107 protein-coding genes and 1 riboswitch (2 of these 108 only partly in view) are annotated in these 113,239 nt (G+C 63.3%); of the genes, 62 read left to right on the top strand and 45 right to left on the bottom strand.

Going from position 1 to position 113,239, the window contains the following annotated elements; genetic code table 11:
• The 4 genes from CEY05_RS15955 to CEY05_RS15940 all read left to right on the top strand — a co-directional run.
• Positions 1-804 carry the 3' portion of a glycosyltransferase family 2 protein gene (locus CEY05_RS15955; RefSeq protein WP_088599340.1) on the top strand. 153 nt of this gene lie to the left of the window's left edge, so 804 of the gene's 957 nt are visible here — the last part of the coding sequence; its start codon lies off the left edge, out of view; it ends in the stop codon at positions 802-804.
• Between the two features lie 3 nt (positions 805-807).
• Positions 808-1,785: a lipopolysaccharide heptosyltransferase I gene (gene waaC, locus CEY05_RS15950; protein WP_088599339.1), complete on the top strand. Its 978-nt coding sequence runs from the start codon at positions 808-810 to the stop codon at positions 1,783-1,785.
• Between the two features lie 71 nt (positions 1,786-1,856).
• Positions 1,857-3,173: a 3-deoxy-D-manno-octulosonic acid transferase gene (locus tag CEY05_RS15945; protein ID WP_088599464.1), complete on the top strand. Its 1,317-nt coding sequence runs from the start codon at positions 1,857-1,859 to the stop codon at positions 3,171-3,173.
• A gap of 319 nt (positions 3,174-3,492) precedes the next feature.
• Positions 3,493-5,511 carry a hypothetical protein gene (locus CEY05_RS15940; RefSeq protein WP_143220465.1) on the top strand — a complete coding sequence of 673 codons (2,019 nt, stop codon included), beginning with the start codon at positions 3,493-3,495 and terminating at the stop codon, positions 5,509-5,511.
• 314 nt (positions 5,512-5,825) lie between these two features.
• Here the strand turns inward: CEY05_RS15940 and CEY05_RS15935 are convergent, their stop codons facing one another.
• The 7 genes from CEY05_RS15935 to CEY05_RS30975 form a co-directional block, all read right to left on the bottom strand.
• Entirely contained in the window at positions 5,826-7,115 is a 1,290-nt protein-coding gene (locus CEY05_RS15935; protein WP_143220463.1) for a hypothetical protein, read from the bottom strand.
• Between the two features lie 222 nt (positions 7,116-7,337).
• Positions 7,338-8,612, bottom strand: a complete 1,275-nt coding sequence (locus CEY05_RS15930) for a glycosyl transferase (RefSeq protein WP_088599336.1) — start codon at positions 8,610-8,612, stop codon at positions 7,338-7,340.
• Positions 8,609-10,264, bottom strand: coding sequence for a hypothetical protein (locus CEY05_RS31440; protein WP_198952787.1), 1,656 nt, complete (start codon positions 10,262-10,264; stop codon positions 8,609-8,611). Before CEY05_RS31440 ends, CEY05_RS15930 begins: the two co-directional genes overlap by 4 nt.
• A complete protein-coding gene (locus CEY05_RS15920) occupies positions 10,261-11,418 on the bottom strand; it encodes a hypothetical protein (protein WP_088599335.1) in 1,158 nt (385 codons plus the stop codon). The genes CEY05_RS31440 and CEY05_RS15920 overlap by 4 nt, the downstream gene beginning before the upstream one ends.
• A 316-nt stretch (positions 11,419-11,734) precedes the next feature.
• Positions 11,735-12,742: a glycosyltransferase family 2 protein gene (locus CEY05_RS15915; RefSeq protein ID WP_088599334.1), complete on the bottom strand. Its 1,008-nt coding sequence runs from the start codon at positions 12,740-12,742 to the stop codon at positions 11,735-11,737.
• Positions 12,684-13,385: an FkbM family methyltransferase gene (locus tag CEY05_RS15910; RefSeq protein WP_088599333.1), complete on the bottom strand. Its 702-nt coding sequence runs from the start codon at positions 13,383-13,385 to the stop codon at positions 12,684-12,686. Before CEY05_RS15910 ends, CEY05_RS15915 begins: the two co-directional genes overlap by 59 nt.
• Positions 13,382-14,149: a hypothetical protein gene (locus tag CEY05_RS30975; protein ID WP_143220461.1), complete on the bottom strand. Its 768-nt coding sequence runs from the start codon at positions 14,147-14,149 to the stop codon at positions 13,382-13,384. The genes CEY05_RS15910 and CEY05_RS30975 overlap by 4 nt, the downstream gene beginning before the upstream one ends.
• A gap of 584 nt (positions 14,150-14,733) precedes the next feature.
• Here CEY05_RS30975 and CEY05_RS15905 point away from each other — a divergent pair.
• The 7 genes from CEY05_RS15905 (at position 14,734) to CEY05_RS15875 (ending at position 21,119) form a co-directional block, all read left to right on the top strand.
• The gene (locus CEY05_RS15905) at positions 14,734-15,513 is read left to right on the top strand and encodes a WbqC family protein (RefSeq protein ID WP_369825952.1); all 780 of its coding nucleotides are present in this window, start codon (positions 14,734-14,736) and stop codon (positions 15,511-15,513) included.
• A 100-nt stretch (positions 15,514-15,613) separates the two neighbouring features.
• Entirely contained in the window at positions 15,614-16,246 is a 633-nt protein-coding gene (locus CEY05_RS15900) for a class I SAM-dependent methyltransferase (RefSeq protein ID WP_088599332.1), read from the top strand.
• Between the two features lie 2 nt (positions 16,247-16,248).
• Positions 16,249-16,911: an acetyltransferase gene (locus tag CEY05_RS15895; protein WP_198952786.1), complete on the top strand. Its 663-nt coding sequence runs from the start codon at positions 16,249-16,251 to the stop codon at positions 16,909-16,911.
• Positions 16,908-17,831 (top strand): hypothetical protein, encoded by a 924-nt coding sequence (locus tag CEY05_RS15890; protein WP_088599330.1) that lies wholly within the window; start codon positions 16,908-16,910, stop codon positions 17,829-17,831. Before CEY05_RS15895 ends, CEY05_RS15890 begins: the two co-directional genes overlap by 4 nt.
• Complete coding sequence (locus CEY05_RS15885) at positions 17,828-18,202, top strand: EamA family transporter (RefSeq protein WP_088599329.1); 375 nt, start codon at positions 17,828-17,830, stop codon at positions 18,200-18,202. Before CEY05_RS15890 ends, CEY05_RS15885 begins: the two co-directional genes overlap by 4 nt.
• A gap of 108 nt (positions 18,203-18,310) precedes the next feature.
• Complete coding sequence (gene rffA / locus CEY05_RS15880) at positions 18,311-19,474, top strand: dTDP-4-amino-4,6-dideoxygalactose transaminase (RefSeq protein WP_088599328.1); 1,164 nt, start codon at positions 18,311-18,313, stop codon at positions 19,472-19,474.
• 1 nt (position 19,475) lies between these two features.
• A complete protein-coding gene (locus CEY05_RS15875) occupies positions 19,476-21,119 on the top strand; it encodes a hypothetical protein (RefSeq protein WP_088599327.1) in 1,644 nt (547 codons plus the stop codon).
• A 218-nt stretch (positions 21,120-21,337) separates the two neighbouring features.
• On the opposite strand, the gene CEY05_RS15865 is transcribed toward CEY05_RS15875, so the two are convergent.
• Positions 21,338-22,207 carry a type III pantothenate kinase gene (locus tag CEY05_RS15865; protein WP_088599325.1) on the bottom strand — a complete coding sequence of 290 codons (870 nt, stop codon included), beginning with the start codon at positions 22,205-22,207 and terminating at the stop codon, positions 21,338-21,340.
• A 7-nt stretch (positions 22,208-22,214) separates the two neighbouring features.
• Positions 22,215-23,045, bottom strand: a complete 831-nt coding sequence (locus CEY05_RS15860) for a biotin--[acetyl-CoA-carboxylase] ligase (RefSeq protein ID WP_088599324.1) — start codon at positions 23,043-23,045, stop codon at positions 22,215-22,217.
• Between the two features lie 317 nt (positions 23,046-23,362).
• On the opposite strand from CEY05_RS15860, the gene CEY05_RS15855 reads away from it, so the two are divergent.
• Genes CEY05_RS15855 through CEY05_RS15835 form a run of 5 tightly spaced genes read left to right on the top strand, consistent with a single transcriptional unit; the run spans position 23,363 to position 27,719 of the window.
• Entirely contained in the window at positions 23,363-24,493 is a 1,131-nt protein-coding gene (locus CEY05_RS15855) for an ABC transporter permease (protein WP_088599323.1), read from the top strand.
• Positions 24,490-25,335, top strand: a complete 846-nt coding sequence (locus tag CEY05_RS15850) for an ABC transporter ATP-binding protein (protein ID WP_088599322.1) — start codon at positions 24,490-24,492, stop codon at positions 25,333-25,335. Before CEY05_RS15855 ends, CEY05_RS15850 begins: the two co-directional genes overlap by 4 nt.
• Positions 25,322-26,269: an MlaD family protein gene (locus CEY05_RS15845; protein ID WP_088599321.1), complete on the top strand. Its 948-nt coding sequence runs from the start codon at positions 25,322-25,324 to the stop codon at positions 26,267-26,269. The genes CEY05_RS15850 and CEY05_RS15845 overlap by 14 nt, the downstream gene beginning before the upstream one ends.
• A gap of 2 nt (positions 26,270-26,271) precedes the next feature.
• A complete protein-coding gene (locus tag CEY05_RS15840; RefSeq protein ID WP_369825951.1) occupies positions 26,272-27,033 on the top strand; it encodes an ABC-type transport auxiliary lipoprotein family protein in 762 nt (253 codons plus the stop codon).
• Positions 27,034-27,068: 35 nt separating this feature from the next.
• Positions 27,069-27,719 carry an alpha/beta hydrolase gene (locus CEY05_RS15835; RefSeq protein ID WP_088599320.1) on the top strand — a complete coding sequence of 217 codons (651 nt, stop codon included), beginning with the start codon at positions 27,069-27,071 and terminating at the stop codon, positions 27,717-27,719.
• On the opposite strand, the gene CEY05_RS15830 is transcribed toward CEY05_RS15835, so the two are convergent.
• Complete coding sequence (locus CEY05_RS15830) at positions 27,691-29,865, bottom strand: bifunctional diguanylate cyclase/phosphodiesterase (RefSeq protein WP_088599319.1); 2,175 nt, start codon at positions 29,863-29,865, stop codon at positions 27,691-27,693. The genes CEY05_RS15835 and CEY05_RS15830 overlap by 29 nt on opposite strands.
• Before the next feature lie 352 nt (positions 29,866-30,217).
• Between CEY05_RS15830 and CEY05_RS15825 the strand changes: the two genes are divergently transcribed.
• From CEY05_RS15825 to lipA, 5 genes are all read left to right on the top strand, one after another.
• Positions 30,218-31,504, top strand: a complete 1,287-nt coding sequence (locus tag CEY05_RS15825; RefSeq protein WP_369825950.1) for a D-alanyl-D-alanine carboxypeptidase family protein — start codon at positions 30,218-30,220, stop codon at positions 31,502-31,504.
• Between the two features lie 153 nt (positions 31,505-31,657).
• The gene (locus CEY05_RS15820) at positions 31,658-32,551 is read left to right on the top strand and encodes a D-amino acid aminotransferase (protein WP_088599317.1); all 894 of its coding nucleotides are present in this window, start codon (positions 31,658-31,660) and stop codon (positions 32,549-32,551) included.
• A gap of 5 nt (positions 32,552-32,556) precedes the next feature.
• Positions 32,557-32,832, top strand: coding sequence for a DUF493 family protein (locus CEY05_RS15815; protein WP_088599316.1), 276 nt, complete (start codon positions 32,557-32,559; stop codon positions 32,830-32,832).
• A gap of 23 nt (positions 32,833-32,855) precedes the next feature.
• A complete protein-coding gene (gene lipB, locus CEY05_RS15810) occupies positions 32,856-33,485 on the top strand; it encodes a lipoyl(octanoyl) transferase LipB (protein ID WP_088599315.1) in 630 nt (209 codons plus the stop codon).
• A 109-nt stretch (positions 33,486-33,594) separates the two neighbouring features.
• The gene (gene lipA, locus CEY05_RS15805) at positions 33,595-34,605 is read left to right on the top strand and encodes a lipoyl synthase (RefSeq protein ID WP_088599314.1); all 1,011 of its coding nucleotides are present in this window, start codon (positions 33,595-33,597) and stop codon (positions 34,603-34,605) included.
• A gap of 92 nt (positions 34,606-34,697) precedes the next feature.
• Here lipA and CEY05_RS15800 read toward each other — a convergent pair whose 3' ends face one another.
• The 7 genes from CEY05_RS15800 to CEY05_RS15770 all read right to left on the bottom strand — a co-directional run bounded on the left by CEY05_RS15800 (position 34,698) and on the right by CEY05_RS15770 (position 40,516).
• On the bottom strand, positions 34,698-35,390 hold the full coding sequence (locus CEY05_RS15800) for a cob(I)yrinic acid a,c-diamide adenosyltransferase (RefSeq protein WP_088599313.1): 693 nt from the start codon (positions 35,388-35,390) through the stop codon (positions 34,698-34,700).
• Positions 35,391-35,425: 35 nt separating this feature from the next.
• Positions 35,426-35,935: a GNAT family N-acetyltransferase gene (locus CEY05_RS15795; RefSeq protein ID WP_088599312.1), complete on the bottom strand. Its 510-nt coding sequence runs from the start codon at positions 35,933-35,935 to the stop codon at positions 35,426-35,428.
• A gap of 128 nt (positions 35,936-36,063) precedes the next feature.
• Positions 36,064-37,407 (bottom strand): ATP-dependent protease ATPase subunit HslU, encoded by a 1,344-nt coding sequence (gene hslU / locus CEY05_RS15790; protein ID WP_088599311.1) that lies wholly within the window; start codon positions 37,405-37,407, stop codon positions 36,064-36,066.
• A 43-nt stretch (positions 37,408-37,450) separates the two neighbouring features.
• Positions 37,451-37,990 carry an ATP-dependent protease subunit HslV gene (hslV, locus tag CEY05_RS15785; RefSeq protein WP_088599310.1) on the bottom strand — a complete coding sequence of 180 codons (540 nt, stop codon included), beginning with the start codon at positions 37,988-37,990 and terminating at the stop codon, positions 37,451-37,453.
• Between the two features lie 137 nt (positions 37,991-38,127).
• On the bottom strand, positions 38,128-38,592 hold the full coding sequence (gene dksA, locus CEY05_RS15780) for an RNA polymerase-binding protein DksA (RefSeq protein ID WP_088599309.1): 465 nt from the start codon (positions 38,590-38,592) through the stop codon (positions 38,128-38,130).
• 38 nt (positions 38,593-38,630) lie between these two features.
• Entirely contained in the window at positions 38,631-39,728 is a 1,098-nt protein-coding gene (locus CEY05_RS15775) for a GTP-binding protein (protein ID WP_088599308.1), read from the bottom strand.
• Between the two features lie 254 nt (positions 39,729-39,982).
• Positions 39,983-40,516 carry a Fur family transcriptional regulator gene (locus CEY05_RS15770; RefSeq protein ID WP_088599307.1) on the bottom strand — a complete coding sequence of 178 codons (534 nt, stop codon included), beginning with the start codon at positions 40,514-40,516 and terminating at the stop codon, positions 39,983-39,985.
• Between the two features lie 169 nt (positions 40,517-40,685).
• Here CEY05_RS15770 and CEY05_RS30970 point away from each other — a divergent pair, with 169 nt between their 5' ends.
• Genes CEY05_RS30970 through CEY05_RS15750 form a run of 5 tightly spaced genes read left to right on the top strand, consistent with a single transcriptional unit; the run spans position 40,686 to position 43,745 of the window.
• Positions 40,686-40,871, top strand: coding sequence for a hypothetical protein (locus CEY05_RS30970; protein WP_143220454.1), 186 nt, complete (start codon positions 40,686-40,688; stop codon positions 40,869-40,871).
• Positions 40,862-41,599, top strand: coding sequence for a zinc ABC transporter ATP-binding protein AztA (gene aztA, locus CEY05_RS15765; RefSeq protein ID WP_088599306.1), 738 nt, complete (start codon positions 40,862-40,864; stop codon positions 41,597-41,599). Before CEY05_RS30970 ends, aztA begins: the two co-directional genes overlap by 10 nt.
• Positions 41,590-42,462 (top strand): metal ABC transporter permease, encoded by an 873-nt coding sequence (locus CEY05_RS15760; RefSeq protein WP_088599305.1) that lies wholly within the window; start codon positions 41,590-41,592, stop codon positions 42,460-42,462. The genes aztA and CEY05_RS15760 overlap by 10 nt, the downstream gene beginning before the upstream one ends.
• A 21-nt stretch (positions 42,463-42,483) precedes the next feature.
• Entirely contained in the window at positions 42,484-43,515 is a 1,032-nt protein-coding gene (locus CEY05_RS15755) for a metal ABC transporter substrate-binding protein (RefSeq protein WP_088599304.1), read from the top strand.
• Positions 43,512-43,745, top strand: a complete 234-nt coding sequence (locus CEY05_RS15750) for a DUF1007 family protein (protein ID WP_233161536.1) — start codon at positions 43,512-43,514, stop codon at positions 43,743-43,745. Before CEY05_RS15755 ends, CEY05_RS15750 begins: the two co-directional genes overlap by 4 nt.
• Positions 43,746-44,163: 418 nt before the next feature.
• On the opposite strand, the gene xerC is transcribed toward CEY05_RS15750, so the two are convergent.
• The 5 genes from xerC to CEY05_RS15720 form a co-directional block, all read right to left on the bottom strand.
• The gene (gene xerC, locus CEY05_RS15740; RefSeq protein ID WP_233161563.1) at positions 44,164-45,093 is read right to left on the bottom strand and encodes a tyrosine recombinase XerC; all 930 of its coding nucleotides are present in this window, start codon (positions 45,091-45,093) and stop codon (positions 44,164-44,166) included.
• A gap of 224 nt (positions 45,094-45,317) precedes the next feature.
• Positions 45,318-46,004, bottom strand: coding sequence for a DUF484 family protein (locus CEY05_RS15735; protein ID WP_088599458.1), 687 nt, complete (start codon positions 46,002-46,004; stop codon positions 45,318-45,320).
• A 36-nt stretch (positions 46,005-46,040) separates the two neighbouring features.
• Complete coding sequence (gene dapF / locus CEY05_RS15730; protein ID WP_088599302.1) at positions 46,041-46,991, bottom strand: diaminopimelate epimerase; 951 nt, start codon at positions 46,989-46,991, stop codon at positions 46,041-46,043.
• Positions 46,992-47,061: 70 nt separating this feature from the next.
• A complete protein-coding gene (locus CEY05_RS15725; protein ID WP_088599301.1) occupies positions 47,062-47,988 on the bottom strand; it encodes a lysophospholipid acyltransferase family protein in 927 nt (308 codons plus the stop codon).
• On the bottom strand, positions 47,985-48,848 hold the full coding sequence (locus CEY05_RS15720; protein ID WP_088599457.1) for a lysophospholipid acyltransferase family protein: 864 nt from the start codon (positions 48,846-48,848) through the stop codon (positions 47,985-47,987). Before CEY05_RS15720 ends, CEY05_RS15725 begins: the two co-directional genes overlap by 4 nt.
• A 257-nt stretch (positions 48,849-49,105) precedes the next feature.
• Here CEY05_RS15720 and metK point away from each other — a divergent pair, with 257 nt between their 5' ends.
• The 4 genes from metK to CEY05_RS15700 all read left to right on the top strand — a co-directional run bounded on the left by metK (position 49,106) and on the right by CEY05_RS15700 (position 53,170).
• Positions 49,106-50,269, top strand: coding sequence for a methionine adenosyltransferase (metK, locus tag CEY05_RS15715; RefSeq protein ID WP_088599300.1), 1,164 nt, complete (start codon positions 49,106-49,108; stop codon positions 50,267-50,269).
• Positions 50,270-50,546: 277 nt separating this feature from the next.
• Complete coding sequence (locus tag CEY05_RS15710) at positions 50,547-51,431, top strand: alpha/beta fold hydrolase (RefSeq protein ID WP_088599299.1); 885 nt, start codon at positions 50,547-50,549, stop codon at positions 51,429-51,431.
• A gap of 142 nt (positions 51,432-51,573) precedes the next feature.
• Complete coding sequence (locus tag CEY05_RS15705; protein ID WP_088599456.1) at positions 51,574-52,776, top strand: ABC transporter substrate-binding protein; 1,203 nt, start codon at positions 51,574-51,576, stop codon at positions 52,774-52,776.
• A gap of 85 nt (positions 52,777-52,861) precedes the next feature.
• A complete protein-coding gene (locus CEY05_RS15700; RefSeq protein WP_088599298.1) occupies positions 52,862-53,170 on the top strand; it encodes a DUF1289 domain-containing protein in 309 nt (102 codons plus the stop codon).
• Between the two features lie 93 nt (positions 53,171-53,263).
• Here CEY05_RS15700 and CEY05_RS15695 read toward each other — a convergent pair whose 3' ends face one another.
• Positions 53,264-53,977, bottom strand: a complete 714-nt coding sequence (locus CEY05_RS15695; RefSeq protein WP_233161535.1) for an OmpW family protein — start codon at positions 53,975-53,977, stop codon at positions 53,264-53,266.
• Positions 53,978-54,259: 282 nt separating this feature from the next.
• Here CEY05_RS15695 and CEY05_RS15685 point away from each other — a divergent pair, with 282 nt between their 5' ends.
• The 4 genes from CEY05_RS15685 to metF all read left to right on the top strand — a co-directional run bounded on the left by CEY05_RS15685 (position 54,260) and on the right by metF (position 58,297).
• On the top strand, positions 54,260-55,291 hold the full coding sequence (locus CEY05_RS15685; RefSeq protein ID WP_088599296.1) for a glycosyltransferase family 1 protein: 1,032 nt from the start codon (positions 54,260-54,262) through the stop codon (positions 55,289-55,291).
• Positions 55,284-55,406: riboswitch (S-adenosyl-L-homocysteine riboswitch) on the top strand. Its footprint overlaps the gene before it by 8 nt.
• Before the next feature lie 134 nt (positions 55,407-55,540).
• Positions 55,541-56,953: an adenosylhomocysteinase gene (ahcY, locus tag CEY05_RS15680; protein WP_088599295.1), complete on the top strand. Its 1,413-nt coding sequence runs from the start codon at positions 55,541-55,543 to the stop codon at positions 56,951-56,953.
• A 166-nt stretch (positions 56,954-57,119) separates the two neighbouring features.
• Complete coding sequence (locus tag CEY05_RS15675; RefSeq protein ID WP_057654094.1) at positions 57,120-57,458, top strand: phage holin family protein; 339 nt, start codon at positions 57,120-57,122, stop codon at positions 57,456-57,458.
• Positions 57,455-58,297: a methylenetetrahydrofolate reductase [NAD(P)H] gene (gene metF, locus CEY05_RS15670; RefSeq protein ID WP_088599294.1), complete on the top strand. Its 843-nt coding sequence runs from the start codon at positions 57,455-57,457 to the stop codon at positions 58,295-58,297. Before CEY05_RS15675 ends, metF begins: the two co-directional genes overlap by 4 nt.
• Before the next feature lie 222 nt (positions 58,298-58,519).
• Here metF and CEY05_RS15665 read toward each other — a convergent pair whose 3' ends face one another.
• The 5 genes from CEY05_RS15665 to CEY05_RS15645 all read right to left on the bottom strand — a co-directional run bounded on the left by CEY05_RS15665 (position 58,520) and on the right by CEY05_RS15645 (position 63,695).
• On the bottom strand, positions 58,520-59,383 hold the full coding sequence (locus tag CEY05_RS15665) for a proteasome-type protease (protein ID WP_088599293.1): 864 nt from the start codon (positions 59,381-59,383) through the stop codon (positions 58,520-58,522).
• A gap of 36 nt (positions 59,384-59,419) precedes the next feature.
• Positions 59,420-60,220, bottom strand: a complete 801-nt coding sequence (locus tag CEY05_RS15660; protein WP_088599292.1) for a transglutaminase family protein — start codon at positions 60,218-60,220, stop codon at positions 59,420-59,422.
• Positions 60,221-60,254: 34 nt separating this feature from the next.
• On the bottom strand, positions 60,255-61,352 hold the full coding sequence (locus CEY05_RS15655; RefSeq protein WP_088599291.1) for an alpha-E domain-containing protein: 1,098 nt from the start codon (positions 61,350-61,352) through the stop codon (positions 60,255-60,257).
• A 6-nt stretch (positions 61,353-61,358) separates the two neighbouring features.
• Complete coding sequence (locus CEY05_RS15650) at positions 61,359-62,792, bottom strand: circularly permuted type 2 ATP-grasp protein (protein WP_088599290.1); 1,434 nt, start codon at positions 62,790-62,792, stop codon at positions 61,359-61,361.
• Positions 62,793-63,068: 276 nt separating this feature from the next.
• Positions 63,069-63,695 (bottom strand): 5-formyltetrahydrofolate cyclo-ligase, encoded by a 627-nt coding sequence (locus CEY05_RS15645; RefSeq protein ID WP_088599289.1) that lies wholly within the window; start codon positions 63,693-63,695, stop codon positions 63,069-63,071.
• A gap of 96 nt (positions 63,696-63,791) precedes the next feature.
• Here CEY05_RS15645 and CEY05_RS15640 point away from each other — a divergent pair, with 96 nt between their 5' ends.
• Together CEY05_RS15640 and CEY05_RS15635 are read left to right on the top strand one after the other, a co-directional pair.
• Positions 63,792-65,996 (top strand): transglycosylase SLT domain-containing protein, encoded by a 2,205-nt coding sequence (locus tag CEY05_RS15640; RefSeq protein ID WP_369825949.1) that lies wholly within the window; start codon positions 63,792-63,794, stop codon positions 65,994-65,996.
• A complete protein-coding gene (locus CEY05_RS15635) occupies positions 65,993-67,201 on the top strand; it encodes a CCA tRNA nucleotidyltransferase (RefSeq protein ID WP_088599288.1) in 1,209 nt (402 codons plus the stop codon). Before CEY05_RS15640 ends, CEY05_RS15635 begins: the two co-directional genes overlap by 4 nt.
• A gap of 108 nt (positions 67,202-67,309) precedes the next feature.
• On the opposite strand, the gene CEY05_RS15630 is transcribed toward CEY05_RS15635, so the two are convergent.
• The 6 genes from CEY05_RS15630 to pap all read right to left on the bottom strand — a co-directional run bounded on the left by CEY05_RS15630 (position 67,310) and on the right by pap (position 74,577).
• Positions 67,310-68,482 (bottom strand): class I SAM-dependent methyltransferase, encoded by a 1,173-nt coding sequence (locus CEY05_RS15630; RefSeq protein ID WP_088599287.1) that lies wholly within the window; start codon positions 68,480-68,482, stop codon positions 67,310-67,312.
• 201 nt (positions 68,483-68,683) lie between these two features.
• Complete coding sequence (locus CEY05_RS15625) at positions 68,684-70,651, bottom strand: DEAD/DEAH box helicase (RefSeq protein ID WP_088607530.1); 1,968 nt, start codon at positions 70,649-70,651, stop codon at positions 68,684-68,686.
• Between the two features lie 320 nt (positions 70,652-70,971).
• Positions 70,972-71,727, bottom strand: a complete 756-nt coding sequence (locus CEY05_RS15620) for a uracil-DNA glycosylase (RefSeq protein WP_088599453.1) — start codon at positions 71,725-71,727, stop codon at positions 70,972-70,974.
• 151 nt (positions 71,728-71,878) lie between these two features.
• Positions 71,879-72,418: an STY0301 family protein gene (locus CEY05_RS15615; protein WP_088599285.1), complete on the bottom strand. Its 540-nt coding sequence runs from the start codon at positions 72,416-72,418 to the stop codon at positions 71,879-71,881.
• Positions 72,419-72,537: 119 nt separating this feature from the next.
• Positions 72,538-73,002, bottom strand: a complete 465-nt coding sequence (locus CEY05_RS15610) for an HIT family protein (protein WP_088599284.1) — start codon at positions 73,000-73,002, stop codon at positions 72,538-72,540.
• Positions 73,003-73,104: 102 nt separating this feature from the next.
• Complete coding sequence (gene pap, locus CEY05_RS15605; protein WP_088599452.1) at positions 73,105-74,577, bottom strand: polyphosphate:AMP phosphotransferase; 1,473 nt, start codon at positions 74,575-74,577, stop codon at positions 73,105-73,107.
• A gap of 186 nt (positions 74,578-74,763) precedes the next feature.
• Here pap and selD point away from each other — a divergent pair, with 186 nt between their 5' ends.
• Positions 74,764-75,825, top strand: a complete 1,062-nt coding sequence (selD, locus tag CEY05_RS15600) for a selenide, water dikinase SelD (RefSeq protein ID WP_088599283.1) — start codon at positions 74,764-74,766, stop codon at positions 75,823-75,825.
• Positions 75,826-76,014: 189 nt separating this feature from the next.
• On the opposite strand, the gene CEY05_RS15595 is transcribed toward selD, so the two are convergent.
• Positions 76,015-76,932: a LysR family transcriptional regulator gene (locus CEY05_RS15595; RefSeq protein ID WP_088599282.1), complete on the bottom strand. Its 918-nt coding sequence runs from the start codon at positions 76,930-76,932 to the stop codon at positions 76,015-76,017.
• A gap of 195 nt (positions 76,933-77,127) precedes the next feature.
• On the opposite strand from CEY05_RS15595, the gene CEY05_RS15590 reads away from it, so the two are divergent.
• The 5 genes from CEY05_RS15590 to CEY05_RS15570 are packed head-to-tail and all read left to right on the top strand — an operon-like array spanning position 77,128 to position 83,447.
• Positions 77,128-78,144, top strand: coding sequence for a TRAP transporter substrate-binding protein (locus CEY05_RS15590; RefSeq protein ID WP_088599281.1), 1,017 nt, complete (start codon positions 77,128-77,130; stop codon positions 78,142-78,144).
• A 12-nt stretch (positions 78,145-78,156) separates the two neighbouring features.
• Positions 78,157-80,034 (top strand): TRAP transporter large permease subunit, encoded by a 1,878-nt coding sequence (locus CEY05_RS15585; protein WP_088599280.1) that lies wholly within the window; start codon positions 78,157-78,159, stop codon positions 80,032-80,034.
• A gap of 16 nt (positions 80,035-80,050) precedes the next feature.
• Positions 80,051-80,590 (top strand): VOC family protein, encoded by a 540-nt coding sequence (locus CEY05_RS15580; protein ID WP_088599279.1) that lies wholly within the window; start codon positions 80,051-80,053, stop codon positions 80,588-80,590.
• A gap of 21 nt (positions 80,591-80,611) precedes the next feature.
• Positions 80,612-81,877 (top strand): ribulose-bisphosphate carboxylase large subunit family protein, encoded by a 1,266-nt coding sequence (locus tag CEY05_RS15575; protein WP_088599278.1) that lies wholly within the window; start codon positions 80,612-80,614, stop codon positions 81,875-81,877.
• Complete coding sequence (locus tag CEY05_RS15570; protein ID WP_369825948.1) at positions 81,786-83,447, top strand: four-carbon acid sugar kinase family protein; 1,662 nt, start codon at positions 81,786-81,788, stop codon at positions 83,445-83,447. Before CEY05_RS15575 ends, CEY05_RS15570 begins: the two co-directional genes overlap by 92 nt.
• 109 nt (positions 83,448-83,556) lie before the next feature.
• Here CEY05_RS15570 and CEY05_RS15565 read toward each other — a convergent pair whose 3' ends face one another.
• Complete coding sequence (locus CEY05_RS15565) at positions 83,557-84,801, bottom strand: PLP-dependent aminotransferase family protein (protein WP_088599276.1); 1,245 nt, start codon at positions 84,799-84,801, stop codon at positions 83,557-83,559.
• Between the two features lie 328 nt (positions 84,802-85,129).
• On the opposite strand from CEY05_RS15565, the gene CEY05_RS15560 reads away from it, so the two are divergent.
• Positions 85,130-85,876 carry a YggS family pyridoxal phosphate-dependent enzyme gene (locus CEY05_RS15560; protein ID WP_233161534.1) on the top strand — a complete coding sequence of 249 codons (747 nt, stop codon included), beginning with the start codon at positions 85,130-85,132 and terminating at the stop codon, positions 85,874-85,876.
• 66 nt (positions 85,877-85,942) lie between these two features.
• Here the strand turns inward: CEY05_RS15560 and CEY05_RS15555 are convergent, their stop codons facing one another.
• Both CEY05_RS15555 and CEY05_RS15550 read right to left on the bottom strand, forming a co-directional pair.
• A complete protein-coding gene (locus tag CEY05_RS15555; protein ID WP_088599274.1) occupies positions 85,943-86,248 on the bottom strand; it encodes a BrnA antitoxin family protein in 306 nt (101 codons plus the stop codon).
• The gene (locus CEY05_RS15550) at positions 86,235-86,528 is read right to left on the bottom strand and encodes a BrnT family toxin (protein ID WP_088599273.1); all 294 of its coding nucleotides are present in this window, start codon (positions 86,526-86,528) and stop codon (positions 86,235-86,237) included. Before CEY05_RS15550 ends, CEY05_RS15555 begins: the two co-directional genes overlap by 14 nt.
• A gap of 378 nt (positions 86,529-86,906) precedes the next feature.
• On the opposite strand from CEY05_RS15550, the gene CEY05_RS15545 reads away from it, so the two are divergent.
• A complete protein-coding gene (locus CEY05_RS15545; RefSeq protein WP_143220452.1) occupies positions 86,907-87,305 on the top strand; it encodes a hypothetical protein in 399 nt (132 codons plus the stop codon).
• A gap of 202 nt (positions 87,306-87,507) precedes the next feature.
• On the opposite strand, the gene CEY05_RS15540 is transcribed toward CEY05_RS15545, so the two are convergent.
• Together CEY05_RS15540 and CEY05_RS15535 are read right to left on the bottom strand one after the other, a co-directional pair.
• The gene (locus CEY05_RS15540; RefSeq protein ID WP_088599271.1) at positions 87,508-88,026 is read right to left on the bottom strand and encodes a copper chaperone PCu(A)C; all 519 of its coding nucleotides are present in this window, start codon (positions 88,024-88,026) and stop codon (positions 87,508-87,510) included.
• A 38-nt stretch (positions 88,027-88,064) separates the two neighbouring features.
• Positions 88,065-88,967: a LysR family transcriptional regulator ArgP gene (locus tag CEY05_RS15535; RefSeq protein ID WP_088599270.1), complete on the bottom strand. Its 903-nt coding sequence runs from the start codon at positions 88,965-88,967 to the stop codon at positions 88,065-88,067.
• Between the two features lie 474 nt (positions 88,968-89,441).
• Here CEY05_RS15535 and CEY05_RS15525 point away from each other — a divergent pair, with 474 nt between their 5' ends.
• The 8 genes from CEY05_RS15525 (at position 89,442) to CEY05_RS15495 (ending at position 97,818) form a co-directional block, all read left to right on the top strand.
• A complete protein-coding gene (locus CEY05_RS15525; protein ID WP_088599179.1) occupies positions 89,442-90,077 on the top strand; it encodes a LysE/ArgO family amino acid transporter in 636 nt (211 codons plus the stop codon).
• Positions 90,078-90,190: 113 nt separating this feature from the next.
• A complete protein-coding gene (locus tag CEY05_RS31925) occupies positions 90,191-90,322 on the top strand; it encodes a hypothetical protein (RefSeq protein ID WP_255407768.1) in 132 nt (43 codons plus the stop codon).
• Between the two features lie 449 nt (positions 90,323-90,771).
• Positions 90,772-92,004, top strand: a complete 1,233-nt coding sequence (locus tag CEY05_RS15520; RefSeq protein ID WP_088599178.1) for an ABC transporter substrate-binding protein — start codon at positions 90,772-90,774, stop codon at positions 92,002-92,004.
• A 138-nt stretch (positions 92,005-92,142) separates the two neighbouring features.
• Positions 92,143-93,015 carry a branched-chain amino acid ABC transporter permease gene (locus CEY05_RS15515; protein ID WP_088599177.1) on the top strand — a complete coding sequence of 291 codons (873 nt, stop codon included), beginning with the start codon at positions 92,143-92,145 and terminating at the stop codon, positions 93,013-93,015.
• Positions 93,016-93,018: 3 nt separating this feature from the next.
• Positions 93,019-94,941, top strand: a complete 1,923-nt coding sequence (locus tag CEY05_RS15510; RefSeq protein ID WP_088599176.1) for an ATP-binding cassette domain-containing protein — start codon at positions 93,019-93,021, stop codon at positions 94,939-94,941.
• Between the two features lie 17 nt (positions 94,942-94,958).
• Positions 94,959-95,681 carry an ABC transporter ATP-binding protein gene (locus tag CEY05_RS15505; RefSeq protein ID WP_088599175.1) on the top strand — a complete coding sequence of 241 codons (723 nt, stop codon included), beginning with the start codon at positions 94,959-94,961 and terminating at the stop codon, positions 95,679-95,681.
• Positions 95,682-95,960: 279 nt separating this feature from the next.
• Entirely contained in the window at positions 95,961-96,785 is an 825-nt protein-coding gene (locus CEY05_RS15500) for a hypothetical protein (protein WP_088599174.1), read from the top strand.
• 85 nt (positions 96,786-96,870) lie between these two features.
• On the top strand, positions 96,871-97,818 hold the full coding sequence (locus tag CEY05_RS15495) for a hypothetical protein (RefSeq protein ID WP_088599173.1): 948 nt from the start codon (positions 96,871-96,873) through the stop codon (positions 97,816-97,818).
• Between the two features lies 1 nt (position 97,819).
• Here the strand turns inward: CEY05_RS15495 and CEY05_RS15490 are convergent, their stop codons facing one another.
• Positions 97,820-98,521 carry a Crp/Fnr family transcriptional regulator gene (locus CEY05_RS15490; protein WP_088599172.1) on the bottom strand — a complete coding sequence of 234 codons (702 nt, stop codon included), beginning with the start codon at positions 98,519-98,521 and terminating at the stop codon, positions 97,820-97,822.
• A gap of 214 nt (positions 98,522-98,735) precedes the next feature.
• On the opposite strand from CEY05_RS15490, the gene CEY05_RS15485 reads away from it, so the two are divergent.
• The 8 genes from CEY05_RS15485 to CEY05_RS15450 all read left to right on the top strand — a co-directional run bounded on the left by CEY05_RS15485 (position 98,736) and on the right by CEY05_RS15450 (position 108,472).
• Complete coding sequence (locus CEY05_RS15485) at positions 98,736-100,682, top strand: long-chain fatty acid--CoA ligase (RefSeq protein WP_198952805.1); 1,947 nt, start codon at positions 98,736-98,738, stop codon at positions 100,680-100,682.
• A gap of 163 nt (positions 100,683-100,845) precedes the next feature.
• The gene (locus CEY05_RS15480) at positions 100,846-101,595 is read left to right on the top strand and encodes an ABC transporter ATP-binding protein (protein ID WP_088599269.1); all 750 of its coding nucleotides are present in this window, start codon (positions 100,846-100,848) and stop codon (positions 101,593-101,595) included.
• A gap of 16 nt (positions 101,596-101,611) precedes the next feature.
• Positions 101,612-102,541 carry a branched-chain amino acid ABC transporter permease gene (locus CEY05_RS15475; RefSeq protein WP_088599170.1) on the top strand — a complete coding sequence of 310 codons (930 nt, stop codon included), beginning with the start codon at positions 101,612-101,614 and terminating at the stop codon, positions 102,539-102,541.
• 23 nt (positions 102,542-102,564) lie between these two features.
• Positions 102,565-103,629 carry a branched-chain amino acid ABC transporter permease gene (locus CEY05_RS15470; RefSeq protein WP_088599169.1) on the top strand — a complete coding sequence of 355 codons (1,065 nt, stop codon included), beginning with the start codon at positions 102,565-102,567 and terminating at the stop codon, positions 103,627-103,629.
• Between the two features lie 79 nt (positions 103,630-103,708).
• Complete coding sequence (locus CEY05_RS15465) at positions 103,709-105,058, top strand: ABC transporter substrate-binding protein (RefSeq protein WP_088599168.1); 1,350 nt, start codon at positions 103,709-103,711, stop codon at positions 105,056-105,058.
• An 83-nt stretch (positions 105,059-105,141) separates the two neighbouring features.
• Positions 105,142-106,008, top strand: coding sequence for an ABC transporter ATP-binding protein (locus CEY05_RS15460; RefSeq protein WP_233161533.1), 867 nt, complete (start codon positions 105,142-105,144; stop codon positions 106,006-106,008).
• A 7-nt stretch (positions 106,009-106,015) separates the two neighbouring features.
• Entirely contained in the window at positions 106,016-107,287 is a 1,272-nt protein-coding gene (locus CEY05_RS15455; protein ID WP_088599167.1) for a phenylacetate--CoA ligase family protein, read from the top strand.
• A gap of 153 nt (positions 107,288-107,440) precedes the next feature.
• Positions 107,441-108,472 carry an amino acid ABC transporter substrate-binding protein gene (locus CEY05_RS15450; protein ID WP_088599166.1) on the top strand — a complete coding sequence of 344 codons (1,032 nt, stop codon included), beginning with the start codon at positions 107,441-107,443 and terminating at the stop codon, positions 108,470-108,472.
• Here CEY05_RS15450 and CEY05_RS15445 read toward each other — a convergent pair.
• Both CEY05_RS15445 and dprA read right to left on the bottom strand, forming a co-directional pair.
• Entirely contained in the window at positions 108,469-109,377 is a 909-nt protein-coding gene (locus CEY05_RS15445) for a hydroxymethylglutaryl-CoA lyase (protein ID WP_088599165.1), read from the bottom strand. The genes CEY05_RS15450 and CEY05_RS15445 overlap by 4 nt on opposite strands.
• Positions 109,378-109,423: 46 nt before the next feature.
• The gene (gene dprA, locus CEY05_RS15440) at positions 109,424-110,689 is read right to left on the bottom strand and encodes a DNA-processing protein DprA (RefSeq protein ID WP_088599164.1); all 1,266 of its coding nucleotides are present in this window, start codon (positions 110,687-110,689) and stop codon (positions 109,424-109,426) included.
• A gap of 193 nt (positions 110,690-110,882) precedes the next feature.
• On the opposite strand from dprA, the gene def reads away from it, so the two are divergent.
• Positions 110,883-111,395, top strand: a complete 513-nt coding sequence (gene def, locus CEY05_RS15435) for a peptide deformylase (protein WP_088599163.1) — start codon at positions 110,883-110,885, stop codon at positions 111,393-111,395.
• 2 nt (positions 111,396-111,397) lie between these two features.
• Entirely contained in the window at positions 111,398-112,333 is a 936-nt protein-coding gene (fmt, locus tag CEY05_RS15430; RefSeq protein ID WP_088599162.1) for a methionyl-tRNA formyltransferase, read from the top strand.
• 83 nt (positions 112,334-112,416) lie between these two features.
• On the opposite strand, the gene CEY05_RS15425 is transcribed toward fmt, so the two are convergent.
• Together CEY05_RS15425 and CEY05_RS15420 are read right to left on the bottom strand one after the other, a co-directional pair.
• Positions 112,417-113,043, bottom strand: a complete 627-nt coding sequence (locus tag CEY05_RS15425) for a pyridoxamine 5'-phosphate oxidase family protein (RefSeq protein ID WP_088599161.1) — start codon at positions 113,041-113,043, stop codon at positions 112,417-112,419.
• Positions 113,044-113,135: 92 nt separating this feature from the next.
• Positions 113,136-113,239 carry the 3' end of a hypothetical protein gene (locus CEY05_RS15420; protein WP_198952784.1) on the bottom strand. Its footprint extends 451 nt past the window's final position, so only the last 104 of its 555 coding nucleotides appear in the window; its start codon lies beyond the right edge, outside the window; the stop codon is at positions 113,136-113,138.

Below are 113,239 nucleotides of genomic sequence, written 5' to 3'. Positions count from 1 at the left end.
TCGACCGACGGCACCGTGGCCAAGCTCAAGGAAATTGCCGCCCGCGACAAGCGTTTGAAGATCATCGTCAACGCGCGCAACTTCGGCCATATCCGTTCTCCCTATCACGCGATCCTGCAGTCGCGCGGTGACGCTTGCGTGCTGATTGCTTCCGATCTGCAGGACCCGCCGGAAATGATCACCGAGTTTGTTGAAAAATGGGAGCAGGGATTCAAGACGGTGCTGGCTGTGAAGCCGGAAAGCGATGAACACTCGGTCATGTTTGCGTTGCGCAAGACGTACTACCGTCTGGTCACGCGCATTTCCGAGGTCAAGTTGGTTCCTAATGCCACCGGTGCGGGCTTGTTCGACAAGAAGGTGATCGAGGTTCTGCGTAGCATCAAGGACCCTTACCCCTATTTCCGCGGCCTGCTTTGCGAAATCGGTTTTCCTATTGCCACCGTGCCGTTCCGTCAGCCGCGTCGCCAGCGCGGCGTGACGAAGAATAATTTCTACACCCTGTATGACATCGGCATGCTGGGTATCACCAATCACTCCAAAGTGCCGCTACGGCTGATGGCCATTGGCGGGTTCCTCCTGGCGCTGGTCAGCCTGTTGATAGCGGGGCTCTTTCTAATCGCCAAGCTGGTATTCTGGAATTCTTTCCAGATTGGACTTGCCCCGATCCTTATCGGTGTGTTTTTCTTCGGCGGTATGCAGGCTTTCTTCATCGGCTTCGTGGGTGAATACATCGGATCCATACACACACAGGTGCGCAACATGCCGCTGGTGGTCGAGATGGAGCGAGTGAACTTCGACGACTGAGGCATGGCTACTCGTATCCTCATTGTTCGCACCTCGTCTCTGGGAGACTTGGTGCACATGCTGCCAGCGATGTCGGACATTGCTCGCCATGTGCCGGATGCACAAATCGAATGGGTGGCGGAAGAGTCATTCGCTGAAATTCCGCAATGGCATCCCGCGGTCCAGGGCGTGATCAAGGTCGCACATCGACGGTGGCGCAAAGCATGGTGGTCGCCAGATGTGCGAGCTGAGCGGCGCGCCTTGAAAGAGCGTTTGCGATCAGTACGCTATGACGTCGTGTTGGACATGCAAGCGCTAATGAAATCGGCGTGGCTGGTCCGCCAGACGCGTGGGGTCAAACATGGTCTTGACTGGAAGTCCGCGCGCGAACCGCTTGCCTCCTTGTTCTACGATGTGCGTCATAAGGTGGAGTTCTGGCAGCCAGCGGTGATACGCCAACGTGCCCTGGCCGGCCTGACCTTCGGCTACACCCCCTCAGGCGTTCCAGACTTCGGCCTCCAACATTTCGCGCGGCAAGCGCGGACCAGCACAACTGGCTTGCCGTCCGACTATGCGGTGATCATGCCTAGCGCGAGCCGCCCCGACAAATTGTGGCCGGAGGATGATTGGCGCGCAGTATTCGATCGGTTGACGCAAGCTGGCTGCCGTTTGCGCTTATTGGCGGGTAACGACGAAGAAGCTAAGCGGGCCCGGATGCTCGTTGCCGGCGTCGACATGGCGGAGGTAGTACCGCGCTTGGATCTGACATCCATCGCCGGACTGTTGGCAGGAGCGCGCTTGATGGTGGGCCTGGATAGCGGCCTGACACACCTCTCCGCTGCGTTGGGCCGTCCAACGATAGGCATATATCGCGCTTCGACTCCTGTTCGTACGCCCTTGATCGGAGACTCGTACACCGCGAGTCTGGGTGATCGTGGCGCGGCCCCTTCGCGCGAGGTTGTTCTCGCCGCGATCGATCAGGCCTTGGCTGCTCGAACCTGAGCAAAGGTGGCGCGACGGCACCGCTCTTTCCTAATTCCTACTACCCTTTGCCGGACGCGAACGGGGCGCATGTGACCAGGACCCTCTATACGTTGATATTGAGATTGCTGGCACCGCTACTATGGCTGTGGATGGCTTTGCGCGCCCGCAAAAGCGGCGGCCGTTGGGGGATTTTTTCCAGACCTCGGTTTGGTTTTTCGCAGCACCCCGATGCGATAGCAGCTGACTCACGCATATGGATACACGCCGTGAGCTTGGGCGAGACGCGCGCGGCGCAGCCTCTTATTCAAGCCTTGTTGGATGCCGGCGAGGCCTTGTTGCTGACCCATACGACACCCACTGGCCGCGCCGAAGGCGAGCGTCTGTTCGGCACGGCGCTCGCCACGGGCCAGTTGCGCCAGACGTGGCTACCTTATGACTTCCCTGGTTCCACGCGACGATTCTTCCGCCTGTACCGACCACGCGTCGGCGTGTTGGTGGAGCGCGAGGTTTGGCCTAATTTGCTGCATCAGGCACACCAGGCGAATGTGCCGATGATATTGGCCAGTGCACGCCTGTCCGCGTTATCCCTGCGAAAGACGCGGTGGCTGCGAGGGGCATTGCAGCCAGCGTATAACGCGTTGACATTGACCTTGGCGCAGACACCGGAAGACGCCGCGCATCTCATAGAGGCCGGGGTCAAAGACGTGCAGGTGGTCGGGAATATGAAGTTTGACGTGAAACTGCCTTCTGCCCAGATTGAGGCGGGTCGAAAGTGGCGGGAAGCGCTAGGTCGTCCGGTCGTTGCCATCGCCAGCACCCGAGAGGGTGAAGATGGACCATTTGCCGCCTTGATCGCATCACCCACGGCCGAAAATATTGGGCTGCGTTCGGCCGAACCTTTGTATTTATTGATTCCTCGCCACCCTCAGCGCTTCGATGCGGTCGCCTCCATTTTGTCCGAGCACGATCTTCCTTATGTGAGGCGCAGCCAGACGAGGGACGATGTTCCTTCCAGCGGGATTCGCGTTCTCTTGGGCGATACCCTGGGAGAGATGGCTTTCTATTATGCGGCGGCAGACGTGGCCATCATCGGAGGAGGATTCGCCCCGCTTGGCGGGCAGAACTTGATCGAGGCCTGCGCCGCAGGCACCGCGGTGATCGTGGGGCCGCATATGCATAACTTTGCACAAGCGACCCGGGACGCCATTGAGGCGGGCGCGGCGCTGCAGGTAAGCAATGCCGCCTCGGCATTGAGCCTCGCCAGTGCGCTCCTGAGTGACGAAGATGCACGTCATCAAATGCGCGGCAGGGCGCTTACCATGGCCTCAAGCCATGCAGGGGCAACGGCCCGCATAATCGAAGCATTGGCGCCCTGGATGCAGGAATGCCGGACACCTGATTACTGATGCAGATCGAATCGCTGGAACGACTGTACGCTCGGACAGCAAATCATAGATTTCCTGACGTCGCAGGCCATGGTCGAGAATCTTTTAGACAAGTTGGTTGAGCGGAATATCCGTTAACGTCGCGCCGTGCAAACAACGGCTCATCCATGCTCAGCTTCCGTGTTCATTCACCGGGATCGCGACGAAAATGTCGTCCGAAGTTCACTTCGCCTGTATTGACGCAATACTGGCGTAGAGACTTCCATAGAGTGCGGAGATATTATAATATTGTAAAAAATAATATACACTTTGGGCTCGCGATTGTCCCGAGTATCGAGTGATGAGACTAAATATCAAGAATGACAATATCAATATCACGACGCTGTTCATCTGCGCGGTAGTTGTTTGCATACTCGGTGCTTACGGGCTGGGATTTTTCTATCACGCTACCTTCACGATGCCAGCGCGATATTCAGACCTTCTTATCGCGCCGTATCGAAGACAGGTGTTTCCAGAGCCGGACGAACGTTTCATATTTACCGCGCTGTTAGGTGGCGTGCCTCTGCTTTGTTTGTATGTTGCATATCTATTTCTTGGTCACCGCACCGTGGGTAAGGAATTGCCGAGACCAAATCCTTGGTTGATCTATGTAAGCGCCGCCGTGCTTTTCATCGGGCCAATGATTGGCTTCGAATTCAGCTGGTGGTTGCTGGATGAGAAGCATGTCCAGCAGTGGTCACCAGTACTTCTTGCGGCCTGCTTCATTGGAGCGTTTGGTTATTATCTATACCTCCAGCGCGAGTCGACGAGACCGACTACGCACGCCTTCGATCGATCTGCATTTATAGTTTTTATTACGGCGGCTATTCTTCAGATGGCGGCTTGGCGCGTCGTCGGTTCGCATTCGGTCTTCTACGACACATCATGGGACCTGCACTTTGACGCCGTGATTTATACCGTCAGTCAAGTCGTTATGGGAAAAACCCTTCTCTACGATTTGCCTTCGCAGTACGGCCTGGCGCCGGAAATTCTTGCCCCCATTTTTAAACTCGTTCGCCTCACGACCCGATCGTTCACATCGGTGTGCGCGATTCTTCAGCTGGTATCTCTATTGTGCGTATGGCGTGTATTGGAACGCAATGTCAGGGACCGTGCATTGCTTATCTTTACATCCTTGGCGCTCGTCATGGTGACGTTCGAGACGGTGCTATTCGTGCTCGGATTGGTCGAACGTTACTATCAATACTGGCCTATCCGTTTCTTTTGGCCCGCAGTCTCTGTCGCTGCGTTTCACCGGTATAGCAAATCGGAGACCCTCGCTTCTGGGGCATGGGTTTCCATTATCAGTGCCGTTGCAGTTCTTTGGAATGCCGATTCAGGTGCCATGGTCGTCATTGCCTTTAGTGCATTTCTGATTTTCAAACTGGCAGGTACTTATCTTGCCCCCGGCGATCTGCGGGCTGTACGGCGCAAGCTTTGGATGTCGTTAGCCTTGCACTGCGTGATCGTAGCGGTACTCATTGCTGCTTTCCTTTTTTACCTGTCACTGAAAGCGGCTGGGCCGTTACATTGGAATTGGCTATTTGAATACCAACTTACATTCTATAAGCTGGGTTTTATGATGCTGCCGATGCCGACTTATCCTAGCGCGTGGATGACGGTAATAGCGGTATATCTAATGGGTTTGTGCGTCTCTTTTACTGGACTTGTCAGAGGCAGACGATCAACCACCTTGGACGACATTATCTACTTGAGCCTTTTGGGCCTGGGCTTATTTGTCTATTTCCAAGGACGCTCGCATATACTAAATATCATCACAGTGTGCTGGCCAGCTGTAATAGTCGGCGCCATGCTCGCCGATCGCGTCCTGAGATTGGTTCGAGCGAGAAGGGCCGATCGCAGTGCTTTATTACTACCGGCCGTGGCGCTGGGTCTCTCGATTTTCTGCGCGGTGCCTTTTATATGGAAAATTCCGAAATTTGTGAATTCTGTTCATGATCTCTACGTCACCAGGAAGATTCCAATGAGTCCGCAGGTGCAAAGCGAAATCGACTTTATTCGGGCCCATTCAAAGCCCGGACAGGCCTGCGAGATTCTTGCAATTCGGCAGGGTACGTATTATACCGAGGCTCGCTTAGTATCTCCGTTATCTGGACCCGGCAACGTTGAGACGGTATTGCAGCGGGACAGAGATTCCATGGTCGAGCAGTTCCAGACGTTGCGACCTACGTGCGTATTCTTGGGGCGTGGCACCGCCTCACAGGATTTCGATCCCAGAATCAATGAAACCTTGAAGAGCTACGGCGTCATGGCAACCAATGACACCAACACCATACAGTATTTAGTGCCGCTAAAGTGAACGAGGATTTTCGCGCCTCGCTTTGAGGGTAGGCTTCCAAAGAGCGACGCGAATTGGAAATTTTCCTGACTGGGGTCACTCCGCACTCGCCAAGTCGCTACGCTGCGTGGCGTCGGGTTGCAAGAATTGGGCGATCTTGGGATCGGAACGCGGGGCGGGTGCGCGGCACATGAGGCGCAGCCTGATGAGAAGAAAGCAAACTTTGCGGCATCAGTCGGGAGGCGGAGGGGTACCTGCGCCATGTGCTGTCGTTGATCTCCAACCGTTCCATTTTAGGGCGCGCGAGCGTGTTCCTGATGCTGATTTGCGGTTAATCAGTGTGTGTAATCGTTTTCGGAGAGCCGAGGAAAATTCCGCTTCGCCCGGAGCGATGCGCCGAGACGTCCCAGGCAAATAATCACCAAAAGTGCGGAAAAGACGCCCGAGGGGAAAACATACCGCGCGTCGGCGGCAGGCGCCGCGAAGTAGAGTAATCCGACGAATCCCAGGATTCCCAGGCCCATTGCAAACACCAAGTCATATCGCCAGCGATTGGCCCTGACCGCAAAAATGGCCAGGACAATGGCCAGGGCGTGCAGGATGTAAATGCGCCGCAGGGGACTACTGCTCCAAGCGGCAATCCGCTGAGTGAGTGCACTGACTCGGTCTGGATAGGCGAGATGCAGCCCGAATTTATTCTCGTCTATGCCGCCGTGGGTAGGATAGAAAACTTGATGTGCGTGGAACCCGAATTGCTCGCGCAGGACCGCTGTCCGAACGTGGAGGTAGCACAATGGGTACCCCAGTACAACTGCCTTCCACTGTGCCTGAATGACATCGGCGCTCACCCCCCACCGAGGAACATGCTGCGTCCATTCGGCATCCGCAAATGTCAAGTTGAGATGGCGTGGATCATAGAAGCGCTTGAAGTCGGAATCGGGAATGCGTGTTTCAGACTCAATACCCGCGGGCAATAGATTCTTGTCTTCACACGCTGACACCCCTGTCAGATCCCATAGATTGATGACTGCTACAAGGTTACCGACGGGAGGCAAACGCTTGAGATCAGGAAGACGCCAAAGGGTGGTCGCATAGGAGATGCATAGAACAAGGACGGCGCCGACGACGGCGCTTATCCGTTGGCGAGAACTCGACTTGCGTCCGGCAGGAGCGATCGCCACCAGGACCATGAACGGCAACGCCAGCGGCAGCGCGTTATACCGCAACGCGATGGCGATTGTGAGAAAGAAAAATATGGCGAAGAATTTGACGCGGGAAAATTTGTGCGCGCAACTCAACCAGGCCGCAATGGCGGCAAGGGCGAAGGACACAACCGTTACGTCTTTCCACAGGACAATTATGGTACCTGCAAGAGTGGGGAAAAGAAAGAAGAGTCCGATCAGTCCTAGTCCCATGGCAGCAGAGATCCAACGGGATCCAGCATAGTGGCTGCAGATGGAGCAGGCTGAGAAAAAAAGCACAAAACATTGAATGACTAGAAGGCCGCCAGGACCGCCGGACAGGATCCTGGAGACATAAAACAGATAGTCATGCATTGGCGGCCAGATGGCCGTTTCGACACCCTCGATGGATTGTCTGTAAGCCAGGAGGCTGTCGAACGACATCAGCCCGGGCCACACACACAAGGACAGCAGTCCCGTGACTAAAGCGGCCAGGCATAAATTGAATGCGAGGTCGGCCCTGTGGGGCTTTGAGAGGGGGTCTACGGATGCATCGGGCATGATTCGGTCTAAATGTGCGTTCTTTGGTCGCCATTGCGGCCGGCGGAATATTAATCCATCCGCCGACCGCTGGCGGTCGAGGAGACAAGCGTATGCGTCTACGTTTTATTTCACGATACGCTTCGCGATACCGCCAATGCCTTCGGTACGCAGCACTTCCCATGCTCGCTTGGCTCGTCGAACGCCGGAGCTGGAATTTGAGACTGGGGCTTCGGTCGAGGAAGTTGATTCACCAGGCTGGACGGCCTGTAGATCACCGCCCGCCTGGTAGCCCGGCGTCAAGCCAGCGGAAAGATTCTGCGTGGCAATCGACAGAGTGTCATTGTTCTTATCGAACAAGCCGGGGTACTCGATCCGCGCTTGCGAATCCCACCAGGCTTTGTAGCCGCCGCCGTCGGTGGCGAAAGGGTCGGGAAAGGCTCGTTGTAGATCGAGGCGTTCACGGTACACCAGACGGGCAGACTTCGGAATTGGTGTGCCCTCGGCAAAGCGCGAGTACGCCCACACCACCTTGCCCAGCGGATCATCATCCGTGGCCGCGATGGAGCCCACGTACCACTCAATCAGGGCGCCGACGGTAGCTTGATCACCGGCGTACTTATTGGCCATTAGTTTATGGGCACCACTGTCAAAACCCGTGAAATGGTAAAAACCAAGAGGTTCGCCATCAACCATAACATTGTCCGGCAGGTCGCCGGTGATGGTCCGGGTGGAAAGATTCCAGGGCGCCGCATTCAGACGCGGGGTGCGCAAGATGCATACACCCTCGAAGAACGCCGGAACAAGGTCGATCCATCGTTGATCGGTGAACAAACCATTATGGATTTCAGCGCGGCAGAAATAATAAAGCCGGTCGGACCACCACTGGGCAAATTGCTTGCCGACTTCCGTAGGGGCCACTGCCAAAAATCCCAGGTTATAGATTCCATGGCGCAGGCATGAGATTTCATTATCCATGATCCCCGCGAGGGAAGACTCCGCATCGACCAGGTGAGGGGTCAGTGCGATGTTCGAATGTTTGATGGATTCGAGCACATCATCAAGCCGCGAGAACAATACCGTATCCGGATCCAGGTAGATCACCCCTTCGCAATCCTCTCGCTCCAAGAGGCGTGCCAACAAAAACGGTTTGATCGCAGTTGAAAGCTCGACAATGGTGTGGCAGAACGCCCATCCCGTGTAATTGGGGATCTCGAGGCTGCTAAGCGGATGGATCTCGTCAAATGGCTCCTTCGATAAATCCAGGTCTGCGGGTACTTCATCCGATAAAGCAAGATGCACGACCCAGTCAGGATGAAATTTCTTTATCGACCTGACGAGGGTGCGAACCTTGGGGATGTAATTGCAGGCTGCGCTGGTATAAACGTGAATCTTCTTCAAGAAGGAACCTTTGAATTCAGTAAATAAAGATCATGATCGAAGGCCATAATCTCCTGGAGCAGGCCTGGACCGTCCTGATGCGGTGAAACCCTTCCTAGCGGGGATGATCGGGCCAGATCAGCTTGCGCGCCAAGATCCAGGCACATGAGTGGGAGCCCCATCGAGATCACTTCGTGCGCGACGAATGAGAAGGTTTCCGGGCAGATCGAGGGCAGTAATGCGAGATTCACCCCGTACTTTTCCGTCAGATCTGGCAGATCATACCGGCTATAGGGTCCTGTCTGCAGGATCACGTCGGAGGATGAGGGGGTGTCCAGGCTGCCGAATACGACGATCCGGACATTGGCCTGTGCCTTGGATATCGCTTCAGCCAGATCCGCCACCACTGCGGCACCCTTATGGTGTGAAATGAAGCCGATCACGCCGATTGTGAGCGTGGTGTTCGGCGGCCGTGCTCGACGCACCGCTCTCAGGGGCTCGACCTCGTGCGGTTGTAGCGTTGCATGTCTTGCAATGCCAGGGTAGGCGCGTTCCAGCAGCCGTTTGCTGGACTGGGAAAAGCACCGCACCTCGTCTGCGACAGCGAGAACCTCACCCCACATCTGACGCCAATGCTGGATGGACCGCTCACCGGTAAGTGACACAAAGCCGTCTTCGTGTTGGGGAAGGCACGACTCGCATTGGCTGATGGAAGGGACCCCGCAATACGTGCCATTCTTATCCAGCAAGAAGGGGGAAGGACAAATCACGAAGTATTCATGTATCGCTACGACGAGTGCGGCACCTGATCGCTGCTTGAGATTTAACAACAATCTCTGAACGCCGCTGGCGTTGGGAAACGAGACCGCGCAGTTCAGGAAGATTTCTGCAAGGTTTATGGAAGCAAGAGCCGCCTCCAGTACTTCCAATCCGCTAAGGGGTTGCGACCAGACCGCTTCAGCATCACGCACGTCTACGATTGTTGTCATCGTGTCGACACGAAAGCTGAGCAAGATAACGGTATCTCCAGCGGCCAGCCAACTGGATACCATTCGCTCGCGGAAGACGTTGGCGCCGCCTCCCATATTGTGATCGATCACCAGACGGCAACGACGTCCAGTGAGCTTGGCAACCAGTGCGATCTCCTCAGGGCTACGCTCTGGAGGAGGGGGGTGTCCGTAACGCCGCACCTTGCTCACCAGTTCACGTATTCGTCCCTGGCGAAGATAGCGGAGGGCTTGCATCACTAGATGACGTCGACCTCCGGGCGCTTCGGGGTGCAGCGGTTCCGCCTGAGCATTCGCGCCGCCCAAATCAAGTGCGGCAGTCAATGTGCGGCCATCCTTCGTGTGGAAAACGAAGTCGGCAGCATGAGGACGCTCGTCACTCCATCCCGCAAAGAACATCATTCCGCACTTGGCGGCGTCTGGATGTTCAGGAAAAACCTTGGCAACGTCGTCTCTGATCCGCCCCAGCGTGACGTGAGTCTTGCTGACCCGCCCATCCTTGAAGTGCAGCCGCAACGTCCCTCGGACAATGGAATCCGCATGATCCAACGCCCAGCCGTACCCGAAGATGCCTTGACCGTTGCTGACCATTTCATCAACTTGGCAGATGAAGGGGCTCGGTGCCGCCCGCTCCGATTGCGGGCTATGCAGAAGATCTTGAGTCACGAACGTGCCTGGTGTTTATCTAGTGCAGCCAAACGCTCGAGGGCAAGTCGTTCGGCGAGCGTGTACGCCTCACTCACTTGCTGAAGTTGTTGATTGAGTTTCTCTACTTGCTGGAGGCGCTCCATGGCCAACTTCTCCACGGAAGCCAGAGCAGCGGACGTCAGCTTCAACTGCGCATCCATTGCGGTCATCTTTTCCAGGCGCTCCACCGCAAAACGCTCGGCGACCGCAAGCCCATCACTGAGCGTCTTCAACCTTGCATCCGCGACTGCCAACTGGCGATCACCGTCCAGGAATTCCCCCACCATGCTCAAGCCGGGCTTTATGTCGTGCTCGAACTCTTCTCTGATCTGAAGCCACTCCGGAGCGTGCAGTGCAGCGTGCGAGAACCCCGCGCTGGAAGCGACCTCGCGCCAATAATCGTATGCCCGCAGCACGAGGGGGGGGATTTCGGCTGATCCCGCGTCCGCGCCGTGTGACAGTTGCGGCGATATGAACTCCGCTGAGAATTGAGCAATCGCACTGGGCTCACAGGTCAGGTCAAGCCAGCGACAGAGGTCGTTCATCACCTGTACCGGCCGATTCATGAGATCAGAGAAATCAACGAGCCGGCAGTCAGATTCGGCGCTGACGTAGTCCAGCCCACCAATCAGATGCGTGAACCACAACCATCCCGCCCTCTTGCTGGAGATGCCATCTCGACGAGCCAGCGAATGTGCGACTTCCGCCGGATGACGCAGTACGAACAACAGTTTCGGTGCCACAAGCATCGAGTCAAAAACCGGCTGCCAGAATGACTGGAGCAGGCACATACGGGGATCTTTGAACCCCCACACAGGCGCACCGCCAAAAATCTTCTCAAGCAATGTCGCCGCCTGCGCCGCCTGTGGTCCCCATTCCGCGGGTTCTATACGACCAGGGGGCAGCGGCGAGTCCCACCGGCATCCAGCCAGGTCGAAGAGGTGATCGTTGAACGATACGATCTCGCGTTCCTCGAAATACCCTTTGGGATTCCACTCGTCCGCCTTGGCGAGCGTACTGCCCATCACCACTCCCAAGCGCTCCAGACAGGCCGAGATGGCACTCGTGCCACTGCGATGCATGCCCAGCACCAAAACCACGTTAGAGCTCTTCAATTCGCCACCGTTAGGCATGAATCAACCGCCTTCCATTTCCAAAAAAATCGCGCCTATGCAATGCGCCCAGTGCGTCAATGCGGGCAGGATAAAGCGATAGCAGCACTTAGAGCAAGGCTGCCTGTAAGGGTGTCAGTGACCCTGAAAAACGGGTCTGAGAGTTAACCTCTTGACTCCTCTATGTACTCCAACCATTGCGGCTCGGAGCTTGAAAAAGGCGTGCTGCGACGCTTTTCGCGCGCACGCGCAACAAACAATCAGATTTGTTTGCCATGCGTAACAGCAAGATCCACGCAAGCTACCGCACGGGCGCTCGATTCTTGCTGCCGACATGCTAGTCGTTCACTTCATAGATCTGCCTTATAACCGATACGGGCCTATGCTTCGTTTGCACGAAAACCTTGGCTACATAAATCCCGATGATGCCAAGACATAGCATGATCAGGCCACCTATCAGCCAGATGGATACGGCAAGGCTGGTCCAGCCGTCAACCGGAATACCGAAGACGAATTTCTGAAAAATGAGCCACAGAGCATAGATAAAGGCAACGGCGGCGACCAGAAATCCCGTGTAGAAAACGAACTTCAGAGGTTTTTCGCTAAAAGAAGTGACCGCAGAGGTCAACGCGGAAAGCTTTCGCTTCAGCGTGTAAGTAGTGGTCCCCTTGTGCAGCTTCTGCATCACCAGCGGAATTTGGCGATAGCCCACCGCCGTCATAATCCCACCCAGGAACATCGTCTCTTCTTTGAACTGCACAAGCGATGCGACATATCGGGCTGACATCAAGCGCGCGATAGTCCAGTTTTCCGGCACGGTGATGTCAGAAAGGTAGTTGAACAGTTTGTAGAAAACGCCGCCACTGAGCCTTTCAAACCATCCACCTTTGCGGCTCTCCTGAACTCCATAGACTACATCGCAGTCGCTTTCGGAGAACCGTTTGTAGAATTCGCCTAATGTCTCCGGAGGCTCTTCCAGATCACAATCGATGAGGAAGACTTTCTCACCGCGAGCATACGACAGCCCCTCCATGATAGCTTTGTGGTGGCCGAAGTTGCGGGATAGATCTATGACGATTACCCGACTGTCTGATTTTTGAATGTTCAATACAACATCAAGCGAATTGTCAGGTGATCCGTCATTCACAAAAATAATTTCGTGGCTTACCCCGAGCTTTTCAACTTCCGCGACGATGCGTTCGTAAAAAGTTTCCAGATAAGGCGCTGACTTGTACATCGTGGTGACCACTGAGAGCGCGGGAGTCAAAACAAATTCCTCCACGCTCTCAGTTCTGTCTGACCCAGAGACATTCTCCCCAGGCGGGGAATCGGCCAGTTTGATCATAAAGTTCGTGATAAATGGCCAACTGCTTGGTGAAACCGGCAGACGCGAAAATTTGGTCGATATCAGCTTCGAGCGGACAACCTTCGTAATTTTTGATCAAGTTGACTTCGCATATGACGGCATTCACCCGCTGCAAAAAGGTGCTGGCACCGGCAAGAGCCATCATTTCAGCGCCCTGGATATCGAGCACCAAAAGTGCAATATTTTCAGCCAGCCCATGCTGATTTACGAGACTGTCGACAGTGGTGACCGGAACACGGTGCCGCGACTCTGAATTGAATACGGGAACGATTTCACCGAGTTTCTCGAGTTTTAGCAGTCCGGACGACTCCATTCCACCTTTTTTTGTTTTATGGACGACAAACTCGATGTGCCCCACGGAGTTTCCAACGGCCGTGGGCAGAACGTGAATGTCGCTGATCGTTTCAAATTTCTCAGTCAGTCCTGGGAGAATCTCCGGATTTGCTTCGACCAGATAGATCGGCGAATAGGCGTGATCTTGATACGCCGGAACTTCTTCCCCCATATGTGCGCCTATGTGCAAGACACCTTTCTTGCCGTGGGGGCTATTGAGACTGTCGATCTCTTTCAGAAACGTGCGGATGCAGAGATCGTGGTCATCGACGAGGATAAGTTTTTTCATATGTTTGCCGTTCTGACCGGCTTGAGCGACGGATCTTTGGTGTGGTCTGAGTGAATAATTATTGGCATAATGATCCAACGTCCCTTTGTCGTATCCCACTGAAGTTTCTGATCCGAATCGATCGGCGCAACGCCGTGCTTCACGCCGGGTGAGGCAAGGACTAGATCACCCTTTCTCGTGAGTGGGTCGATATTCACAATCCCAAACTCCAGATCATTGATATAGAGTCCACCCGTTTGATAATCTATGCCTGGATCAGATGCCTGGATTAGCGTTTGGACCTTCGCAAATGGGGAAACGGGATCGATGTGCTCTTCCTGGCCGCCCCCGCCAGGAGGGTACTGATGCGAAACTATTCGTGCAATTGGCCCTTGGGACGGAGTGTTTTTCATGAATTCGGAAGCATCTTTTCCTGCTGCTTTGGCTTTCAGCGCGAAAATTTCTGAAAATCCAGGAAAGGTATTGAGGCGCTCGAAATTTTCGTTCCAAGGGTGAAAATAATAACCATGCTGCGTCGATCGCACATGCGCATTTGGGTACTGATGGTGAATGCGATGATAGTCTGGGCAGCCATCCAGACATGCGTGCCATGAGGCTTCCTGTTGCGCCGAGAAGTTCAGACAGTACTCCTTGAACGCGTCGACTAGACGAGGGTCCATAAAGTTTCGGACAATAAAAACTTCTCTTTCTATCAAATTTATTAAAAGATCGGGACCGTCAACGAAACTCTTCCATTCATCAGTGCTAATTAAGTTGATCTTCATGATAAATACGGATATGGATCCTGGGATTAACCCGCCTAAGCCAGACGTCGACAGTAAAGAAGTTGCTCGTCGGCCATATGATGTGTTTAGTGTACGCCATCTCCCGACTGAGACGGGGGCATCTTTCCTTAGCGCCTTCCATCCTCGTGGCTTGCCAAGCTGAGAGATGATCAGGGCGCTCGGCACCCGCGCGAAATAGGTGTTGAGCAATCGGTTACCGTCTCACGACGCAACAGCGTCTGTATTTCACCACTTCGAAACGCGGATCAACACTGTTTTTTGCGCATTTCTTATTGGATCGGGTTCCCTGGTTCGGTGCAGTTCGTCATAGGGTTAGCCACTTCGGCCCACCCATACGCCACTTAGGACTGGCGATTGACGATGTTACGGCCACGGGGCCAATTAGTGAACGCAGAGTTTGCTGCGGGTGTGTTGAGAGACTGCACTGCTGCGCGAAGACGGCGGCCGTGCGATGATGCGTGAAGCAGCGTTGCCGCGCAGACATGTTGATCCTACCGGTTGCATCATGCTGACGCTGACGGCACCATTGATGGATCAGCGAGGCGCGCCGCAGGAGCGACGGCGTGATGTGGAGCAAGCCATTCCGGGTCAGCCAGCGCGAGCGTGATCGCCCAGCCGTTCAATCAATACATGTCAGCAAGAGGGAATCAGTGAAAAAAGTGGCTATCGTCCAATCCAACTATATCCCTTGGAAGGGATATTTTGACATGATTGCGTCGGTAGACGAATTCATCCTGTACGACGATATGCAATATACGCGTCGTGACTGGCGTAATCGTAATCTGATAAAAACGCCGCAGGGCGCCCAATGGCTCACGGTTCCGGTGGTGGTAAAGGGCAGGTATTTTCAGACGATACGCGAAACCGAGATAGATGTCGCTGATTGGCGCGCGGCACATTGGAGGTCTTTGGTCCAGAACTACAAACGCGCGGCCTGTTTTACGGAAGTTAGTGCGTGGCTCGAACCCATTTATGTCGAAGAGAGTTTCAGTCACCTGTCTGTCCTCAATCGCAGGCTCATCGAGGCAATATGTGCCTACCTGGGCATAAAGACGGTCATCACAAACTCGTGGGACTATGAGCTGATTGAAGGGAAGACTGAGCGGCTGGCAGATCTGTGCAGGCAGGCAGGTGGAACAGCCTACACCTCCGGACCTGCTGCAAAAGATTATATTGACCCGGAAGTATTCCGTGCAGCAGGCATTGAACTGACATGGTTTGACTACAGCGGCTATTCCGAATACAAGCAGCTATGGGGTGAGTTTACCCACGGAGTTTCTATCCTCGATCTGCTCTTTGCCTGTGGAAAAGACGCAGCGCGATACATGAAATACGTTCGATAACAGGCGGCTGATCTTTTTGATGTTTCAGATAGAACAGCCTATGGATTCGAACCGTTTGCCGCGCCCCTTAAGTAATTGAAATTGTGCATCAAGAAAATATATGGAAGACGAACATAAGCAGATTTTTTCTGATGTGGCGAAGTACTACTCGGAAAAGCTCGCAGAATTTGGGGAAAGTGCTCGAGGGGTCGACTGGAATGGTGAGGAAAGCCAGCGTCTGAGATTTGCACAGTTGTCAAATGTGCTGCCGGTCGATGAAGAATTTTCGATCAACGACCTGGGTTGTGGCTATGGGGCGTACTTCGATTATTTATCGGATCGGGGCCGAAATTTTCAGTACTTGGGTGTAGACATATCGCCTGAGATGATCGCTGCTGCGGAGACGGCACGCGGCGGGCATGCAAATGCTCGATTCGAGTGCGCTGCATCCCCCTCCATACCTGCCGAATTTGGAGTGGCTAGCGGCATATTCAATGTTCGATTGCAGACCCCCGATGCCGAATGGCTATCATTTATAGAGAAAACCCTGGAAGTGCTGGATAAGAGCAGCAAGAGGGGCTTCGCGTTCAATTGCCTCACTTCTTACTCTGACGAAGATAAGAAACGAAGCCATCTCTATTACGCGGATCCGGGATATTTTTTCGATCTCTGCAAGCGCAAGTACTCGCGCAATGTCGCGTTGCTGCATGATTATGATCTTTATGAATTTACTATCATTGTCAGAAAGAAATGACCATGAAAAAACTGATTATTTTTGGTTCTGGTGACATTGCCGAATTGGCCAATTTCTATTTCAACCGGCAAAAGGCCTACGAAGTAGTGGCGTTTTCAGTCGATCCCGAATACATCAAGGAATCGTCCTTTTGCGGGTTACCTGTAGTGCCATCTTCTGAATTGGTGGATCGATTTTCCACTGAAGAACATGAAGCTTTCATCGCGCTCAGCTATTCAAAGTTGAATGCGCTTCGCCGTGATCGATATCTTGCGATCAAGGCACAGGGCTATGGGATCGCCAGCTATATCAGTGATCGGGCCACTGTCCTGACTGAATACCCTATCGGCGAAAACTGCTTCATTCTTGAAGACAATACCATTCAGCCTTTTACCAGAATTGGCAACAATGTGACGTTGTGGAGCGGCAACCATATTGGTCATCACTCAGTCATCGGCGACCACACGTTCATTGCGTCCCACGTTGTGATATCAGGGGGCGTTACTGTCGGCGAACAGTGCTTTATCGGTGTTAATGCGACGGTCCGGGATCATGTCGCGATTGGGAATCGATGCGTGATCGGTGCTGGCGCACTGTTGTTGGCAGATGCCCAGGACGAGGGCGTGTACATGGGTACAGGATCCGAGCGCTCCCGCGTTCCCAGTACCAGACTGAGGAATATATGAGGCAGCCTGCTGGCTGGAAAAAGCTCGGTCTGATCTACTGCCCCACGGGTACGCTGGATTGGGCTTGCAGTCATGCGGCCGTGCCGGTGGCCGAACATGTCGAGGGCGATCTCTTTCGAATTTATTTTAGTGCCCGGGATGGACAGAATCGAAGTGTCACTGGCGTGCTGAGTCTGGACATCACTCGCCCCCAAGAAACGGTACGCGTCGAACGAGAGCCGATACTGCAACCTGGTGAACGGGGAGCGTTCGATGACAGTGGCGCGATGGCAACTTGGCTCACTCAGTTCCGGGGCCAGCGTTATCTGTATTACATCGGTTGGAATCTTGGAGTGACCGTGCCGTTCCGGAATTCCGTTGGACTCGCCCTGGCACGTGAAGGCGAGTCTTTCCATCGATACAGCCCCGGTCCCATCGTAGACAGAACGCCCTTCGAACCACATTTCACGGCAAGTTGCTGCGTCTTTCCAGGGGAAGGTCGTTGGCGAATGTGGTATTTGTCCTGCACGGGCTGGCTGGAGCGCGACGGACGCATAGAGCACAAATACCATATCAAATACGCGGAATCGACGGATGGCATCACGTGGAATAGGACGGGGCACGTTGCCATCGACTTCGCAAACGAATCCGAGTACGCCATATCTCGCCCGTCGGTACTTTTCGATGGAACTGTGTGGAAGATGTGGTACTCGTACCGTGGAGACCGGTATCGGATTGGTTATGCCGAGTCGAGTGATGGTGTCCATTGGCAGCGGATGGATCACTTGGCCGGCATCGCTACCTCTCCGGGTGAATGGGATTCGGAGATGATTGAATATCCCTTCGTTTTCCTGCATGCGGGTGAGCAATATATGCTTTACAACGGGAATGGTTATGGAAAGACCGGCTTCGGATTGGCGAAATTGGAGAGAGGCGCGTGACTCGCCTGCTTGACTACGGGTATATTCTCGGGACTATTATTTTTACTGTCTATGGACAGTTCGCGCTAAAAATACGGATCGGCCAGATTGGTCCATTGCCCGCTACAGCGTTCGAGAAAATAATTTTCCTTACAAAGATTATTTTTGATCCCATCATATTCTCGGGATTCGTATCCGCTTTCCTTGCCGCTCTGTCTTGGATGGCGGCCATGACCAAGTTTGACCTTAGTCACGCCTATCCGTTCATGGCTCTGAATTTTGTGATTGTGCTTATCTTGAGCGGCTGGCTGCTTAACGAGCCCCTTTCGGTCAGCAAGATAGTGGGAACCACGCTGATCGTAATTGGCACTGTAGTGGTTGCACGAGGGTGAACACCCTTGGCTTCGGATAGTAAATCGAAGCGAATGTGATCGGACTGAATTTACAGTAGTTGAAAGACGTTATCCCTTATTCAAAGCAGTTTAACTTGGCAGTCACGAATGACTACTGAAAGAATTCCGTTCAATTGGCCGCATATGACGGGCAAAGAACTTTATTACATCGCCGAGTCCCATTTCAATGGCCGGTTGGCGGGTGATGGGCCGTTCACCAAGCAATGTCATAACTGGCTGGAGCGGCGAGCGGGAAGCCCCAAAGCGTTGTTGACTCATTCGTGCACCGCTGCGCTCGAAATGGCCGCTGTGATGTTGGACATCAAGGAAGGCGATGAGATCATCATGCCTTCCTACACATTTGTCTCAACGGCCAATGCATTCGTCCTCCGTGGAGGAGTGCCGGTTTTTGTCGATATCCGCCGGGACACGTTGAATATCGATGAATCGAAGATCGAAGCGGCGATAACGAAGCGAACGAAGGCGATCGTGCCCGTGCATTACGCAGGCGTATCCTGCGAAATGGACACGATTATGGCAATTGCCGCGCATCATGGACTGAAGGTTGTCGAAGACGCTGCTCAGGGCCTTATGTCTACCTACAAAGGCCGCGCGCTTGGTGGGATCGGTGACTTGGGGGCATACAGTTTCCATGAAACGAAGAACGTGATTTCAGGAGAGGGTGGGGCTCTGCTCGTCAAGGATCCTGAAGCGGCGGTTCGTGCCGAGACAATCCGTGAGAAAGGGACCGACCGTAGCCGCTTTTTCCGGGGCGAGGTCGACAAATACACATGGCAGGAGGCGGGATCGTCGTTCCTACCAGGTGAGCTCATCGCTGCCTTTCTCTGGGCTCAGTTGGAAGAGGCTGAAAAAATTACGGCTGATCGGCTCGGCGCCTGGAATCGTTACCACGAGATGTGCGCCGCGCTTGAGTCCGAGGGCTTGCTGCGGCGACCGGTGGTACCGGCGCATTGCGTGCATAACGGGCACATGTACTACGTTTTGCTGCCGCGGGGCGTGGACCGTCAGGCGGTGTTGGCAACACTCAAGGAAAACGGCGTCGGCGCGGTATTTCACTACGTCCCTCTGCACAGCTCACCTGGAGGCCTCCGGTATGGCCGTACTTGCGGGGAATTGCGCGTAACGGATGAGAGCGCCGAGCAATTGATTCGCCTTCCGCTTTGGGTTGGAATTGATAGCGTAAAGCAGCAGCGCGTTGTAGATCAGCTCAGGTCAGCCATCGAGCAATGTGTGGCGACACAACGGAGCTGACGTGATGCGACTTCATCGCGAGTCACGATCCTCGGGGCTCGCGATCGGTATTGCCGTATTAACCTTCGTAGCGCTACTTTATTTCATCCTGCCGCCGTTTTGGGAAACCAACGATGACGTCGGCATGGAGATGGTGGCGCACGGGTTTGGCGTTGCCGCATTTGGAGATGCGGCACTCGTATTCTCTAACGTTGTGTGGGGATATATCGTCCGCTCCATACCAACTGTTGGCACAGCTAATGGCTACTCGTTAGCCACTATTCTTGTTCTGATATTGACTTCATATAGCTGTCTCATCGTCTTGAGAAAGCTGAAGGTCAATTGGATCTATATCCTTGCGCTCGGGTTGCTGATATGGATGCGACCGCTTCTTTTCCCCCAATTCACCGTTGATGCCGGACTGCTGGCACTTGCCTCTGTCGGCTGGCTGCAATTATTTGGTCGCGATCCTCGTGTCCGATATTTAATTTTCGCTGCCATCCTGGGTTATATCTCCTTTCTTATTCGTGATCAGGAATTCTATCTGGTCGCCGCGGCTTCATTGCCAATCATGCCGTGGCGCATGCTCTTGCAACGTCGGCATGTTTCGGGAAACATACTCATCGTACTTTGTGCAGCGATGATATGTTCCGCCGTACTGAATAAGAAAGCTTTGAACAGGCCGGAGTGGACTGATTTCTCTACGTTCAATGTCGCACGGGCGCCGTTGACCGATTTTGGGGCAGCTACCAAGATATCATCCCGTCCAGATGTGCTGGCCCGACATAATTTTTCAGCGAATGACGTCTGGCTTGTTGCTCACTGGTTTTTTGCGGATCGACAAATCGCAGACGCAAAGCTGATAAGCGATTTGGTTAAAGAGACGGATGCTGCACCGGTACAGGAGTTATCCTTAGCCCAAGGCTGGCGGGCGATAGTCGCACTGGACAATATTCAGCTCTATTCCCTCATCCTAGTAGCTCTCCTGCTGTTTTGTCGCTACCCGTCGAAACGGCTCTTACTGTGTTTTCTGCTGGTTTTCGTCGCCATATTTGCTACCGGTATGGTCGGCAGGCCAGGCGTTATTCGAGTTTATTACCCCTTATTGTGCTTGCTGGTTTTGGCTCCGCTTTTCTTGGCTACTGCACCGGTAAACGGAAAGGTGATAGGCGGGCTATTGATAGTCGCCGTCGTTTTTAATACGAACATGGTTGTCAAGGAGTCCAAAATTGCATTGCGGAAGTCCCAAGAGGTGCGTCAGGTGGCCTCCCGATACCCCGCCGAAGTCATGGTGGTCTGGGGCGACGGATTTCCGTATGAACGTGCTTATCCGGTATTGGGAGTGAGTAAAGCCGAATATGAACGCAAGTTCTACGCGTTAGGTGGATTTACCCTCGCGCCGTTTTCGGTATCGCATGAGGAAGACGTCGCAGGTCGCGGTTTGATCTCAAGGCTGCTGAGTGCTGAGGGCGTGCTAATTCTAGGGGCTCGGGAACCTCCGCTGAAGATTTATTGTGCCGAGCGACACGGAGGCGCGCTGGAAAAACTGCTTACGGATACGGCGAATACCTCAGTGGTGAGATACCGCTGTGTGCAAGGTTCGCGAGGAGGGGTGTTCCCGCAGTTGGCGAACAATGAACAGACAACGGGATGGCAGGCCTTGTGAGTGTCACCGATAGGCTCACCGCCCCAACGTCACCCTCTCCGCATTCAACTCCGTCCGAAACCTCCCCGGATCCCTTCCTTCCTCCGACGGCGCCAGCCCAAACCACCCCTGGCCAATGCCGTACATCACGACGTTAGCCAGCACGATAAGCACGAACAGTATCCGCATACGACGCGTATCCAAATATCAGGTGGGGGCTCGGTAAAAAGCCGGGCGGTTCAGGGAAGGGTAGGAGGAGCCGCGGCCGTTTGCTCACGCAGCAAACTCCCCAACCCATCCAACACCGGATTGTCGACTACCTGCGGCACGCAGGGCAAATCCCCCGTGGCTTCGGTCACCTGGGCGAGCAACCGCCGGGCTTCCGCCTCGACCTCATGCCACCCCCCTCCGGCAACAAACAAAACCGGAAACTGCCCGTCGTAGCGTTCCCGCGCAGCCAGCCACTGACGCACCAAAGCCCCAGCCTGCGCAGCCGCCACGCCAGTAGAAATCGCAGCGTGAGTCTCGGTAGGAAACAGCACCGGCTCCGCATGCGCCAGGGGCAGATCCGCGGTCCCGCTGGCTAATGCCCGCCGCATCATCACCGGCCCAGGCAGGATCAATCCACCTTCAAACACCCCATCCGGGCTGACGGTATCCAAGGTCGTAGCCGTCCCAAACGACGCCAGCAAAAACGCCGGCCGTGGCGACGGCAGGCGGTTGAGTACCCCCAGCATGGCCGCCCAGCGGTCGGAACCCAGGCGGGCAGGGTACTGATAGCGTGAGGTCAGTCCCAACGCCTGTTCACGCGGCGTGATCCATTCGACGGCGCAGCCATGACGCCCCAAGGCAGCTTCGATGGCCGCGGCACGCGCCGGCCCGGCGACATTGCTGCCCAGCGCGCGGCGCGGAGCAGCCGGGAGCGCGTCGAGCCAGGCTGCGAACGCATCGGTGTCGTTGTTATCGAACGCGCACGCCACCGCAGCGGCACCAGCGCCAGTACCGGTGCCAATACCCATGCCAGTACCCGCGCCAGCCACCCCCCCGCCGACCGCATCCATCGATCCCACCTTCAAGCGGGTATTTCCAGAGTCGATCAGGATATCCATTTCGCGCTCACGCCGCCCTTACCGAAATCTCACCCACCGACACCGGCATCACGCCCGCATCCGTGCGCACCAGCAACCTTCCATGCGTGTCCGTCCCGGCGGCGGTGCCCGTCTGCAGCACCTCCCCGCGATCCAGCACCCGCACGGTCCGCCCGGCCAGCGCATCGACCCGCGCATACCGCTCGATAAACGCATGGAAACCCAGCGCCTGCAGCTGCATGACCGCTTCCTGCCAGGCCCGGGCCACCGTCGCCACCACCTCGGCGACAGGGACGGTCGCGCCGACCCCAGCCCAGTCCGCGATCGGCCGGTCCAGTTCCCGCGACAGCATTTCGCCGTCGGTCAGGTTGGTCCCCATCCCGATCACCACGACATGTCCCGCCGAGCGGTCCACGGCGTTGCGGGTGGTCTCCACCAAGACGCCGGACAATTTCCCCTCTCCAAACATCACGTCATTGGGCCATTTCACCCGCAAGGCGTCCGCGCCAGCGCCGGCCAGCCCGCGCAGGGCCTCCGTCGCGGCCAGGCCGGCCAAAGGCGATAGCGCCGGCAGTTCAGCGGCGGCCAGGCTGGTATCGAAGGCACAGGAGAACATCAAGGCCTGGCCCGGGCGGTTTTGCCAATTGCGGCCAGCCCGGCCGCGGCCGGTGTTCTGCAGATGAGCACCCCGCAGCCAGGGACGCAGCCCGCGCCCGCCCACTTGCAGCCGTGCCTGCTCCAGCAGGTCCGCATTGGTCGATCCCGTCTCCTGTACCCAATCCACCACGCCGAAATGGGGCAATCGCTCGCGAACCTGTTCGGCGAGTGTGGCGGGCGATGGAAGATGGACGTCAGACATGGGATAGCGATAGAAAACGTAAAAAGAAAGCGAAAAAAGCGCCGTGCGGCAGAACCCACGACGCGAAAGATCAAAAAACGAAAATCAAGCGGCGAAGGTCAAAATCGAAAAGACAGCATTCCAATAACGAGCTCGGCCTGATTGTATGACCTATCGATAATGATCCTCCGGCACGCCCCGTGCCTTCACAGCCGGCACTCGCCCGTTTGCCGAAACACAGCTGCCCACGCTCGTCACCAATTATTGCGCCCCGTCCGCGTATGATTACCGCTGTTACCACCCCGGAGCTTCGGCCCCTAGCCACCGCCCCTGCTTACATGGTCCATACCGCCCAGCCTTTCAGCCCCGCTGTCGCCCCGTTCAGGAAGTCCGGCGACATCTGCTATGTGGCGGGCGACTGGAGCGTGCAGGCCCTGGCGCACCCCGGCGAAGTCCAGGCCCGCCGCAAGGCGCTGGCGCAGGCGACGCCGGCCATGCGCTGGGACCTGACAGGCATAGAGCGCATGGATACCGTCGGCGCCAATCTGCTGTGGCACGCCTGGGGCGACGTCCTGCCCAAGCGCCTGCGCATTTCCACAGGCCTGCAGGAGGTCTTCCAGGCGCTGGCCACTCACCCTGGCAGCGGCACTACCGAAGCACCCCGCAAGGACCGCTGGGGTCCGGTCAGCGCCATCGGCGACGCCATCTTCACCGCCGCGCGCCATGGGAAGTCCATGACGGCGATGCTGGGCCAGTTGGTGCTCGACCTGGGCCATTTACTAATTCACCCCGGCCGCATCCCCTGGCGCGAGATCTCCGCGCAGATCTACCGCATGGGCGCGCAGGCGCTGGGCATCACGGCACTGGTGGGCTTTCTCATCGGCGTGGTACTGTCCTACCTGTCTTCGCAGCAGCTGCAGATGTTCGGCGCCGATCGCTTCATCGTGCGCCTGCTGGGCGTATCCATCGTCCGCGAACTGGGCCCCGTGCTGGCCGCCATCCTGGTGGCCGGCCGCTCCGGTTCGGCCATCACCGCCCAGATTGGCGTCATGCGCGTGACGCAGGAACTGGATGCCATGCGGGTGATGGGGATTTCGCAAAGCCAGCGCCTGATCCTGCCACGCGTGGTCGCCCTGGCCATCGCCATGCCCTTGCTGGTGGTCTGGACCGACGCCCTGGCGCTGTTCGGCGGCATGCTGGCGGCCAGGGCCCAGCTGGGGGTGTCGGCGTCCTGGTTCCTGCAATCCCTGCCCGATGCCATCAGCCTGGCCAATTACATCATCGGCCTGGGCAAGGGCGTGACGTTCGGCATCGTCATCGCCATGGTGGCCTGCCACTTCGGCCTGATCATCGAGCCGAATACCGAAAGCCTGGGCCGCCGCACCACGACGTCGGTGGTGACGTCCATCACCGGCGTTATCCTGGTCGATGCGCTTTTTGCTGTCCTGCTCAGCCGGGTGGCCCTATGAAAGACGACGTCCACGACCAGCCAGACCTTTTCACCGATACGGCCCTGACGGTCGCGCCCATCATTTCGGTGCGCGGCCTGAAAACGGCCTTTGGCGATCACGTGGTGCACGAGAACCTCAATCTGTCGGTCTATCCGGGCGAGATCCTGGCGCTGGTGGGCGGATCGGGTTCCGGCAAGACGACGCTGCTGCGTGCAATCATCGGCCTGGATACGCCCGCCGCCGGCACGGTGCAGGTGCTGGGCATGCCGTTGACGGAGATGTCCACGGGCGAGTGCAATCGCCTGGCCCAGCGCTGGGGCGTGCTGTTCCAGGCGGGCGCGCTGTTCTCGGCCTTGACGGTCTTCGACAACGTGGCGCTGCCCTTGCGCGAATTGCGTTCGATACCCGAGGACCTGGTGCAGGACGTAGTCATGTGCCGCCTGCACATGGTCGGCATGACCGCCAACGACGCCTACAAGCGGCCGTCCGATCTGTCCGGCGGCATGATCAAGCGGGTGGCCCTGGCGCGCGCGCTGTCGCTGGATCCGGAGCTGCTGTTCCTGGACGAGCCCACCGCCGGCCTGGATCCGCTGCGTTCCGACGAATTCGTCGAACTGGTGCGCAATCTGCACCGCCAATTGCATTTCACGGTGGTGATGGTGACGCACGACCTGGACACGCTGGTGGCGCTGTCCTCGCGCGTCGCCGTGCTGGCCGACAAACGCGTGATCGCCTGCGACAAGCTGTCTGAAATCCTGAAGGTGGACCACCCCTTCATCCAAACGTTTTTTCTGGGCGAACGCGGCCGTCGTGCGCTGGGCGATCTCGCTCCCAAGGACATCAATAATGGAAAACCGTAGCTACGCTCTGCTGGCCGGCGCGTTCACGCTGCTGTTGCTGGCGGCGGTGATCGTGATCGCCGTGGTGATCAACCGCGACCGCGCCGCCCTGCGCGACTATGAAATCGTGTCCTCCACCCCCGTCGGTGGTCTGTCGGCCCAGTCTGCCGTGCGCTATCAAGGCGTGCCGGTGGGCAAGGTACAGTCGCTGGCCCTGAATCCGGACGTGCCCGGCCAGGTGCGTATCCGCATCGGCGTGGCGCCCAATACGCCCATCACGGAATCGACCTGGGCTGAACTGGGCGTGCAAGGGGTGACCGGGCTGGCGAATGTGGATCTGCGCGATGACGGCAGCTCCATCGAACGCCTTAAGCAGGTCGGCAAGGATCTGCCGGTGATTCCGTTGCGGGCGGGCCTGCTGGAGCGCTTCACGCAGCGTGGCGGTACCATCATGGAAAACGTCGCCAGTATCTCCGCCCAATTGAGCAAGGTGCTGGACGAACAGAACGTGCAGGCCCTGCATGCGTCCTTGCAGAACGCCGTCGACCTGACCCATTCTCTGAAGGTGCTGAGCGATGAGCTGGCGCCGGCGGCCGCCAAGATCGGTCCGCTGCTGGATAACCTGAACGCGACGTCGAAACAGGCCCAGGCGGCGGCGAAGGATTTCGACCAGCTGGCACTGATTGCACGCCAGACCCTGTTGCGCCTGGACCAACGCGGCGGCGCGCTGGATGTCGCTACCGCAAGCCTGCAGACGATTTCAGAGGCCGCGTCGCGCCTGTCGAGCGAAACCCTGCCCGCCGTTACCAATATGGCGAATCAGGTCAGTTCGACGGCGCGCGGGGTGTCGCTGACGGTACGCCGTGTCGGCGATTCGCCGCAGTCCTTATTGTTCGGCGCGCCGCCGTCGCGCCCCGGACCGGGTGAAGCCGGCTTCGCGGGCTTCGGGAGATAAGCATGATGATGAATGAAGTCGCCGGCACCGCTGGCGTTGCTCACGTCGCCGGGGTTGTTAGCACCGTTGTAAATACCGCTGAACTTGACCACGCTGCTGGCCTGGTCTCCGGCCCCTTGGCCCGTCGCCGCCGCCTGCTGACGCTGTTGCCCGCCATCGGCCTGGCCGCCGCCACGCTCGCCCTGGCCGGATGCAGCCTGGGCCGTGCCAGCGCGCCGCAGGCGTCCCTGTTCGACCTGGGGCCCGCGGAGCCGGCGCTCCCCAACCTGCCCAAGCGGGAGCCGATCGCGGTCACCACGACGGCCGCTCCCATGCTCAATGACGCCGGCGTGATCTGGCGTATCGGCGAAAGCGCCAATCCGCAGTCCTATGCGACGTATCGCTGGGCGGCGGCGCCGGCTCAACTGGTGCAGCAGCGCCTGGTCGAGCGCCTGTCCACGCAGGGGCCCGTGCTGTCCGACACCATCGATGCCCGCGCACCGGTGCTGCAACTGACCCTGACGCGCTTCGAACAGGTGTATGCGCCTGATGGCTCGTCCAGCGAAGGACGGATCAGCCTCCAGGCCGTGCTCCTGCGCGAGCGCCGCACGATAGATGCCGTACGGGTTACGCGTTCCGCGCCTGCAACTACCCAGGACGCCGCGGGCGGTGCGCAAGCCTTGCGCGTGGCTACGGACGCTGCCCTGGATGACCTGGCGCTGTGGCTGTCACAGAAATTGCCCGCGCCGGCCGGCCCGGCGGGCGTGCCCATGGCCACGCACTAAACTGTCGCGTCTTTCTTTATCGTCTTCGACTACCAATGTCCGCCCACACCGAAATCGTCGCCTTTGCCGGAGCCGCCGGCCGTATCGATTGCGCCATCGACTGGCCCGAGCAAGCTCCGCGTGGCTGGGCGCTGGTGCTGCATCCCCATCCGCTGCATGAAGGCACGCGGGACAACAAGGTGGTCACCACGATTTCGCGCGCCTGCGTGCAGGAAGGCCTGGTCGCGGTACGGCCCGATTTCCGTGGCGTGCGCAATTCCGAAGGCGAGTTCGACAAGGCCCAGGGCGAAACCGCGGACATGCAGCAGCTGGTCGCCCAGGTGCTCGAACGCCATCCCGAACTGGCAGATCTGCCGTGGGTGCTGGCGGGCTTCTCTTTCGGCACGTCCGTCGCCGCGCAACTGGATTCAGCCTTGGCCGAAGCGGGCCAGGCGCGTCCCGTCGCGCTGATCCTGGCCGGCCCGGCGGTGTGGCGCTTCCAGTTCCGCCAGGTCGATCTGCCGCCGGACACGCTGTTGGTTCACGGCGAGCAGGACGAAGTGGTGCCCCTGGGCGAATTGATGGACTGGACGCGCGACCGCAGCGTGCCGGTGGTGGTGATTCCCGGCGCCAGCCATTTCTTCCACGGCAAGCTGTTGCTGCTGAAGCAGCTGGTGCTTACGCGGCTGGCGCGGGCCCTGGGGTAATGTCGAGTGCGCCGGCGGCGACAACCGTCGTCGCACCGGCGGCCGCGGCCAGCGCTGCGCGCTTCGCTTTCTCCACGGTCTGGTCCAGAAAGGTCTCGAATTTATCCGCCGGCATGGGGCGTTCCAGCAGATAGCCCTGCACCTGGTCGCAAGACAAATCGTCCAGGGCGTTCAGTTGGGTGGCGGTCTCCACCCCTTCGGCCACCACTTCCATATTCATGGAATGCGCCAGCGCCACGATGGCCGCCACGATGTTGCGGCCTTCCTCGCCATGGGTATCCAGCCCGTTGGTAAAGAAGCGATCGATCTTCAGCTGCTGCACGCGGAACTGCTGCAGATAGGCCAGGCTGGAATAGCCGGTGCCGAAGTCGTCGATGGCGATATTGAAACCCTGCGCATGGAAGGCGTGGATCACGCGCGAGCTGAGCTCGGCGTCGTGCATCGCCACGGTTTCGGTGATCTCGAACATGATGCGCGCGGGCGCGATGCCTTCCTGCTGGCAGATTTCCAGCATGCGCGGCACCACGTTGGGATGATGCAGCTGCTGCGGTGACAGGTTGATGGCGATGCGCAGCGGCTCGCGGCCCTGTGCATCCCAGTGCTTCAAGTGCCGGCACACGGTGCGCGTCACCCAGTAACCGATGTCGATGATTTGTCCGGACCGCTCCGCCACCGGTATGAATTCGGCGGGCATGATGGCGCCAAGGCGGGGATGGTTCCAGCGTATCAATGCTTCGGCGCCGGTCAGGTGGCGGCCGCCGTCGGAAAACTTGGGCTGGAAATGCAGGAACAACTGGTCCTGCGCCATGGCTTCCTGCAGACCCTGTTGCACGGTGAGCACACGCTTGAAGCTTTCGCCCATGCTCTCTTCGTAGAAGCGGTAGCCGTTGCGCCCATCCTGCTTGGCGCCGTACATGGCGATGTCCGCGTGCTTGATCAGCTGGTCGACGGTGTCGGCATCGTGCGGGTACAGCGCGATGCCGATGCTGGTGGTGACGCGCAGCGATGTGCCGTTGAACACCAGTTCTTCCCGCAAGGCGTCCACCACCGATTGCGCGACGCGCGCGGCGCCGTCGCGGTTGGGCAGGCCTTCCACCAGCACCACGAACTCGTCCCCACCCAATCGCGCCACCGTGTCTTCCCGGCGCACCCGCGCGCGCAGGCGTTGGGCGAAGGCCTTGAGCATGCCGTCGCCGATGCTGTGCCCCAGCGAATCGTTGATGCTCTTGAAACCGTCCAGGTCCATGAACAGCACGGCGAACTCCGTGCCGTCGTTGCGGGCGCGCACGATGGCCTGTTCCATATTGCGCGTCAGGCTGGCGCGGTTGGGCAGGTCGGTCAGCGTGTCGATGTTGGCCATGCGCAGCAACGCCGAGTTCAGCTTTTGCAGCGATCCGCTCCACGAGCGGCGCGAGGCGTCGAAGCGGCTTTCCAGCGCGGACAGCACCAGCGTCAGGCACAGCACGAACAGGGTGACCCCGGTCACCGACAACCCCAGCCAGTGCAGGTCCAGGTCGTCGGCGGAGCCGCAGATGGCATTGGCGTCAAAGTTGGCCGCGGCCATGCCGGTGTAGTGCATGCCGGTAATCGCGCCCGCCATGATCAGCGAGGCGCCCAGGCGCTTGAGCGTCAGGAAGACCACGGCCTCTTCGGTACGCAGGGCATGGGCGATCCACAGCGCGGCCACCGACGCCACATAGGCGATCAGCACGGACAGCAGGAACAGGCCGGTGTCGTACTGGATGGCCGGCATCATGCGCATGGCGGCCATGCCCAGATAGTGCATGCCGCAGATCCCGGCGGCCATCACGGCGCCGGCGATGAGCGCCCGGTGCCAGGTCAGCGGACCATGCGTCGAAACCAGCAGGGCGACATAGGATGCCCCGATAGCCATGGTCAGCGAAACCGCCGTCATGCTGTAGTCGTAGCCGGTACGGATGGGCAGGGTGAATGCCAGCATGCCGATGAAGTGCATCGACCAGACGCCCATGCCCATGGCGACCGCGCCGCCGGAAAGCCAGGTGCGGCGCGCGGTGTCGGTCGTCGCCGAGGTGATGCGGCCCGCCAGATTCAAGGCCGTATAGGACGCCAGCGTTGCAACAAGCAAGGACAGAACAACCGTCCAGAAATGGTAAATACCGCTCATGGATGTGTGTGCTGGGGTCGGGAAAGTAGGCCGTCAATTGGGGGACGGCACGCGATGCACAATAGTGTCACGAATATCTTACTAATGATACAAAGCGCTGCTGTGCAGGCCGTGAAATGTGACCCTCGCGCCACACTTGGGTCTCCAGGCCCAATTGGCTCGAAAGCCGCGCCAGGCATAGGTCTTTGTTCAATTTCTGTTGTGATGTTTCATAGCGTTTCATCTTGCTGACACGCGCATCACAATCTTCGCAGTGCGACGAATTTTCCGCTGCCTATAATTGTCACTTTCCTACCCTCGCCACGACTACGAACACCGACGCTTGCCGATGACACGACTGCCTTTGCCCAGCATGACTCCCGTATCCTTGTCCCGCCGCGTCGTCGCGGGCGCCCTGATGGTAGTGATGATTGGAGGCAGCCCGGTCGCTGCATGGGCACAGGCCAAGCCGGCTGCACCGGCTGCCGCATCGGCTCCCGCCCCCGCGGCCCCCGTCGCACCCGGCAAAGCGGTGGCGCCGACGCAGATCGGCGCCACGGATTCCAAGGATATCGTCCCCGTCGGCGACCTGTCGTCCATCCCGGCGCCCACGCTGGCGGCGCGCGCATGGGTCAGCATCGACGTCAACAGTGGCCAGGTGCTGGCGGCGTCCAATCCCGATCAGCAGGTCGAGCCGGCGTCGCTGACCAAGATCATGACCGCCTATGTGGTCTTCAATGCCCTGGATGAGAAGCGCATCACGCTGGACCAGCAGGTGCCGGTGTCCGAGCACGCCTGGCGCACGGGTGGTTCGCGCATGTTCATCGAGCCGCGCAAGCCGGTGACGGTGGAAGAGCTGCTGCAGGGCGTGATCGTGCAGTCCGGCAACGACGCATCGGTGGCACTGGCCGAAGCCGTCGGTGGCAGTGAAACCGCGTTCGCCGCCCTGATGAACCAGGAGGCCGAACGGCTGGGCATGAAGGGCACGCACTTCATGAATGCCACGGGCCTGCCCGACCCGCAGCACATGACCACGGTGCGGGACCTGGCCACGATCGCCACGCATCTGATCACCGATCACCCGGATTACTTCCACTTCTACAAACAGAAGAGCTTCACCTACAACAAGATCTCGCAGTCCAATCGCAATCGCCTGCTGTGGGCCGATCCGTCGGTGGATGGCATGAAGACGGGCCATACGGATTCGGCCGGTTTCTGCCTGGTGGCCACTGCCTTGCGCGGCGATCGCCGGGTGTTGACGGTACTGGTGGGGACCGACAGCGAATCGACCCGTGCCGAGGAAAGCCTGAAGATCCTCAACTGGAGCTTCCAGAACTTCGACACCGTGAAGCTGTTCGACAAGGCCCAGCCTGGTCTGGATGCCCGGGTGTGGGAAGGCAAGGTCGAGACCGTCAAGCTGGGTCCCCCGGCACCGGTGTGGATCGCCGTGCCGCGCGGCAGGACGGCTGACGTCAAGCCGGTTGCCGAGCGCACCGATCCGCTGGTGGCGCCGCTGGAAAAGGGCCAGAAAGTCGGTACGCTGCGCCTGACGCTGGACAACAAGACGCTGCGCGTCGAGCCGCTGGTGGTGCAGGAACCGGTGGAACGCGCCGGCTTCTTCGGCCGCATGGTCGACACGGTCAAGCGTTGGTTCAACTAAAGCTGTTTCCACCGGGTGGGCGGGAGTAAGCTTGCGCTCGGCCGTCTGGCATGAAGGGGGCGGGACCATCGGTCCGCCCCCTTTTTTATTTCGTGGCGTTATGCCGCAGTCATTTTGCAGCGATGTCCATCGCTGACCAGGAGTAGCAGCATCATGATTCCGGGCGTGCCGGGCGATAGCCAGGCGTATCTGAACGGCGAATACGTGCGTCTGCAGGACGCCAAGATCTCGGTTTTGGATCGGGGTTTCATTTTTGGCGATGGGATTTACGAGGTCGTGCCGGTCTACGAGGGCCGGCCGTTCCGGATGTCCGAGCACCTGGCTCGCCTGGAGCGCAGCCTGGCCAAGGTGCGTATCGCCTCGCCGTTCGACCGCGCCGGCTGGGAAGCCTTGGTGCTTGGCTTGCTCGAACGTTCGGCGACGCCGTCCTGTCTCGTCTATCTGCAGATCACGCGGGGCGTGGCCAAGCGGGATCATGGCTTTCCCGCCGACACGGTCACGCCGACGGTATTCGGCATGGTTTCGCCCTTTACGCCACCGAGTGCCGCCGCGCGCGAAAACGGCCAGGCCCTGATTTCCATTCCGGATGACCGCTGGCTGCATTGCGATATCAAGTCGGTGTCCTTGCTGGGCAATGTGCTGGCCAAGCAGGCGGCGGTCGATGCCGGCGCGGACGAAGTGGTCCAGTTCCGCGATGGCCTGCTGACGGAAGCGGCCTCGGCGAACATCTGGGTGGTGTCTGGCGGCAAGCTGATCAGTCCGACGCGCGACCATCGCATTCTGGAAGGCATACGCTACGGCCTGCTGGCCGAGCTGGCGGAAGAAGCCGGCGTTGCCTTGGAGATGCGCGACGTGCCGCGCGCGGAGGTCGAGGCCGCGGATGAGTTGCTGATCACCTCCGCCGCCCGCGAGGTGCTGCCCGTCACGCGGCTGGACGGCCGGCCTGTCGGTAGCGGCAAGCCCGGCCCTGTTTATGCCAAATTGCGCGCGGGGTATGATGCCCGGATCGCGGCCCTGCTTGGAAAGCGTGCGCCAGCCCCCATATAGCTCGCATGACTACGATCGCTCCTGAAGACTCCCTTATCGAATATCCCAGCGACTTTCCCATCAAGGTGATGGGCAAGGCGCATCCTGAATTCGCCCAGATGCTGACCGAAGTGGTGTTGCAGTTCGACCCCGCCTTCGATCCGGCCACGGTCGAGATGCGGCCCAGCAAGGGCGGCAATTACATCGGCCTGACGTTCACCGTGCGCGCCACTTCGCGCGAGCAGTTGGACGAGCTTTACCGCGCGTTGCATGGACACCATCTCGTGTCCATCGTGCTGTAAGGTCGGAATCCCAGGCCGTGTTGATGGATGTGTCCGCCCATCGCTGGCTGGACCGGCCTGCCGACTACCAGGCGGTCTGGCAGGGGATGAAGGCCTTCACGGAGGCCCGCACGCCCGCCACGGCGGATGAAATCTGGTTATGCGAGCATGCCCCGGTCTATACGCTGGGGCAGGCCGGCTTGCCGCATCATGTGCTGGCGCCCGGCGCCGTTCCCGTCGTGCGCACGGATCGGGGCGGCCAGGTTACCTATCATGGCCCGGGGCAGGTGGTGGCCTATGTCCTGGTCGATTTGCGCCGCGCCGGGATGTACGTGAAGGAATACGTCGCTTTCCTGGAAGATGCCGTGATCGGCCTGCTGGCGGACTATGGGGTAGCGGCCTGCAGGAAGCCGGGTGCGCCTGGCGTCTACGTCCCCGGTGCCGATGGCGAACTGGCAAAGATCGCGGCGTTGGGTATCAAGGTGCGCTCCGGCTGTACCTATCACGGCGTCGCCGTGAACGTGGACATGGATCTGGGGCCGTTCGACGGTATCAATCCCTGTGGGTACGCCAATCTGGCGACGACTGACTTGGCGCGTTGCGGCGTGCGGGCCGACCTGGCCGAGGTCGGCGAACGCCTGGCCCGACGCCTGGCCCTCGTTTGTAACCGGTAAAAGCCCGGTCCGGGGCAGGGTCGGTTTCCGGGGCCTTGTACCGGCCGGAGTATGATGTCGTTTTGATTCCAGGCGACGCCTTGCGCGCCGCGCGAAGCAACCTCGATCCATGTCAGCTGATACGTCTTCCAGCGCGACCCCCGACGCGCCCGCCGCCGGTAATGCTCCGGCCGCTGTCCCTTACGATCCCACGCAGAAGCAGAAGTCGCAGGCCAAGACGGCCCGCATCCCCATCAAGGTGGTGCCGGTCGAGCGCCTGAAGAAGCCTGAATGGATCCGCGTGCGCGCCGCCGCGCCGGGTTCGCGCTTCTACGACATCAAGCGCATCCTGCGTGAACATAATCTGCACACGGTCTGCGAAGAAGCGTCGTGTCCGAACATTGGCGAGTGCTTCGGCAAGGGCACCGCCACGTTCATGATCATGGGCGACAAGTGCACGCGCCGCTGTCCCTTCTGTGATGTCGGCCACGGCCGCCCCGATCCGCTGGACGTCAACGAGCCGGAAAACCTGGCCCGCACCATTGCCGCGCTGAAGCTGTCGTATGTGGTGATCACGTCGGTGGACCGCGACGACCTGCGCGATGGCGGCGCCGGCCATTTCGTCGAGTGCATCCGTCAGGTGCGCGAGCAATCGCCTTCCACGCGGATTGAAGTGCTGGTGCCGGATTTCCGCGGGCGGCTGGATCGTGCGCTGGATATCCTCAACGCCGGGCCGCCGGATGTGATGAATCACAATCTGGAAACCGTGCCGCGTTTGTACAAGCAGGCGCGGCCTGGGTCTGATTATGCGCATTCGCTGAAGCTGCTGGCTGAGTTCAAGAAGCTGCATCCGGATGTGCCGACCAAGTCGGGTCTGATGCTGGGCTTGGGCGAGACCGACGAAGAAATTCTGCAGGTCATGCGGGATATGCGCGCACATAACGTCGACATGCTGACCATCGGCCAGTATCTGCAGCCGTCGGAGCACCATTTGCCGGTGTTGCGCTATGTGCATCCCGATACGTTCGCGATGTTCGAGCGGGAGGCCTATGAAATGGGCTTCTCGCACGCTGCCGTGGGCGCCATGGTGCGGTCGTCATATCACGCCGATCAGCAGGCGCATGCGGCCGGGGTGAACTGAGCGGCGGTGCCGCTGCGTCTGCCAGACGCGGAGACGTTAAAAAGGCCAAACCATGAATGGTTTGGCCTTTTTTCTGGGCTGCCGCCAAGCGATCAGGCACCGGCCCGGGAGTTCGGGCTCTTCCACAGGATGTCGCCTGTGCCTGCTTCCTTGTTGACGTGGCGTGCCGCTACGAAGAGCAGGTCGGACAGGCGATTCAGGTATTGCCGTACCGGCGGATGCACCGTTTGCACGCGTCCCAGCGCTACGACGGCCCGCTCGGCACGTCGGCATACGGTGCGGGCTACGTGCAGCAGGGAGGCCGTGCGCGTGCCGCCAGGCAGGATGAATTCCTGCAGCGGCGTCAGCGTGGCGTTGTAGTGCTTCAGGCAATCGTCCAGGTCCCGAGCGTGTTCTTCCTTGACGGCGACATAGCCGGGGATGCTCAGTTCGGCGCCCAGGTCGAACAGGCAATGCTGGACGCGACGCAGATCCTTGGCCAGGGTATGGGCTTGATCCTGGTGGTTCGAGGGGACGTCATTGCCAGTGTGCGCACTGGCGGCCTGGGCTCCGTCTGCCGGAGCACTTGCTGTCTCAGCGTTGCAGGTGTCGGTGCTTTTGGTCTCGGTCTCGGCCTCGTCTGCCGTCAACTCGGCGAGCACCAGCCCCAGCGTGCTGTTCAACTCATCGACGTCGCCCATCGCGGCGATCCGCAGATCGTCCTTGCTGACGCGAGTGCCGTCGCCCAGGCCGGTGGTGCCGTCGTCACCGGTGCGGGTGGCAATGACGGACAGGCGATTAGCCATGGATCGCTCCTTTCTGCCCAATGCCGATCAGCGGGTCATGCGCCATGGTTCGCTCCCTTTCGGCCCATTTCGACCAGCGCATCGCCGGTAACGCGCACGATGCGCCACTCGGGCAGGACCTGCGCACCCATGCCTTCGTAGAAGTCGATGGCCGGTTGGTTCCAGTCCAGCACGGTCCATTCGAAACGGCCATAGCCTCGTTCCAGCGCGATGGCGGCCAGGCGGAGCAGCAGGGCCTTGCCTATGCCTTTGCCACGCTGCTCGGGATCCACGTAGAGGTCTTCCAGGTAGAGGCCCGGTTTGGCCAGGAAGGTGGAGTAGTTCTGGAACCAGAGTGCGTAGGCCACCAGGCCGGTGCCTGTCTCGTTTTCCGCGACCAGGCAGTGGGCTGCCGGGTGTTCGCCGAAAAGCGAGGTGTGCAGGTTCGCTTCGGTGGCGGCGAACAGATGCGTAAGTTTTTCGTATTCGGCCAGGCCTTGCATCAGCGCCAGGATGGCGGGGATATCGGCGGGCGTGGCGGGGCGGATGAGGGGGCTGGCGGGCAAGGCGGTGGATCCTGGAAAAAGAGTGGTGCCTATCCTAGACCATCCGGGGCTGTCCGCGCCAGGAGGCGATGGGGGTACCCCCCATCATTCAAACAGCCTTCCTCACTCACCCCGGCAGCGAGCCCTGGTCAAAGCACGTAGCGCGCCAGATCCTGGCTGCCCGCCGCTTCTTCCAGCTTGTCGTTGACATAAGCAGCGTCGATACGCACCGTGCGGCCGCTGGCGGAGGCGTTGCTGGCATCGAAGGACAAGTCCTCCAGCAGCTTCTCCATCACCGTGTACAAACGCCGTGCCCCGATGTTCTCGGTCTTCTCGTTGACCGCGAACGCCAGCTCGGCCAGCCGCTGGACGCCTTCGTCAGTGAAGTCCAGATGCACGTCTTCCGTTTCCATCAACGCCACATACTGCTTGGTCAGCGACGCATCGGTCGAGGAAAGAATGCGCACGAAGTCTTCCGCCGACAGCGAATCCAGTTCGACACGAATGGGAAACCGACCCTGCAATTCAGGAATCAGATCCGACGGCCGCGCCAGATGGAAAGCCCCCGACGCAATGAACAGGATGTGATCGGTGCGCACCATGCCGTAGCGAGTATTCACCGTGGTGCCTTCCACCAGCGGCAGCAGGTCACGCTGCACACCCTGGCGCGACACTTCACCGCCACCGCTGTTTTCCTGGCGCACAGCGATCTTGTCGATCTCGTCCAGGAACACGATGCCATTCTGCTCGACGTTCGTGATCGCCGCGGCGCGCAGGTCTTCTTCATTCACGCGCTTGGCGGCTTCTTCGTCGATCAGCAGCTTGAACGCTTCCTTGACCTTCAGCTTGCGCGACTTCTTCTTGTCGCGCTGCAGGCCGGCGAACATGCCGCGCAGCTGCTCGGTCATTTCCTCCATGCCCGGTGGCCCCATCACGTCCATCTGCGGCACCGGCTGGGCCACATCGATGTCCACTTCCAGGTCATCGATGGAGCCTTCGCGCAGGCGCTTGCGAAACGTCTGGCGGGCGCTGCTTTCGGGATTGCGCTCCGGCTCGCCGGAAGCCGAACGGGCGGGCGGCACCAGGGCGTCGAGGATGCGGTCTTCCGCGGCATCCTCGGCCTGGGTGCGCACACGGCGCATTTCCAGTTCGCGCGTCTGCTTGATGGAATATTCGGTGAGGTCGCGAATGATGGTATCGACATCACGACCGACATAGCCCACTTCGGTGAACTTGGTGGCTTCGATCTTGATGAAGGGCGCGTTGGCCAGCTTGGCCAGGCGCCGCGCGATTTCGGTCTTGCCCACACCGGTGGGGCCGATCATCAGGATGTTCTTGGGATGGATTTCATGGCGCAGCGGCTCGGCCACCTGCTGGCGGCGCCAGCGATTGCGCAGGGCGACCGCAACGGCGCGCTTGGCGCGGCTCTGGCCGACGATGAATTTATCCAGTTCGGAGACGATCTCTCCGGGAGTCATGCTGGTTGCGGACATGGCGTTGGGTCCTGATCTGTATCGATGCTGATCGATGCCGGGCTTATTCGCCCAGCATCTCGACGATGTGATTCATGTTGGTGTAAATGCACAGCTCGCCAGCCACCTCCAACGATTTTTTGACGATGACTTCGGGCGGCAGGTCGGTGTTATCCAGCAGGGCGCGCGCGGCGGATTGAGCGTAGGCGCCCCCGGAACCGATGGCAGCGAGTCCGTGTTCCGGCTCAAGCACGTCACCGTTACCGGTCAGGACCAGGGTGTTGTTCTCGTCGGCCACGATCAGCATGGCTTCCAGGCGGCGCAGCACGCGGTCGGTACGCCAGTCGCGGGTCAGCTCGACCGCGGCGCGCATCAGGTGGCCCTGGTGCTTCTCCAGCTTGGCTTCGAAGCGTTCCTGCAGGGTGAAGGCGTCGGCGGTGGCACCGGCGAAACCGGCCAGGACCTTGTCATGGTAGAGCCGGCGGATCTTGCGCGCGGTGCCCTTGATGACGATATTGCCCAGCGTGACCTGGCCGTCCCCACCAAGGGCGACGCGCTTGCCGCGCCGAACGCAGACGATGGTGGTGGCGTGAAATTGTTCCATGGTGATTTCCTCGGCTGAAGGAACGCATATGGGGGCGGGGCGGGGGGAACTCAAGGGGGCGGGGCCTTCCCGCGCGGCCAATAAAAAACGGTGCCCGATTATTCATGGGGCACCGTTTTCAACTCGAATCGCGCTTATCAGTCGCCGTATAGCTTCTGGCGCATCTCGCGGCGTTCCTGCGCTTCCAGCGACAGGGTGGCCGTGGGACGAGCCAGCAGGCGGGGGACGCCGATGGGTTCACCGGTTTCCTCGCACCAGCCGTATTCGCCGCTCTCGATGCGAGCGATGGACTGCTGGACCTTCTTCAGCAGTTTGCGCTCGCGGTCGCGCGTGCGCAGTTCAAGCGCATGCTCTTCCTCGATGGTGGCGCGGTCGGCGGGGTCGGGCACGAACTGCGTTTCGCGCAGATGCTCGGTGGTCTCGCCGGCGTTATTCAGAATGTCCTGCTCCAGCTGCTTCAGCCGATCTTTGAAGAACGCCAACTGGCGATCGTTCATATAGTCGGATTCGGGCATGGCCAGCAATTCCTTTTCGCTGGGCAGATCGACCGGCGTATCGGTCGCCGATTTGCTTGATTTTTTAGTTGCTGCCTTGGTAGCCATGAAAACACTCCACTATGAATCGGATCCGGCGGGCGGCGTCAGGCCGCACCCACCAGGCACTGCTCCAGTCCCCGGGTAAATATCTCCTGGGGCAGCTTGCGGCCGATGAAGACCATCTTGGTCGACGGCTTCTCGTTCGCGGTCCACGGTTTGCCAGGCTCGGCACCCATCATCATGTGTACGCCCTGGAAGAGCATACGGCGATTTACGCCTTTCATGTAAAGGATGCCTTTGTAGCGCAGCAAATCGGGGCCATAAACCTGCACCACGCCACCAAGGAATTCCTCGAGCCGCGACGGATCGAAAGGCTTGTTCGAGCGGAACACGAATGCGCCGATCTCGTCGTCGTGGTGGGCGTGATGATGGTGATGCGGATGGTCGCAACCAGCGCCGCAATCGCCGTGGTCATGATCGTGATCATGATCATGGTCGTGATCGTGGGCGGCGTCCGGGTGCTCATCGGCCAGGAAGTCCGGGTCGATGTCCAGAATGGAATTCAGGTTGAAGCCGCTGATGTCGATGATGGACTTCAGGTCCGCATCGCCAAAGTTCACCGCCGTAATCGGCGCGCGCGGGTTGATGCGCAGAATGCGGGCGCGCAGGGCTTCGTAGTCAGCTTCGTTGACCAGGTCTTTCTTGGAAATCAGGATGCGGTCGGCAAAGCCGATCTGCTTCTGCGATTCCGGCTGTTCGTCCAGCGTCACCATGCCATGCTTGGCGTCGACCACCGTCACCACCGCATCCAGGCGGTAGTAGTCGGCGATGTCGTCGTCCATGAAGAAGGTCTGGCACACGGGGCCGGGGTTGGCCATGCCGGTGGTTTCCAGGATGACGCGTTCGAAATTCAGCTTGCCGGCCTGGCGCTTTTCGCGCAGATCGTTGAGGGTGCGCATCAGGTCGCCGCGCACGGTGCAGCAGACGCAACCGTTGCTCAGTTCGATGATCTCTTCGTCGCTGTCCTGGATCAACAAGTCATTGTCGATGCTCTCGGGCCCGAATTCGTTTTCGATGACCGCGACCCGGCGGCCGTGGTATTCGGTCAGGATACGTTTGAGCAGCGTCGTCTTGCCAGCACCGAGGAAGCCGGTGAGGATGGTGACGGGAACCATTTTGTCCAAACTGCGCGTGGTATTCATGATGACTGCGAATTAGATGCCGGAGCAGGGCCCGGAGGGCCGGAGCGTTAAAGGGCGCGCCGGATTAAGGCAGACCAAGGCCGCGGACTGAGGGCCGCCTGAGCGACCGGACGCAGGATTACAGCACAGTCGGCGGCAGGGGGCAAACCCCGGGCCTACCCTGGTTTAACGCGAGAATTACAGCGAAATGGGGGCAGAAGCCAGCATTTCAAGACTTCAACTCAAAACACGTCAGCACGCACCGTGCCTGGGCCTCAGTGCGCGTGTCCGTGCCCGGCGCCGTGGCTGTGATTGTGCCCATCTGTAACGCCCTGTTTTTGCTGGCACGCAGGACAGAGGGCGCGGATTTCGGTTTCGTGGCTGTTCAGGGCGTAGCCCGTTCGGGCGACCCGCTCGGCCAACTGGCGGCTCATGGCGGGGTCGCTGATTTCCGCCACCGCGCCGCAACCGGTACACACCACCAGCAGATCGTGCGGCGTACCGCCGGCGTCGTGGCAGGCCGTCCAGGCGTTGACGGCGTCGAGCCGGTGAATCAAGCCTTCGTCGAGCAGGAAGTCCAGGGCGCGGTACACCGTGGGCGGCGCCGCCCCGGCATGGGACGCGCGCATCGCTTCCAGCAATTCATAGGCTTTGACGCTGCGGCCGTGGCGCAGCAGCAGTTCCAGCACCTTGCGCCGTATGGGCGTCAGGCGCTTGCCGCGCTGGGCGCACAGATTTTCGGCGACGTCGAGCTGGGCGCTGATCTGGTCGAGGGGAGATGCCTTGGTGGGCCGGGAGGAAGTGGGCATACAGGCAGGAGCATACCGCGTCGCGGCGCGAGGGAAATTGATTTGATATGATATAACATTCGTTCGCCAGGATGGCTACGGTGCTTTAGCGGCGCTTATCTGTATCCGTCGCTTTTGTTTCCTTTCTACCGCCTCTCCATTTCTTTCTCCGTTTCCCGCTGGCCCCATCATGTCTGTCTCACCTTCCCACCAGGAATCGTCCGCCGCCCGCAATGCCGCGCGGGCGGACGTGTCCACTGACGCGCACCGCCACGGTTCGTGGTTGCTGGCGTCGGCCTGGCAGCGCATGGGTATGGCGCTGCTGGTCTGCGCCGGCCTGTGGGCCTTGACCGGATGGGCAATGGGATGGTGGTGAGCCGTGTCGCCGCGGCCGGCATCGAGTTGGACCGCGTTTCTTATGGATGGCGTGGGCGTCCCGCCGTCAGCGACGTCAGCGGGGTGTTCGCGCCCGGCTCGATGACGGCCATCGTCGGTCCCAACGGGGCGGGCAAGTCGACGCTGATCAAGGGCATCATGGGCGTGTTGCGGCCCCTGGCTGGAAGCGTTCGCGTGGGCGGCGCCGGCCGGCGCGAACTGGCCTGGCTGCCGCAGGCGGCGGATCTGGACCGTTCCTTTCCCATCACCGTGCGCGAGCTGGTCGCCATGGGCGCCTGGCGCCGCGTGGGACCGTGGCGCCGCTTCGGACGGTCCGAGCGGGACCGTATCGACCAGGCGTTGGTGGATGTCGGCCTGCAGGACCTGGGCGATCGCATTGCCGGCACGCTGTCCGGCGGCCAGTTGCAGCGCGCCTTGTTTGCCCGGCTGATGTTGCAGGACACCGGCGTGCTGCTGCTGGACGAACCCTTTGCCGCCGTCGACAGCCACACCACCGAAGAATTGATGGCGCTGTTGACCGGCTGCCACGCACAGGGCCGCACGGTGATCGCCGTGCTGCACGACATGGAGCTGGTGCGGGCGCACTTTCCCCGCACGCTGCTGCTGGCGGGCCGCACCGTGGCCTGGGGCGAAACCGCCGACGTGCTTACCGAACAGAATTTGCGCGCCGCCCGTGCGCTGCGCGACCAGGAGTTGGCGTGGGATTGAATGAATGGGTGCTGTCGCCCTTTCTCGACTATGGATTCATGCGACGGGCGCTGGCCGGGTCGGTTGCCTTGTCCTGCGGCGCCGCGCCCTTGGGCGTGTTTCTCGTCCTGCGCCGGATGAGCCTGATGGGCGATGCGATGTCGCATGCCATCCTGCCGGGTGTGGCCGCGGGGTTTCTGTTGTCCGGCCTGTCGCTGACGGCCATGCTGCTGGGCGGCATCATCACCGGCCTGGCGGTGGCATTGTTGGCGGGCGTGGTATCGCGCCTGACGCCGCTGCGCGAAGACGCCAGTTTTGCCGCGTTCTATTTGATTTCGCTGGGGTTGGGCGTACTGCTGGTGTCGCTGCGCGGCTCCAATATGGATCTGCTGCACGTCCTGTTCGGCACGGTGCTGGGCCTGGACGATGACGCGCTGCTGCTGGTGACGGTGTGCGCCACCATCACCTTGCTGGCGCTGGGCGCGATTTACCGCCTGCTGGTGGCCGAATGCCTGGACCCGGGGTTCCTGCGCGCCGCCGGGGGCGGGGGTTCGCTGGTGCACATGGTTTTCCTGATGCTGGTGGTGTTCAACCTGGTGTCCGGTTTTCAAGTGCTGGGCACGCTGATGGTGGTGGGCATCATGATGCTGCCGGCCGCGTCGGCGCGGTTCTGGGTACGGTCGGCCGCCGGGCAGATTCCCTTGGCGGCCCTGTTGGGTGCGCTCGCTTCGCTGGTGGGCTTGCTGGTTTCCTACCACTACAACGTGCCCGCTTCGCCCGCCATCATCCTTGCGGCAGGCGCCGTCTATCTGATTTCCGTCGCCGGCGGGCCGCAGGGCGGCTTGCTGGATTTTTCACGGCGTGCGCGGCGCGGCGCGCGCTGATCTTCCACGGAGTATTCATCCATGGCATTCGCGATTTTCTCCCCTCGGTTTCTTTCGCAGCGTCGGCGCGCGCTGGCGGCCTTGGCCCTGGCTACGGTTGGGGCGCTGGCGACGGGTACGGCGGCCCAGGCACAGACGCCCGCGGCAACGCCGGCTGCCCCTCAAAATGGTCCGGTGAATGGGCCACTGAAGGTCGTGGCCAGCTTCTCCATTCTTGGCGATATGGTGAAGCAGATCGGCGGCAGCGATGTGCAGCTGGACGTACTGGTCGGCCCTGATGGCGACGCCCATGAATACGAGCCGACGCCGGCCGATGCGCGGCGTCTGGCGGCTGCGCAGGTGTTGGTGGTCAATGGCCTGGGCTTCGAAGCGTGGTTGCCCAAGTTGGTGCGCGCGTCGGGTTTCAAGGGTACGACCGTGGTGGCGTCGGAAGGCGTGACGCCGCGCGATTTCGGCGCGGACGCGTCCGGGGGGCATGATCACGTCCATACCGGTGACAAGCATGGCGGCCACGACCATGAGGGCAATGTCGATCCGCACGCCTGGCAGAACCTGGCCAATGGCGCACGCTATGCCCGCAATATCGGCGCCGCGCTGGCGGCTGCCGATGCCGCGCATGCCGATGCGTATCGCCAGCGTGCCGATGCTTATGCGGCCCGTATCGAGGCTTTGGACGTGCGCGTGAAGCAGGCTTTCGAGAGCCTGCCGCCGGAGCGGCGCCGGGTGGTGACGTCGCACGACGCCTTCGGGTATTTCGGCGACGCGTATCGGATGACGTTCATTTCCGCCATGGGGATCTCGACCGAGGCTGAACCGTCTGCCGCCGATGTGGCGCGCATCATCGGCCAGATCCGCCAGGAGAAAGTGCCCGCGGTGTTCTTCGAGAACGTCAGCAGCCCGAAACTGGCGCAGCAGATTGCGCGGGAGACCGGTGCGCATGTCGGGGGCACCTTGTATTCGGACGCACTGGCCAAGCCGGGCCTGCCGGCCGCTACGTACCTGGGCATGTTCGAGTGGAACCTGAGCCAGTTCATGGCGGCGTTGAAGCAGTGAGGATTGCCAAGGCATCGATAAGGCATGTTCCGCGTGCCTGGGCGCTGCTGGCACTCCCGGCCTTGATGGCCGCCACGGCTGCGCAGGCGCATCCGCATATGTGGATAGACGCCCAGGCCGCGCTGGTCTTCGACGGCCAGGGTCGGCTGGAAGCCGTGCGCGAACGCTGGAAGTTCGATGAGATGTTCGTCGCTCATACGACCCAGGGGTTGGCGGACAAGAAGGGCTAGTTGTCGCCCGCCACGCGATGCGAAAGTCGAGTGGGATGCCAAGCGCAAGGCCATTCGGCCGCTATGGCCGAGCCGAAGCGCGGCCAGCCACGTGACCAGGGCAGGCCGCGACCATGATCGTGGCCACAGCCATGACCACGAACACAGCCAGAGCCACAGCCACAGCCATGACCATGACCCAGGCCAAGGCCAAGGCCATGCTCATCACGCTCACGGGATCGATTGCGATTGCGGCCACGCGCACGTGCCGCCGCCGCAGGCGGTGGCCGGCCCGCTGGACCTGCGCAAGGCGTGGTCGGCGATTCTTGCTGTCGGGCCGCGTCCATGTAGCATCTTCAAGGCTTGCGTGGCACGTCACGCATTGCACATGCGCATGGTGCGGGTGGCATGACACCGGCTCCGGCGCGCCGCGGCATCGTCAGGATTTACGGCCGGCGCGCGGGTGGGCCTGGTCGTAGACCTTGGCCAGATGCTGGAAGTCCAGCCGGGTATAGACCTGTGTGGTGGAGATATTCGCGTGGCCCAGCATTTCCTGCACCGCCCGCAAGTCCTGCGCTGATTGCAGGACATGGCTGGCGAAGCTGTGGCGCAGCACGTGGGGATGCACATGCACCGGCAAACCGCTGGCCTGCGCCACTTTCTCCAACTGTCTTTGCACGACACGTGGCGTGATGCGCCGTCCCCGTTCGCCCAGGAACAACGCGGCGACGTCGGCCGGGCCACTGCCCGGGCCCAACAACCGCGCGCGCACTGCCAGCCACGCCCGCAGCGCGTCCAGCGCCGCGGCGCCGACCGGCACGGATCGGCGCTTGCCGCCTTTGCCGAGCACCATGACTTCGTGCTCGTCCAGGTTCAGCCAGCTGGTGGATTCATGATCGGCATTACGCTCGTAACGCCAGTCCAGTCCGGTGAGTTCGGACAGGCGCAGGCCGCTGGAATACAGCAGCTCGAACATGGCTTGATCGCGCAAGGCGACAGGCTCGGTCGCGGCCTTTGCGGCGGGTCTTTCGAGCAGGACCTGAGCCTGTTCGACCGACAGTGCCTTGGGCAGTCCGCGCGCCGCCTTGGGCGCCTTGACGCCGGCAACCGGGTTGCCCGGCAGTCCCGCTTCCTGCGCCCACCATTGATAGAACCCGCGCCAGGCCGCCAGCGCGCGGGCCAGGCTGCGTGGCCCCAGGTCCCGCGCATGCAGGCGCGCGACGAACTGACGGATGTGGCCGGTGGCAAGCTGATCCAGGGGACGCTCGCCCGCCAGCGTGGCCAGATGCGCGAGGTCGCGTCGATAGCCATCCAGCGTATGCGGCGAATACCGCCGGTTCGTCTGCAGATGCGCCAGCCACGCCTGCATTGGAGCAGGCAGCGCCGCCGCCGAAGGCGGCGTCGCGGACGATGACGCTGCTGGCTTGAGCGTGGTTGACGACGCCGCGTGCGGCTTCGCCCGTGGCGATGCCGGCACCGATTCAAGCGCCACTGACGGTGACTTTGGCATCGACGCCGCGTTGCCGCTGCGGGCGCGGGCTTTCGAGGGCTGCGGGGCGCGCGTCATGGTCGCTGTCGTCCGGCGGACCGCGTTTAATCCGCGGCCAGGCGGTGCAGCGTGGCAGACGCCAGGCTGCCGACGGTTTCGAGGAAGGCCGTGCCCTTGTCCGCCGCGAAGCGTTCAGCATCGTCCGAACCCAACACCAGCAAGCCGATGCTGGGTTCATCGGGCGCGGGCCGCAGCGGAATCATTGCCAGCGAACGCGGCGTGGCGGTCAGCCATTTGACCGCCTCGAACGCCGTATCGGTCCCGCAATACGGCACTTTCAGGCTGTCGGTGAAGGTACGCACGTCCTCCGAAACGGCCGCGCCGTAGCCGGTGTCCGGCAATTGCCCCAGGCGCCACAGCCGCAGGCCCACTTCATTCAAGTCGAACTGCTGCGCCAGACCCAAGGCGATCTCGCCGGGCAGGCGCTGGATTTCCGTTTCGGCCAACAGGCGGCAGCACCATTGCATGAGCTTGGTGCTGATGTTCTCGTTGACGCTGGCGGTGTTGATCAGGTCATTGAGCCGCCACTCGAATTCACGATTGCGTTCGCGCAGCGTGAAGATCTGCCGCTCGCCCAGCGAAATCGTGCGGCCGCCGTGCGGATGCGGTACGGGCAGAGTGGCGAACAGTTCGGCGTGCGTGGTGAAGAACTCGTTGTTATCACGCAGGAAGTCGGCAACCTGGTCGGCGCTGAGAGTCGTATCGGTCATGGGGGGCGAATCACTTGTCATTATTGGGGCCTTGTCATTGGAACGCATCGGCCGAAGTTACCGGCTCATGGCCATCGAAAAAACCAGCTGGTCGATGTCGACCTGGCCGGTATAGACGGACTGGGCGGGGCCGGTCATGCGCAGCGATGAACCGTCCCAGTCCACCGTCAGCACGCCGCCGCGCGCATGCACACGCACGGGCGTGTCCAGCACACCACGGCGGATACCGGCGGCCACCGCCGCGCACGCCCCCGTGCCGCAGGCCAGCGTTTCACCGGCGCCACGTTCATAGACGCGCAGGCGGATGGTGTGGCGATCGACGATCTGCATGAAGCCGGCGTTGACGCGGCGCGGGAAGCGCGGGTGCGACTCCACCAGCGGCCCGATGCCTTCGACCGGCGTGCGGTCGACGTCGTCGACGATCTGTACCGCATGGGGATTGGAGATGGCAACGATGGAGATGTCGACTGTCGGCGGCAGATCGCTGCAGCCGGACCGCGGCGCGGTGGTACCCGCACCTGCAGCGGCGACGTCACCCGCACCCGCATCGCGCAGGGGCAGCGTGTACAGCGTGTCGGCGTTTTCCGTGCGCGTGGCCAGGCCGGCGGCATCGAAGGGCAGGGCGGCCGGCTCGAAACGGGTGCTGCCCATTTCGACGGTGACCTGCTCATCGTCGCCTTCGTCCAGCACGATGATGCCGGTGGCGATTTCCGCCCGCAGCGGATTGCGATCGGACAAGCCGGTCTCGTGCACGAAGCGGACGAAGCAGCGTGCGCCGTTGCCGCAGTGTTCGACCTCGCTGCCATCCGAATTGAAGATGCGGTAGCGGAAATCCGCGTCGGGCGAGGAAGCCGGCTCGACCAGCAGGATCTGGTCCGCGCCGATGCCGAAATGGCGATCGCCGAGCGCGCGGGCGCGTTCGGGCGTCATTTCAATGGTTTGGCGGACGCCGTCGAGCACGACAAAGTCGTTGCCGGCGCCGTGCATTTTGGTGAAGTTCCAGTTCATGCGGGCAATTATCCTCCAATCGCGTCACGGCGCGCAGGCGGAAGCCTTCGTTGCACGCATCATCCGGCCATCAGTAAAACTTCTTTTCCCCCAGCGGGCGGGTCTTGAAGCGGCGGTGTACCCAGTAGTACTGGCTGGGGCAGCGCATCACCCAGCTTTCCAGTTCGCGGTTCAGGCGCGCGGTGGCGGCTTCCAGGGAGTCTTCTCCCGGGAAATCGGCCAGCGCCGGCAACATCTCCACGTGGTAGTTGCCGGTGGCCGGGTCCCAGAATTCGATCACGGGAAAGACGGGCAACTGCCACTTGCGGGCGAGTTGCGCGGTAGCCGGCACGGTGGCCGCCAGCACGCCAAAGAAGGGGACGAAGACGGCGCCTTCGCGGCCGAAGTCCATGTCCGGCAGGTAATAGATGGGGCGCCCCGCGCGGATATGGCGGATCAGGCCGCGCACGCCATCATGCCGGCTGACCAGATGGACGTCGTTGAAGCGGGCCCGGCCGGCGGCCACGATGGCGTCGACGTCCGGATCGCGTTGCGGCGTGTACATGGTGGCGCCGGTGGGCGTGATCATCGTCAGCCGGGTGGCGGCGACGTCCAGGCCGACGAAGTGCGGCGCCAGCAGGATCATGGGCTTGCCCTCGGCGACCAGGCGCTGGTACTCCGGCGGGACGGTGACGCTGACCATGGCTTCGATGGCGGCTGGCGTGCCGTACCAAAGCACGCCGCGGTCGACCAGCGATTGGGACAGGGCGCGGAAATGTTCGCGCAGCCAGCGTTCGCGCGTGGCTTCGCTTTCATTGGGGAAGCACAGCTGCAGGTTGATGCGGACGATGCGCTGGCGCCGCTTGGCGAAGCGCAGGGTCAGCCAGTTCAGGCACGCGCCCGCACGCAGGCGTGTGGCGGGACTGACATTGCCGAACCACCCGAACAAGGCTTCCAGAGCGCGGCGTTTGAGGCCGGGCTTGGCGGCCGGATCGCGTTTGTCTCGCAGCTCCGTCATGGCGCCGGCTCCTGCCCGGCGACGGCGTCGGGCGGTGGTGAACCGCGCGTCTTGTAGCGGTTGTAGCTCCACAGGTACTGCCGCGGAAAGCGGCGGATCAGGGTTTCCATGGCGGAATTCAGCAAGGCGGCCTGCTCCTGCGGCGTTTCGGGTAACGGGGACGGCACCCGCATCAGATGGATGCGCCAGCCGCGCCCGCGCGGCAGCCGTTCGCTGGCCATCAGGACGATGGGCACGTCATGCGGCGCGGCCAGTTTGCCCGGCAGGGTGATGGTATAGGCCATGCGGCCGAAGAAGGGCGCCCAGACACCTTCCCCCGCGCCCGGGGCCTGGTCGGGCAGCAAGCCGATGGCCTGTTGCTTGCGCAAGGTGCGGACGAATTCGCGCACGCCCTGCATGGTGGCCGGCACCGCGCGCAGCTCGGCCGTATTGCGCGCCTGCTCCAGCAGCGGCGCCAGCGCCGCCTGGCGCGGCGGGCGAAACATCACGGTCAGCGGCATGCGCTTGGCCAGGTAGCGCGCGTTGATCTCGAAACCGCCCAGATGGGGCGTCAGGAAGATGACGCCGCGTTGCTCGGCCAGGGCCGCCTGGGCCACTTCCCACTCGTCGGAAACGGTGCGCGCCAGGCAGTCTTCCGGCCGGAACCAGATCTTCGGCTGCTCCAGCATCATGGCGCCGATCTCACCGGCGGCGGCGCGGGCGAAGGCGGCATCCGGGTAGCCGGCCTGGGTCGCATTGGCGCGCAGGCGCTGGCGGAAGCGGCCCGGCAGGGCATAAGCCAGCCGTCCGAACAGCCGCCCCGCGCTTTGCAGCAGGGTCAGCGGCAGGCAGGCCAGCAGACGAAAAAAAACGACAATCAGCATGCGAAGAAGGGGGCGCCGGAGGGGCGCGGCAGCGAAAGTCGGTATTTTCGCTTAAAATCCGTCGGTCGCCGAGTTAACCGACAACTTGCGGGGCGACGCCAGGTGGGCCAGATGTCTATACACATCGGCTGCCGGGTAAAAATCCGCTAAAGCGTCGCGCCGAGTCAAGGTCCCATTCGAGATTGCGATTTCAGGTGCAACGCGCCGATGAACAATCTTGCCGGTAAGCCGGTATTTGTGAAAAGGACCTTGCCGTGGCGCAAAACGATTTCCTCTTTACCTCCGAGTCCGTCTCCGAAGGCCATCCCGATAAGGTGGCTGACCAGATTTCCGACTCCATCCTCGATGCGATTTTCACGCAGGATCCCAACGCCCGCGTGGCCGCCGAGACCCTGTGCAATACCGGCCTGGTCGTGCTGGCTGGTGAAATCACCACCACCGCCAACGTCGACTACATCCAGGTCGCCCGCGACACCATTCGCCGCATCGGCTACGACAACACCGACTACGGTATCGACTACAAGGGCTGCGCGGTGCTGGTCGCTTACGACAAGCAATCGCCCGACATCGCCCAGGGTGTGGATCGCACCTCCGAGGACTACCTGAACCAGGGCGCCGGCGACCAGGGCCTGATGTTCGGCTACGCCTGCGACGAAACCCCCGACCTGATGCCCGCGCCGATCTGGTACTCGCACCGCCTGGTGCAGCGCCAGAGCGAACTGCGCAAGGACGGCCGCCTGCCGTGGCTGCGTCCGGACGCCAAGTCGCAAGTGACTTTCCGTTATATCGACGGCAAGCCGGCTGAAGTGGACACCGTGGTGCTGTCGACCCAGCACCATCCGGAAGTGACGCAAGAGACCATCCGTGAAGCGGTCATCGAAGACATCATCAAGCCTTGCTTCCCCGAAGGCCTGATCACCGCCAAGACCAAGTTCCTGGTCAACCCGACCGGCCGCTTCGTCATCGGCGGCCCGCAAGGCGATTGCGGCCTGACCGGCCGCAAGATCATCGTCGACACGTACGGCGGCGCTTGCCCGCACGGCGGCGGCGCGTTCTCGGGCAAGGATCCGTCCAAGGTGGACCGTTCGGCTGCCTACGCTGCCCGCTACGTGGCCAAGAACATCGTCGCGGCCGGCCTGGCGCGCCAGTGCCAGGTGCAGGTCAGCTACGCCATCGGCGTGGCCGAGCCCATCAACATCACCGTGTACACGGAAGGTACCGGCGTGGTGCCCGATGAACAACTGGCCAAGCTGGTGCACGAGCACTTCGACCTGCGTCCGAAGGGCATCGTCAACATGCTCGACCTGCTGCGTCCGATCTACGCGAAGACCGCCGCCTACGGCCACTTCGGCCGCTCGGAGCCGGAATTCACGTGGGAAGCCACCGACAAGGTTGCCGCGCTGAAGAAGGCGGTGTGATTGGCTTGACGGTCACGTAACTGCATTGCGGGCCGTCCAGGGCGGCTGCATGCGGTACAAAAAGGGCGGTCCCTCGTGGGACCGCCCTTTTTTCATGGGGTCCGATGACACGACGTCCCCCACCCCCCACGCTCGCTACGACAGTCCGATGCAGCGTGGGCGGGGCGCAGGCCTTGCGTTTTGGCGTTGTCATTGTCTATGGTTGCGGATCAGGCGATTTTCGACGGCATGCCTGCCGCCCCACCGCCGCCTCGATCTGTTGAACCCGGGAGACATCATGACCACGCTGTTCGACTTGCCCCTGCAACGTATAGACGTCGGCGACGGCATGCATATCGCCGCACGGGTGGCGGGCGAGGGGCCGCCTCTGTTGCTGCTGCACGGCCATCCGCAGACGCATGTCATCTGGCACCGGTTGTGGCCCGCGTTGACCCAGTGCTTCACCTGCGTGGCGGCCGATCTGCGCGGCTATGGCGACAGCGGCAAGCCGGCCGCGGCGCCCGACCACGCTGCCCATTCCAAGCGCGTGATGGCACAGGACATGGTGAACCTGATGCGTGCCCTGGGGCACGAGCGCTTCGACGTGCTGGCGCATGACCGTGGCGCCCGCGTGGCGCATCGGCTGGGGCTGGACCATGCCGAACGGGTCGGGCGCATGATGCTGCTGGACATCGCGCCCACGCTGGATATGTACCAGGGCACTACCCGGGCTTTTGCCCAGGCCTATTGGCACTGGTTCTGGCTGATACAGCCGGCGCCCATGCCGGAAACCATGATCGGCCATGACCCGGTGTTCTACGTACGCGCCGTGATGGGTGGGCGGCCCGGTGGCCTGGCCATCTTCGATCCGCGCGCCCTGGCCGAGTATGAACGCTGCGCCGCGCTTCCGGGGCTGGCGGTGGGCATTTGCGAGGACTATCGCGCCTCCGCCACCCTGGACCTGGAGCATGATCGCGCCGACCGTGTCGCGGGGCGCAAGTTGACGTGCCCGATCCATGTTTTATGGGGTGCGCGCGGCGCGGTGGGGCGCAACTTCGATGTGCTGGCGCTGTGGAACGCGGTGGCCGACGTCGTCGATGGCGCCGCCCTGGATGCCGCGCATTACCTGGCCGAGGAAGTGCCCGATGCGGTCACCGCGCGGGCGCTGGATTTCTTTGTGTAGTTCTGGATCGGGTTGGGCGATCCACGGGTCTGCCCGGACTGCGGCGCCCAGGCCCCCTCCGTTATAGTCACGCGGTCAGCAACCGCTACGCATCTGCAATCGGAAAGTCATCATGGATAAGCGTTACCCCTTCGCCACTATCATGCGAACCGCACGTGCCTTGGGCCTGGCCGGTGCGGCCTGGGCGCTGGCGGCTGGCGCCGCGCAGGCGCAGATCACCGTGCGTATCGGCGAGGTGAACAGCTACAAGGCGCAGCCCGCTTTTCTCGAACCCTACCGCAACGGCATGCAGCTGGCGGTGGACGAGATCAACCAGGCCGGCGGCGTGGGCGGCAAGAAGCTGGAATTGTTCACGCGTGACGACAATGCCAATCCGGGCGATGCCGTGCGCGCCGCCGAAGAGCTGATGTCGCGCGAGCGCGTCGACGTGCTGCTGGGCGGCTATCTGTCCAATATCGGCCTGGCGCTGGCCGATTTCGCGCGGCAGAAGAAAATTTTCTACCTCGCCAGCGAGCCCCTGACCGACAAGATCGTCTGGCAGAACGGCAACCGCTATACCTTCCGCCTGCGCGTCTCCACTTATATGCAGGCCGCCATGCTGGTGCCGGAAGCGGTCAAGCTGAACAAGAAGCGCTGGGCCTTCGTCTATCCCAATTACGAGTACGGCCTGTCGGCGGTGGCCACCTTCAAGGAGTTGCTGAAGAAGGCCCAGCCCGACGTCGAGTTCGTGGGCGACCAGGCTGCGCCGCTGGGCAAGGTGGACGCGGGCAGCGTGGCGCAGGCCCTGGCCGACGCCAAGCCGGACGCCATCTTCAACGTCCTGTTCGCCGGCGACCTGACCAAGCTGGTGCGGGAAGGCACCACGCGTGGCCTGTTCCCGGCCACGCCGGTGGTCAGCATGCTGACGGGCGAGCCCGAGTATCTGGATCCGCTCAAGGACGAGACGCCGGTGGGCTGGATCGTCACCGGCTATCCCTGGTCCACCATCCAGACGCCGGCGCATGCGGCTTTCCTCAAGGCCTATCGCGACCGCTTCAAGGACTATCCGCGTTTGGGCGCCGTGGTGGGTTACAGCGCCATCAAGTCGCTGGCGGCCGGGCTGGCGAAGACTGACGGCAGTGCACAGCCGGACAAGCTGATCGGGGCGTTCGAGGGCCTGCAAGTAGATATCCCCTTCGGCCGCATCCAGTACCGCGCCATCGACCATCAATCGACCATGGGCGCCTATGTCGGCAAGCTGGCGGTGCAGGAGGGCAAAGGGGTGATGGTGGATTACACCTACAAGGACGGCGCGGCCTTCCTGCCTTCCGACGAAGAAGTACGCAAGTTGCGGCCGGCGCAGTGATAGCACGACAGTAGGCGCTTACACCGCGCTATAACCTTCGGACCCGCGCGGGTAAGGGCCATGGCCCCGGTGCTATGCTCCGTCCATGGTTTGCCCGTACATCGATTCCTCTTCTTCCGTCCCCGAAGGCGCCGCGCCCTGCGCTGACGCCAGCCCCTCCAGCGCCAGCGCCGGGGGCCCCGCCACGCCCCCTGCCCAACAAGGCGGCCGGGGCGTTTTCACGACCACGGATTCACCCTGCGTGGCGGTCTGCTCCACGCTGTATGACGACATCTGCCGCGGCTGCGGCCGCACGGCCATGGAAGTGGCCGAGTGGGTCTTCCTGAGCCCGGAAGAAAAGCAGGTCATCTGGACCCGCATCCGCGCGGAAGGCTACCCACGCCGCAAGGGCTGAACGGGGGCACCGTTTCAGGGCGCCGGACTTTCGTACGCCGCCCGGCCGTCAACACGCGTCGTTGCGCTCGGAAACGGTGATACCGCCGGTACTTCAGAACCGATAGCCCACCGCCACGGTGAACACCCATGGGTCGACATGGGCGTGGCCGATGGTGTCGCCGTTGAGCTTCACCTTCGAATCGATATCGATGTAGCGCACGTCGGCGTTCAGCAGCCAGCGGTCGCTCAGTTGGTAATCCACGCCGACCTGGCCGGCCACGCCCCACGAATCCGTCAGCTTGACGTTGTTGCCAGCCAGGGCGCCACGGCCCTTGGTGTCGAAGAAGTGGGTGTAGTTCAGGCCCACGCCCACATAAGGCTGGATCTTGCTGTCAGGCAGGAAATGCCATTGCAGGCTTAGCGTGGGCGGCAGCTGCTTGGTATCGACGATATTGCCGCTGACCGCGCCGCTGCCGCTGACGTCGTGCTGGAAGGGCACGGCGCCGAGCAGTTCGATGCCGATGTTCTGCGTGGCCATGTACGTGACCGTGAAGCTGGGCCGCACGCTCTTGTCCGCATGCAGGCCGACCGCGCCGTCCAGCGCATTGCCGGTGTTGGACTTTGGTCGCACCTGGGTGGCGCCCACGCGCAGCAACCAGTCGCCGGCGTCATAAGCGTGGGCCGGTGCGGCCACGAACAAGGCCGCGGCCAGGCTACACAATGCGACACCTGCGCGCACAACGTTCACACAGCGCCCGGTACTGTCGGGACGACCGGCACGGTCGGCGCGGGGGCTGCGCAGCCCGCTTGCCATCGGGATTGCCATCTTCATTTCTCCAATATCGAAATCCTGTAGAGGAAGAATGGCAGCGGGGGCGTGCTGTGCTGTTGATAAAAGTCAACGGCGGCGCCGATCGCCTGGCCATGGCGTACATGGACGCCCGCGCTGTCGCATACGCGCCGCAACGCGAGACACCGCAAGCGCGGCGACGCCTGGGCATGCGCCCTCACCCGTCGTCGCGCCGCAGCCGCACTGAATCCCTCTGTCGCGGACATGTCATCTAAGCCAGGCTTAATGGCGTTTTTCGCGACTCCCCAGGTGCTCGCCATGCTCATAGTGCTGGTCACGGATGCCTGGCATCCACAGGTCAACGGCGTCGTCCGTACGTGGACGACCATGTGCCGCTTGTTGCGGGAATGGGGCCACGAAGTGCTGGTGGTCAGCCCGGAAGGGGCGCGCACCGTGCCGGCGCCGTCCGAGCCCGATTTGCGGCTGTGCCTGTTCCCTGGCCGGCAGCTCAAGCGCGTGCTGGGAGATATCGTCCCCGACGTGCTGCACATCGCCACCGAAGGCCCCCTGGGCCTGGCCGCGCGGCGCATGGCGCAGAAACGCGGCTGGCGCTTCACCACGTCCTTCCACACCATGTTTCCCGACTACCTGGAAGCACGCATGGGCATCCCGGCCGCGCTGCCGTGGCGTTTCCTGCGCTGGTTCCACAAGCCCTCGCAACAGGTGCTGGTGCCCACGCCCACGGTGCGCGACATCGTCGCCAGCCGCGGCTTGCAGAACCTGCAGGTGTGGTCGCGCGGCGTGGACGGCAAGAAATTCACGCCGGGCGCGCGCGACGCGTTCTCCGAACTGCCGCGCCCCGTCTTCCTGAGCGTCGGCCGCGTCGCCAAGGAAAAGAACCTGGACGCCTTCCTGGCGCTGGACCTGCCCGGCTCCAAGCTGGTGGTGGGCGCGGGCCCGGACGAAGCCCGCCTGCGCAAGAAATTTCCCAATGTCCGTTTCGAAGGCATGCGCACCGACGCCGAACTGCCCCGTTATTACTCGGCCGCCGATGTGTTCGTCTTCCCCAGCCTGACGGACACCTTCGGCCTGGTGATGCTGGAAGCCATGGCCTGCGGCACGCCGGTGGCGGCGTTCCGCAGCGAAGCGCCGCTGGCGGTGATCCAGGAAGGCGTCACCGGTTACCTCGACAATGACCTGGGCGCGGCCTGCCGCGCGGCCCTGGCACTGGACCGGGATGCGGTGCGCCAGCATGCCCTGGGGCGCACGTGGGACAGCATCGCCAAGGATCTATTGGCGGCATTTGTACCGCTTACGCCAGCCACCCGCTACAATGTCGCCCACGCTTGAGGAGCGTTGCGACGGATTACCGCGTCGGCGACACCATCGCCACCGGATCCGCCAGGCTCAAGCATCCAGGGTAGGCCGCGTTCGCGCGGCCCCCATGAAACGGCGCTCACCCTAGCTGCATCGCGGCAGCGAAGGCGAGCACGCCGTCTGGTTCTCCACCGGAACGGCCGGTCACCGCACAGGTGTCCGCGCACTCGTCCCGCCGGCCGCGCCGTAGCGCCGTCCGTTTTCTCATGTGGAGTAATCACAATGAACACCGTGTCCGACAAGTCCGACTACCTGGTTGCCGATATCGGCCTGGCTGGCTGGGGCCGCCGCGAGCTGGCCATCGCTGAAACCGAAATGCCCGGCCTGATGGCCACCCGTGAAGAATTCGCCAAGTCGCAGCCGCTGAAGGGCGCGCGCATCGCCGGCAGCCTGCACATGACCATCCAGACCGGCGTGCTGATCGAGACGCTGACCGCCCTGGGCGCCGACGTGCGCTGGGCTTCATGCAACATCTTCTCGACCCAGGACCACGCCGCCGCCGCCATCGCGGCCAGCGGCACGCCGGTGTTCGCCGTCAAGGGCGAAACCCTGGAAGAGTACTGGGACTACACCCACCGCATTTTCGAATGGCCCAATGGCCAGCACGCCAACATGATCCTGGACGACGGCGGCGATGCCACGCTGCTGCTGCACCTGGGTACCAAGGCTGAAAGCGACATCTCCGTGCTGGCCAAGCCGGGCAGCGAAGAAGAGCGCGTGCTGTTCGCGGCCATCAAGGCCCAGCTGGCGCGTGATCCGAAGTGGTACTCGACCCGCCTGGCGGCCATCCGCGGCGTGACCGAAGAAACCACCACCGGCGTGCATCGCCTGTACCAGATGTCGCAGAAGGGTGAGCTGGCCTTTGCCGCCATCAACGTCAACGACTCGGTCACCAAGTCCAAGTTCGACAACCTGTACGGTTGCCGTGAATCGCTGGTCGACGGCATCAAGCGCGCCACCGACGTCATGGTGGCGGGCAAGATCGCCGTCGTGGCCGGTTACGGCGACGTGGGCAAGGGCTGCGCCCAGGCCCTGATGGCGCTGCGCGCCCAGGTCTGGGTCACGGAAATCGATCCCATCTGCGCCCTGCAGGCCGCCATGGAAGGCTACAAGGTCGTGACCATGGAAGAAGCCGTCGACAAGGCTGACATGTTCGTCACCGCCACGGGCAACTACAACGTCATCACGCGCGCCCACATGGACCGCATGAAGGACCAGGCCATCGTCTGCAACATCGGCCACTTCGACAACGAAATCGACGTTGCCGGCCTGGAAGACCTGCAGTGGGAAGAGATCAAGCCCCAGGTCGACCACGTCATCTTCCCCGACGGCAAGCGCATCATCCTGCTGGCCAAGGGCCGCCTGGTGAACCTGGGTTGCGCCACGGGCCACCCGTCCTTCGTGATGTCCTCGTCCTTCACCAACCAGACCATCGCGCAGATCGAGCTGTTCACGCGCAACGAGGCCTACACCAAGGGCCAGGTCTATGTGCTGCCCAAGCAGCTGGACGAGAAGGTCGCCCGTCTGCACCTGAAGAAGCTGGGTGTGAACCTGACCACGCTGTCCAAGGAACAGGCCGACTACATCAGCGTGTCGGTTGACGGTCCTTACAAGAGCAATCATTACCGTTACTAATTTTGACGCAAAATAGGGTCAGGTCCTTCGCGCCCGCCGGGCGCGGGACCGCCTGCAGTATGTCGGCGCTGCCTTCCAGGAAGGGATTTCGTCGTATCCTCTCGTGGGATACATCCTTTGGATGCGTACGCCGAAGCTGCTCGTCAAACTTTGCGGGAGACCCGATATGACCTTGATACTCGTCTGGATACTGAACGCCGTTGCCTTGCTGATCGTGGCTTATCTGCTGCCCGGCATCGCGGTTGCCAGTTTCGGATCGGCATTGATCGCCGCCCTGGTGCTGGGGCTATTGAATATGCTGGTCAAGCCGGTGCTGGTGTTGCTGACGCTGCCCATCACCATCGTCACATTGGGTCTTTTCCTTATCGTTCTCAATGCGCTGTTGTTCTGGTTTGCCGGGTCCATCCTCAAAGGCTTCCAGGTCAATGGCTTCTGGTGGGCCGTGATCGGCGCGGTGCTGTATTCGATCATCTCGGGCCTGCTTTCCATGCTCGTTAGCTCATGACCGATACGAAGACGCCGGCGCTCAGCCTCGAATTCTTTCCGCCGCGCGACATCGCCGCCCAGGAGCGGCTGGTGCGCGCCGCCAAACAGATGCTGGCCATGCATCCGCGCTACGTCAGCGTCACCTTCGGCGCTGGCGGCTCGACGCGTGAAGGCACGGCCGATACGGTGCGCACCATGCGCAACCTGGGCGTGGACGCCGCACCGCATCTGTCCTGCGTGGGGGCGTCGCGCGACGACCTGCGCAAGATACTCGGCGCCTACCGCGAGGAAGGCGTCAAGCAGGTGGTGGCCTTGCGGGGTGACCTGCCGTCCGGCATGGGCGGCGGCGCCGGTGAGCTGCGCTATGCGCGCGACCTGGTGGCCTTCATCCGGGAAGAAACCGGTGACTGGTTCCACATCGAAGTGGCGGCTTATCCGGAGACCCATCCGCAGGCGGAAAGCTCGGCGGCCGACCTCGACCATTTTGTCGGCAAGGTGCAGGCCGGCGCCGACAGCGCCATCACGCAGTATTTCTTCAATCCCGACGCCTATTTCGATTTCATCGACCGGGCCGCTGCGAAGGGCGTGACGGTACCCATCGTGCCGGGCATCATGCCCATCACCAATCACAGCCAACTGGTGCGTTTCTCGCAGATGTGCGGCGCGGAGATTCCGCGCTGGATACGCATGCGGCTGGCCGAGTATGGCGATGACAAGGCGTCGATCCGGGCTTTCGGCATCGATGTCATTTCCGGCCTGTGCCAGCGCCTGCTGGACCAGGGTGCGCCGGGGCTGCACTTCTACACGTTGAACAACGCCGAAGCGCCGATGGCGATATGGGAAAACCTCGGCCTCTGAGCTGTCCAGGCTGTTGTAAAAGAAGATAAAAATATCCCCCTTCCAGGGGGATATTTTTTTGGCCGCGCCCGTCTGGCCGAGGAATTGCACCGGCCGGGTTCAACGAGATATTCCCTTTCAGGGAAATATTCTTGATGGCACCTGTTCGGGCCGTGCGCCGACCTCGCGGCGGACCTTGATCGCGGGTAGCGACCCTCGGACGCCGGCGGCGAGACGATCTTCCTATTCCTGTTGCGGCGTATCCGGCCCCTCGGCCAGCGATTGCAGGGGTGCCAGACCACAGGGTTCGGGGTTACCGGGAAGGATGCGCACCGGCTGGTGCACCCGGCCGGGAGGCACCAGGCTGTCGGGGTTGCAGGGATCGGTCCAGACGGGATCCTCGATCTCCGCGAAAACCTGGCGCAGGCGTTCGCCCCAGCTACCGCGGATCATGCGGAAATACTCGTTGTGCTCGTCGATGTTGGCGAAACGGCTGACGCGCAGCGCGTTGTTGTCGTACACCAACAGGTCCAGCGGCAGCCCCACGGAAATATTCGAACGCAGCGTCGAGTCCATGGAGATCAGCGCGCACTTGGCCGCCTCGTCCAGTGTGGTCTCGGGCAGCAGCACACGGTCCATGATGGGCTTGCCGTACTTCGCTTCACCTATCTGGAAATAAGGGCATTCATCGTGGGCTTCGATGAAGTTGCCGGCCGAGTAGAGCTGGAACAGGCGGCAGCGCTCGCCCTTGATCTGCCCGCCGAAGATCAGGTTGACGTTGAATTCCACCCCCTGCTCATGCAGGGCTTCGGCGTCGCGGCGATGGACCTGCCGCACCGCATCGCCCACCAGGCGCGCCGCTTCGAACATATTGCGCGTGCACCAGATCGACGCTGGATCATCGCTGTCCACGGTCGATAGCTGATTGACGATGGCCTGGCTGACGGCCAGGTTGCCGGACGTCATCAGAACCATCACTCGCTCACCCGGGCGCTCGAACACGCTGAGTTTGCGAAACACGCTGATCTGGTCCACCCCCGCGTTGGTACGGGAATCGGCAAGAAATACCAGACCGTCGCGCAGGCGGGCTGCTACACAATAAGTCATTGGATGGATAGGGAAAAAGACTATCCGGCCATTGTATTACTGCTGCGCCGACTGCACTTGAACTGTAACGGTCATCGATTCCTGGCCGCCGCCGTTGCGCACGCCCCGTACCGGCGCCGCCGAGTCGTAATCGCGCGCCACCGCCAACCGGCAATGGCAGTCGGAGGCGAACTGGCGATTGGTGATGTCCACGCTGCTCCAGCCCAGGTCAGGCAGCCAGACGTCGGCCCAGGCGTGGCTGGCGGCGTGGTCGGCTTCCGTGTACAGATAGCCGCTGACGTAGCGGGCCGGCACGCCCAGGGAACGGACGCAGGCCAGGAACAGGTGGGCATGGTCCTGGCAGACGCCGTGGCCCAGCGCCAGCACCTGGCCGGCGGCGGTGGTGACGTCGGTGGTGCCGGGTTCATAGGCCACCCGGTCGGCGATCGCCTCCGCCAGGGCCAGGCTGTCTTCCGGCCGGCTCAGGCCCGTCGGCAAAACCTCGCGGCAGAAGGCCCGGACAGCTTCGTCGGCCTGGGTCAAGGGCGTGGGCACGCAGTAGGCATGCACCGGCAGGCGGCTTTCGTCGCCGTTGACGACGCCATAGGGCAGGGGATCGATCTCTACCTGGCCGCTGACGCGCAACTCGATTTCCTCGTGCGGGCGGTTCAGCGTCAGGGTGTGCGTGACGTTGCCATAGGCATCGACCTGTTCCTGCAGCGTGCCGGGCGCCTCGATATGCCAGCGCAGCGAGCGCTGGTGTTCTTCCGGGCGCGGCGTCAGGTGCAGGGTCTGGATGCTGTAGGTGACCGGCGCGGTGTACTGGTAGCGCGTCACATGCTTGATGAAGTGCTTCATGGTCGGCGTCCTTGGATGATGCGCATGGCTATCTCTATGCCCAGGTCGACAGCAGGAAGTCCTGGCCGATGCGGCTGCCCAGGTCTTTCGTTTGATCGAGGAATTGCTCCAGGTAGCGGTGCAGACCGCCCGACAGGATGTCCTCGACGCGAGCGTATTCCAGTTCGGCGCACAGCTTGCCGGCGCGCCGTTCGGTCTCCGCGGACCGGTCGTTGGATACCAGGGCCAGCGTGCCGGCCACCGCGCGCATCGATGCCAGCAGCGAACGCGGCATGTTGCCATGCAGGATCAGCAATTCGGCCACGCGGTCGGGGGTGATGACATCGCGGTAGACCTTGCGATAGATCTCCAGGCCGGACACGGAGGTCAGGATGGCTGCCCAACGGTAGAACTCGGTATGCGCGGCGGGGCGCTCCGCCAGGGCCTGGGTTTTATCGGCTTGGGCATCGGCTTGGGCATCCGCTTGGGCATCGCCGCGCGCATCGCGTTGTACATCGCCTTGAGCATCGCCTTGCACAGCGCCGTGAGCATCGCCATGCGCCTCGCCCTGGTCGTGATCCTTTTCATCGCCACGTTCATATTCATAGAACTTCACGTCCAGCATGCGCGCCATGTTGTCGGCGCGTTCCAGATACATGCCCAGGCGCAGGAAGTGCAGCGCCTCGTCTTCCAGCATGGTGCCTATCATCACGCCGCGCGCCACGTGCGAGCGGAACTTGACCCATTCGAAGAACTCGCCCGGGTTGCGTTCGGGCAGGTCCATGCGCAGGTGCTTCAGCAGTTCCAGCCACGTGGTGTTGTAGGTTTCCCAGACCTCGGTGGTCAGGCTGCCGCGCACCGCGCGGGCATTTTCGCGCGCCAGGCGCAGGCAGGCATAGATGGACGAAGGATTGTCCTCGTCGCGCACCATGAAGCGCAGCACGTCGCGGGGCGAGCCTTCAGGGTAGCGCGCATCGAACTGGTTTTGCAGTTCGGAGATGCGCATCAAGGCGCGCCAGGAGCGTTCGCGCGTGGCCTCGTCCTGCGGCAGCAGGGACATCTGCAGATTGACGTCCAGCATGCGCGCGGTATTTTCGGCGCGCTCGACGTAGCGGCACATCCAGAACAGGTTGTCGGCGGTACGGCTAAGCATGATGGTTCACTCCTCCAGCACCCAGGTGTCCTTGGTGCCGCCGCCCTGGCTGCTGTTGACCACCAGCGAGCCCTCGGTCAGCGCCACGCGGCACAGGCCGCCGGGGACGGTGCGCATTTCCTTGCCGCACAGCACGTAGGGGCGCAGGTCGACGTGGCGCGGCGCCACGCCCGATTCGACGTAGGTCGGCACGGTGGACAGCGCCAGCGTCGGCTGGGCGATATAAGCCGCCGGGTTGGTGCGCACGCGGTCCTTGAAGCCCTCGACTTGCGCGCGGGTCGAGGAGGGGCCCACCAGCATGCCGTAGCCGCCGGCGCCGTGCACTTCCTTGACCACCAGTTCGTGCATATTGGCCAGCACGTGCGACAGCTCGTCCGGCCGCGAACAGCGCCAGGTCGGCACGTTCTGCAATATGGGCTCTTCGCCCAGGTAGAAGCGGATCATGTCCGGCACGTACAGATAGGTCGACTTGTCGTCGGCGATGCCGGTGCCGATGGCATTGGCCAGCGTGATGCGGCCGGCGCGGTAGACCGACAGCAGGCCCGGCACGCCCAGCGCGGAATCGCCACGGAAGGTCAGGGGATCGAGAAAGTCGTCGTCCAGGCGGCGGTAGATGACGTCGACGCGGCGCGGCCCGCGCGTGGTGCGCATGTAGACGTTGTTCTGCTCGACGAACAGGTCGCGTCCTTCGACCAGTTCGACGCCCATCTGCTGGGCCAGGAAAGCATGTTCGAAGTACGCCGAGTTGTACTGGCCCGGCGTCAGCACCACTACGGTCGGATCGTCGATATTGCCGGGCGCGACTTCGCGCAGGTTGTCCAGCAGCAGGTCGGGATAATGCGCCACCGGCTTGATCTTGATGCGGCTGAAGGCATCCGGCAGCAGGCGCATCGACATCTTGCGGTTTTCCAGCATGTAGGACACGCCGGAGGGCACCCGCAGATTGTCCTCCAGGACGTAGAAATCGCCCTGGCCCGCGCGCACCACGTCGATGCCGGCGACGTTGCAATAGATGTTCTCGGCGACGTCGACGTCCTGCATCTCCGGCCGGTACTGGGCGTTCATGAACACCTGCTCGGCTGGCACGATGCCGGCGCGCACGATGTCATGGCCGTGGTAGATGTCGTGGATGAACATGTTCAGCGCACGCACGCGCTGCTTCAGGCCGGCATCGAGCTGGCGCCATTCCTGTGCCGGGATGATGCGCGGCACCAGGTCGAAGGGGATCAGGCGTTCGGTGCCGGCTTCATCGCCCGCCACGGAGAAGGTGATGCCGACCCGGCGGAAACTGAGGTCGGCTTCGACCCGCCGCGCCGCCATGACGTCGTCGGATTGCGACAGCAGCCATTGCTGGAAGTCGTGGTAGTGGGGTCGTATCGCGCCGTCGCGGTCGACCATTTCGTCATAAGCCGGGTTGCGGCCGGACGGTATGTCCATCATGTGGCTCCTCCTCGAAGCACGGGCCTTGATCCGCGCTACAGCCAATTTGTTCGGGCCGGTAGTGGGTTACAAGCAACACTTGTGCCAACTTTTCGAGAGGGTGGTAACCGATCGGACACTATAAGTTTCACGATCCTTTATCGGCTGGCGTGTGCCAACACCAAAAAAGATGCCCCTGAATAGTGCATCCAGGGGCATTCGCGGGCATGCCGGGGCGATCGTGGCGCCTGGATGATCCATGGCGCTGTGGCGATTCACCGAATCAGGGCATCGGCGTCACGGCGCCTTGGGTAGCCATCCGTCCGGCGTCAGCACGGCGTCGAGGCGGACGTCATGGGCCGCGGGCACGTGCTCGGTGGGGTCCAGGCGGCCGCAGCTCCAGGCCACGCCTATGGTGGTGTGGGGATGGCCGGCGGCCTTCAGGGCGGCCAAGGTGCGGTCGTAATAGCCGCCGCCGTAGCCCACGCGGTCGGCCAGAGGGGTGTAGCCCAGGGTGGGCACCAGCACCAGGTCGGGCATCACCACCGAACCGGCCAGCGGTTCCTGGATGCCATAGGGGCCTTCAACCATGGGTGCGTCCGGCGTCCAGGGGCGGAATTCGAGCGGCTGGTTACGTTCGCGGACGGCGGGCAGGGCGACGGTGATGCCGGCTTCCACCCACTGCTCCAGCAAGGGACGCAAGTCCGGTTCGTCCTGCATGGGCCAATAGGCGGCCACCACGGCGGGCGCCGGCCGGTTGGCCTTCAGGGCGGCGTCGCGCGCCATGGCCAGCCAGGTAAAAAGACGTCCACGCATAAGCAGGGCGCCGCGCCGGCGCTGCTCGTCAGGAAGCGCAGCGCGGATTTGTCTTAATCGCGTGCGTAGCGGTACTGCGTTATCCTCTTGCGTAAATTCGCTGGACATATTTTTCCGTACAGGTGTTGCGGCGGAGTGCTAAGGAGAGCAGGCCTGGATCCCGGACGTTATCAGAAATTTTCCCGTGCCGAGCAGGCGCGCACCTTGCTTCGGCTGTTGCCCGCGCTGTCGCTGCTGGCGGTCGCCTGCGCGCCGGTCGATGCACAGCAGCGGACGTCGGCGCAGGGCGGCGCGACCGTAGCGACCGCCGCGGAAACGACGCCGGCGACACCGCCACCGCCGTCCACCGTCCAGCCCGACCTGGGCGCGGTGCAGCCGGCACCGGCCCTGGCGCCGACCGGGCCCGCGGTACCAGCCTTGCCTGTGCCGACCGTGCCTATGCCGGCCGGGCCTGGCGCCCCAGCGGTGCCCGGACTGCCCGGCATGGTCATCCCCGCGCCGGAGCCCCTGCCGGTCCCCCCGGTTACCTCCGCGCCTTCCATGGCGCAGCAGGCCGTGATCGCGGCGCGCGACGCCATGCAGCGCAAGCAATGGTCGGTGTTGGCGATGACCGTGCCGCAGGCGCGGTCCGACATCCTGGGCATGTATCCGGAATACTGGCTGTTGCGCTATCAGCTGTGGAACCTGCCTGCGAACCAGCGGCCCACGCCCGATCTGCAGAATTTCCTGCGGCGCAATGCCGACTCCTATCTGGGCGACAAGCTGCGCCAGGACTGGCTGCTGGTTGCTGCGCGGTCCGGTGATTTCGATACCGTCAAGAAGCTGGGCCCCGTCAAGAACACGGGCCCGCAGACCGAATGCGCCATTCTCAACGGCCGTTACATGACCGGGCAGAAGGTCAGCGCGCAGCAGGCCATGGACACGTTCTCGCCCGGCCCCTGGTGCTGGACCCTTTACGACCAGTTGGTGGCCGACAAGGTCTTGGGCTGGGAGCAACTGGAACCGCAACTGCGCGACGCCATCGAGAACAACAAGACCACGGATGCCGACAAGTTCGCCGGCTACATGTTCGATCCTGCCCAGATGAAGGCGTACGACGCCTTGATGAAGGATCCGATGAAGTGGCTGGTGAAGCAGCCCAAGCCGCCCCGTTCGGCCGCCGAGACCGAGCTGGTCACCATTGCGCTTGCGCGCCTGCCGCGCAAGGATCTCGACGTCGCCGATGCCTACTTCCGCCGCGAATGGGCCAAGAACCTGCCGCGCGAGAACGTCGCCTGGCTGCGTGGCCAATATGCCCTGGTCGCGGTGCTCAACCTGGATTCGCGCGCCAACGATTGGTATGTGGAAGCGGGCCATATCCGCATGACCTCCTACAACCAGGCGTGGAAGGTGCGCGCCGCGCTGCGCCAGCCCAAGATCGACTGGCGCTGGGTGATGGCCAGCATCGATGCGATGCCGGTGTCCGACCGCACGGATCCCAGCTGGATCTATTGGTATGCCCGCGGCCTGGCCGCCACCGGCCACAAGGACGAAGCGCAGCGCCGCTATGCCAGCATCGCCGACCAGTTCAATTTCTACGGCCAATTGGCGGCCGAGGAACTGGGCCGGCCGATTACGGTGCCACCGCGCCCGGCGCCGTTGTCGGCGCAGGAGCTGGCGCGGGCGCGCGCCAATCCGGGACTGCAACGCGCGATTGCGCTGTTCCGCCTGGGATGGCGTGGCGACGCCGTGCCTGAGTGGAATTACACGATACGCGACATGGACGACCGGCAATTGCTGGCGGCCGCCGAACTGGCGCGTCACGAGAACATCTATGACCGCGTGGTGAATACGTCGGATCGCACGGAAAAGCAGTTCGATTTCACGCAACGCTACATCGCGCCGTTCGAAGGGCGGGTCGCCGCCCAGGCGAATCAGATAGCCCTGGATCCGGCCTGGGTCTATGGACTGATTCGGCAGGAATCGCGCTTCATCATGGACGCGCGGTCGTCGGTCGGCGCGTCGGGCCTGATGCAGTTGATGCCGGCCACGGCCAAGTGGGTGGCGCGCAAGATCGGCATGGATGATTTCACGCCGAACAGCGTCAATGACTTCGACACCAACACCAAGCTTGGCACCAGCTATCTGAGCATGGTGCTGCAGGACCTGGACGGGTCCCAGGTGCTGGCCAGCGCCGGCTACAACGCGGGGCCGCGCCGGCCTGTGCTGTGGCGTTCGACGCTGAGCCATCCGGTGGAAGGCGCCATCTTCGCGGAGACCATCCCCTTCACCGAGACGCGCACGTACGTGAAGAACGTGATGTCCAACGCCACTTACTACGCCGCGCTGTTCACGGGCCAGCCGCAATCGCTCAAGCAGCGCCTGGGCCAGATTTCGCCGCAAGCGAACGTGCCGGTACCTTTGCCGTGAGTGCGCGGGAGCATGACCCAGCACTGGCCGGGTTGACGGCCTATGTGGTCGGCGGCGCGGTACGTGACGATCTGCTCGGGCTGCCCGCGGGTGACCGCGACTGGGTCGTGGTCGGCGCTACGCCGGCGCAGATGGCCAAGCTGGGCTTTCTGCCGGTGGGCGGCGACTTTCCTGTATTTCTGCATCCGCACACCCGCGAGGAGTACGCGCTGGCGCGTACGGAGCGCAAGTCGGGTCAGGGCTACAAAGGCTTCACGTTCTACACGGGCACCGACGTCACGCTGGAAGCGGACTTGCAGCGGCGTGACCTGACGGTCAACGCGATTGCCCGCGCCACCGACGGCAGCCTGATCGATCCTCTGGGCGGCGCGGCCGACGTTCGCGCGAAGGTGTTGCGCCACGTGGGAGAGGCCTTCGCCGAAGACCCCGTGCGTATCTTGCGCCTGGCGCGATTTGCGGCGCGCTTCGCGGATTTCACCATCGCGCCGGAGACGCTGGATCTGTGCCGCCGGATGGTGCATGCCGGTGAGGCGGATGCGCTGGTGCCGGAGCGGGTATGGAAGGAAATTTCGCGCGGCCTGATGACGGGCACGCCGTCACGGGTGCTGGACGTGTTGCGCGACAGCGAGGCATTGCCGCGTGTGCTGCCCGGGCTGGTCCTGGCCGAGGACACGGGGGCGGAACTGGATCGCGCCGCGGCGGCGGGCCTGCCGTTGGCCGGGCGCTGGGCCTTGCTATGCCGCCATACGGCCGACGCGGCAGCGCTGGGCGCGCGCCTGCGTGTGCCGGCGGCCTGCACGGATGAAGCGCGCCTGTTGCCGCAGGTGCTTCATGCGCTGGAGCGTGGCGAGCTTGCCAACGGCGCCGCCGGCGTCAAGCACCGCAGCGGTTCTAATGCAGGTAGCGGCAACCAAGACGAGGCTTTGGTGAACGGCGATGAACCCGCGCAAGGCGCGGCGTCGGAGGCCGCGGCGCTGGATTTGATGGAGCGTTGCGACGCGCTGCGCAAGCCCGACCGGTTCATCGATCTGCTCAAGGCGGCTGCCATCGTGCGGCCGGTCGACGTCGACACCTGGGCGGCGCGCGTCGCCGCGGTCCGCGCCATCGACGCCGGCGCCATTGCCCGCGCCGAAGGCGGCGATCCCGCCCGCATCAAGCCCGCGCTGCGCACGGCACGCCTGCAGGCCTTGCAAGAACTTGGCTGATCATCCGCTTCATCGACCAGATAAAAACGGCCGCCATCGTGCGGCCGGTCAACGTCGATAACCCGAGCGGCGCGCGTCGTCGCGGTTCGCGCGGCCGATGGCGGTGCCTTACAGCGTATCCCGGCGATCGCCGCGGTTGAATCCCAGTAGCGGGCCGTCGATGTCGCGGCCGACGGCCAGGACTTTGAACAATTCGCCCATCTCCGCTTCCGATAGCAGCTTCTGCACGGGCGCGACCACGCGGGCATAGGCGCCCGCGTCGCTGGGGTCCAGGCCGGTGAGTTGTTCCATCAGGCCGGCATTCATCAGGAAGCGCGCCTGCGACGTGTAGCCCAGCACGTCCAGCCCCCCTTCCAGCGCGGCATCGGCCATGGCGGTGAAATCGACGTGGGCGGTGATGTCCTGCAAACCCGGCGCCAGGAAGGGATCGGCATGGGAATGGTGGCGCAGGTGGCACATCAGCGTGCCGGCGGCGCGCTGCGGGTGGTAGTACTCGTGCCGCGGAAAGCCGTAATCGAACAACAACGCGGCGCCCCGCCGCAGCCATTGCCCCAGGCCGACCATCCACGCTTCGCCCTGGTGATTGATCTCGGACACATAGCCCGCCATCGGCGGCATGCGCTCGGCGATGCGGTGCGCCAGTTCCGTCACCGCCGGGCGGTCTTCCCAGACGAAGCCGCCTTCGGCATCGACCGCGACGCCGCGCTGGCGCAGGTCTTCCTGCTCATCCCAGCGGAAGACATCGACCGGCATCGCGTCCAGCACCTCATTGGCCAGGACGCAGCCGGCAAAGGATTCCGGCAAATGATCCAGCCACACGACCCGGTCCCCAAGGGCGGCCAGCCGCCGCCGCTGCCGCGCGCGCAGGTCGGCGGAGACCTCGACGATGGCGTAGCGCACGTGCAGGCCAAGGACGTCCAGCGCGGCAATCACGCTGGCGGCCAGCGCGCCGCTGCCCGCGCCGAATTCCAGCACGTCCAGGCTGTCGCTGGCGCGCAGCACCTGCGCCACCTGGTTGGCCAGCGTCTGGCCGAATAGCGGCGTCAGTTCGGGCGCGGTGACGAAGTCGCCGGTAGGCGCCTGGCCGTTGGCGGCCTCGGCCAGCTTGGCGCTGCCGGCGGCGTAATAGCCCAGGCCCGGGGCATACAGCGCCTCGCCCATCCAGGCGTCGAAGGGCAGCCAGCCACCCGCGCCGGCGATGGCCTGGCGCAGATGCTGCGCCACACGTTCACCATGCATGCGGGTGTCGGGGTCGAATTCGAAGGCGGGATGAGATGTCATGCTTCTTTTTCGGGGAAGATGAACTATCAAAATGGGAATCCCCCATTCTGGCCGGGGGCTGTAAAAAATCAAAAAAGCGGAATCCCCCATTCTTTCAGTAAATGGGGAATTCCGCTTCGACCGTCGGAACAGCTTCCGGATGGCGCCTATCGATTAAGGGCTACCGTCCGGTTGATATCCGACAGATGGGTGCCGAAAGGCTTAATCACGGCGACCGGCAAAGCCGGGCTTGTCGAAACGCTTGGCAGGACCGTCACCGCGCTTTTCGAAAGCAGGCCGGGCCGGACGGGCATAACCTTCGCTGCGACCGTGGCTGGGAGCGCCTTCACGGCGCTCGGCGCGGAAGCCGCCTTCAGGACGGGCACCGCCTTCGGGACGGGCACCACCTTCACGGCGGAAGCCACCTTCGGAGCGGTAGCCGCCTTCGGGACGGGCACCGCCTTCACGACGGAAGCCACCTTCAGGACGGGCACCGCCTTCGCGGCGGAAGCCGCCTTCAGGACGAGCACCACCTTCGCGACGGAAGCCGCCGGGGCGGCCATCCGCTTCAGGACGGGCACCGCCTTCGCGACGGAAGCCGCCTTCCGAACGGAAGCCGCCCTCGGGACGGCCGCCTTCACGGCGGAATCCACCCTCGGGACGAGCGCCGCCTTCGAAGCGCGGGCGCTCGGAGCGGAAGCCTTCGGAACGGGCCGCGTCGTCGGCACGGAAGCCGCCGCGTTCAGCACGGTCGTTGCGGAAACCACCGCCTTCAGGACGGGCACCGCCTTCGCTGCGGAAGCCGCCTTGCGGACGGTCGCCACCGCGCCAGCCGCCCTGGGGACGATCACCGCCGAAGGAGGGACGGTCACCGCCACCGAACGAACGGGGACGGTCGCCGCCTTGGTAGGGACGGCCCTGGCCCTGCGGGCGCTTGCCGCCGAAGCTGCGCTTGCCACCACGATCGCCGCCTTCATAAGGACGCGGCGCGCGCTTGGGTTCCAGGCCGGCGATGACTTGCGGCGCGATGGTCTGGCCGATGAAATGTTCGATACGGCGCACCTTGTGGCGTTCCGAATGCGTGGCCAGCGTGTAGGCCAGGCCACTGCGACCAGCGCGGCCGGTACGGCCGATGCGGTGCACGTAGTCTTCGGCCTGCATCGGCAGGTCATAGTTGACGGCGTGGCTGATGCCTTGCACGTCGATGCCGCGGGCCGCCACGTCGGTGGCCACCAGCACGCGCAACTGGCCGCGTTGCAGCAGGCCCAGCGTGCGGGTGCGCTGGCGTTGGTTCATGTCGCCGTGCAGGGCCGCGGCGGCGAAACCCTGGTCGGTCAGCTGGTTCGCCAGATCGTCAGCGCCGCGCTTGGTGGCGGTGAAGACGATGGCCTGGTCCAGGCTGGCATCGCGCAGCACGTGGTCCAGCAACTGCTTCTTGTGATCCTGGTCGTCGGCGTACAGCAGGCTCTGGGTGATGTTGCCGTGCTTTTCCTTGGCGCCGGCGATCTCGATACGTTGCGGATCGCGCATCATCTTCGAGGCGAGGCGTGCAACGCTGCCGTCCAGCGTGGCCGAGAACAGCAGGGTCTGGCGTTCGGCGGGCAGGCGGCTGAGGATGGTTTCGATGTCTTCGATGAAGCCCATGTCCAGCATGCGGTCGGCTTCGTCGAGCACCAGGGTGTGCACGGTGTTCAGCTTGACGCGGCCCGACTGCAGGTGATCCAGCAGACGGCCCGGGGTGGCTACCAGCACGTCGACACGACGCGACAGGGCCTTGAGCTGGGCACCGTAGGGCATGCCGCCGACGACGATGGTCGTACGCAGGTCGGCGATGTTGCGGCCGTAGATGCGGGTGGCATCGTTGACCTGCATGGCCAGTTCACGGGTAGGGGTCAGCACCAGCACTTGCACGCCGACACCCTTGTTGGCGGGCTGTTGGGCGATGCGGTTCAGGGCCGGCAGCATGAAGGCGGCGGTCTTGCCGCTGCCGGTCTGCGACGAGACCATCAGGTCACGACCAGCCAGGGCCTGCGGAATGGCGGCCATCTGGACGGGCGTGGGGATGGTGAAGCCGGCGGTCTTCACCGCGGACAACAGCGTGGGGGCCAGGCCCAGGGTATCGAAGGAAGATTCGACAGCGGTCTCGATCGCGGTTTCGGTCGAGGAATCAATAGACGTTTCGAAAGACATTACTTGCCCTTGCCACTTGATAAGCGGCAATAAATGCGCGGACGGCTACAGGGATAGGAGGCCGAGTCCAGGCGCGGTTGAGTGAGCATCGAAGCCGACCGGATCAACCATGCGCGGGACGCGTTCCTAAGAACTGAACGCTGGGCGAAAGGAAAGGGGTCAGGAAGCGATGAAGTTCGGCTTGGGCCGGGATTCTGTTTTACCCGGCTGCGACTGCATGACTACCGAACCCGGAGACTCGGTGCGCAAAGGCTAGTGCGATGCGGAAACCGGTCGAAGGCGCGTGAAAGTGCCGAAACTTGAGTGGTGCAGCGCGCAAATCATAACCTGAATTCGTTTTGTAATGCCAGCTTTTTATCGGGCAAACCCCAATCGACAATTTTTTGTCCTTGAGATTCAAGCCAATCATTGGCCTTTTTGAAGTGGCCGCAGCCGAGGAAAGGCAGGGGCGGACGCAGAGCCGAGAGGGGGGAAGGATGGTTCGCCGTCAGGACCAGATGCCTGTTGTCCGCCGGCAACAGAGCCTGTTTGGCCTGGGCATGGGCGCCCCACAGCAGGAAGACCTTGGGATGCGGCTCGCGCGCCACCAGGCGGATCAGGGCGTCGGTGACCATTTCCCAGCCGCGCTTGGCGTGGGAAGCGGGTTGGCCGTCCTCTACCGTCAGCGATGTGTTCAGGAGCAGCACACCCTGTTCGGTCCAGGGGGTGAGATCGTTGGCGGCGACCGGGGCGTCCGGGTATTCGGCGGCGATCTGCTTGAGGATGTTGCGCAGGCTGGGCGGGCGGCGTTCCTCATCCGGCACCGAGAACGCCAGGCCCTGGGCCTGGCCGGGGCCGTGGTAGGGATCCTGGCCCAGGATCACCACGCGGACGTCGGCGGGCGCCAGGCCGTGCAGGGCACGGAAGGGCTGGGCCGGATAGATGGTGGCACCCTCGGCCAGGCGGCGCGTGAGCAGCGCATCGAGGTTGTCCAGGGCCTGGGCCACGGCGGGCTCGCGCAGGGCGGCGGCCCAGGTGTCGGGCAGGCCGGCGAGTTGCTCGGCCAGGGGTGTCTTCAGGCGGTTGTCGTTGGGCATGGCCGCCATTGTGCCAAAGCCAGGAGAGGAAACTGAAATCGAGCCTTTACGGGAGCTGCCGCCCCCGCAGCCCGGTGCTTTTACCCTTCCACGAAAGCTGCCCGCCCGCCGGCGGGCGGGCAACGGAATCCGGGCTGACCGGTGCTATTGCTCAATAGCAGATGATGTCCACCGATCCGCCTGGACGCTTGCGGTCGCTCAGGTATTGGGTCATGTCGCACTGGCTGATGTTGCTGGCCAGCTTGCGGATGGCGATCAGGTTGGTGTCGGTGTAGCTGCAGCCTATCCAATAGTCTTCCTGCTGGCCGCCATGCTGCTGGAAGCGCCACGTCGACGAATAACCCTTGGGCGTGCGCTTCTCGATGTCCGGCGACAGGGACGCCATGTCCTGGGGATCGCCGGAGAAGAATGTCACCGCCTGCAGGTGATGGCTGGCATCGCGGCGCGGATCGGCCATCAGCGTCCAGCCCTGCGGCGTGTTCACCGGCGTCTGCGTGATCGCCATCATGGCCGGGCAGGGCGTGTTGTTGACCGGGCGCGCGGCCCAGGCGGCCGGGGCCAGCAGCAGGGCGGCCAGCAATAGGGGCAGGCGGCCCGGGGCTTGGGCGCGGGCCCGTGCGCGGCCCTGGACGCGTGCCGAGGCGTGCGCTGGGTCGCGGGCTTGGTCGTTACGGGACATGGACTTCAACATAAGTATTCCTGTGACTGCGGGACGGATGCCCTGGCGGCCGGGGCGGCGCGACGGCAAACGGAGGCATGGCGGCATCTGGCGGCAAGCGGCACCGCGCCGCCGGCCGGCCGGCGGCTGCATCAATGGCGCGACATGGCGCCCAGGGCTTCGAGCAGGCGGTTGCGGTAGCGCTGCATCAGGCTTTGCAGACGCGTCATGCGGGCATGCCATTCCTCGGATTCGGCACCGGGCGCCACGCGCGGCGCCGCCCAGACGGCGTCGGGAAAATGGCGGTCGCCGCGCCAGCGCGGAATCACATGCCAATGCAGGTGCGGCACCATATTCCCCAGCGAGGCCAGGTTGATCTTGTCCGGGTGGAAGATCTCGCGCTGCACTTCCTCTACCGTCCACACTGTCTGCATGACCAATTCCCGGCCATGGCGCGACAGGCTGGTCATCTCTGGAATATGGGAATTCCAGATGACGCGCGTGTAACCCGGATAGTCGGCATCGTCGACCTCCACTACGCGCAGATGGTCGCCGCGCCAGAGCAGGGCGCCCCCGGGTTGCTGGCAGAGAGGACAGTCGGGTTGCAGAGTGGTCATAAGGATCAGGCCGCCGGCAGGCTGTGGATAAACGGTTTATACCAAGATCGCTTTATAGCAAGATGGCTTTATAGCAAGATCGGTAGCGGCCGCGTATCAAGATCAATCACGTCCCAGCGCTTTTTCCACGGTCTCGACGATGTGTTCCAGCACCTGCAGGCGCGCCAGCCGTTTGTCGTCGGTGGCGACGATGTGCCAGCGTGCCATCGGCGTATCGGTGCGCGCGATCATTTCGTTGGCGGCGGTCAGGTAGTCCGGCCATTTGCGCCGGTTGCGCCAGTCGTCCTGCGTGATCTTGAAGGTCTTGTAGGGCGACTCTTCCCGTTCGCGGAAACGATGCAGCTGCTCCTTGCGGCTGATCGCCATCCAGAACTTGATGACGATGGCGCCATGCCCGGCCAGTTGTCCTTCGAAGTCGTTGATCTCGCCATAGGCGCGTTTCCAGCAGGCTGGAGGGGTGAAACCTTCCACGCGTTCCACCAGCACGCGGCCGTACCAGGAGCGGTCGAAGATGGCGACGCGGCCCAGGCGCGGCACGCGGCGCCAGAAGCGCCACAGGTAGGGCCGCGACAGCTCGTGGGGGGACGGCGCCGCCACGGGCGTGATCTCGTAATGGCGCGCGTCCAGCGGCTGGGTGACGCGGCGGATGGCGCCGCCCTTGCCGGCGGCATCCTGGCCTTCGAACGCCAGCACCAGGGAACGCTGGCGGAATGCCGGGTCGCGCATGGCGCGCGCCAGGCGGCCCTGCAGCGCGCCCAGGCGGCTTTCGTAGTCGTCCTTGTCGACGTTGGCGCTGAAGTCGAGCTTGCCCAGCACGTCGCGGCGGGCGGCCTGGCCCGCGCCGGCCACGGCGGCGGCCGGCACCCGGATGGCGCCGCGCTGCAGCGCGTGCAGCACCGCCTGCGCGGCGGCTACCGCGCGCTGGTTGTCGTCGGCGCTGGGTATCACCACCCAGGGCGCATGGGGGCTGTCGGTACGGCTGATCGCGTGATGGCCGGATTCGCGCAGGCGATCGAAATGCTTCTGCGCCAGCAGGTCTTCCGGCAGCACCTGCCAGGCGGTTTCAGGCGAGGCCAGCAGGCGCTTGCTGCGAGCCTTCTGCGCCTTGGGTGACAGGTGGAACCACAGCTTGAGAACCTGCACACCATCGGCCGCCAGCTGGTTTTCGAAGCGGCGGATGCCGGTGGCCAGGGCGTCCAGGCGTTCCGTATCGGGATGCTTGCGCGCACCTTCGAACAGCAGCGGCGCGTACCAGGAGCCGAACACGATGCCGGTGCGCCCCTTCGCCGGCAGGGCGCTCCAGTAGCGCCAGAAGGCGGGCAACTGGCGCTCCAGGTCGTCCGGCGGACCGAAACCCTGGGTGCGGATGTGGCGCGGGTCCATCCACTCGTTGAGCAGGTTGACCGTGGCGCCCTTGCCCGCGCCGTCGATGCCGGCCACGACGATCAACAGGGCCCGCTCGCCCGCCTGCAGGCGGGCATACTGCGCCTTGACCAAGGCGGTGCGCAGCCGCGTTTCCTGCTTCTTGAACGCTTCGCGGCTGAGACTGGGATCGGCTTCGGCTTCTGCAAACATGCGATGGGCGGGGGGAGGGTTGTCGGTGCGAGGGATGGTGAACCATTCCGAAGGCCAGGGCAAGCGCAGGGCTGATGCGCCCATCTGGCGCACTTCGCGTCCTTACTCCGGTCTTGGAGCTACCTGGGGATGCCGCCATTTCCGGCATGGGCCCGATGCTATGCTTTGCTGCACTGGAGATCCGACATGACACAAGACGCTCAAGCCAACGCCGCGCCCCGGCTTACTTCCCTGTCCCACGGCGGTGGCTGTGGCTGCAAGATTGCGCCCGGGATCCTGTCCGATCTGCTGGCGCGCTTCGGTCCGGCCATGGCCCATCCCCAGCTGATGGTGGGCACCGAGACCGCCGACGATGCCGCCGTCTATCGCCTGAACGACGAACAGGCGCTGATCGCGACGACGGATTTCTTCATGCCCATCGTCGACGATCCCTATGACTTCGGCCGCATCGCCGCCACCAACGCACTGTCCGATGTGTACGCCATGGGCGGCACGCCCATCATGGCCCTGGCCATCGTCGGCATGCCGATCAACGTGCTGCCGCACGAGACCATCGCGCAGATCCTGAAGGGTGGCCAGGACGTGTGCGCCCAGGCCGGCATTCCGGTCGCGGGCGGGCACACGATCGACTCGGTCGAACCCATCTACGGCCTGGCCGCCATGGGCCTGGTGCATCCGGCGCGGGTGAAGCGCAACGCCGACGCGCGCGCCGGCGACGTGCTGGTCCTGAGCAAGCCGCTGGGCGTGGGCGTGCTGTCGGCGGCCTTGAAGAAGAACCATCTGGACGAGGATGGCTACCGCGCCATGATCGCCAGCACCACTCGCTTGAACACCCCTGGCCCCGCGCTGGCGGCTTTGCCGGGCGTGCATGCCATCACCGACGTGACCGGCTTCGGCCTGCTTGGCCATACGCTGGAGATGGCGCGCGGCGCGGGCCTGACGGCGCGCCTGCGCCTGGCCGGCCTGCCGTGGCTGCCCAAGGTGCAGCAGCTGGCGCGCGAGGGTTACGTGACCGGGGCGTCGGGCCGCAACTGGACGTCCTATGGCCAGGCCATCCGCCTGGGCGCTGGCGTCGACGATGTCGCCCGCGCGCTGCTGACCGATCCGCAGACTTCCGGCGGCTTGCTGGTGTCTTGCGCGCCGGATGCCGTGGATGCGGTCATGAAGACGCTGGCCGCGCAGGGCTTCGACACCGCCGCGGTGGTGGGTGAAATGGCCGCGGGTGAGCCCGTGGTCCAGGTCGAGTAGGCCTTACTCGGGCCGAACTAGCAACGCCCCAACGCCCCAACGCCCCAACGCTCCAACGCTCCAACGCTCCAACGCTCCAACGCTCCAGCGCCCCAGCGCCCCAGCGCCCCAGCGCCCCAGCGCCCCAGCGCCCCAACGCCCCAACGCCAGCCATGCACCCGCGGGATCGTCGGGCCGTCGAACCGCCGGTCACGCACGGGCGCGCGTGGCCTGGCGGCGCGGCTTGCGTTCCAGCATCAGCGCATACAACTGCGCGGCCGCCGCCGGCAGGCTGGCGCCGCGCCGCTTGACCAGATAGATGCGCCGCACCAGTCCCGGCATGCGCAAGGGCCGGCTGACCAGGTCGGGCCGTTCGAATTCATACAGCGTCAGGGCCGGCACCACCGTGATGCCGATGCCGGCGGAGATCATGCCGGTGACCGTGGCCAATTGCTCGACCTCCATCACGGTCTTCATGGGATAGGGGTGGAAGGCCCGTTCCAGCTGCAGCCGCACGCTGTGCGAGCGGGCCAGGTGGATGAAGGGCGCCGCCGACAGATCGCGCAGGCCGATTTCGCGCTGGCGCGCCAGCGGATGGTCCGCCTTGCACACCAGGTGAAAGCGGTCGTTGCACAGGAGCCGCGCCTCCAGGTCCTGCGCCTGCACCCCCGACGAAGCCAGGGCAAAGTCCGCGCGCCCGGTGCGCACCCGTTCCAGACAGGGCGCCGACAGCACGTCGGCCAGCTCGATGTCGATGGCCGGATAGCGCTGGCGGAATTCCGCGAAGATGCCCGGCAGCCAGCCCGCCGCGATCGAAGGCAGGGCCGCCACCGAGACGCGCCCTTTGCTCAACGTGGCATGGCCGCGGAAGTCGTCGATCATTTCGTCGAAGTCGTTGAGCATGCGCCGCACCGACGATTCCAGCAGCTGCCCTTGCGGTGTCAGTTCGACGTTGCGCGTGTTGCGGTCGAACAGGCGGTAACCCAGCGTGTCCTCGATGGCGCGGATCAGGGAGCTGAAGGCGGATTGGGACAAATGGCATTGCACGGCGGCGCGGGTGAAGCTGCGCTGCTCGGCCAAGGCCAGGAAGGCACGCAGATCCCGGGTCGAGAGATTTATCTCTTTCATCGCATAATCGTCCCAAATTTTCTGTTTCTCCAATTCTAGCCGCCGCGATACATTAGGCTCCACGTCGATCTGCCTTCATGGCAATCGCCTGGCACGGGCAGGCCCGCGCGAGGTGTTTTCCAGAAGAGGCGGGTTCCGAATGCTGGCAGGTCCATAAGAAAATCTTTACGCCGGCGCCCCAAGGAGACAAGACAAATGACCCCCACCACCCGTCGCACGGTGCTGCGCGCGCTGGCGGCCGCCCCCGCCCTGTATCTTGGCGTGCCGCGCTACGCACGCGCCGCCGCCGAGTTCTCGTACAAGTACGCGCACAACCTGCCGATGACGCACCCGCTGCACATCCGCGCGCAGCAGGCCGTCGACCGTATCAAGAAAGAATCCAACGGCCGCCTGGATATCGCCATCTTCCCCAATAACCAATTGGGCGGCGACACCGACATGCTGTCGCAGGTGCGTAGCGGGGGCATCGAATTGTTCACGCCGTCGGCGCTGGTGATCGCCACCGTGGTGCCGGTGGCCGCCATCAACGCCGTGGGCTTCGCCTTTTCGGACTACGCCCAGGTGTGGAAGGCCATGGACGGCAAGCTGGGCACCCATGTGCGCGAAGGCATCGCCAAGGCAAATCTTTATGCCTTCGAGAAGATGTGGGACAACGGTTTCCGCCAGGTGACCACCAGCAACAAGCCCATCGCCAGCGCCAAGGATCTGGACGGCATCAAGATCCGCGTGCCGGTAAGCCCGCTGTCGATCTCCATGTTCAAGTCCCTGTCGGCCGCGCCGGCCAGCCTGCAATTCAGCGAGGTCTATTCGGCCCTGCAGACCCGCATCGTCGACGCGCAGGAAAACCCGTTGCCCATCATCCAGGCGGCCAAGCTGTTCGAAGTGCAGAAGTACTGCTCGCTGACCAACCACATCTGGGACGGCTATTGGTTCATCGCCAACGGCCGCGCCTTCAAGCGCCTGCCGCCGGATCTGCAGAAGCTGTGGGAAACCGCCTTCAACGAAGCGGGCATGCAGCAGCGCGACGACCTGCGCAAGATGAACGAGTCCATCCAGGCCGACCTGGAAAGCAAGGGACTGAAGTTCAACCGCCCGGGCGCCGACAGCTTCCAGGCGGCCTTGCGCCAGTCCGGCTTCTACGCCGAATGGAAGGGCAAGTTCGGCGACCAGGCCTGGAGCCTGCTGGAAGACGCCGTCGGTAAGCTGGCGTAAGCGGGGCAGGCCATGCAAGTGTCCGCCGCCCCCTATGCCGGCTCCACAGGTGCCGTCGCGGCGTCAGGGGGGGTCATCGCCCGCTGCGAACGCCTGCTCGGCCTGGCGGTGGAAATCCCGGCCGCCGTGCTGGTGCTGGCCGAGATCTTCGTCCTGCTCGCCGGCGTGATCGCCCGCTACGCCTTTCATGCGCCGCTGGTGTGGGGCGATGAACTGGCGTCCATCCTGTTCCTGTGGCTGTCCATGCTGGGCGCCGTGGTGGCGCTGCGGCGTGGCGAGCATATGCGCATGACGGCGCTGCTGGCGCGTTGCGCGCCGGGCACGCGGGCCTGGCTCGACACGGTGGCCATCGCCGCGTCGCTGGCGTTCCTGGTGGTGGTCCTGCCGCATGCGTTCGAGTATGCGTCCGAAGAGGCCATCGTCACCACGCCGGCGCTGGAGATTTCCAATGCCTGGCGCGCGTCGGCCTTGCCCATCGGCTTCGGCCTGATGGCGGTGTTCGCGCTGCTGCGCCTGCTGCGGGTGGGCAGCGCACGGCAGGCGGTGGGCGCGGTGGCCACGGTGGCGGTGATCATCGGCCTGTTCATGCTGGCGCAGCCGCTGCTGGCGGGCCTGGGCAAGATCAACCTGGTCATCTTCTTTGTCGGTGTGGTGGCGGCCAATGTGTTCCTGGGCGTGCCCATCGCGTTTTCCTTCGCCTTGGCGACGTTCGGCTATCTTGCGCTGACCACGCACACGCCCATGATGGTGCTGGTGGGCCGCATGGACGAGGGCATGTCGCACCTGATCCTGCTGGCGGTGCCCATGTTCATCTTCCTGGGACTGTTGATCGAGATGACCGGCATGGCGCGCGCCATGATCGGCTTCCTCGCCAGCCTGCTGGGCCATGTGCGCGGCGGCCTGTCCTATGTGCTGATCGGCGCCATGTACCTGGTGTCGGGCATCTCCGGATCCAAGGTGGCGGACATGGCGGCGGTGGCGCCGGCGCTGTTCCCGGAAATGAAGCAGCGGGGCGCGCGGCCCGGCAATCTTGCCGCGCTGCTGTCCTGCACGGGCGCACAGACGGAAACCATTCCGCCCAGCATCGTGCTGATCACCATAGGGTCGGTGACCGGGGTGTCCATCGCGGCCTTGTTCACCGGCGGCCTGCTGCCCGGCGTGGCGCTGGGCCTGACGCTGGCCATCATCGTCTGGCGCCGTAGCCGTGACGAGGACCTGTCCCAGGTGCGCCGCGTGCCAGGCCGGGAGATCCTGCGCCTGATGGCCATCGCGCTGCCGGCGTTGTTGCTGCCTTTCTTCATCCGCGCGGCGGTGGTCGAAGGCGTGGCGACGGCGACCGAGGTGTCCACCCTGGGCATCGCGTATTCGGTGCTGGCGGGGCTGCTGCTGTACCGCCGCTTCGACTGGCAGCGCCTGCCGCGCATGTTGATCGACACCGCCGCGCTGGCCGGCGCCATCATCTTCATCGTGGGTGCGGCCACCGGTATGGCCTGGGGCCTGACCCAATCCGGTTTCTCGCGCGACCTGGCCGATGTCATGGCGAACCTGCCGGGCGGCGCCATCGGTTTCCTGCTGGTGTCCATCGTCGCCTTCACCATCCTGGGCAGCGTGCTGGAAGGCATTCCCGCCATCGTGCTGTTCGGACCCTTGCTGTTTCCCATCGCGCGCGCCGTCGGCGTCAACGAAGTGCATTACGCGATGGTGGTGATTCTTTCCATGGGCGTGGGCCTGTTCGCGCCGCCGTTCGGCGTCGGGTACTACGGTGCCTGCGCCATCAGCAAGGTGAATCCGGACGAGGCCATGCCTTATATGTGGGGCTATCTGGGCGCGCTGGTGATCGGCGTGCTGCTGGTGGCTTTCATCCCCTGGATTTCCACGGGTTTCCTTTGATCGAGGTTGCAACGCTATGAGTCGATTCTTTGGCGAAGTCCGGCAGGCCGGTTACGTCGTACACGATATCCATAAAGAGATGAAGCATTGGAGCGAAGTGCTGGGCATCGGTCCCTGGTACTACGCCGACCGCGTGCCGGTGAAGAATTTCCGCTACAAGGGCGAGCCTTCGCCCATCGAAGTGTCGGTCGCCCTGGCCAATTCCGGACCTTTGCAGATCGAGCTGATCCAGCAGCGCAATGACGCGCCGTCCATGTACAAGGCGTTTCTCGACGCCGGCCGCACGGGCTTGCAGCATCTGGCCTACTGGACCGAGAACTTCGACGCCGACGTGGCGCGGCTGCAGGCGCAAGGCCTGAAGGTGGGCATGAGCGGCGAGGTGGGCGAACGGGGCCGCTACGTCTATTACGAAACCGAAACCCATCCCGGGACCGTCATCGAGTTGTCCGAAGTGGCAGGTCCCAAGGGCAAGTTGTTCAAGCTGATTCGCGAAGCGTCGACAGGCTGGGACGGCAAGGATGCGGTGCGTCCCTTTCCCGACCTTGCCACGCTGTAACCCGCTAGAACAGGCCACGCCATGAATGATGTCTCCCGCGCGGATTTCCGCGCCACGTATCTGATCGAAACTCCCTTTCCCCTGGAGCAGGCCGCCGAGGTGCTGGCGGGCGAGCAATCCAGCGGCACCTTCGTGCGCGTGGCCGGCGAGACCGATGACCTGCGGGCGCGTTCGCGCGCCGTGGTGACGTCCATCCAGCAGCTGGGCGAGTCCGATGTGCCCAGCCTGCCCAATGCCTACCTGGAACGGCGCGGTGTGGGCGGCCCTTACCGGCAGGCGCGCATCACCGTTTCCTTTCCCATCGACAACGTCGGCGCCAACCTGCCGACGCTGGCGGCCACGGTTGGCGGCAATATCTATGACCTTGGCGAGATGACCGGTGTGAAGCTGCTGTCGCTGGAACTGCCGCCGGAGTATGTGCGGCAGTTCGACGGCCCGCGCCATGGCGTGGCAGGTACGCGTGCCTTGACGGGGCGCGACGCCGGGCCCATCCTGGGCACCATCATCAAACCCAACGTGGGCATGGCGCCGACGGATACGGCCCGCACGGTGGCGACGCTGTGTGCCGCCGGGGTGGACTTCATCAAGGATGACGAGGTGATGGCCAATCCGCCGCATTCGCCCCTGGCGCAGCGGGTGGATGAGGTCATGCGGGTGATCAACGATCATGCCCAGCGCACGGGGCGCAAGGTGATGTATGCCTTCAATATTTCGGATGACCTGGATGCCATGCGGCGCCATGCCGACCTGGTGGCCAGCGCCGGCGGGACTTGCGTCATGGCCAGTTTGAACTGGTGTGGATTTTCCGCCATCCAGGCGCTGCGGCGCGGTACGCCGCTGGCGCTGCATGGGCATCGCAACGGGCTGGCGATGATGTCGCGGCATCCCGCGCTGGGCATGGACTTCCAGGCCTACCAGGCGCTGTGGCGGCTGGCGGGGGTGGATCAGTTGCACGTCAATGGGCTGGGCGGGAAGTTCTATGAAAGCGATGACAGCGTCATCGCTTCGGCGCGCGCCTGCCTGACGCCCATGGCGGGTGACGATGCCGTGATGCCGGTGTTTTCGTCGGGCCAGTGGGCCGGCACGGTGCCGGCGACGTTCGCGGCGCTGGGTGGGCAGGATCTGATCTTCCTGTCCGGGGGCGGAATCCTGGGTCACCCTGACGGGCCTGCCGCTGGCGTTCAAAGCATCCGCGATGCGTGGGATGCGGCCGTGGCGGGGATCGCCTTGCCTGAGTTCGCCCGGCAGCGGCCGGCGCTGGCGCAGGCGTTGGCGTTTTATGGTTGATGGCGTGACGCGGGGGGACGAGGCCGGGACGTTGGCCGTCTCGACGGGTGCGGCAGAGCCAGGCCGAGGGACCGACGCTGGTGCCGCGGCGGTCGCGCCCATCAGGGGCCGCGATGCGCGGCCTCGGCTTGCTTTTTATGGTGATGACTTCACCGGGTCCACGGATACGCTGGCGGCCGCGGTGTTGGGGGGATGGAGGGCGGCGCTCTTCATGGACGTGCCCAGCGCCGAGGATCTACGCCGTCATGGTGAGCTGGACTGCATAGGCGTGGCGGGCAGCGCGCGGTCCATGGCGCCGGCGGAAATGGACCGCGTGTTGCCGCGCATCTTCGCCGGGCTGGCGGCTACCGGCGCGGCGGTGCTGCATTACAAGACGTGCTCCACGTTCGATAGCGCGCCGCATATCGGCAGCATCGGCCATGCGACTGCGCTGGCACGCGGGGCGTTGGCGGAAACCGTAAGTGCGCGACCGGTGTTTATCGTCGGCGGCCAGCCCAATCTTGGGCGGTACTGCGCGTACGCAAACCTGTATGCGCGGGCGGGGCAGGACGGCAGGATCTATCGCATCGATCGCCATCCCACCATGAGCTGCCATCCCGTGACGCCCATGGACGAAGCGGACCTGCGGGTTCATCTGGGCCGGCAAGGCCTGCAAGCCTTGTCCTTCGATGCGGAGATGCTGGAGCTACCCGCCGGTGAACAGGATGCGCGCCTGGATGCGATGTTGAACAGTGGCGCTGAAGCCGTGCTGTTCGACGTGACGCGGCCCGCGCATCTGGCGGCGATAGGGCGCCTGCTATGCGCGCGTTGTCCGTCCGCCGGGCCATTGCTGGCGGCGGGCCCGACCGGTGTCGTGCAGGCGTTGCTTGCCGCGTCTTCGGTAGTGCCGCATGCGGCTGCCGAATCAGCCGTCGCGGACGCTGCGCTCGTGCCTGCCGCGGCCTCACCCGCCACGGCTGCCGGCGGGACGGTCTCCGTCGCGCAAACCTTCATCATGGCGGGCAGCCGTTCGCCCGTGACCGCGGCGCAGATCAAGCGCGCCGAGCAGGATGGCTTCGTGTCCGTCGGCGTTGATCCTGCCGCGCTGGCCAGCCATGGCGAGCGCAAGGACGATGAGCCTGTGGATGACTCGTCCCACGGCGATCGAGGACAGCCTTCCATTCAAACCCAGGACACCATCACTGGAGTCCTGATTCAGATCACCGAAGCACTGCGTGCGGGCCGTAGCGTGGTCGCGCACACCACGTTCGCCGATGCCAGCGCGGCCGCGCGTCCAGGCTTCACGCAAGCCTTGGCCATCGGCAGTGGCCGCCTGATGAAGGAAGTGCTGCGCCGCCATCCCTTGCAGCGGGTCGGCTTCGCGGGCGGCGACACCTCCAGCCTGGCCGTGCAATCCTGGGGCATCACCGCGCTGACCCTGGCCTACGTCCTGGCCCCCGGGGTCGCCGTCTGCCGCATCGACGCGCCCGGCCAGCCCCTGGACGGCGTGGAACTGATGCTCAAGGGCGGCCAGATGGGCCCTCCAACCCTGTTCTCCGACCTCCTGGCCGGCGTCAGCTTTCGAGCTTAGGCAAAACCGCAGCAAACGACGCGCGGTGCGGTCGTGACGGCGGCGACGGCCGTCGCGCCTGCATGCGCCAGGCGGCCCGCGCTTCCCCCGGTACGCGTACTTCCGACCATCACGCGGCCAATGCGATGGAGACGGGTTCGTTGGCTTCGCAGGCGCGCAGGGCGCGGTGCAGGCGGATGATGCCTTCGGTGATCTGCGCTTCGTTCATCGTGGCGAAGGACAGGCGCATCGCTTGTTCGTCGGCCTGCGTCGGGTCGCCATAGAACGCATTGCCGGGAACGTAGACGATCTCGTGTTCGATGGCATAAGGCAGCAGGCGGGTGCTGTCGATGGTGCCGGTCAGGCGGCCCCAGCAGAACATGCCGCCTTGCGGCTGCAGGAACGTGATCTCATCGCCCATGTGCGTACGCAAGGCATCGCCCAGGGCGGCACAGCGCGATCCATAGGCAGCGCGGATGCGCGGGACGTGACGCTCATAGTGGCCATCGGCCAGGTACTGCGCGACGATTTCCTGGATCCAGGCCGAACACGCCATGTCGTCGGCTGCCTTCGCGCCCGTGCAGCGGCGCCGCACTTCAGCCGGGGCGATCATCCAGCCGATGCGCAAGCCGGGCGCCATGGTCTTGGACATGCTGGAGATATACACCGCCCATTTACGCGCCTCGCCCGTGGCCAGGGCCAGGATGGGCGGCACTGCCTCGCCGGAGAAACGCAGCTCGCCGTAAGGGTCGTCCTCCACCAGCAGGAAGCCGTGCTCGACGGCCAGTTCCAGCAGGCGCAAGCGCTTCTCGCGCGTGAGCGTGGCACCGCAGGGATTGGAAAACGTGGCAACCACGCTGACCAGCTTGGGCTTATGGATTTCCGCCATGCTCGCCAGCGCTTCGATGTCCACACCTTCCGGGCCGGACGGCACCGTGATCACCGTGGCGCCGGTGTGGCGCATGGTCTGCGCCGAATTCGGAAAACCGGGGCTTTCGACGAAGGCGACATCGCCCGGCTGCAACATCACGCGTGCCAGCAGCGCCAGCGCCTGCTGCGCCCCCCCGGTCACGGCCAGCTCGGTGTCCGGATCGCACTGGATGCCACGTTGCGCCGACAGACGCGCCAATGCGTGGCGCAGGCTGGCCTGGCCTTCGATGTTGGAGTACTGCAGGCAATCGACCAGCCGGGCACCCACGTTGGCGGAGGCGGCGTTCAGGCCGGCCACGTCGAACAGTTCCTGGGCGGGGTAGCCCCCTGCCATCGAGATGGTGCCGGGGCGGTTGGCGTAAGGCACCAGGCGGCGGATGGGGGAGGCGGGCGGAAACGTGAAGGGTGCCGCGAAAGCGTATTCGGGCACGGAAGAGGACGGCATGATGGTCGCTGGGATAGGACGATGATCCGCCTTGGCGGCGGGCCGGACTGCGTACGACATCCCGGCGCGGGCACTGCGGCGCGCGTGTGGCCGGTTGGCCGGTCCCACGACCGCCGCGGTAAATCTGGCTTACCGGGCATCGAGGATTCTAAACTAGAAGGGAACTGAAAATGTAGTTTTGTTACGCCGCTGTGGCAGGCCTGATTTGGCCCTGTTTTGGGGGTGATTCGCGCGAATCATCCGCTATTCTGCGGTTGGTTCATCCGGCCGTTCATTCATCCGGTCATCCGTCCGTCCCGTATCGTTCATCCCGTATCCTTCATCTGCCGTGTCTGATTCCGCCAACACTTTCACCGCCCGCCTCGCCGCCATCCAGGCGCGCATCGATACCGCATGTCTGCGCGCAGGGCGGGACCCCGCCGAGGTGGCCCTGTTGCCGGTCAGCAAGACCTTCGGTGCCGAGCTCATCCGCGCGGCTGCTGCCTGCGGATTGCGCCGGTTCGGCGAAAGCCGCATGCAGGAGGTACGGGAGAAGGCCGCGTCCCTGGCGGATGCCGCGGTGGAGTGGGTGGTGATCGGTCATCTGCAGACCAACAAGGCCAAGGACGCCGCCGCCCTGGCCGCCGAGGTGCAGTCGCTGGACCGGCTGGACCTGGCGCAGGCCTTGGACCGCCGGCTGCGTTCCGAGGGGCGGGTGCTGGACGTGCTGGTCCAGGTGAAGACTTCAGACGAGCCTTCGAAATTCGGTCTGGACGGCGCCGCCTTACCGGATTTCCTGCGCACGCTGGCGGCGGACTATCCCAGCCTGCGGGTACGGGGGCTGATGACGCTGGCGGTGAATAGCGACGACGAGCAGGCCGTACGCGCCTGCTTCCGCCGTCTGCGGGATCTGCGCGATGCGGCGCGCGCCGCCGGCCTGGTGGCGGCCTCCTGGCGGGCCGAGGGCGACCAGGGCGGCCTGGACCGGCTTTCCATGGGCATGAGCGGCGATTTCGAACTCGCGATTGAAGAAGGCTCCACCGAAGTCCGCATCGGCAGCGCCCTGTTCGGCGCCCGCGATTATCCAGCGCCCTGAGCAGCCCGGCATGCAGTGATACGGCGCGGTAGATGCCGGCCGACAGTTATCGGCCGGCCTGACGTGTCACGCCTTGTGATGAAGCGCTCGCAGCATTGCCTCACGCAAGATCGCGTTCATGCGTGTTTGATAACCGCGGCCTTGACTCTTGAGCCACGCAAGCACATCGGAATCGATGCGAACGGACGCGTGCGTCTTGGTCGGTTTGTAAAACGGATTGGGTACGGCTTTGGCCCAGAACGATTCATCTAGCGGTGGAATGTCGCTGTAATCGACCTTCTCGCCGGCTTCCTTCGATAGCTTTCGTAGCTCTGTTTCACGAGCGGCGGTCAATGCCGGCAACCCACTTTGCTTGTATCTAACCTTGCTCATAACGTTTGCGCTCCTTGCGATCAGCAGGCCGAGCGCTGATGACGCGAATGACCTCGACGCCGTCTTCTTCAAAGCGGACGGTGTGGGCGACCAATATCACCAGGACACAACGACCTGCCATGCCGATCGTTTGCCATCGTTGTTCACCATTTTCCGTACGGTCTTGGGCAGAAATAGCGAACGGATCATCGAAAACAAGTACGGCTTCCTCGAATCGAATTCCGTGCTTATGCAGGTTGGCCGCACCCTTCCGGCTGTCCCATTCAAAAATTCTTTCCATACTATAAAACACAATTTTGTATATACAAAATTGTTGTCACTTATGTTGAAGAAACGGGCCATAGCGATGGGCTCGTGGGTGGGTGGCGTTTCACGACCAGGCGTCAGCACGCGTATGAATGGAAAGAATCAATCGCCTGATAGTGGCTGTGGGGGCAGTGCGCAGATAGATGGGGGGCTCATCGTCTGGACGTTACGGGAACGGGCCGCGTTGGACAGGCGTGACTGGAACCATTGAGCAGGTCAGGTGTACGAAAAATCCGACGTTGTTTGTCGGCGCGTGCTGATGTGCGCGAGGGCTGTCTGGCTCTAGCCTTGAGCGCGCTAAGACTACGGAGCCGCGCTGCGCGGCGCACCTGTCCTTTCTCTGGTGGCCATCATGACTTCCCTCGATACCTTCGCTTCTTTCTTGCGGGCGCGCATGTTGGCGCTATTCAGCTTCGCCGCACCGCTGCCGCCGTTGCCCGTCACGGGATTGGATCGCGAGACCGAAACGACACTGCGTTCGCTGCGCAAGCGATATCGACGCGACCGTGCGTTGTTCCAGCAGGGGCTGGCGCTGCATCGCCAAGGTTTGAGCGTGGCGCAGCTCAATGCCATGTTCGACGCTGTCACGCACTACGACTGGGATATCTGGGCCGGGCCCTGCGATGTGTCCACCCTGGAAGAAAGAATCGAGCGGGATAAGATTTTGATTGCGCTGCTGATGCGGGAGTGCCAGCCTGCGCTGGAGCGTTATCCGTCGCTGATGAACTGGATCGTCAGCGATGACGCGTGAGGGGCGAATGCCTGGGGCATTTGTTGGTGATGAAGGGATTTTTATGTGGGGGGTAACCCCCCCCACGCCCCCTTCTTTGGGCTAGCGCCCCTGGCCCGCCGCCGGGTGGGCCGCGCCGAAACGGAATGCGAACGACGGTCAGGCTTAAGGCAATCTGGGGCAGAGCCAGCCGTTGCTTCGCGCGAAGCTTCGATATGCCCTATCAATGCTTCATCTGGGAATGGTCCATGCCCGACATGCCGCTCATGTCGTGGCTCATGGTGCCGCCGGGCTTGTAGCCGATCGGCTTGACCTTGAACTTCACGTCGACCGCGCCGGCGTGCTCGAACACCAGGGTGGCCGGTACTTCCTCGTCCTGCTTCAACGGCTGCTTCAGCTTCAGGAACATCAAGTGATACCCGCCCGGCGCGAACTTCACCTCGGCGCCTGGCCCCACCGCCACCGGTCCGGTGGGCCGCATGCTGGAAACGCCGTTTTCCGTGCGAGTCTCATGCACTTCCACGCTGTCGGCCACCAGTGACTTGACCGACATCAGCCGGTCCGCTTCCTTGCCCTTGTTCTCGATTTCCATATAGCCGCCGCCAACGCTCTGTCCCGGCGCAGTGGCGCGCATCCAGAGATCGTCGACCTCGATGGCGCCAGCCTTGAAATCATGGGCGTGCGCCACGCCTTGGGCAGCCAGCGCCAGCATGGCGGCAACGGCATATTTGCGGATAGTCATGCGTAAATCTCCAGATAAAGAGGCAGCGCAGAAAACAATCAGGGCCGCCGTCGCGCCAGGCTGCGGGAAGCGGCCAGCACGGCATCGGTAAGCGCCGACATGGTGTCGGAGTTTACTCGCCAGTGCTGCCAATACAGCGGCGCATCGTCAAAGGCGCGCGCGCGTAGCGGCACCAGGGTACCGGCGTCCAGCTCCTTCTGAATCAAGGCCAGCGGATTCATGGTCCAGCCCAGCCCCGCCAACGATGCCTGCACGAAGGCGCGCGCCGAAGGCAGCCACCAGATGGGCGGCTGCCAGGCCGTCTTGCCCATGATCTTGCGCGCGAAACGCGCCTGCATCGCGTCCTTGCGGTTGTACACCAGCACCGGCGCCTGTCCCAAGGTCTGCGCGTTGACGCCAGTGGCGAAATGGCGCTCATGGAATGCCGGGCTGCAGGACGCGACGTAGCGCATGCTGCCCAGCGCGTGCAGGCGGCAGCCTTGCACGGGCTCGGACAGCGTGGTGACGGCACCCAGCACGGTGCCGTTGCGCAGCAAGGTGGCGGTGTGGTCCTGGTCTTCCGCCCGTAGATCCAGCGTGGCCTGGGTGCCGTTGGAAAAGTCGATGGCCGCATCCATGAACCAGGTTTCCAGGCTGTCGTGATTCACCGCTACCGGCAGCGTGGCTTGCGGCATATCGTCGGCCAGCATGCCCAGCCGGGCCAGCGCGTCGTGTTCCAGCAAGGCCGTCTGCTCGGCGTATTGCACGATGACCTGGCCGTCGGCGGTGGGCACGGCGGGGACGGTCCGCTGCACCAGCAGGCGGCCGGTGCGGTCTTCCAGCGAGCGGATCCGCTGCGAGATGGCCGATGGTGTGACGTTCAGTGCCTGGGCGGCGCGATCGAAACTTCCCTCGCGGATGACCGCGGCCAGTGCGCGTACATGGGCGTAGTCAAGGTTCACTGTATATGGCCATTTAGAAATTTAAGGGAGGCAGGATGACAGATGAGTCGCACCAACGCTTGCCCGGTTCCGCGATGGTTTGGCGGCGGTCACGGAACCGGCCCGACCCGACCCGACCCGACCCGGCCCGACCCGACCCGGCCCGACCCGACCCGGCCCGACCCGACCCGGCCCGACCCGACCCGGCCCGACCCGACCCGGCCCGACCCGACCCGACCCGAGCCGAGCCGAGCCGAGCCGACCCGGCCCGGCCCGGCCCGACGCGACGCGACGCGACGCGACGCGACACACGACCCGACCCGACCCGCTCCGTTTCACCGTCCAGCAGCCGCGTGATCTCAATCAGGACGGCCGAGGCTGCGGCGAGCCGGTGCGGGCGCGCCGAGGCACGCAAACTCACGACATTAGAAATTCTTAATATACCTAATAAAAATTAGCTTAACTAATGTTGATGAAGTCGGCAGAATCTCGGCCATGTTTACGCTTGCCTCCTCTTCTTTTCTCGATATCCAGGCCTGGCTTGCCGGTCTGCTCACCGGCCTCGGCCTGTTCGCCGCCGTGGGCGCGCAAAGCGCCTTCATCCTGCGCCAGGGCCTGATGCGCGCACATCTGCCCAGCGTGTTGCTGGTCTGCGGCCTGGCCGACGCTGTCGTCATCTTCGCCAGCGCCCTGGGCTTGCGCGCCCTCGATCAGCAGGCGCCATGGTTGATGACGGTGCTGGGTTGGGGCGGCGCGGCTTTCCTGACGTTCTACGCCTGGCGGTCGGCCCGCCGCGCGATGCGCGCGAGCGATGGCCTGGCGCCGGCCGCGCGCGTGGCGCATACCCGACGCGGCGCGGTGCTGGGCGCCTTGGCCTTCACGTTGCTCAATCCGCATTTCTGGCTGGACATGGCCCTGGTTGGCGCGTTGGCGCATAACTTCGGCTCGGCCAGCCTGGCCTTTGCCGGCGGCGCGGTGTGCGCCAGCGTCCTGTGGCTGTTGATCCTGGGCGGCGGTGCCCGCCTGGCCGCGCCCTTGCTGCGCGATGCCCGCACCTGGCGCGTGCTGGACGGCGGCATCGCCGTGGTCATGGCCGGCATGGCCGTCCGCCTGCTGCTGCGGGTGGCATGAGATCAGGCTGGCCCGCGGCCTGCGCCGGCTGAGTGAAAACGGTGGGGAGGCCTACGTTTCCCCAACCTGCCATGCGGGCTGTGGCTCTTCGGCCCGCGCGTCATCCTTGCCCCATGCCCGGTTGGCTGACGCCAGGCGTCTGCACACCTGGCGGCGCGCAGATCGCGTTGAAGTACCAGGGCCGTGCCATCGGCGCGCCGCCGCAGGCCTGCAACAACGGCATGCACGCACGATTTCGCGCCTGAATCGCCCCCGCTGCATCGCAACTTACGCGAAGCTTGCGGCGACGCGGGCAATCCCTAGTGCGTACGGCATTGAGCCCGTGCCGCACTGTCACTATCATTTACAGCATGGCCGCCGACCATGGTTCCCGCCCGCCGGGAACGATGGGCATGCAGGCGGCCGATCAGAAGAAAGCCAGCAGGGAGACAAGAAAAGGAAATAAGCCTCACCGGCGCGCGTGGCCTCGTTGCCAACGCGCCGGGGCGGTGCGCGCCCGCGCCGCACGGCTGCAGCCAAAGACAGATTCAGTCAGCAATGGATTGAGCCGGCGATCGAGTCAGTCGTCATCAAATCAGTCAGCGATCCACTTAGCGATCAAGTCAGTCAGCGATTCAAACAGCGATTCAGTCAGGCAGGACAAGTCTCAAGAACCACGCGGTCCCACGCAGTAAAAAACATAACGGAGACAATAATGAATCATCGCATCAAGCTGCTTGTCGGCGCCTTGTCCCTCGCATGCGCGGGCGGCGCCTACGCCGCCGATCCCATCAAGATCGGTGTCAGCGGACCTTATACGGGCGGGTCTTCCTCGATGGGCGTGAGCATGCGCGACGGCGTGCGCCTGGCGGCCGAGGAAATCAACAAGAAGGGCGGCGTGCTGGGACGCCAATTGGTCCTGGTCGAACGCGACGACGAAGCCAAGAACGAACGCGGCGTGCAGATCGCGCAGGAGCTGATCAACAAGGAACAGGTCACCGCCGTCGTCGGCTACATCAACACGGGCGTGGCGCTGGCGTCCCAGCGCTTCTTCCAGGACGCCAAGATTCCGGTCTTCAACAACGTGGCCACCGGCAGCATCATCACGCACCAGTTCAAGGCCCCGGAAAACCCCGACAACTACGTCTTCCGTAACGCCGCCCATGACAGCATCCAGGCGCCGATGATCGTCGAGGAAGCCGTGGTGCGCAGCGGCTACAAGAAGGTCGCCATCCTGGCCGACTCCACCAACTACGGCCAGCTGGGCCGCGAAGATCTGGAAAAAGCCCTGGCCGCCAAGGGCGTGAAGGCCGTCGCCACGGAAAAATTCAACATCAAGGACGTCGACATGACGGCCCAGCTGCTGAAATCCAAGGAAGCGGGCGCGCAAGCCGTACTGACCTACGGCATCGGTCCGGAACTGGCGCAGATCGCCAACGGCATGGCCAAGCTGGGCTGGAAGGTGCCCATCGTCGGCAGCTGGACCTTGTCCATGGCCAACTACATCGACAATGCGGGCCCCAATGGTTCTGGCGCGCGCATGCCGCAGACCTTCATCCAGGAACCCAACACGCCCAAGCGCAAGGCCTTCATCGACGCCTACCTGGCCAAGTTCAAGCCCAAGAACAACCGCATCGATTCGCCTGTGTCGGCGGCGCAGGGCTATGACTCCATCTACCTGCTGGCCGCGGCCATCACTCAGGCCAATTCCACCGAAGGTCCCAAGGTGCGCGCCGCGCTGGAAGACCTGAAGACGCCGGTGGAAGGCGTGGTGATGACCTACGACCATCCGTTCACGCACGATGACCACGATGCCATCACCGCCAACCTGGTGGTGTTCGGCGAGGTCAAGGACGGCCGCGTGGTGTACGCCTATCCCGACGACATGAAGGCCACCGCGCAGCCGCGCAAGAAAGACACCAAGGCATCAGCGGACGCGTCGAAGTAAGCGGCATGGCAAGCGGCAAGGCCTGCCTCGCACCAAGGCCGTCCGACAGGTCGGGACCTGGATCCCGGCGACAAGCCTGAGCAGTAAACACACCCCCGCCCAGCAGGGCGGGGGGTGAGCTTCTTCGCGGAAAATCCGATGATTCTCTTGCAACTCATCTACAGCGGGATCGCCCTGGGCATGATCTACGCGGTCATCGCCTTCGGCTACCAACTGACCTTCGCCACGTCCGGCACGCTGAACTTCGGCCAGGGTGAAGCCCTGATGCTGGGCGCGCTGGTGGGCCTGACCCTGGTGGGCCTGGGCGTCAACTACTGGTTGATGATCCCCATCGTCTGCGTGTTCGGTTTCATCCAGGGTGCGGTGGTAGAGCGCATCGCCGTCCGTCCGGCCATCAAGACCCGCTCGGAATTCGGCTGGATCATGGCCACCATCGCCTTGGGCATCATCTTTCGCAACGTCGCGGAAAACGTCTGGGGCCGCGACGACCTGCCTTTTCCCTCGCCGCTGCCGGTGGCGCCCATCAAGCTGGCCGGCGCCAACGTCCTGCCCATGGAATTGCTGGTGGTGTTCGGCGCGCTGGCCATGATGCTGCTGGTGGAGCTGTTCAACCGCAAATCCATCCACGGCAAGGCCTTCGTCGCCACGTCCAATGACCGCGATGCGGCGGGCTTGATGGGCATCAACACAGGCCTGGTCATCACCTTCTCCTATGCGCTGTCGTCGCTGACCGCGGCCTTCGCCGGCGTGCTGATCGCGCCGCTGACGCTGACGGGCGCCACCATGGGCGCGGTGCTGGGCCTGAAGGCCTTCGCCGTCGCCATCATCGGCGGGCTGTCCAGCGGCACCGGCGTGGTGGTCGGCGGCCTGATCCTGGGTATCGCCGAGACCACCACCGGTTTCTATCTGTCGACCGGCTACAAGGACGTGCCAGGCCTGGTGCTGTTGCTGCTGGTGCTTGCCTTCAAACCCGCCGGCCTGTTCGGCAAGACCGCGATCAAGAAGGTCTGAGCCATGAAACCCCTTACCTTGATCGCCTCCATCCTGGGCATCGCCTTCCTGGTCGGCATGCCGCTGGCCGTGGGCAACCCGTATTACCTGCATCTCGTCGAAACCATCATGATCTACGCCATCCTGCTGTTCGGGCTGGACATCGTGGTGGGCTATACCGGCCAGGTGTCGCTGGGCCACGCCGGCCTGTTCGGCATCGGCTCCTATGTCGTGGGCGTGCTGTTCTTCCATCTGGGCTGGCCCATCTGGCTCACGCTGCCGGCGGCCATCGCCATCGCCGCCGTGTTCGGCGCCATCCTGGCCCTGCCGGCCTTGCGCGTGATCGGCCCCTACCTGGCCATGGTCACGCTGGCTTTCGGCACCATCATCCAGATCCTCATCAACGAGATGAGCTTCCTGACCGAAGGCCCGATGGGCATCAAGCTGAACAAGCCCGTCATCGGTGGCCACATGCTCGACAAGCGCGAGTACTTCTGGCTGGTCGGCGCCTTGCTGGTGCTGGCGCTGATCGTCGTGCACCGCATCCTGAAGTCGCATATCGGCCGCACCTTCGAAGCCCTGCGCGACAGCCCCATCGCGGCGGATTGCATGGGCGTGTCGGTGTACCGCTACAAGGTCGTGGCCTTCGTCATCAGCGCCGGTTTCGCCGGCCTGGCGGGCGGGCTCTATTCCTACTCCGAGCAGTACATCTCGCCCAACACCTATAACTTCGAGCTGACGATACTGTTCCTGCTGGCCATCATCATGGGTGGGCGCAAGACCCGTGTCGGCGCGCTGCTGGGCGCGGCCATCGTGGTGCTGCTGCCGAAGATGCTGGACGACATCGAAACCTTCCGCCTGATCGCCCTGGGCCTGGCGCTGCTGGTGCTGATAGGGGGCGCGGTGGCGGTCGCCAAGGGGCGCACCACGCCGCGGCGCATGGCGGTGCCGGTGGTCGGCACGGTGGCGCTGACGGTGTTCGCGTACTGGATGGAAGCCTTGACGGACTGGCGCCTGACCATCTTCGGCCTGATGATACTGTTCGTCGTGTACTACCTGCCGGACGGTATTGTCGGCTTCGTGCGCAACCTGTTCTTCAACACGCAACGCGCCGCGCTGGCGGTGAAGAAGGACCTGGTCCAGGAGACGGATGCCGTGCCGCAGACGCGTGCCGATCATGGGCAGGAGCTGCTGACGGCCAAGGGCATCCTGATGCAGTTCGGCGGGCTGCGGGCCTTGAACCAGGTCGACCTGGTGGTCAGGCGCGGGTCCATCCACGGGCTGATCGGGCCCAATGGGTCGGGCAAGAGCACCATGATGAACGTGCTGAGCGGCATCTACGTGCCCACCGCCGGCGCGGTCGAATTCGGCGGACGCTCGCTGGTGGGCCTGGTGCCGGCGCAGATCGCATCGGCCGGCGTGGCGCGCACGTTCCAGAACGTGGCGCTGTTCGGCGAGATGACCGCGCTGGAAAACGTGCTGGTGGGCCTGCACCACACCTTCCGCACCGGCCTGACCAATATCGCCTTGCGCACGCCGCGCTGGAAGCGTGAAGAGAACGAGGCGCGAGCCCGCGCCCTGGCCTTGCTGGAGTTCGTCGGCCTGGACAACCTGGCGGCCGAGGAAGCGCGCAACCTGCCTTACGGCAAGCAACGCCTGCTGGAAATCGCCCGTGCCCTGGCGCTGGATCCGCAGCTGCTGCTGCTCGATGAACCCGCGGCGGGCCTGACCGCGCCTGACATCGCCGAGCTGCTGGTGATCATCCGCAAGGTGCGCGACCATGGCATCACCCTGATCCTGATCGAACACCATATGGATGTGGTGATGGGCGTGTGCGACACCGTGTCGGTGCTGGATTTCGGACAGAAGATCGCCGAGGGGTTGCCCGCCGAGGTGCAGGCCAATCCCAAGGTGGTCGAGGCCTACCTGGGCGGCTCGGCCGCTTGATGAAAACGGAAGCGGACATGTTATCCATCAAGAACCTCGAAGCGGGCTATGGCAAGGTCAAGGTCCTGCACGGCATCAGCATGGATGTGCCCAAGGCCAAGGTGGTGACGCTGATCGGCTCCAACGGCGCCGGCAAGACCACCACCATGCGCGCGCTGTCGGGCATGATCAAGCCCACCGCCGGCGAGATCACGCTGGGCGCGCAGCGTATCGACGGCCTGGATTCGCATCGCATCGCCCGCCTGGGCCTGGCGCATTCGCCGGAGGGCCGGCGCGTATTCCCGACCTTGTCGGTGGCCGACAACCTGCGGCTGGGTGCCTATCCGCGCCTGACCGGCAAGCGTCCGCGCGGTGACGTCGACGGCGACCTGGACCGGGCCATGGATCTGTTCCCGCGCTTGAAGGAAAGGCGCGCCCAGCTGGCCGGCACGCTGTCCGGCGGTGAGCAGCAGATGCTGGCCATGGCGCGCGCCGTCATGCTGAACCCCGACCTGGTGCTGCTGGATGAGCCGTCCATGGGCCTGGCGCCCATCCTGGTGGAAGAGGTGTTCCGCATCATCGGCAGGCTTAAGGAGCAGGGCGTGACCATGCTGCTGGTGGAACAGTTTGCCGCGGCGGCGCTGAACGTGGCGGACTACGGCTACGTGCTGGAGAACGGCCGCATTTCCGTTCATGGCACGCCTGACAAGCTGCGCCACGATCCCGCCGTTGTCGCGGCCTACCTGGGCGGGTCGCACTGAACGGGTCGCACTAAGCGGGTCGCACTAAGCGGGTCTCACCAGCTGGCCGATTCTTCCTGTCCGGGCGATTCGCACGGACTTGTGTGAATCGGCCGCTTACGCGTGTGGACTTTTCCCAAGCTGGCACGGGTGCGGAACAAAAAATCTTTTCCGACGACTGATTCTTCAAATTGTCTGTCCTGGCTTTCGTAAGCGCAGAATCGCTCGCAGCGATTGCGCGAACGCAGTAGTCCGGACCTGTCGCTCAAGCGAACGAGCATGAGCATTTGGAGATCAGTCATGAGCACTATTTCGAACGTCGCATCTTTTTCAAACGCCAGCCCTGTCGCGCAGCCCCCGGCACCGGGCGCGGCCGTGGACAGGCTTGCCGGCCTGGGCGCAGGCAGTGGCAACACCGTCCCCGAGGCCCTGGGCGCGCCAGCGTCGCTTGCCTCGTCGGCGCAAGCGAAGCAGGTCGGCGGCATAGGAACCGTCCACCGTCAGCAAGCCGATGTGTCCGAGCGCCTGGTCGTGACCGGTACGCGCAACGTCGTTCGCCTGAAGGACGGCGATAACGAAGTCGAGTTGAAAAGCAGCAATCCTCGGTCCGCTTTCGGCAATACGCGCCTTGTCGCCGGCAATGGCAACAACCAGGTGACCAGCGACGACCGCGGCGCGTTCATCAGGTTGGGCGACGGCAATAACACCTTCAGCGGAAAATTCACTGCGCTGAACGTGGGCGATGGCAACAACACGCTGAACGTCGACGGCGCGCCGGTCACCAGCATCAGCGTAGGGGCCGGGAGCAACGCGATCGACATCAGGAATGGCAAGGACGTGGGCCTGAAGCTGGGCGGCGGTGTCACGCAACTTAAGGGCGATCTGGGTGGCATGGATGTGTTCCTGGGCGACGCCGATATCCCTGCCAAGCCCTCGTTCCGGCGCAGCGGTGAAGACCTGGTCGTCACCGGGCCCGGACTGCGCGAGAAGCTGACGCTGGTTGGCGTCTATGGCAAGGGGGCGCCTACCGATGACTTCATCATCGACAACGGCGGCCGTCGCTATTCCTTCCTCCAGGACCTGGGGCTGGATCGCATCGATCCCGCTTCCCGTCGCAATCGCTGAGTTCGGAACGCTGCCGCGGGCGGCGTTCCTCACGAATTCTCCTTTCTCATAAACATTTCGCCTGGATCGATTACTGGAGTTCATCATGACCCAAATCTCTCAATCCCAAGTCCAAGCCTTTCCTTCCACCAACGTGCCGGTCCTGGCCGATGCTAAGCGGCACGATGGCATTGCGCATGAAGGGCTGGGAGCGCTAGCCAATGGCACGGAACTGCCCGTACTGGGCACGACGCCGCAGGTGCATGCATATGCCCGCCACGCGGACACCACCGTGCGTGCGCGCCGCTCCGCGGAAACGCCGCCGGCACCCATCGAACTGAAAGGACAGCGCGAAGTTTTCACGGATACGAGCGATAAGAAACACCAAATCGAGGTTACCGGTCCTCGCCCAACAATCACCCTGGGCGGTGGTGACAATCAGATCAGCTTGAAGGATATTGTTTTCGCCAAGTTGAAGGCTGGCGATGGCAATAACACCATCGACTCGAAGGACATTCTGGCCAGGGTGATTTTGGGAAATGGCAATAATCGCTACACGGGCAGGGCTGATTTCCTGACCTTGGGTAACGGCAACAATATCGTGTCGGGCCAAAGCAATTACACGCGTCTTGGCGACGGCAACAATCAGTTCACGGGGGAATTCTCGGATTTGCAGATTGGTAATGGCAACAACCAGATCCGCCTGACCGGCGCGACGGGGCCGATCACGCTGGGTAGCGGCTCCAACACAATCGACGCCAGCGGCCTGTCGTATTTGCTCAAGGTGCATTCGAATGGGGGCGACACGCAGGTGACGAATTTCACCAAGAACATGGATTTCCATTTCAGCGCCGGCGCCAATCCGGCCAATGTCTCGATCAGCCAGGTCGGCAATGACCTGGTCGTCGCCAGGAGCGGCTCGAAGGAGAAATTGACCGTGCCCGGCTACTACGTCTCGCGACCCCGGGTGACCGTGCACGCGGGCGGATCGATGTACACGCTGCACGGCAACGCCCTCGGCGCTCTCGATGCAGGCAGGTGGAGCCGAGGCTGATTCAAGGAAGCCCCTTGCCCGCCAAGGGGTCTTCCCCGTAGTGCTTCAGGCCTTCCAGGTCCAGCACCCGCACGCCGCCGTATTCCACGCGCAACATGCCGGCCGCCTCCAGCGCTCCCAGCGCCTGGTTGGCGCGCTGGCGCGACACCCGGGCCAGGTAGCCCACCTCTTCCTGGGTGATCGCCAGCTTCATCCCCATGCCGGGATAGAGCAGGGGATTGAACAGCTCCGCCAAACAACGCGCGACGCGCGCATCGGTGTCCAGCAGGCGATCGTTTTCCGCCTTGCCGATGAATTGCGCCACCCGTTCGTTGAGCTGCTGCAGCAGGTAGCGGTTGAATGGAATGCTGGTATCCAGCAGAAATTCAAATGTGGCGGCCGGCAGCCGCGCCACCACCGAATCCCGCAACGCCACCACATCGTATTTGCGGATCTCATGCTTCAGCAGGGTACCTTCGCCTATCCATCCGCCCGCCGGCACGCCGGTCAGCGACGCCAGCTTGCCATCCGCATTCCCCACCGACACCTTCACCAGTCCGGCCAGCACGCCTATCCAGGCCTGGCCTGGCTGGCCTTTGCGTTCGATGATGGTGCCCGCGTTCACATGCTGGATGGTGACGTCCTTCAGGACGCGCGCCTGCTCCGGCGCGGTCAGCACGCGTAGCCAGGCGGCGGCCAGTTGCAATGAATCGGCATGCTGCATCGGGATATACCCTAAAAGGCTATGAAATGTCGTAGCGGTGACAGTTGGTGGATTTTTAACCTTATACCTTAAGCGCAGCCCGATACCTACAACGACAAGGGCTGGACGCCACGCCGGGGGGTGTCACGATCCACCGATCGTCACATCAGGCCAGGGCTGCGTCCAGACCCGCACAGGAGACAACGTGGCGCAAGACCTGTCTGCATCCTCGCCGATGCCGGCGGCGGCGGACACCTTTCCCGCCTTGCTGCTGGCGCATGCGCGTACGCGCGGCGACCGTCCCGCGATCCGGGAAAAGCACCTGGGTATCTGGCAGGCCCTGACGTGGGCGCAGGTGGCCGCATTGGTGCGGCGCAGCGCGCATGGCCTGGCGGCGCAAGGGGTGCTGCCCGGACAGCATGTGGCGGTGGTGGGTGAAAACCGTCCGCGTCTCTATATCTCCATGATGGCGGCCCAGGCGCTGGGCGCGATTCCGGTACCGATGTACCAGGACGCCGTCGCCCAGGAAATGGCCTACGTGCTGCAGGATGCCGCCGTCGGCGTGGTCATCGCCGAGGACCAGGAGCAGGTCGACAAGATGCTGGAGCTGCGCGAGGTCTGTCCCGCCCTGCGCCGCGTCGTGTACGACGATCCGCGCGGGCTGCGCCATTACGCCGATCCCTTGCTGATGTCCTTCGACGAGCTGCTGGCCGCCGGCGACGCACACGCGGCGCGTGATGCCTCCTTCTTCGACCAGGCCGCGGCGGCAGTGCGCCCGCAGGACACCGCGGCGATGTTCTACACGTCCGGCACCACCGGCAAGCCCAAGGGCGTGGTGCTGACCCACCTGGCGCTGATCGATCGGGCGCGCGCGGTGCAGGACATGGAAAAACTGACCGACCGCGAGGACGTGCTGGCCTACCTGCCGCCGGCGTGGATAGGGCAGAACATGTTCTCCTATACGCAGCTGCTGGTCACCGGCTTCACGGTCAATCATCCGGAATCGCCGTCCACCGTGGCCATCGACATGCGCGATATCGGCCCCACCTATTACTTCGCGCCGCCGCGCATCCTGGAAGACCTGCTGACGCGCGTGCTGATACGCATGGAGGATGCGGGCTACCTGAAGCGCCGTTTGTTCAAGGCCTGCATGAACCTGGCGCGCAAGGTGGGCGTTCGCATCCTGGACGGCGAACCTGTCGGCCCGTTCGACCGGGTGCGCTATGCCCTGGGTGACGTGCTGATCTACGGCCCGCTGCGCAATGCGCTGGGCATGAGCCGGGTGCGCGTGGCCTACACCGCGGGGGAGGCCATCGGGCCGGACCTCTTCACCTTCTACCGCTCGCTGGGCATCAACCTGAAGCAGCTGTACGGCTCCACCGAAACGTCGGTGTTCGTCTGCGTGCAGCCTGACGGTATGGTTCGCGCCGATACCGTGGGCCCACCGGTGGCCGGCGTGGAGATCAAGGTGGCCGACAACGGCGAGATCCTGGTGCGCAGCCCGGGCCTGTTCAAGGAGTACTACCAGAATTCCGCCGCCACGCTGGAAGCGCGCGGCGAGGACGGCTGGTTCCACACCGGCGATGCCGGCTATCTGGACCAGGACGGCCAGTTGAAGATCATCGATCGCGCCAAGGACGTCGGCAAGCTGGCCGACGGCAGCCTGTTCGCGCCCAAGTACATCGAGAACAAGTTGAAGTTCTTTCCCCACATCAAGGAAGTGGTGGCCTTCGGTGCCGGCCGCGACCAGGTGTGCGCGTTCATCAACATCGATCTGGAAGCGGTCGGCAACTGGGCCGAGCGGCGCGGGCTGCCCTATGCGGGCTATACGGACCTGGCGGGCAAGGATGAAGTCAATGAACTGATCCTGGGCTGCGTCGAACAGGCCAATGCCGAGCTGGCGCGCGATCCGCGGCTGGCGGCGTCGCAGGTGCGGCGTTTCCTGATCCTGCACAAGGAACTGGACCCGGACGACGACGAACTGACCCGCACGCGCAAAGTGCGGCGTGCCTTCATCGCGCAGAAGTATGCCGTGCTGGTGGACGCATTGTTCGCGGGGCAGGCCACGCAGTACATCGAAACCGAGGTGAAGTTCGAGGACGGCCGCAGCGGCCGCATCGCCGCGGACCTGAAACTGCGCGACGCGCGGGTCTTCCCCGCCTTGGCCGGGGAGGCGGCCTGATATGACGACAGCCGCCTTGATGGCCGCCAATCCTGGCGACGTTGCTTCCTCCGCTGCCGGCACTCCCGCCGCCGCCGCGCCCGCTCCCGTTGATCGGATCGTGACCCGCCCTGACGCCGGCCCCAACGCGCGTGCGCGGCGCAGCGGCGAGGTCATCCTGGACATGCAGAATATTTCGCTCGCTTTCGGCGGCGTGAAGGCACTGACGGATATTTCCTTCAATGTGCGCGAGCACGAGATCCGCGCCATCATCGGCCCCAACGGCGCCGGCAAGAGCTCCATGCTCAACGTCATCAACGGTGTGTATACGCCGCAGCAAGGTGCCATCGTGTTCGCCGGCCAGCACTACACACGCATGTCACCGCGCCGCGCGGCCGAGATGGGTATCGCGCGTACCTTCCAGAACCTGGCGCTGTTCAAGGGCATGAGCGTGCTGGACAACATCATGACCGGCCGCAACCTGTGCATGAAATGTGGCCTGCTGGCGCAGGCCCTGCGCATCGGCCCCGCCGCGCGCGAGGAAAGCCGCCAACGCGAATTCGTCGAGAACATCATCGATTTCCTGGAGATCCAGGCCTACCGCAAGGTGCCGGTCGGACGTCTGCCCTACGGCCTGCAAAAGCGCGTCGACCTGGGCCGCGCGCTGGCCATGGAGCCGCGCCTGCTGTTGCTGGACGAGCCCATGGCAGGCATGAACATCGAGGAAAAGCAGGACATGAGCCGCTACATCCTCGACGTCAACGACGAGTTCGGGACGACCATCGTCCTGATCGAACACGATATGGGCGTGGTGATGGATATCTCTGACCGGGTGGTGGTGCTGGACTACGGCAAGAAGATCGGCGACGGCGAGCCCGATGCGGTGCGTGCCAATCCCGACGTCATCCGCGCCTACCTTGGCGTGGCGCACTGAGCGCGGGGAGCACGACATGGGATTCTTTCTCGAAACGTTGTTCGGCGGCTTGATGAGCGGCATGCTCTACGCCTTGATCGGCCTGGGCTTCGTGCTGATCTTCAAGGCTTCCGGCGTCTTCAATTTCGCCCAGGGCGCCATGGTGCTGGTGGCCGCGCTGGCGATGGCGCGCTTTTCCGAATGGATCCCGCGCTGGCTGGGTTTCAACAATGCCTTGCTGGCCAATGTGCTGGCATTCATCGCCGCGGCAGCCGTGATGTTCGCGCTGGCGGTGGTGGTGGAAAAATTCGTGTTGCGCCATCTGGTCAACCAGGAGGCCACCACGCTGCTGATGGCCACGCTGGGTATCAGCTATTTCCTCGATGGCCTGGGCCAGATCTCCTTCGGCAGTTCGGTCTATTCGATCAACGTCGGCATGCCCAAGGCTCCGGCCATCATCCTGGATTCGGTGTTCGAGGGCGGCCTGCTGATCAACCTGGAGGATCTCACCGCGGCGGTGGTGGCGGCGCTGCTGGTGGCCGCGCTGGCGCTGTTCTTCCAGTACACGTCCACCGGCCGCGCGCTGCGCGCGGTGGCCGATGACCACCAGGCCGCGCAGTCCATCGGCATTCCCTTGAACCGCATCTGGGTGGTGGTGTGGAGCGTGGCAGGCCTGGTGGCGCTGGTGGCGGGTGTGATCTGGGGCTCCAAGTTCGGCGTGCAGTTCACGCTGTCCACCGCCGCCTTGCGCGCCTTGCCGGTGGTGATCCTGGGCGGCTTGACGTCGGTGCCCGGTGCCATCCTGGGCGGCCTGATCATCGGCGTAGGCGAGAAACTGTCCGAGGTGTATCTGGGTTCGCTGGTCGGTGGCGGCATCGAGATCTGGTTCGCTTACGTGCTGGCGCTGGTCTTCCTGTTGTTCCGGCCGCAAGGCCTGTTCGGCGAAAAAATCATCGATCGCGTCTAGAGTTCGGACACAGGAGACATCGCATGCTGTACCGAGAGAACGGCCAGTTCAAGACCACCTACCTGGCCGACCAGCAGATCTTCCCGATACGCCAGGACCGCATCTTCGTGGTGCTGCTGCTGGCCTTCGCCTTCATCGGCGTGCCGCTGCTGGCCAGCGACTATCTGCTGCGCGCCATCCTGATTCCCTTCCTGATCCTGTCGCTGGCGGCCGTGGGCCTGAACGTACTGGTGGGCTATTGCGGCCAGATCTCGCTGGGCACGGGCGCCTTCATGGCGGTGGGCGCCTATGCCGCGTGGAATTTCGGTGTACGCATTCCCGCCATGCCGCTGCTGTTGCAGATCGTCCTGGGCGGCTTGTGCGCCACGGTGGTGGGCGTGGTGTTCGGCATTCCCAGCTTGCGCATCCGGGGCCTGTACCTGGCGGTGGCCACGCTGGCCGCGCAGTTCTTCGTCGACTGGGCCTTCCTGCGCATTCCGTACTTCACCAACTATTCGTCGTCGGGCAATGTATCCGTGCCGCTGCTGACGGTGTTCGGCCTGCCGGTGCAGAGCGCCATGGAGAAATACCTGTTCGTGCTGGCACTGGTTTGCGTGTTCACGCTGCTGGTGAAGAACCTGGTGCGCGGCGCGGTGGGACGCGAATGGATGGCCATCCGCGACATGGATGTGGCGGCCTCGGTGATCGGCATCCGGCCGATGTACGCCAAGCTGACCGCCTTCGCCGTCAGCTCCTTCATCGTCGGCGTGGCCGGGGCCTTGTGGGGCTTCATCCACCTGGGGTCCTGGGAGCCGCTGGCCTTCGACCTGACCCGTTCGTTCCAGTTGCTGTTCATGGTCATCATCGGCGGCCTGGGATCCATCCTGGGCAGCTTCTTCGGCGCCGCCTTCATCGTGCTGGTGCCCGTGCTGCTGTCCAACATTCCCGGCATGCTGGGACTGCCGCTGGCGGTGGATACGGCTTCGCACATCGAGCACATGGTGTTCGGCGCCCTCATCGTCACCTTCCTGATCGCCGAGCCGCATGGCCTGGCGCGGTTGTGGAGTATCGCCAAAGAGAAGTTGCGGTTGTGGCCATTCCCATATTGACCATTTTGATCGAGGCTGCAGGCGTTTACCCGGCGCCAGACCGGGTTATCACGGTGCCACAGAGCACCCCGTGGAGGTAGTGGAGATGAAGCGTTCGAATCTGAAGCATTCAAGTCTTCGGCATGCGGCTGCCGCGCTTGCCCTGGGCGGCGCGCTGGGTAGCGCCAGCCTGCCGGCCATGGCCGACGAGCAATTCGTGCCGCTGCTGGTCTACCGCACCGGCTCCTTCGCGCCCCTGGGGATTCCCTGGGCCGACGGCAAGCTGGATTATCTGAAGCTGGTCAATGAACGCGACGGCGGCGTCAACGGCGTCAAGATCACCTATGAGGAATGCGAAACCGCCTACGCCACCGACAAGGGCGTGGAGTGCTACGAGCGCCTGAAGACGCACGGCCCGACCGGCGCTTCCGGCTTCGACTCCCAATCCACGGGCATCACGTTCGCGGTGACGGACAAGGCGCCGCTGGACAAGGTGCCGGTGGAAACCGTGGGCTACGGTTTGTCGCAGGCCGCGGACGGGTCGGTGTTCCAGTGGAATTTTCCGCTGCTGGGCACCTACTGGACCGCCGCCGACGTGATGATCCAGGACATTGCCAGGAAAGAAGGTGGCATGGACAAGCTCAAGGGCAAGAAGATCGCCCTGGTTTATCACGACTCGCCCTATGGCAAGGAGCCGATTCCGCTGCTGCAGAAGCGCGCTGCCGCCAACGGCTTCGAACTGCAGCTGTATCCGGTCACCGCGCCCGGCGTCGAGCAGAAGTCGACCTGGTTGCAGATCCGCCAGGCGCGGCCTGCTTATGTGCTGCTGTGGAGCGCGGGCATCATGACGCCCACCGCCATCCGCGAGGCGCAGGCCAGCGGCTATCCGCGCGACAAGATGTACGCGATCTGGTGGGCCGGTTCGGAGGGTGACGTCAAGGACCTGGGCGATGTGGCCAAGGGCTACAACGCCATCACCATCCACAACAGCGGCGAGCAGGGCAAGGTCATGGCGGACTTGAAAAAGTTCGTCTACGACAAGGGCCAGGGCAGCGACCGCAACAACACCACGCTGGGCACCATCGCACACACGCGCGGCATGATCATTTCCATGCTGCAGGTGGAGGCCATCCGTACCGCGCAGGAGAAGTACGGCAAAGGCAAGTCGGTGACGCCGGAGCAGGTGCGCTGGGGCTTCGAGAACCTTGACCTGACACAGGAGAAGTTGGACAAGCTGGGCTTCGGCGGCATCGTGCGGCCGTTCAAGACGTCCTGCGCCAACCACCTGGGCGCGGACTGGGCCCGCATCGTGCAGTGGGACGGCAAGCAGTTCAAGGTGGCTTCGGACTGGTACCAGGCCGATCCCAATATGGTGGGACCGCTGGTGAAGTCAGAGTCGGCCAAGTACGCCAAGGACAAGAACGTCACCCCGAAGAATTGCGAAGGGTAGGCAGCAGGCGTGTCGGGGATGAGGCGGCTGGCGCAGGGGCACTTCCCTTGCCCTGCGCTGGTCTGTTTTACAGGAGCGGTTCAATGAGCACATCGCCAAATGTCGCGGGTTTGGGCGCGGCTGACGCGGCCAACGCGGCGGCGCCCCCGCCGGTGCTGCTGGACGTCAACGGCATCGAAGTGATCTACAACCACGTCATCCTGGTGCTCAAGGGCGTGTCCCTGCAGGTGCCGGAAGGCAAGATCGTGGCGCTGCTGGGCGCCAACGGCGCCGGCAAGACCACCACCTTGCGCGCGGTATCGAATCTGCTCAAGGGTGAACGCGGCGACGTCACCAAAGGGCAGATCCGCTATCGCGACGAGCGCGTGGAACGGCTGTCTCCGGCCGAGCTGGTGCAGCGCGGCGTGGTGCAGGTGATGGAAGGCCGGCATTGTTTCGCTCACCTCACGGTGGAAGAAAACCTGCTCACCGGTGCGTATACCCGGCAACTGGGACGTGGCGATACCGCCGCGGCCCTGGAACGGGTGTACCAGTACTTCCCCCGCCTGAAACAACGCCGGACCAGCCAGGCTGGTTACACCTCCGGCGGCGAGCAGCAGATGACGGCGATTGGCCGGGCCCTGATGGCCAGCCCCACCATGATCCTGCTGGACGAGCCGTCCATGGGCCTGGCGCCGCAGATCGTCGAAGAGATCTTCCAGATCGTGCGCGACCTCAACCAGCGCGAAGGCACCAGCTTCCTGCTGGCCGAGCAGAACACCAATATCGCCCTGCGCTACGCGGACTACGGCTACATCCTGGAAAACGGCCGTGTGGTGATGGATGGCGCGGCCGACGCCCTGAGTGCCAATGAAGACGTGAAAGAGTTCTATCTGGGCATTTCCAGTGGTGCGCGCAAGAGTTTCCGCGACACCAAGTTCTACCGCCGGCGCAAGCGCTGGCTGGCGTGAGGCGCATATGTCCACTTTCTTCGATGGCCTGGAGACGCGCGCGCCCGAGCAGCGTGAGCAGGCCCTTTTGGCCGCTTTGCCGGCGGCCATCACGCATGCACAAGCGCACGCCCCCGCCTTGGCACGGCAACTGGCTGGCGTCGATGCCGCCGCCGTGACCTCGCGCGCCGCGCTGGCGGCGCTGCCCGTCTTGCGCAAGCACGAATTGCTGGAAGGCCAGCAGCGCAGTCGCGCGGCGCCCGGTCCGGTCGATGCGGAAAAGGTCTTCGGTGGCTACGCGGCCCTGGGATGGGGCCAGGCGCTGCGGGTGTTCGCATCGCCCGGTCCCATCTACGAACCGGAAAGCGCGCGCCGCGATTACTGGCGCTTCGGCCGCGCGCTGTATGCAGCCGGGTTTCGCGAAGGCCATCTGACCTATAACTGCTTTTCCTATCACTTCACGCCGGCCGGCTCCATGATGGAGACCGCCGCCCACGCCGTGGGTTGCACGGTTTTTCCTGGCGGTACCGGGCAGACCGAGCAGCAGGTCATGGCCATCCGCGACCTTGGTCCCAGCGGCTATACGGGTACGCCCAGCTTCCTCAAGATCATCCTGGAAAAGGCCGAGGAGCTGGGGGTAAAGCTGGACACCCTGCGGCGCGCCCTGGTTTCCGGCGAGGCGTTCCCGCCCTCGTTGCGCGACTGGCTGTCGGCGCGCGGGGTGCAGGGTTACCAGGCCTACGGCAGCGCCGACCTGGGGCTGATCGCCTTCGAGACCGAGGCGCGCGAAGGCCTGGTGGTGGGCGAGGACATCATTGTCGAGATCGTGCGTCCCGGCACGGGCGATCCGGTCGAGGAAGGCGAGGTCGGTGAAGTGGTGGTGACCACGCTGAACCCGGACTATCCCCTGGTGCGTTTCGGCACCGGCGACCTGTCGGCGGTACTGCCCGGCCAGTCGCCCTGCGGCCGCACGAATCTGCGCCTGCGCGGCTGGATGGGACGGGCCGACCAGACCACCAAGGTGCGGGGCTTGTTCGTGCACCCGTCGCAGGTGGCGGAGATATTGCGGCGCCATCCGCAGGTGCGTCGGGGCCGGCTGGTGGTTACCGGCGCGACGGGGGCCGACCGCATGGTGCTGCGGGTCGAGGTTGCCGGGATGCCGGCATCGGCGCAACTGGCGGGTGCCGTGGCGGAGTCGGTGCGCGACGTCACCAAGTTGCGGGCCGAGGTCGAGCTGTGCGTACCGGGCAGCCTGCCCAATGACGGCAAGGTCATCGAGGACGCGCGGTCTTACGATTGAGGGTCTTCTTGCAGAGGTGGGCGGACTTGCAGGGCCAGGCGTGAGCTTATTGCCCCGGGTCATTAACCGAATGCCATCTGACGCGCTAAGCTTATGCTCCGGTGTTTCGTGGCTCCCCCGAAACCCCGCCCGAACTGCATAAAAGGACTCATCATGCGTATCGTCAAGGCCGTCATCGGCGCCGCCGTCCTGGCCGGCGCTGCCCACACGGCGCAAGCCGCCCCGGAACAAGGCAAGACCCTGGACGTGGTGCGCCATCGCGGCACGCTGCTGTGCGGCACCACCACGGGTTTCGCCGGCTTCTCGGCGCCGGATGCCCAAGGTAACTGGAAGGGCCTGGACGTCGACATGTGCCGGGCCGTGGCCGCCACCGTGTTCGGCGATGCCACCAAGTTCAAGGTCGTGCCCCTGAATTCGCAGCAGCGCTTCACCGCCCTGCAATCCGGCGAAGTCGATCTGCTGGCCCGCAATACCTCGGTCACGCAGCAGCGCGACACGGCCCTGGGCCTGGTCCATGCCGGCATCAATTTCTACGACGGCCAGGGCTTCCTGGTGCCCAAGTCGCTCAACGTCAAGAGCGCCAAGGAATTGAACGGCGCCACCATCTGCCTGCAGGCCGGCACCTCGAACGAGAATACCCTGGCCGATTGGGCACGGGCCAACAAGGTCGAATACAAGCCAGTGGTGATCGACCAGTTCAACGAGGTCGTCAACGCTTTCGTGGCGGGCCGCTGCGACGTGTTCAGCACGGATGCGTCGGGCCTGGCCTCGATCCGCATCTCCAAGCTGGCGAAGCCGGACGATTACGTGGTGCTGCCGGAAATCATTTCCAAGGAGCCGCTGGGGCCCTTCGTGCGCCAGGGTGACGACAACTGGCTGAACATCGTGTCCTGGTCGTTGTCGGCCATGATCGAGGCGGAGGAATATGGCGTGACGTCGGCCAACGTCGAACAGCAGCTCAAGAGCGAGAACCCCAATATCCAGCGCATCCTGGGTGTGATTCCAGGCGCGGGCAAGAACATGGGGGTGGACGACAAATGGGCCTACAACATCATCAAGCAGGTCGGCAATTACGGTGAGAGCTTCGAGCGTAATGTCGGCCAGGGCAGCCCCTTGAAAATCCAGCGCGGCCTCAATGCGCAATGGAACAAGGGCGGCCTGATGTACGCGCTGCCGATCCGCTAAGCCGCGCGGCTGGCCGCAATGGCATTGCCTGCCCGGCTGGCGGATTTGCGGTCCAGGTGGCCGGAGATCCATTGCCCGATGTCGACGACAGCATCGAAATCGATGCCCGTTTCGATGTCCAGGCCGCGCAGCATGTACAGCACGTCTTCCGCTGCCACGTTGCCGGTGGCGCCCTTGGCGTAGGGGCAGCCGCCCAGCCCGGCGACCGAGGTATGGAAGATGGAGATGCCGGTTTCCAGGGCCGCCAGGATGTTGGCGACCGCCTGGCCGTAGGTGTCATGGAAGTGGCCGGAAACACGCGCCGGGTCCACCTTGGCGGTGACCGCGCGCATCACTTCGCGCACTCGCGCCGGCGTGCCCACGCCGATGGTGTCGGACACGTCGATCTCGTCGCAGCCCAGGGCCAGGTAGCGTTGCGCGACGTCGACCACCGCCGCCACGGGCACTTCGCCCTGGTAGGGGCAGCCCAGCGCGGTGCTGATGGAGCCGCGCAGGCGCAGGCCGGCGGCCTTGGCCGCTTCGGCCACGGGTTCGAAGCGGGCGATCGATTCGGCGATGGAGCAGTTGATGTTCTTCTGGGAAAACGCTTCGCTGGCGGCGCCGAAGATGACGACTTCATCGGCCTTGGCCGCCAGGGCCGCATCGAAGCCTTTCATATTGGGGGTCAGGACGGAATAGATGACGCCCGGCTTGCGTTCGATACCGGCCATCACCTCGGCTCCGTCCGCCATCTGCGGTACCCATTTGGGCGACACGAACGACGCCGCTTCGACATTCTGGAAGCCGGCGGCGGCCAGGCGATTCACCAGTTCGATCTTGATGTCGGTGGAGATGAAGGCTTTCTCGTTTTGCAAACCGTCGCGGGGCGAGACTTCGACGATTTTGACGCGTTCGGGCAAGGGCATGGTGATTCCTGTTCTTGGTGCTGTTCGTTGACTCCTGCCGCGGATTTTAGTCCTTGCGGCGCGCCGTGGATTTGAGGGGGAGGCGTTGGAAGTACCCACTCTCACGGCGCGCCACCAGGCCGGCCAGTTCCAGCCGCAGCAGGGCGGTGTCGAGGTCGGCGCTGCGCAGGCCGCTCCGTCGCAGCAGCACTTCGCGATGCACGGGCTCGTGGCCCAGGCAGGCCAGTAGTGCAGCCGTTGACGGGCCGGATGATTCAGCGGCTTCACCGGCCGTGTCCCCGCCTGTGTTCGAGCCGTCTGCGCGCCTGGGGTTCCCTGCCTCGCACGCGGGCCGTCGAAGCGCCCCCGGTTCATCGCTGTCTCGCGGTGGTGCATTACTCTGACCCTGGCCGTGCGGGTTGTCCGGCTGAAGGCCTTGCAGCTCGTCCGTGATGTCCTGGGCGCACTCCACCAGCTTGGCGCCCTGGCGGATCAGGGCATGGCACCCACGCGCCAGGGGCGAATGGATGGAGCCCGGAATGGCGAATACCTCGCGGCCGTATTCGCCGGCCAGCCGCGCGGTGATCAGGGAGCCGCTGCGGCTGGCGGCTTCCACCACCAGTACGCCACGGACCAGTCCGGCCACCACGCGGTTGCGGCGGGGGAAGTGGTGGGGCAGGGCGGGGGTACCCAGCGCAAACTCGCTGACCAGGGCGCCGGCCTGGGCAATGCGTCCTGCCAGGGCCTGGTGATGCGAGGGATACACCAGGTCTATGCCCGTCCCCAGCACGGCGACCGTGCCGCCACCGCTCGGCCGGCCGGCATCCAGAGCGCCTTCATGGGCGGCGGCATCGATACCGGCAGCCATGCCGCTGACGATGCACCAGCCCTGTGCCGCCAGGTGCTGGGCGAAGGCGTGGGCGTTTTCGCGGCCGTCGAGGCTGGCGTTGCGTGCCCCGACGACGGCCAGCGACGGTCTGGACAACAAGGACGGATCGCCATGCACGTACAGCAACAGCGGCGGGTCACCGACTTCCAGCAGGCGGCGGGGATAGGCCGGGTCGGCCAGGCACAGCAGGTGGTGGTCCGGGTGGCGCACCCAATCCAGCGCCGCCGCGATGCGCGCGGCCAATGCGGGAACGGGCCGCGCGGCCAGCTGCCGGGCCAGCGGTCCGGGTACCCATTGCGCCAGTTCAGCGACCGGGTGGGTGTACAGATGCTGCGGCAAGCCCACGGCGCCGAGCAAGGCGTAGGCATCGGCCGGGTTCAACCCGGGCTCCAGCGACAGGCGCAGCCAGGCGAAGAGTTCTCCAGGATCGTGGACAAGAGGCATGACTCAGTGTCCCACGATGAGCCGGGCGCCCCAGCACCACCGTGACCGAATCGCGCAGGGCTGGTTTCTTCCGTCCCCTTTATCCCCAACTTAGCCGATAACTATTAGAAATCAAGCCATTGATGATTTATCATTACGGGATTCCCACACTCTACTCCGTCCTGCCGCAGTGACCCCGCGGCAGGAATACGTCATGGCATTGCTCAATATCCTTCGTTATCCCGACCCGCGTTTGCACAAGAAGGCCAAGCCGGTGGCGGAAGTGGACGAACGCATCCGCACGCTGGTGCGCGACATGGCCGAAACCATGTACGCCGCCCCAGGGGTGGGCTTGGCCGCCACCCAGGTCGATGTGCACGAGCGCGTGGTGACCATCGACGTTTCCGAGGAAGGCAACCAGTTGCTGGTGCTGATCAACCCGGAGATCACCTGGAAGAGCGAAGAGCGCAAGACCTACGAAGAAGGCTGCCTGTCCGTCCCGGAAATCTACGACGAAGTCGAACGCGCCGCGCGCATCCGCTTCAAGGCCCTGGGCGTCGACGGCAAGCCCTATGAGATGGAAGCCGACGGCCTGCTGGCCGTCTGCGTACAGCACGAACTGGATCACCTGGACGGCAAGGTCTTCGTCGAATACCTGTCCTTCCTCAAGCAGAACCGCATCAAGACCAAGCTGCGCAAGGCCGAGCGCGAAGCGCTGCGGGCCTGACCATGCGCGTCGTCTTCGCCGGTACTCCTGAATTCGCCCGCCTCGCCCTGGACGCCATCCTGGCGGCGGGCCATGAGGTACCGCTGGTCCTGACCCAGCCCGACCGTCCGGCCGGACGCGGGCTGAAGCTGACGCCCAGCCCCGTCAAGCAGGCTGCCCTGGCCGCCGGCATTCCGGTGGCCCAGCCGCGCAGCCTGCGCCTGGACGGGCGCTATCCCGATGAAGCCGCGCAAGCCCGCGAACAGTTGCTGGCCGTGGCGCCGGACGTGATGGTGGTGGCCGCCTATGGCCTGATCCTGCCAACCTGGGTGCTGCAATTGCCCGCTGCCGGCTGCTTGAATATCCACGCCAGCCTGCTGCCGCGCTGGCGCGGGGCGGCCCCCATCCAGCGTGCCATCGAGGCCGGCGACGAACGTACCGGCGTGACCATCATGCAGATGGATGAGGGCCTGGATACCGGCGCCATGTTGCTGGTGCATCCCGTGACGATAGGCGCTGAACAGAACGCGGCCGAGTTGCATGACGCGCTGGCGGACGCCGGCGCGCAGGCCATCGTGCAAGCGTTGGCGCAACTTTCCACGCTACGCGCCGAACCGCAGCCCGAAGACGGCGTGACCTATGCCGCCAAGCTGGACAAGGCCGAAGCGGCGCTGGATTTCACGCAAACGGCTGCACTGCTGGCCCGTCGAGTGCGCGCCTTCAATCCCGTGCCTGGCGCTACCGCGCGCCTGCCGGGCCTGGATGATCCCGTGAAGGTATGGCGCGCCTGCGCGGTGCCGGCGCAGACGGCCAACGCCACGCTCGGTACGGTGCTGCATGCCGGGCCGGAAGGTGTGGATATCGCCACCGCCGACGGCATCCTGCGTCTGCTGGAATTGCAGAAAGCCGGCGGCAAGCGCCAACCCGTCGACGTCTTCGTACGCGGCTGGCAGCCCTGAGCCGGGGCTACGGCGCCGAGCCGCGCCGGGACCCGGTCCCGCCTCTATTTCCCGAATTCCCTCGAGAACCCGGCCCGTCGCGATCAATACAGCGTCTGCTGGACCCGGTCCGGCAATGCCTTGTCGTAGGCTTCGCCGTCGAAGCCGTTCTTGCTGATGTCGCTGATGATCTTGCCTGTGCTGGGCAGGGCCGCGCGATCGATCTGCGTGGCCGGATCCCACAAGCGCGAACGCACCAGGGCACGCGAGCATTGGAAGAAGACGGTCTCCACATGCACCACCAGGACCGAGCGCGGCGCCTTGCCATCCACTTCGAAGCGCGCCAGCAGTGCGGGATCGATGCTGATATCCGCCCGTCCGTTCACGCGCAAGGTCTCGCCCACGCCCGGCACCAGGAATAGCAGCGCCACACGCGGATCGGCGATGACGTTGCGCAGGCTGTCGACCCGATTGTTGCCGCGGCGGTCCGGCAGCAGCAACGTCTGTTCATCTTCGATGGTGACGAAGCCCGCCGGATCGCCGCGCGGCGAGACGTCCAGGCCGCGGGGGCCGCTGGTGGCCAGCGCCATGAAGGGCGCCGCCTCGATGAAAGCGCGGTAGTGCGGATGGATATACGGCGTTTCTTTCAACAGCGACGCTTCGCTGGGTTTCCCGTACAGGGCAGCCAAGGTGTCCAGATCGGCAATGCGGTGGGCTTCAGCGACTTTCATGATCGGTTCGTCTCGCTTCGCTTCGTTTCAGTGCTCAGTGGCAGTGTTCGTGTCCGTGCCCGCGCAACACCTGCGCGCGGCACGCCGTTGCGCTACGCATCGGCCCGGTTCAAGTACGCCAGGACCGGACGCAGCGCCGCCAGTGCGGGAGCGCCGGCGCTGATGGCGGCGCGGTCCGTCCAGGGGTAGGGCAGCG

Source organism: Achromobacter sp. HZ34 (genome assembly GCF_002209485.1).
GTDB lineage: Bacteria > Pseudomonadota > Gammaproteobacteria > Burkholderiales > Burkholderiaceae_B > Bordetella_C.
This window is presented reverse-complemented; position numbering and strand designations above follow the sequence as displayed.

Coding starts and splice junctions, on each gene's coding strand:
- CEY05_RS15595 (WP_088599282.1), bottom strand. CDS start 76,932: ATGAAAGAGATAAATCTCTCGACCCGGGATCTGCGTGCCTTCCTGGCC.
- CEY05_RS15900 (WP_088599332.1), top strand. CDS start 15,614: ATGGAAGACGAACATAAGCAGATTTTTTCTGATGTGGCGAAGTACTAC.
- CEY05_RS15550 (WP_088599273.1), bottom strand. CDS start 86,528: ATGGAAAGAATTTTTGAATGGGACAGCCGGAAGGGTGCGGCCAACCTG.
- CEY05_RS15820 (WP_088599317.1), top strand. CDS start 31,658: ATGATTCCGGGCGTGCCGGGCGATAGCCAGGCGTATCTGAACGGCGAA.
- CEY05_RS15610 (WP_088599284.1), bottom strand. CDS start 73,002: ATGACCACTCTGCAACCCGACTGTCCTCTCTGCCAGCAACCCGGGGGC.
- lipB (WP_088599315.1), top strand. CDS start 32,856: ATGGATGTGTCCGCCCATCGCTGGCTGGACCGGCCTGCCGACTACCAG.
- CEY05_RS15615 (WP_088599285.1), bottom strand. CDS start 72,418: ATGTTGAAGTCCATGTCCCGTAACGACCAAGCCCGCGACCCAGCGCAC.
- CEY05_RS15890 (WP_088599330.1), top strand. CDS start 16,908: ATGAGGCAGCCTGCTGGCTGGAAAAAGCTCGGTCTGATCTACTGCCCC.
- CEY05_RS15735 (WP_088599458.1), bottom strand. CDS start 46,004: ATGACAAGTGATTCGCCCCCCATGACCGATACGACTCTCAGCGCCGAC.
- CEY05_RS15920 (WP_088599335.1), bottom strand. CDS start 11,418: ATGCCTAACGGTGGCGAATTGAAGAGCTCTAACGTGGTTTTGGTGCTG.
- CEY05_RS15855 (WP_088599323.1), top strand. CDS start 23,363: ATGGTCCATACCGCCCAGCCTTTCAGCCCCGCTGTCGCCCCGTTCAGG.
- ahcY (WP_088599295.1), top strand. CDS start 55,541: ATGAACACCGTGTCCGACAAGTCCGACTACCTGGTTGCCGATATCGGC.
- CEY05_RS15860 (WP_088599324.1), bottom strand. CDS start 23,045: ATGTCTGACGTCCATCTTCCATCGCCCGCCACACTCGCCGAACAGGTT.
- CEY05_RS15915 (WP_088599334.1), bottom strand. CDS start 12,742: ATGATCAAACTGGCCGATTCCCCGCCTGGGGAGAATGTCTCTGGGTCA.
- CEY05_RS15630 (WP_088599287.1), bottom strand. CDS start 68,482: ATGACATCTCATCCCGCCTTCGAATTCGACCCCGACACCCGCATGCAT.
- CEY05_RS15710 (WP_088599299.1), top strand. CDS start 50,547: ATGACCACGCTGTTCGACTTGCCCCTGCAACGTATAGACGTCGGCGAC.
- CEY05_RS15660 (WP_088599292.1), bottom strand. CDS start 60,220: ATGAAGCACTTCATCAAGCATGTGACGCGCTACCAGTACACCGCGCCG.
- CEY05_RS15590 (WP_088599281.1), top strand. CDS start 77,128: ATGACCCCCACCACCCGTCGCACGGTGCTGCGCGCGCTGGCGGCCGCC.
- CEY05_RS15445 (WP_088599165.1), bottom strand. CDS start 109,377: ATGCCCTTGCCCGAACGCGTCAAAATCGTCGAAGTCTCGCCCCGCGAC.
- CEY05_RS15565 (WP_088599276.1), bottom strand. CDS start 84,801: ATGCCGTCCTCTTCCGTGCCCGAATACGCTTTCGCGGCACCCTTCACG.
- def (WP_088599163.1), top strand. CDS start 110,883: ATGGCATTGCTCAATATCCTTCGTTATCCCGACCCGCGTTTGCACAAG.
- CEY05_RS15800 (WP_088599313.1), bottom strand. CDS start 35,390: ATGGCTAATCGCCTGTCCGTCATTGCCACCCGCACCGGTGACGACGGC.
- CEY05_RS15570 (WP_369825948.1), top strand. CDS start 81,786: ATGCGTGGGATGCGGCCGTGGCGGGGATCGCCTTGCCTGAGTTCGCCC.
- CEY05_RS15555 (WP_088599274.1), bottom strand. CDS start 86,248: ATGAGCAAGGTTAGATACAAGCAAAGTGGGTTGCCGGCATTGACCGCC.
- waaC (WP_088599339.1), top strand. CDS start 808: ATGGCTACTCGTATCCTCATTGTTCGCACCTCGTCTCTGGGAGACTTG.
- CEY05_RS15455 (WP_088599167.1), top strand. CDS start 106,016: ATGTCCACTTTCTTCGATGGCCTGGAGACGCGCGCGCCCGAGCAGCGT.
- CEY05_RS15545 (WP_143220452.1), top strand. CDS start 86,907: ATGACTTCCCTCGATACCTTCGCTTCTTTCTTGCGGGCGCGCATGTTG.
- CEY05_RS30970 (WP_143220454.1), top strand. CDS start 40,686: ATGTCTGTCTCACCTTCCCACCAGGAATCGTCCGCCGCCCGCAATGCC.
- CEY05_RS15865 (WP_088599325.1), bottom strand. CDS start 22,207: ATGGATATCCTGATCGACTCTGGAAATACCCGCTTGAAGGTGGGATCG.
- CEY05_RS15585 (WP_088599280.1), top strand. CDS start 78,157: ATGCAAGTGTCCGCCGCCCCCTATGCCGGCTCCACAGGTGCCGTCGCG.
- dprA (WP_088599164.1), bottom strand. CDS start 110,689: ATGCCTCTTGTCCACGATCCTGGAGAACTCTTCGCCTGGCTGCGCCTG.
- CEY05_RS15770 (WP_088599307.1), bottom strand. CDS start 40,516: ATGCCCACTTCCTCCCGGCCCACCAAGGCATCTCCCCTCGACCAGATC.
- CEY05_RS15625 (WP_088607530.1), bottom strand. CDS start 70,651: ATGTCTTTCGAAACGTCTATTGATTCCTCGACCGAAACCGCGATCGAG.
- rffA (WP_088599328.1), top strand. CDS start 18,311: ATGACTACTGAAAGAATTCCGTTCAATTGGCCGCATATGACGGGCAAA.
- hslU (WP_088599311.1), bottom strand. CDS start 37,407: ATGTCCGCAACCAGCATGACTCCCGGAGAGATCGTCTCCGAACTGGAT.
- CEY05_RS15485 (WP_198952805.1), top strand. CDS start 98,736: ATGCCGGCGGCGGCGGACACCTTTCCCGCCTTGCTGCTGGCGCATGCG.
- fmt (WP_088599162.1), top strand. CDS start 111,398: ATGCGCGTCGTCTTCGCCGGTACTCCTGAATTCGCCCGCCTCGCCCTG.
- CEY05_RS15520 (WP_088599178.1), top strand. CDS start 90,772: ATGAATCATCGCATCAAGCTGCTTGTCGGCGCCTTGTCCCTCGCATGC.
- CEY05_RS15910 (WP_088599333.1), bottom strand. CDS start 13,385: ATGAAAAAACTTATCCTCGTCGATGACCACGATCTCTGCATCCGCACG.
- pap (WP_088599452.1), bottom strand. CDS start 74,577: ATGTTTGCAGAAGCCGAAGCCGATCCCAGTCTCAGCCGCGAAGCGTTC.
- selD (WP_088599283.1), top strand. CDS start 74,764: ATGACACAAGACGCTCAAGCCAACGCCGCGCCCCGGCTTACTTCCCTG.
- CEY05_RS15835 (WP_088599320.1), top strand. CDS start 27,069: ATGTCCGCCCACACCGAAATCGTCGCCTTTGCCGGAGCCGCCGGCCGT.
- CEY05_RS15425 (WP_088599161.1), bottom strand. CDS start 113,043: ATGAAAGTCGCTGAAGCCCACCGCATTGCCGATCTGGACACCTTGGCT.
- CEY05_RS15940 (WP_143220465.1), top strand. CDS start 3,493: ATGAGACTAAATATCAAGAATGACAATATCAATATCACGACGCTGTTC.
- CEY05_RS15460 (WP_233161533.1), top strand. CDS start 105,142: ATGAGCACATCGCCAAATGTCGCGGGTTTGGGCGCGGCTGACGCGGCC.
- CEY05_RS15650 (WP_088599290.1), bottom strand. CDS start 62,792: ATGATGGACATACCGTCCGGCCGCAACCCGGCTTATGACGAAATGGTC.
- dapF (WP_088599302.1), bottom strand. CDS start 46,991: ATGAACTGGAACTTCACCAAAATGCACGGCGCCGGCAACGACTTTGTC.
- CEY05_RS15840 (WP_369825951.1), top strand. CDS start 26,272: ATGATGATGAATGAAGTCGCCGGCACCGCTGGCGTTGCTCACGTCGCC.
- CEY05_RS15685 (WP_088599296.1), top strand. CDS start 54,260: ATGCTCATAGTGCTGGTCACGGATGCCTGGCATCCACAGGTCAACGGC.
- CEY05_RS15825 (WP_369825950.1), top strand. CDS start 30,218: ATGACTCCCGTATCCTTGTCCCGCCGCGTCGTCGCGGGCGCCCTGATG.
- CEY05_RS15470 (WP_088599169.1), top strand. CDS start 102,565: ATGCTGTACCGAGAGAACGGCCAGTTCAAGACCACCTACCTGGCCGAC.
- aztA (WP_088599306.1), top strand. CDS start 40,862: ATGGTGGTGAGCCGTGTCGCCGCGGCCGGCATCGAGTTGGACCGCGTT.
- CEY05_RS15500 (WP_088599174.1), top strand. CDS start 95,961: ATGAGCACTATTTCGAACGTCGCATCTTTTTCAAACGCCAGCCCTGTC.
- hslV (WP_088599310.1), bottom strand. CDS start 37,990: ATGGAACAATTTCACGCCACCACCATCGTCTGCGTTCGGCGCGGCAAG.
- CEY05_RS15540 (WP_088599271.1), bottom strand. CDS start 88,026: ATGACTATCCGCAAATATGCCGTTGCCGCCATGCTGGCGCTGGCTGCC.
- CEY05_RS15525 (WP_088599179.1), top strand. CDS start 89,442: ATGTTTACGCTTGCCTCCTCTTCTTTTCTCGATATCCAGGCCTGGCTT.
- CEY05_RS15505 (WP_088599175.1), top strand. CDS start 94,959: ATGTTATCCATCAAGAACCTCGAAGCGGGCTATGGCAAGGTCAAGGTC.
- CEY05_RS15510 (WP_088599176.1), top strand. CDS start 93,019: ATGAAACCCCTTACCTTGATCGCCTCCATCCTGGGCATCGCCTTCCTG.
- metF (WP_088599294.1), top strand. CDS start 57,455: ATGACCGATACGAAGACGCCGGCGCTCAGCCTCGAATTCTTTCCGCCG.
- CEY05_RS15845 (WP_088599321.1), top strand. CDS start 25,322: ATGGAAAACCGTAGCTACGCTCTGCTGGCCGGCGCGTTCACGCTGCTG.
- CEY05_RS15725 (WP_088599301.1), bottom strand. CDS start 47,988: ATGACGGAGCTGCGAGACAAACGCGATCCGGCCGCCAAGCCCGGCCTC.
- CEY05_RS15620 (WP_088599453.1), bottom strand. CDS start 71,727: ATGCCCAACGACAACCGCCTGAAGACACCCCTGGCCGAGCAACTCGCC.
- CEY05_RS15475 (WP_088599170.1), top strand. CDS start 101,612: ATGGGATTCTTTCTCGAAACGTTGTTCGGCGGCTTGATGAGCGGCATG.
- CEY05_RS15705 (WP_088599456.1), top strand. CDS start 51,574: ATGCGAACCGCACGTGCCTTGGGCCTGGCCGGTGCGGCCTGGGCGCTG.
- CEY05_RS15935 (WP_143220463.1), bottom strand. CDS start 7,115: ATGTCGTTCGACAGCCTCCTGGCTTACAGACAATCCATCGAGGGTGTC.
- CEY05_RS15575 (WP_088599278.1), top strand. CDS start 80,612: ATGAATGATGTCTCCCGCGCGGATTTCCGCGCCACGTATCTGATCGAA.
- CEY05_RS15490 (WP_088599172.1), bottom strand. CDS start 98,521: ATGCAGCATGCCGATTCATTGCAACTGGCCGCCGCCTGGCTACGCGTG.
- CEY05_RS15695 (WP_233161535.1), bottom strand. CDS start 53,977: ATGGCAATCCCGATGGCAAGCGGGCTGCGCAGCCCCCGCGCCGACCGT.
- CEY05_RS15480 (WP_088599269.1), top strand. CDS start 100,846: ATGCAGAATATTTCGCTCGCTTTCGGCGGCGTGAAGGCACTGACGGAT.
- CEY05_RS15815 (WP_088599316.1), top strand. CDS start 32,557: ATGACTACGATCGCTCCTGAAGACTCCCTTATCGAATATCCCAGCGAC.
- CEY05_RS30975 (WP_143220461.1), bottom strand. CDS start 14,149: ATGAAGATCAACTTAATTAGCACTGATGAATGGAAGAGTTTCGTTGAC.
- CEY05_RS15515 (WP_088599177.1), top strand. CDS start 92,143: ATGATTCTCTTGCAACTCATCTACAGCGGGATCGCCCTGGGCATGATC.
- CEY05_RS31925 (WP_255407768.1), top strand. CDS start 90,191: ATGCCCGGTTGGCTGACGCCAGGCGTCTGCACACCTGGCGGCGCGCAG.
- xerC (WP_233161563.1), bottom strand. CDS start 45,093: ATGCAGGCGTGGCTGGCGCATCTGCAGACGAACCGGCGGTATTCGCCG.
- CEY05_RS15495 (WP_088599173.1), top strand. CDS start 96,871: ATGACCCAAATCTCTCAATCCCAAGTCCAAGCCTTTCCTTCCACCAAC.
- CEY05_RS15775 (WP_088599308.1), bottom strand. CDS start 39,728: ATGAATACCACGCGCAGTTTGGACAAAATGGTTCCCGTCACCATCCTC.
- CEY05_RS15665 (WP_088599293.1), bottom strand. CDS start 59,383: ATGACTTATTGTGTAGCAGCCCGCCTGCGCGACGGTCTGGTATTTCTT.
- CEY05_RS15655 (WP_088599291.1), bottom strand. CDS start 61,352: ATGCTTAGCCGTACCGCCGACAACCTGTTCTGGATGTGCCGCTACGTC.
- CEY05_RS15850 (WP_088599322.1), top strand. CDS start 24,490: ATGAAAGACGACGTCCACGACCAGCCAGACCTTTTCACCGATACGGCC.
- CEY05_RS15755 (WP_088599304.1), top strand. CDS start 42,484: ATGGCATTCGCGATTTTCTCCCCTCGGTTTCTTTCGCAGCGTCGGCGC.
- CEY05_RS15700 (WP_088599298.1), top strand. CDS start 52,862: ATGGTTTGCCCGTACATCGATTCCTCTTCTTCCGTCCCCGAAGGCGCC.
- CEY05_RS15675 (WP_057654094.1), top strand. CDS start 57,120: ATGACCTTGATACTCGTCTGGATACTGAACGCCGTTGCCTTGCTGATC.
- CEY05_RS15645 (WP_088599289.1), bottom strand. CDS start 63,695: ATGTCCAGCGAATTTACGCAAGAGGATAACGCAGTACCGCTACGCACG.
- CEY05_RS15895 (WP_198952786.1), top strand. CDS start 16,249: ATGAAAAAACTGATTATTTTTGGTTCTGGTGACATTGCCGAATTGGCC.
- CEY05_RS15450 (WP_088599166.1), top strand. CDS start 107,441: ATGCGTATCGTCAAGGCCGTCATCGGCGCCGCCGTCCTGGCCGGCGCT.
- CEY05_RS15580 (WP_088599279.1), top strand. CDS start 80,051: ATGAGTCGATTCTTTGGCGAAGTCCGGCAGGCCGGTTACGTCGTACAC.
- CEY05_RS15830 (WP_088599319.1), bottom strand. CDS start 29,865: ATGAGCGGTATTTACCATTTCTGGACGGTTGTTCTGTCCTTGCTTGTT.
- lipA (WP_088599314.1), top strand. CDS start 33,595: ATGTCAGCTGATACGTCTTCCAGCGCGACCCCCGACGCGCCCGCCGCC.
- dksA (WP_088599309.1), bottom strand. CDS start 38,592: ATGGCTACCAAGGCAGCAACTAAAAAATCAAGCAAATCGGCGACCGAT.